We start from the raw sequence: 115,343 nt of genomic DNA on the forward strand, positions 1-115,343 counted from the left end.
TAGCTGCCAGGCCATGTAAATTCGTAGTGAGACACTAAGAATAGCTAAGCAAATAAATAGGGGTCTGGCAAAATGATGATTCGTTTTAAGAACAAAGCATTTATTGCATGGTTCCATTCTATGCCATACAGTGTTGGGCTTAATGCTCGTGTGAAACAGGCGGGAATGCTTAAGGGGCGGGAGTTGCGGGAAATAAAAAAGCCTCAACGAAAGTTGAGGCTTTTTCCAGGTGCCCAGGACTGGATTCGAACCAGCACATCCTTGCGAACGCTGCGACCTGAACACAGTGCGTCTACCAATTTCGCCACCTGGGCTTCCCGTTGGGGAGTGCAAATGTAGGGAAAATGTTTTGATTCCAGCAAATTTTTAAATGGCAATATTTTACAAGGACTGTATTGGGTCACAAAAACCACCTGTTAGGACGCCGGATGTTGGTTTGGAGCCGGCCTGGTTTGAAGTGGCCGGTCACTTGCAGCAGCGAAATGCGATCTTAAAAAATGGTATAACGGCTTACTGGGCGCAGCTCTTTAAGGGACGCTTACCCCGATTGGTCTTTGCACCTATTGATACGCTTTTCCGCCTCCGCAATTGTTATCCCGTTTTGCCAATCCAGGATAAATGGGTGGTCGCTCTCGTACGGAACCAGTTCTGGTCTCAGCCCACCGCTTTTCGTAATTACCTGTACATGCAATTCCAGGGTGCTTGTTGCATACTCCGGGATATCATTACTGATCCTGCCGAAATAGGTTTTTCCTGCTGTATTGTTTTTGAATTCGGCGGCGTATTCATCATAACTTTTTTCGCTCAGAGAAACCCAGATGCCATAATCTAAGTCTTCGCAGGCATCATTGACCTGGAGCGTCAATGTGGCCCTGATAAACCGGTCCGTTTGCTCTTCGTGTTCAATAACACAGAAGTCCTCGGATAGTGTCGCCATGCGTGCTTTATCTGTTTCGTTTAAGACTTCGTAGTAGAAGGGCGTTGTAAACCCGATAGCCGGGAGCTTGTCGTGGAACTCCCCGCATTTAGCACATTTAGAAGGCGCCCCCTTCCTGCGGTTTCTGAAAAAATCAAAGATGGCCATAGGTTAAAAATAAATATTTTTGCGGGGTTTATGGGCGTGTGTTTTATGTTTTGTAGCATAAAAACGGTGTTGTGATGATGCGCAAAAGAACCGATAATTTTTTTAATGACATTTATGGCATCAAACAGGGAAGTGGCGGCACTACTGCAGAATGTGCTGAAAATTTTCAGGGAAAACAGGAGTGGCCCGGAAATCCTTGATGCGCTTACTATACAGGAAATTATTCACCCGTCTTTTGAAACAAGGTATCTGGCCCATAGCGTTGATTTTGATTTTGAGGTAAGGAGTATGGAAATGCCGGGGAAAAATGAATATATCTTTTTCCTGGAGGCTGGTGATGGAAGCCCATATAGGGCGGTGTTTATTTACGAAGGGAAATGGTATTTAAAATCATTTCTCTTCCAATGCCAGGGCTGCTTTGGCGATGACGATACATGTCTGGTTTGCGGTGGGGAGGGATGGGGTGTTCTCTAAATAAGCCAGTTTATGCCGCTGCGATGGTTTTCGTTTCCCTGTTGTGGAAGAAGAATTTAATATTACAGGTCTAAAGCATTACTCCAGATAATACGTTCCGGCTTGTCTTCAGTATCACGTCTTGCTGGGTTTTTTCTCCATAAAAAATCACCATCATAAATATCAGCAATTAGCTTGAGACCCATCCGGGTGGGACCGGGCCGTGGAATAACATGCGGGTCAGTATTGGTGTAGTAGTCAGCGTTGCAGATTACGTCCATATAAAAGGTACTGTTGCCACCTTCTTTCAATTCTTGTACGGTGAGAAAATTGCTATCGCAACCCCAGAATAGAAATTCAACGAGTTTATTGTCGAGTAACAGGTGGTCGCCTTTAGAGCAGGTCATCATGTACAGGAACGCGGATCGCTTCCCGGTATTGCTTATCTTGATTTTAAGCTTATAAACCCGCTTGCCGGGCAGAAGAGGATTACCCCTTTCGAGCAATTCCTGAAACCATAGACCTTTATAGGGATAGGTGTAAAGGGAGTCGACCGTGATTTCGATTTTGAGCGGGAAGTCTTCTGCTTGTCTGGCGGAACTCGTGTCGCCTTTTATAAGAAAGAAAAATGCGAAGAATAGGGGCAGGTATTTCATAAGCTGATTGTGGGTGAATGCGGTCCCGTGAAAATCATTTTTGCTGTAAAGTGCTCCGGAAAGCATCTTGATCCTGCTCATAACTTTTTAAGTTGATCCTTACTTTCTCGCAGCGCCGCGACACTGCGAGAACATAAATTTAGAATAGCCCCAAAAATAAAAAAGCCTCAACTTTCGTTGAGGCTTTTTCCAGGTGCCCAGGACTGGATTCGAACCAGCACATCCTTGCGAACGCTGCGACCTGAACACAGTGCGTCTACCAATTTCGCCACCTGGGCTTCCCGTTGGGGAGTGCAAAGGTAAGAAAAATGTTTTGAAACCCGCAAATTTTTTTTGAAATCCATATCCACCGGCAAAAAAATCCTGTTTTCCAACGTTTTGTTAAAGAGCCCTGTCTATGCAATAAGACATAATATCTTTTTTGTAAAGACATTATCTCTTTTAACCGAATCGCATGAATAAGATCTTTACTCCTTTACTCACCCTTATTATATTATGGGGGGCAGGTTTGGCGGCCTGCGCCCATACGCCAACCGGCAGCACGATCGATTTTATAGAGAACCACCGGCAATTTCCCGACCAGGTGTTGTATAAAGCATTCGTGCCTGGCGGCGCGCTTTTCCTTACGGGCAAAGGCTTTACCTATACCTACTACAATGTGGCCGACCTGGACCGTATTCATGATAAACGGCACGAAGGCGGCGACGTCAGCCAGGAGCCCGTACGTTTTCATGCCTACCAGGTTAATTTCCTGGGCGCCGACGAGCAGGCCCTGAGCCAGCCTGAAACAAAAAGAAGTTACCACCACAATTATTTCCTGGGCAACGATCCGGCACGCTGGGCGGGCGATGTGCCGCTGTATGGCAAGGTTACCCGTAAGCAGGTGTATAAAGGTATCGATGCGGTGGTGTACAGTAAAGGCAGCGCGGTTAAATACGACTTTATGGTCGATGCGGGTATCGATCCATCAGTGATCAGGCTGCAGTTCGAAGGTGTAACGCCCAGGCTGCAACGGAATGGCAGCCTGTTGTTACAGACATCGGTCAATACCGTAACCGAGCAGGCGCCTTATGCCTACCAGGTAATCGGCGATAAGGAAGTAAAAGTGCCCTGCCGGTATAAACTTAGCAGCGATGCCGTGGTATCGTTCGAATTGCCTTCGGGATACAACAAACACTATCCGCTGGTAATCGACCCGGTGCTTGTGTTCAGCACCTTTAGCGGTGGCAGCGCTATGACCTATGGCTTTAGCGCTACCTATGATACCGCAGGCAGCCTGTATGCCGGTGGCGAGTGTTTTGGCGTAGGCTGGCCGGTAACTACCGGCGCCTACCAGGTAAACTTTGGCAATGGGGTGGATGCCGGTGTCAATAAATACAGTCCGAACGGCAATATCCTGGTGTACTCCACCTACTATGGCGGCAGCGGGCAGGACCTGCCTACCAATATGATCGTCAACAACCAGGGTGAACTGGTTATTTGCGGATCGACCTCTTCCACTAATCTGCCGGTACCAACGGGCTGTTATGACAACACCTACAACGGCGGTTCGGCCGATATCTTTATTGCCCGGTTCAGTGTTAGCGGCAGCAATTTGCTGGCGGCAACCTATATCGGCGGCAGCAGCGCCGAAGGACAGAACGTAGGCAGCCTGAGCCCCAACTACGGCGATGCCAGCCGTGGCGAGGTATTGACCGATAGTGTTGGCAATATCTATATCGCGGCGAGTAGCTCGTCGGGCAATTTTCCCGTTACATCTTCTGCATTCCAGGGGACCCTGGGCGGTTGGCAGGATGGGGTGATCTGTAAGTTCAACGCGGGCTTAAGCAACCTGCTTTACAGCACCTTCCTCGGGGGCAGCAGCGACGATGCCTGTTTTTCGCTGGTATTCAACAGCAGCGGCGAAGTGGTGGTTTGCGGTGGTACCATGAGCCCCAATTTCCCGACTACATCGGGTACCGTACACCCTGCGTTCCAGGGCGGTCTCGCCGATGGTTTTGTCAGCATCCTGAACCTGGGTACCGGTTTGGTACATTCCACCTACCTGGGCACCAACCAGTATGATCATGCTTTTAAAGTACAGATCGATCCTGCTAACGATATTTATGTATGCGGGCAAACAGCGGGCAACTATCCCGTTTCTTCCGGTGTATATTCGATTACGGGCGGCGATATTTTTATCGATAAACTCTCGCCTAATCTCAGTAGCTCCATGTTGTCTACCCGGCTGGGTAATACCACGGGTACTAAATTTGTACCTACGGCTTTCCTGCACGACAACTGCGGCAATACTTACCTCTGCGGCTTCAGGGCGGGCAATACCCTGCCCGTTACCCCCAATGCCTTCCAGAGTGCGCCGGTATACGGCTTTTGGCTGGGCGCGCTGGGCCCGGGTTTCACCAATCTCCTGTACGGTACCTATATCGGTACCAGCGGCGATCATGTGGACGGCGGCTCGAGCAGGTTCGATCCCAAGGGTATTATCTATCACTCGGTATGTACCAATAGCGCTGCCTTCCCGACGACTACAGGTAGTTGGGCCCCGGTAAAGCTCAATGGTACCTATGACATCGCCAGCTTCAAATTCAATACAGACGTAAGCGCTATCGACGCGGCCTTTGCCCTGGCCAATAATGCCAGCGATACCGGTTGTGCGCCTTATTCGCTGCAGTTTACCAATCTCTCGACCGGCAGCTCCAGTTATCTCTGGGATTTTGGCGACGGTACCCCGGGCAGTACCCTGGCCGAGCCCTCCCATACGTTCGAGGCAGGAGCACACCTGGTAAAACTGATCGCCTATGCGCCCCTGGGTTGCGCCCTGGCCGATACGGCCGAAATGATGATCTATGTAAAACCGGGCAATAAGCCACGGCTTATCCTCAACGATACTTTTATCTGCGCGGCTGCGCCCCTGCAGCTTACCGCCCAGGTGTCCAATGTGTCTACTGCCATGGGATTCCATTGGGAGCCGGTTGCAGCTATACTTTCTAATCCAAACCTGCCTACCGTATCGGTCAACCCCGCAGCCAGCAATACTTTTATGGTATACATCAGTAATGCGGCAACGGGCGAATGCGTGGATACCGCTATGGGCACGGCACATATACGCATACACGATAACAACGGGATGTATGCCCTGCCCGGCGATACTACCATCTGTCCCGGCGATACGGTACTGATGCGTGCTTTTGGCGGACGGCATTATACCTGGTCGCCCCTGTTTACGATCGATAATATACACAATGCCACGGCCCGGGCCTGGCCCGAAACCGACCGGCAATACAAAGTGCTGATCGAAGGCGATTCGGGTTGTACTATTGAACGCGCGGTCAATATCCGGCTGGTGCCACCGATGCAACTGGATGCAGGTCCCGACCTGGATGTGAAGTACGGTGAATCGATCACCATCCAGGCTTCGAGCAATAACCCCGTAAGCTGGACGCCGGCCTCGGAGGTACATCCGGCCAATGGCATTAACCCGGTGGTAAGCCCCGCTAAAACTACGACCTATTATGTAACGGCCATTACGCCCGAAGGCTGTATCGTAACCGACTCGGTAACGATTCATGTAACCAATGCGGTGCTGCCGAATGCCTTTACGCCCAATGGCGACGGGGTAAATGATTACTTCCAGTTGCTGCCTGTGGATGACCGGGTAAAACTGCGGGAAATGAGTATCTATAACCGTTTCGGACAAAGGGTGTTCTTTACCCGCAACATCGCGGAACAATGGGATGGCACGCATAACGGCAAACCGGCCGACCTGGATACGTATTATTATTATGCCGAGTACAAGATCGGTGAAAGAACTTATAAGCTGAAAGGCGACGTGACCTTGCTGCGCTAAATGTGTCCCGGTAAAAATATCCCGCTTATCTTTGCCTCATGCAATTCAGCGATGTTACAGGGCAGCATGCCGCCAAGGAAGGCTTGCTTACGTTATGGCATTCCGGCAAGTTGCCGCATGCTATGATGATATTGGGTAAAGAAGGTACCGGCGGACTGCCGCTGGCGCTGGCCCTGGCGCAATATGTATTCTGCGAGCAAAAACAGGGCAACGATTCCTGCAATCAATGTGCCGGCTGCAGCAAGGTAAAAAAGCTGGCGCATCCCGATTTGCATTTCAGTTTTCCATCAGTGGCGCCCAAACCCGGCGCCAAGCCGTCGAGCGCGCATTACATGAACGAGTTTCGGGAGTTTATACACCAATCGCCCTATGGCACTACGTTTGAGTGGCTCCAGTTTATCAATGCAGAAAATAAGCAAGGTAATATTACGGCCGACGAGTGCCGCGAGATCATCGATACACTTAACCTCACCTCCTTCGAAGGCGGGTATAAGATACAGGTCATCTGGCGCCCCGAATACCTCGGTAAGGAAGGCAATATCCTGCTGAAGCTGATCGAAGAGCCACCGGCGAATACCCTGATCATCATGGTGGCCGAGGACCTGGAAAGCGTACTGAAGACCATTCTTTCCCGTACCCAACAGGTAAACCTGCTGCCGCTTACCGTAAGGGAAATAGAGGAGGCGCTGCGTAAAAGAGGCGTGGAAGAGCGTAAGGCCATACAGGTGGCACACCTGGCCGAAGGCAGCTTCTCGGGCGCATTGCAGCTGTTGCAGTATACCGGCAGCGACCTGCTGGCGCCACTCCGCGACTGGTTCAACGGTATTTTTACCAACAACGGCATTACCCTTAATAAATGGGTGGAAGACATGGCCAAAACAGGCCGGGAACAACAAAAGAACTTCCTCATCTATACCGAACAATTGCTGGCCCATGCCATGCGCATCAGCCTGATACCGGGTTACCATGCGCCGTTGCCGGCCGACGAAGCCACCTTTGCCGGTAAGCTGGCCCAGCGCAATTTTGCGCCTTCGGTTTACGAAGCTATGCGTACCCTTATCGACAAAACCATCTACCATATCGAACGGAATGCCCACTCCAAAACACAGCTGTTGCACCTGTCTATCCAGATGCAATACTGTATACAAGGCGTGCCGTTTAAGTTATATCCCTGATGGTACAACGGGGAAACACAAAGGCCGTGCTGCACAGCACGGCCTTTGTGTTTTTATCCCGGTCAGGATCAGGAAAAGCGAACGGCTTTCAGGTCCTTGAAGAATTGTTTTTCGGTATCGCCGATCCCGCGCAGCAATGCGCTCAGCTCTTTGTAAGAAACAAGATCGCTTTCGCGGGCCTTGCAGATACGGGCCGCGCTATAGGCAAAGTTTCGCCATTGATCGCCCATTTTAGTACAACGTTCGGAGAGCTTGCCCAGCTCGTTATGGCTAAGGTACTGCGCCGCTTCCTGCAGGAAGGCAGCATACAGGAACCGGAAGCCGCCACCGCCGGTACCGATCTCTTCCTGCATCCGGATAATATTGCCGAGATACAGGGTACATTGCCTCGGTGTCAGCTTCTCCGGATATTTTTCAATCTTGTTGGCCAGGGTGTAAATCGCGTTAATGCCAAACCAGGGTACCGGTGGCGAGGACATGAAAAAACAGGTTTGTTTGATCCCGTCCTTAATGCCTTTGGCCAGGTCTATGGTATCGGGCGCCTCGGTGATATAATACATTTTACCCTTGGGCTCGGGAAAGCCTTTGGCAAAACGGGCCCTTGCCAGGTCGTCGTACCCGATCTGCGAGGTACCCTCGAGTATTGGGTCGCTTACCAGGTACTGACCGTTTTCTTTGCCATATACCACGAGGTTATGTGCATTAAAGTGAAAACGAAAAGCTTCGGGCAGGTAATTCAGATAGTATACACCGGCAATCATACCCACGGGTATATTACGGGCAAGTGCCTGGTCGAGCGCTTCCATGGCTTTGGCCTCGTTGCTGAATTTTTCGGTATGGATCTTAAGTCCCAGGCGTTGGGTTACCCGTTTAAAAATATAACCCGGCCATATGCGGAAGGTCGTGCCCGGTATGCCGCTTACTTTTACAAAGGGCAGGTGGCCGAAAAAGATCCCGGCGCCGATCCCGAAGGTCATCGGTTCGGAAAGCGCGATGCCGCTATGCTTTAATAAATTGGAGGTCACGCCGCTTTCGCAATGTGCGTGCTGCTGGTGGATGAATTGCTCTGCCAAGGGATGTTGTAATTATAAGAGATGATGAAGGGGCTTATTGTCCGAAGCGTACCAGGCTGTCTACAGGTATATTGAAGACCCGGGCATAACGGTTGAGCGTATCCTGGTCCAGTTTGCGGAATACTGCGGGTTTGAAATGACGTTTGATCTGCCATTGCCATTTACCCATATGCCGGGCCAGTATGGGCAGTTCCATCAGGTGTTTGTGCATGAAGTAGGCTATCGGACTGAGCTCGCCATTCCTTACCCGGGCTTCGATCTCCTGGAGTTCCTCCAGCACGGCTTCCCAGGCCTGGCGTGTGGCCATATTCTCCACTTCCCAGCCTTCGGAGTTGACCTGGGTATAACTGCCGTCTTCTTTCGTAGCGTACATCAGTTTATGGATCTGGCTCTTGCCTTTATAATCCTCCTTATCCTGGGGTACTTCATTTTCTTTCATAGTCTTCCTGTTTTAGGACGGATAAAATGCCCTGGGGCAAACAACCGGGCATAAAATTACTACTTCATGATTAAAAAATAAACAACATTAACCGGCCTGCTATTGCGTGCCGTGGATAGCTGTCAAACAAAACGCTTCGCAAGAAGCGAAGCGTTCGGGTATTGTGAATAAAAATAGCACTACTTATTTGTTCATCAGCTTTTTGGCGTCGATGCTCAGCGTAGCGTGCGGCACGGCGCGTAAACGGGCCTTGTCGATCAGCTTACCGGTTACCCGGCAGATACCGTAAGTTTTGTTTTCAATACGGATCATCGCCTTTTCGAGGTGGTTGATGAACTGGATCTGGCGGCCGGCCAACTGGGAGAGCTGCTCTCTTTCCATAGCGCCACTACCATCTTCCATATGGTTGAAGCGGTTATCGGTATCATCGGTACCGGCTTCATCCTTACGGGTAATCAGGCCTTGCAGGTAGGCCAGTTCCTTGCGGGCATTATCGAGCCTTTTAATGATCAGCTCTTTGAATTCGTTCAACTCTTCATCGCTGTAACGATAAACCGGACCTGAACTTTGCTCGGGTTCGTCCAGCAGTGAACGAACGGATGGGTTATATTCTTTCATAGTTAATCTACTATCTTCTGTTTTTTCAACTTTCTCAATTTTCCGGTGTGCAATTACGACACCCGGCTTAGGAGCGGTTTTTCGAGGTAATTGCCGTACGGCGTCGATAATTTCTGAACGGGCAGAAGGTACTGCGGCGCTTACTTTGGGCATTACTTTTTTATGTACAAGCTTGGCTGCGGGTTCTTTAGCGGCAACGGGAGCCTTGGCGGGTGGTGTTTTCACCGCTGTTTCCGGCTTTTTTGCTGCTGCAGCAGGTTTTACTTTTTCTGGGGTGGCTTTTACAGCAACCGGCGCTGCTTTTTTAACGGGCATTGCTTTAGGAGGCGCCGCTTTGGCGACTGTTTTCTTTACAGGAGTTGCGGCTACCTTTTTGGCTGGTGCGGCTTTTTTTGCGGGTACCGCTTTAGCGGCTACGGCCTTTTTAGCCGGCGCTGTCTTTGTTACCGGTGCAGCTTTTTTCGCTGGTGTACTCTTTTTTACTGGCGCACTTTTTTTCGGCGCTGCTTTTGCGGCAGGTACACTACTTTTCTTGGCAGGGGTTGCCTTTTTCGCAGCCACAGTCTTCTTTGCTGGTGCAGCTTTCTTCGCAGCCGGTTTCGCTGGCGCCGCCTTTTTTGCCGATTTAGAAGCTGTTGTCTTTTTTGTGGCCATGATTATGAGTTTTTTGTAATTAACACTTTAAGAGTGACATCATTTACTTCGATCTCAACTCCGTTTTCTTTAATTGAACTAACCAAATCAATTGTATCTGCCAAAATTTCGGCACGAATATAATCATTAAAGTTTACGATTGCAGGTTTTAACGGGGCAAAATCTTCAATGTTTACGGCTATCCTGTCGGTTAGTTCCAGTCCGCTGTCCTTCCTTATTTTCTGTATCCTGTTTACCAGTTCACGCGCATTTCCTTCGTCCTGCAGCTCCGGCGTAACCGTAATATCCAGGGCTACGGTCAGGTTGTCCTTATTGGCTACCGACCATCCGGGTATATCGTCGGCGATGATCTCCACGTCGGCGATACCGATGGTTACGGGTTCGCCGTTCAGTACCAGTTCCAGTTGTTTTTCCTGTTCGAGCAGGGCAATCTCTTCCTGGCCCAGGCCATTGATGGCGGCGGCGGCGGCTTTCATTTTGCTCCCCAGCCTTGCACCCAGCGACTTAAAGTCGGGCTTGATCTTCTTTTTGATAAAGCCGTCGTTGGCTGCCAGGTATTCGATGGATTTTACATTTACTTCGGATAAAACAATCGGTTCTATCGCTTCGATCTGGTGGCGTATATGTTCGTTCAGTACGGGTATCAGTACCTTCTGTAAAGGTTGGCGTACTTTGATATTCACTTTCTTGCGTATAGACAAAACAAGTGAAGAAATGTTTTGCGCCAGTTGCATTCTTTCTTCCAGGTCTTTATCTACCGCGCTGTCGTCGCATACCGGGAAGTCGGCATGGTGTACCGATTCTGCCGTATGCAGCCCGCTTACCGCGTTCAGGTTGTTGAACAACCAGTCGGCGAAGAAAGGCGATACGGGAGCAATGAGCAGCGCCAGTTTTTCCAGGCATTCGTATAAGGTCTGGTACGCGCAGATCTTGTCGTGCTCGTATTCTCCTTTCCAGAAACGGCGGCGGCAAAGGCGTACATACCAGTTGCTCAGGTGTTCGTCGAGGAACAGTTCTATAGCGCGACCGGCCTGGGTAGGCTCGTAATCGTCCATCGAACGGGTTACTTCGGCTACCAGGGTATTGAGCGAGGATAAGATCCAGCGGTCTATCTCCGGCCGTTCTGCCAACGGTATATAGGCCTCTTTAAACGAGAAGCCGTCTACATTGGCATACAGGGCGAAGAACTGGTACGTATTATATAAGGTGCCGAAAAACTTACGCTGTACTTCTTCGATACCTTTTACATCGAACCGCAGGCTGTCCCAGGGCGATGCATTGGTGATCAGGTACCAGCGGGTAGCGTCGGCGCTGTATTTTTCTATGGTTTCAAACGGATCGACCACATTGCCCAACCGTTTGCTCATTTTATTGCCATTCTTATCCAGCACCAGGCCGTTGGATACTACGGTTTTGTAGGCCAGGCCGGGGTATTTGTCTTCAGGGGCAGCGATGCCGGCTTTGGCCAGTTCTTCCTGTACCGATTCTTTCAGCAAGGCGCCCAGCGCATGCAGGGTATAGAACCAGCCTCGGGTCTGGTCCACGCCTTCCGCGATAAAGTCGGCCGGGTAGTTATCGGCAAATACTTTTTTGTCGCCAAAAGGGAAGTGCCACTGGGCATAAGGCATGGCGCCGCTGTCGAACCAAACGTCGATCAGGTCGGGCTCACGCAACATGACTTTGCCGGAAGGCGAAACCAGTTTGATATGATCTACATAAGGTTTGTGCAGGTCGGACGTAAGGTGTTGTACATCGCTGCCGGCAGGCATTACCCCCGCATCGATCGCCTTTTGTAATTCTGTTTTCAGTTGTTCGATGGAACCGATGCAGATCTGTTCTTCGCCATCTTCGCTTGCCCATATCGGCAGCGGAGTGCCCCAGAAGCGGCTACGGCTCAGGTTCCAGTCTACCATATTCTCCAGCCAGTTGCCAAAACGGCCCTCGCCGGTAGCTTTGGGTTTCCAGTTGATGGTCTTGTTCAGGCCTACCATCCTGTCTTTCAGGGCAGTAGTGCGTATAAACCAGGCATCGAGCGGGTAGTACAACACGGGTTTGTCGGTACGCCAGCAATGCGGGTAGCTGTGCTCGTATTTTTCCACTTTAAAGGCGCGGCCTTCGAGTTTCAGTTTTACGGCTATATCCACATCTACATCGGCATAGGCCGGGTCGTCCTTGTAGTTTTTTACATAACGGCCGGCAAATTCACCGCTGTTTTCGACAAATTTGCCCTGTTTATCTACCAGGGTAAACATGCCGATATTGTTTTTCATGCCTACCTTATAGTCATCCGCACCAAATGCCGGTGCGGTATGTACGATACCGGTACCGTCTTCGGTGGTTACGAAGTCGCCGAGGATCACGCGGAAGGGATCGCCACCGCTCAGTTCGGGTTTATTGCTTTCGAAAGGCAGCAGTTGTTCGTAACGGATGCCCTCGAGCGCTTTACCTTTATATTCGGCTATGATTTTATACGGAAGCTGTTTCTTCTTGACCAGGTGGTCGAAAGCAGCTTTCAGCTCGCTGTTGTTTTCTACCAGGTTGTCGTCCTTGCCCCGCTCCAGCCAATTGGTGATGGCATCGAACAGGCCGTTGTTTTCGCCTTCGGTCCATTCGTCGAGGTGTTCGGGGAAGTACTTGTGCAGCAAGGCTTTGGCCAGTACTACGGCACAGGGTTTACCACTGTAAGGGTTAAAGGTCTTTACCAGCACATAGTCGATCTCCGGGCCTACAGTAAGGCCGGCATTCGAAGGCAGGGTCCAGGGAGTTGTGGTCCAGGCCATAAAGAATACTTCTTCAGAGCCTTTCACTTTTACCGTATCATTGGGTTGTACCTTGAACATGACCACGGCCGTGGTATCCTTTACATCTTTATAGGTACCCGGCTGGTTGAGCTCATGCGAACTCAGGCCCGTACCCGCGGCAGGCGAGTAGGGTTGTATGCTTACGCTTTTGTACAACAGGCCTTTTTTGTGCAGTTCGCTAAGGGCCCACCAGAGCGTTTCAATATATTTATTGTCGAAAGTGATGTACGGATCGCTGAGATCTACCCAATAACCCATTTTTTCGGTCAGGCTGTCCCATTTATCCTTAAAGCGCATAACCACTTCGCGGCACTTCCGGTTGTATTCTTCAACAGTTATTTTCTTACCGATATCTTCTTTCGTAATACCCAGTTCCTTTTCTACACCCAGTTCCACAGGCAAACCGTGCGTGTCCCAGCCGGCTTTGCGTTTTACCTGGAACCCCTGCATCGTTTTATAGCGGCATACCAGGTCCTTTAATGTACGGGAAATTACATGGTGAATTCCGGGCATACCATTGGCACTCGGAGGTCCTTCGTAAAAAACGAACGGGGTTTTCCCTTCCCTGATCTGAATGCTTTTGTCGAAAAAACTTCCCTCTTTCCATTTTGTGAGCCATGCCTGCTCTATTGCAGGCAGGTTGAGCTGTTTTGATTCCAGATATTTCTCTGCCATATATAGTACTCCCTAAGCTAAAAATTAGGCGCAAAGGTACGGAAAATACTTTAATAATTAAATTATGTAATTATTGCGTTATATTAAGGCAATGTAAGGAATCTTTATGGGAAATACAAGCCCGGCTATTGCGCTTTCGAAAGAAAATCGACGATTTCGGCTGCATTTAGCTTTTTTTGCTCGCCATTACGCATATCTTTCAGGGTAATTACGGATGCAGCCAGCTCATCGGAGCCGACAATGCCCACAAAGGGGATATTACGTTTATCGGCATATTTCATCTGCTTGTCGAATTTGGCCTTGTCCGGATAGTATTCCGACGCGATGCCGGCCTGGCGCAGCCGGGCTACATAACCCAGGATGGCCGGGGCCGCCTCGGCTTCAATATTCACGAAAATGACCTTTGTCGAGGTCGCCAGCGTATCGGGATAGAGGTTCAGCTCGGTCATTACATCATAAATACGGTCGATACCGAACGAAATGCCGACACCGGAGAGTCCTTTCAGACCAAAAAGGCCGGTAAGGTCATCATAACGGCCACCGCCGCCGATACTGCCCATTTTTACGGCCGTAGTGCTTACTTCGGTAATGATGCCGGTATAATAACTCAGGCCGCGGGCCAGGGTAAAGTCTACGACCAGCTGGCTATCCCAGTCTTTGTTTTTCAGTTGGTTGTGCAATGCTATCGTGTCCTGCAGTTCGGTAATGCCTCTCTGGGCCATGTCGCTGCCGGCCAGCAGGCTGGCCATTTCGGCCAGTTGGGCCCCGGTATCTCCTTTAATAGCCAGGTAACTGGTTATAAACCGGATTTGCTCTTCGGTAAGCCCGCGTTCCAGCAGTTCTTTTTCTACACCCTCCATGCCGATCTTGTCCAGTTTGTCGATAGCCACAGTAATATCGGCCATCAGTTCCGGTGCACCGCAGCACTCGGCCAGGCCCGCCAGTATTTTACGGCTGTTGATCTTTACCTGTATGCCGGGTACGCCCAGGCGGTTAAACGCTTCGCGGTAAATGGCCAGGAGTTCGGCCTCGTTGATCAGCGAATTACTGCCCACCACATCGGCGTCACATTGCCAGAATTCACGGTAGCGACCCCGTTGCGGGCTATCGGCCCGCCATACCGGCTGCATCTGGTACCGGCGGAAGGGGAGGGCCAGGTCGTTCTGGTGCATCACCACGTACCGGGCAAAGGGTATGGTAAGGTCGTAACGCAGGGCCCTTTCGGTAAGATTCGGATCGTTTTTTCCGGTCAGCACATTTTCAAAGGCGGCCCGGGTCTTTTCGGCCTTCACGGGGTTATTGAGCCCGTTATTGAGGATCTTGAAAATAAGCCGGTCGCCTTCATCGCCATATTTGCCCATCAGCGTGGTCAGGTTTTCCATCGAAGGCGTTTCCAGGGGCTGGTAGCCGTACAGTTCAAAAACGGTGCTGATCGTTTTCAGGATATATTGCCTGCGGCGTACGTCGCCCGGCGAAAAATCGCGGGTGCCCGTTGGTATGGAAGGTTTCATATTGCTAAAATTCTAAAATTTTTATTAAAGTTTGTGTTATATGCTTTATGTTTTAACTATGTAAAGGCGGATATATACCTTTGTACTTCCGGATAATGGCCGCGCAGGTATGTTCGATCAGGTCGTATACCGCTGCATAACCCTCTTCTTCGCCATACCAGGGATCGGGTACATTCCGGTTTTCGCCGGGATGTAATTCGTTGAGGAATAGGGTGGCTTTTTCGGAATTGAACTGCGAACCCGACATATGGCGGATCTCGTTCATGACATCGGCGGCCATTACGTAAATTTTATCATAACGGTCGAAGTCGGCCCGTTCGAAGCGGCGGGCGCGTTGTGCAGAGATGTCCACCCCGTTTTTCTGGCATATTTTTTGAGAATAAGGATGAGGTGGTTCGCCTATATGGTAAGATTCGGTACCGGCCGATGCTATATGCCATTGCAGCTGATGTTGAGCCGCCATTGTTCTCAGTATGCCTTCGGCTATGGGCGAACGGCAGATATTGCCAAGGCAGACCATTAATATGCGCATGATTTTATTTTATGATTAAAAAAATTTATGTTCCTTCGACGTCTCAACCAACATTTACGGCTTTTTGTCCGTCTTATTTAACACTGATACCCTGTATCTTACAAAAGGAACGTTTATAATGTATGCAGCAAAGCTAAGACAAGCTGCTCAAAGATGCCAACCGGCATCCATATCTTATAAACTTTAATTCATATTAGAGTACTTGAATTTTATAATAAGGCCGTAGGTATTTCCTCATTTTTTATTTATACTTTTGCAAGTGCCCCCTATAAAACAGAATTACTATTTATGGCCACTCAAAGAATACGTCTCGCACCAAGATGGATTATATTTCTTTTAGATCTGGGCTGTTGTATTATTGCAATGTCCCTCGCCTTTCTGCTGCGCTGGAATTTCAACACCACGGAAATCAGCCACTATCCCTTAATCAAGATTTTAAGTATTACAGTTGCGGTTAATGCATGTCTGCTGGTTGCTTTTAAAACTTATGCCGGTATCGTACGGTATACCTCTGTCGAAGATACAGGACGTATTCTTTCGGTAAATACCATCGTTTGCTGCATCCTGCTGCTTATTGAAAATATCTACCCGAAAGAGAACGGAACTTCCGTATTGTTCCCCAATTCGATCGTGCTGATCTATTTTTTGTGTATTAATTTTTTGTTGATCGTTTACCGCCTGTTTGTAAAAAGAGCGTTCCACTATCTCTTCACGGTAAGGCGTAAAAGTGTAAAAGCGGTATTGTACAGCGCCGGTTACGAAGGGCTGCTGGCCAAGAAAATGATCTCCGATAACCAACGCTCCGAAATTAAGGTACTGGCCTTTATTGAAGACAATGAAAAACTGATCGGGAAAATTATCGAGACCACCTCGGTGGTACGCGCCAATAAGTACAACCTCGAAAAACTGAAACGCGAGGGCGCTGAACTGCTGATCATTGCCGATCCCTATATCCGTAAACAACGCCTCAACGACCTGGTGGATATCTGTCTCGAGCTGAATATCAGGATCCAACAGGTACCTTCCAGCGAAAAATGGATCAATAATACCCTCGAACCCGACCAGCTGAAGGATGTAAACATCGAACAGCTGCTCGAACGCGACGTGATCAAGATCAAAAACGAGCAGGTCGGTAAAGAGATCAGGGGTAAAAAAGTACTGGTTACAGGCGCCGCCGGTTCGATCGGCAGCGAGATCGTACGCCAGGTGCTCCAATATAACCCGGCTATCGTGATTGCCTGCGATATGGCCGAAACGCCCCTGCACGAACTGAGAATATCATTGTCCGAAGAAGCCAAGATCAAAACCTTTATCGGCGATATCTGCGATAAGGTGCGTATGGAGCAGATCTTCGAGATCTATGCCCCGGATATGGTGTACCATGCCGCAGCCTATAAGCACGTGCCGCTGATGGAAGAACATCCTTCTGCCGCGATCGTCAACAATGTACTGGGTACCAAAATTCTTGCCGAACTGTCGGTAAGTTATGGCGTGGAGAAGTTTGTGATGGTCTCTACCGATAAGGCGGTTAACCCGACCAATGTGATGGGTGCCTCCAAACGTATTTCCGAGATCTTTACCCAATCTTACTATAAATATATTTCCCGTTCGGGTAATATTACACCGTCTTCCGCCAGCGGCCTGGCGCACCGTAATACCAAATTTATTACCACGCGTTTCGGCAATGTACTGGGGTCTAACGGTTCGGTAATACCCCGCTTTAAAAAGCAACTGGAAGAGGGCGGACCGATTACCGTTACGCACCCCGAGATAACCCGTTACTTTATGACCATTCCGGAGGCCTGTCAATTGGTACTGGAAGCGGGTACCATGGGCCACGGTGGCGAGATCTTCGTATTCGATATGGGTAGCCCGGTTAAGATCGTAGACCTGGCGAAAAAGATGATCCGGCTTTCGGGTAAAGTACCGGAGCGCGATATCAAAATTACCTACAGCGGTCTGCGTCCCGGCGAGAAACTGTACGAAGAATTGCTGAACAATTCTGAAAATACCATGCCTACCTATCATGAAAAGATCATGATCGCTACGGTAAGGGAATATGATTTTGCATCGGTTTATACCCAGGTGGAAGAACTGATCAACCTGGCGCAAAAACACTTCTTAATGGAAACGGTGGCGAAAATGAAAGAGATCGTACCCGAATTTATCAGTAACAACTCTATTTACCAGAAGCTGGATAGCAGCAATGGCGACCGCGATAAATAATAAGTACGATAAGCTAAAAAATATACTTAGAGGCCGTCTTCTGGACGGTCTTTTTTTGTGGGGATGTTAGATATTAGATGTTAGATATTAGGTGTTAGATATTAGGTGGTAGATGTTAGATATTAGATGTGAGGTGTGAGGTGTGGGTGTAAGGATGTGAGATGAGAGGATGGTGTGAGGTGTAAGGTGTAAGGTCGAGCCCATTGTCATCCTGAGCTACTCAGGATGACAGGTAAACGCTTGCTACTTTTCTTCAGACACTCCTGGTCCTGATACTTGCTACCTACTACCTGATACTCCGACTGTCATCCTGAGCTAATCCGGGTGTCATCCTGAGCGTAGCGAAGGATCTTAATGGAGGGAGGGGAACTGCTGCTAAGCGATACGTATAACTCGCGTAACAAGCACCTGTAGACAAAGCCAGCTTACTGATGAGATTCTTCGCTACGCTCAGGATGACAGGTAAACGCTTGCTACTTTTCTTCAGACACTCCTGGTCCTGATACTTGCTACCTACTACCTGATACTCCGCTTGTCATCCTGAGCTACTCCGGGTGTCATCCTGAGCGCAGCGAAGGATCTTACCGGAGGGAGGGTACGTGCAAATAAGCGATTACTCTCCACGTCAAAAACAGCAAAGGCCTGCAATGAATTGCAGGCCTTTGGATATCGTTAAAGGGAGGAAGCTTAACCGTTATTGATCTGCTCCTGCCACTCGGTGTAATTTTTATCTTCGTAGTTCGCCCAAACCATGCAGGCGTGCCCGATTACCAGGAGTCCCCATGCGGATGTGATCCAAATCGGCCAAGGGTAAACCCAACCTGTAGCACCTTTATAACAGATGTACCATAAGATGATGTTGACAATCGCAAATACAACAAGATGCATAAACCATCCGCGCACTTGCTTCCCTGTAGCTGGTAATTTCTGAGGCATATTCTGAATTATTTATTTTTTCTACGTTGCAAAGATAATCAGTCTGTTTGTTTTTCAAAAACAAATTTTAATCCAGGCCGCTAGTTTATAGCATTTTCTGCCCGTTCCGATTCAATATATTGTAATATATGCTGGTCGAACAACGCGCCATTGTCCAGGAAGTCGATAGCGATAGGCGCAACAACGATACGGATCTGCCAGGCCGCTAGCTTTTCGCGGTGTATAGCCAGGCGTACCGCATCCTTTTCCGTGGTCACTATAATCTTATCGCTTACGTCCCAGTTGTTATAGGTCTGCCGGATCTCGTCAAAATTACTTTCCGTAAAATAATGGTGGTCGGGGTAACGCAGCAGGTGTACCGCCGGTACGAGCGCACGCAGGTGGGCCAGCAAGGGGCCGGGTTTGGCGATACCGCTTACCAGCACAATATGGGTATCGACCGAAGGGGTGTAGGCCTCGCCGCTAAAAAAGTCGGTCATCTGGTGGTAGCCGATACCCGAAAAGAATACCTGCTGCTCCTTACGTGGCCTGATCTTACCGATCATATCCTTCCGTGCATCGGCGCCGAGACCGGGCGGACATTTCGATACAATTATAATGTCGGCCCGGTGATAGGCTTTCCGGCTTTCGCGCAGGCTGCCGAAAGGCAGTACATAATCTTTATAAAAGGGTTTGCTGTAATCAGTGATCAGGATATTGAGTCCCGGTTTTACCGACCGGTGCTGGAAGGCATCGTCGAGCAGCACCACATCGATCTCCGGTACTTTACGCAACAGGTAGGGAATGCCGGTCATGCGATCCTCGCATACGCTTACTGCAATCTCCGGGAACTTGCTGAAGAACTGCATGGGTTCATCGCCGATCTGGCCGGCATCGGTGCCGGGCCCTGCCAGGTAAAAGCCCCGGGTGCGGCGTTTGTACCCACGGCTCATGGTCGCTACCTTGTACTGGTATTGCAACAGCCGGATCAGGTATTCGATATGGGGCGTCTTACCCGTGCCGCCGGTAGAGAGGTTGCCTACGCAGATAACGGGTATGCTAAACGATACCGAGGACAGTACACCCGCATCATAGAGCTTATTGCGCAGCCATACGATACCGCCGTACAGGAAGGAAAGCGGGTAGAGTAGCGGCTTAAGCAGGTTGACGAGAAACAACAAAGGGTTCATAACAGGGCGAAGATAGGGCAAATGCCGGCGTAAATAAAAATACCCTTAATGGTAAAGCGGCATGGGGCACCGCAGATTCTGTTTACCTTTAATCATAAATTCCGGCACCGGGTAGCCGGTAATGTATCCTAATACAAACTACCATGAAAACGGTCATCGCCTTGTTACTCCTGTTCCTCGGTGTCGAAGCGGCGCTTGCACAAAAGGCCGGGCCGGATTTCAATAGCCTGCCCGCAATAGACCTGTGGCCCGGTGCGGCGCCCGGAGGCCCCGGCCCTGCCGGCGCCAACAGGATGTCTGGAAAAGGTTCGCTCACCAACGTATCCCGGCCCCGGCTGCTGGTGCATGTGCCGGCAAAGCCCAATGGCACGGCTATTCTGGTGATCAGTGGCGGAGGTTATGCGCATATCGAACTGGGTAAAGAGAGTTATCCCGCGGCGCAATGGTTGCGGTCGATGGGCATTACGGCTTTTGAACTGGAATACCGTTTGCCCGGCGAAAACTGGGCAACCCGGGATGTGCCTTTCCAGGATGCGCAGCGGGCCATGCGGATCATAAGGGGTAAGGCAGCCGTTTATGGTATCGACCCCGCTAAGATAGGCGTACTGGGCTTTTCGGCGGGCGGTCACCTGGCGGCTTATATCGCTTCGGCTTTTGCCCGCAACTTTTATCCACCGCAGGATGCATGGGATTCCTTATCGGCAAGGCCCGATTTTTGCGGATTGCTTTACCCGGTAATTTCCATGCTGCCGCCTAATAACAAAACGCATGCTTTCAAAAGTATTTTAGGCGCCGATCCGGCTATGGCTGCAGAGCGCGCCTACTCGGCGGAACTACAGGTAGGGCCGCAAACCCCGCTTACTTTTATCGCACAGGCGGTCGACGATCCGGTGTCGCCGGTGGCAAACAGTACCCTGATGGCTGATGCCCTGAAGGCGCATCATATCCCCGTTGAACTGCACCTGTTCTCCTCCGGCGGACATGGTTGGGGTATGGGTAAGGCCGGGACCGAAACCGTAACATGGCCCGGCCTGTTTGCGGCCTGGATGAAAAATAATAAACTGGTCAGACCCTGAAACTATTGCGCATAGCGGGTCGCAGGAATTTGATAATAGCCCTAAAATAAAGATGCCGCCCGGACAGGGGCGGCATCTTTTCCGTTATCAGGAATTGCTTAGTGGGTAACCACCAGTTTTTTAGAGATCTTACCATCGGCAGACAGTACATTGATCAGGTAGATACCACCCGGCAGTGCGGAGGTATTGTAATGCCAGGTACGGGTACCGGCATTCAGTTCCTGTACCGGCAGGCGATGAATGATCTGGCCGGTGATGTTGGATACATTGACCTGGATAGTCGCTTTCTCGCGCAGTACCAGTTCAATGGCCACATCGTTATCGGCAGGGTTAGGATAGAGATTCAGTTCGCCGATCTGGTTCTGACCGTCTACACCTGGTTTCAGACCGGTAGGATCCAGGCCCAGGAACGATGCCATGATATGTGTCAGGTAAGTATTGTCGAGCTGGCCTTTACCGGTGATCTGCGAAGCGAAAGCGCCGCCGGCATTATCTTCAGCGCCTACCCATACATCCATCGGGGTGTGGTTACCGGGTGTGCCGCCGGCTTTGTCGCCATTACCATTGGTGATCGGGTTAGAGGCATAAGACACGACGATACGGCGACCGGCTGTATCTACCCTTGGCCATAATTCTTCGGTACGGCCCTGGATGGTATACGTGGTATAATTAGGATACCAGCCGTTAGGACTAGTGGTGCCGAAGTCGATATCGCCACGGGTGGTGCCGGCAGGGTTAGCTACGGTTGTAGGGGTAGCGGCGCCGCCTGAAGAAGCGCTGTTGCCGTTCTGTTTAGGTCCGAGGGCATAAGTACGGATGCGGGTAGCATTCTGCTGGGCATCGGCCTGGTCATGCAGACCAACGATAGCCGTACCGCCACACTCGTGGTCGGAGCTGGAGAAGATCAGGGTCTGTGATGTGGTTTCTGCCAGCAGTTTGCGGGCCTGGGCTACCGAGTAGTCGAAAGCCAGTACTTCCTTGATCAGGTAGTCGGAACCATAAACGGTATCATGACGGGGTGTGGCAGGTGTTACGCCATAAACGGCTTCACCGCCGCCTACATAAGAGCGTTTGTCGGCATCTACAGTGTACAGGTTGTTGGGCGAACCGCTTACTACGGTGATACCACCGCTGTTGGCGTGCTCCAGGTGGTCGATACGGCCGCCTTCTACCAGCAGGAAGAAGCCTTTGGTACCGCCTTTAGCCTTCAGTACTTTAATGGCCATTTCGGTCATTTCGGGCAGCGAAGGTTCCCACTGGGCGTTCATCTGGCGATCCTGCTCATAGTTTACGTGAGAGGCATTGAACAGGCCGATCAGTTTTTTATTATTGCTCGAGGTAAATTGGCTCACGTCGAGGTTCAGCAGGGCATCGCGGCTGTTTACATACTGGTAGCCACGGGCCTGGGCCAGGCTGATCAGGTTTACGCTGTCGGTCCTTTTACCGGTTTGCTTTACTACCGCACCGGAGGCGTCTACGATAGCGGTACCGGCCGCATTCTTAATAGTGTCGTTGTAAGACTTGGGCAGGAAGTGCCTGGAACCGCCACCGAGTAATACGTCGATCTCTACGGTTGCTTTAGGCGCTGGCAAAGCCCAGTCGCGGGCTGCATTGTAAGGTTTGATCAGGGATGCAGGAGCATTGAAGATCTCTTCGTATTGCGCCTGGGTAGAGGAGATGAACTGTGCTGCGATATAATCTTCCAGGTCGCGGAACCAGATATGCGATCCGAAGGTAGCAGGCGTAGCGTGTGTAATACGGGTAGTGGTAACGAGACCTACAGCATAACCTTGTTTTTTAGCCATCTCCAGGATGGTTTCAACCGGTGTACTGGTGGATACGTTAAAAGAGATGGATTCGTTGTCCAGTTTACCGGGTTTGCCGCATGCATAAGCCGAAGCGCCCGGACCCGAATCCGTGATCCAGGAGTTAAGACTGTGTGTGGTAAGGGTCCCGTTGTATTTTAATTTGTCGAGGGCCAGGATGTGGAAGCCCGCGTCGTCGGTAAAACGTTTACCCGGTGTGCCCTGACCCAGGGACATACGGGCAGCAGTTTTAGCCGAGATACCAAATCCGTCGCCGATAAACATGACAACGTTTTTGGGTTGTGTACCCTGTGCAAAGGACTGGATTCCCAATGCCAGCACTACCGCAGTGGATAGTATTTTTTTCATGAACGTCTTGTTTTATTTGCTGCAAAGGTGGCTTCATGCCATTACGGAATCATTACGGCACTGTTACCTTAAAATTATACTCGTGTTATAATTACGTTGCTTAATTATTACGCTTTCATGAAGAATGCAACACCGCATTATTATTGCCGGGAATCCCCCGTTTTTTTGCAGAAAAATTAAGACCGATGAAAGTGCTGTTTTCCTTTATGTTGCTGCTTGTTACCGCGCTGCATGCCGGTGCTAAAACTCCAACCTTCGACCTGCCCGCAGGACATAAGCCGGTAAGGGTGCTCAACGACGATAAACAGGCTTACCTGGTTACCGATAAGGCCGTGTTGCTGCTGGGCAAAGAAGGCAGTAAAGAAGTGGTAAAAGACGCCGGCGCCATAGCCGATGCATTGCTCTCCGGCAACCAGTTGTGGCTCGCTACCAGCGATGGTTTGAAAGTGTATGACCGTAAAAGTAGGGCGTTGTTGCACCAGTATTTCGGCGGGAAGCAGGTGCCAGCCATTGGCCTCGACGTATACAACCGGGTATGGGTCGCCACGGCACACGACGGTGTATATATGCAGGTGGCTGCCGATAGCTTTATACAGAAGCTGAACATGTCTGCCGCCTATTCCCTGGTTTGTACCAAAGACAGCAGTGTATGGATCGGTACGAATATCGGTATGTACCATGTTTCCGCCACAGACTTCAATATGGTGCGTTATGCCGAAGAGGGCTACAGCGGCCACGAGTTGCCCGATAACCTCGTAGAAAGACTGTACAAAGACGATGCCTCTAATGTATGGGTACTGATGCCCGATAATATCTCTTTTAAAAGCAGCAGCCAGTATGCCGGCGAGATCCCCTCTTTCGGTTTTGTGGGCGAACAGCGCAACGAGATCGCAACCATCGTAGCCCTGCAGCAGCTATCCTATCTTTTTGTAACGGGTAAAGGCGTTATCCTGCTGCCTTCCTCTTCACTTCGCGAAGAGTCGCACCAGCACAACAGCGAGATCTTTGCTGCACATACCACACAGGCCTTTGCCTTATCCGGCGCACAATTGGGCACACCCGATGCCTTAAAGAACAGCCCGGTACTCTTTGCCGAAAAAACAGGTAACGATATTTATTTTATTACCGCTGCCGGCGGCTGGAAGATCAGGGAAAAACAATTGCTGAAACTGATGCTTAAAGGATAAGAGTGCGGGATTGCTTATTTTTGGGTAAAACCAGGCATATGTCGTACACCGCAATCGTGGCCGGAAGCACGGGGCTTATCGGGCAGCAACTGATCGAACAATTATGCGCCGATCCTGACTGCGGCCGTATCCTGGCGCTGGTAAGGCGCCCCGGCAATTTCGATTATCCTAAAGTGCAGGAACTGGTGGTCGACTACGACCGGCTCGGCGACTATGCAGGCCAGATTAAAGGCGATGTTGTGTTTTCCTGCCTGGGTACCACCCGTAAGCAAACGCCCGATCAGAAGGCTTATTTTAAGATCGATCACGATTACCCGCTGCACCTGGCGCAGCTGGCAAGCGCCAACGGCATAGCCCAGTTTCACCTTATATCCTCCATCGGCGCCGATGCCCGCTCCTCCACTTTTTATATCCGGTTAAAAGGACAAACAGAGCTGGACATAGCAGCCGTGCCTTTCCGGGCGATACACCTGTACCGGCCTTCCTTTCTCGATGGCGACCGCAAAGAATACCGATTCTGGGAAAAGACCGGTCTGGCGGTGTTTAAAGTCGTGAACCCCTTATTGCGCGGCCGTTTGCGCAAGTACAGGAGCATAGCCGTAAAGGATATTGCTACCGTCATGATCCGGCGGTTCAAGTCAGGGGCGGCAGGGATCCATTACTACGAATCAGACCAGATACAGCGCCTGGCCGACGGTGTTTAAAACAGCCCGGCCGCTTGCAGTGCATATTCCAGTATTTTTGCTCCGGGTACAAATGGTTTGACCCGGTCCAGGCCCAGGTAACTGATACCTGCCGCTACCAGCTCCGCTACCGGGGCATCGCCTTGTAGCGCAGCGCTCCCCGCTTCGGTCACGCAGGCCTCGGGTATCAGCCCGATCACTTCGCAGCCTGTGGGTTGTACCCCGTATTCCGCAGCCAGTGTTTTACAGGTTTCCCATACGGTAAGCGGCGAGGTTATGCGGTAGTCGAGCAGGTTCATCGATACCTGTGCACAATCAAAATCTTCCATATACCAGCCTATGGCTCTTAGCGCGGGCAGGCCGCCGCCGATGCTGCGCATTTTGCGGGCTATAGTCGCCGCTATGTTTTCGTCGCGGGTATCAAGCGAGATGTTGAAGGCTACCAGTACATCCCGTACACCGATTACCGTAGCGCCGGTATGCGCTACCCGTATAGAGCCCGGCGCATAACCATAGTCGGGTTGCCAGCCTTCCTGTTGCATTTTATACTGCAGGCCTTCGTATTGTCCTTTGCGTATCGCGGGCAATGTACGCCGGTAGCCGGCTTTTGCGGCGTGCTCGTAGAGATATACCGGGATGCCTAATTCGGTACCTACGCGCCGGCCCAGGGCTTCGGCATAAACCACGGCTTCTTCGATACTGAGTTGTGCCAGCGGGATCAGCGGACACACATCCGTGGCCCCGATACGGGGGTGCGCGCCGGTCTGTACTGCCATGTCTATCCTTTCGGCAGCCGTTTTTATAGCCTCGAAGGCCGCTTCTGTAACGGCTTCGGGCCTGCCGGCAAAGGTCATTACCGTGCGGTTGGCCGAGGGGCTGATGTCCTGGTGCAGCAGTTGCTGGCCGGGCACATCCTGTATGGCGCGGGCTATAGCGGCTATTACCGTAGTGTCGCGGCCTTCGCTGAAGTTAGCCACACATTCCATCAGCGGGCCAGCAGTATTCGTCATGGGGTTCATTTTATTTAAGGCGGCCCAAATGTAAGTATTGCCCGGCAATGCCCCGCCTTCCCGTTGGAGCCATTCCTTTAGAAAACCTGCTACTGCCCGGTAAGGTACCTGTATCCGCAAAGGGCGGGGGAGATTTTGAGAGCAGTATGCATGAAAATTTTAATTAAAATAACATGTGTGATCAAATTTTTATGCAAAAAAATATTATTATTGTAGGGCAGAAATTGACTGTTGCTATTGCAGGAAAGAATATTAATGATGGTATTTTCTCTGATTAAATTTTTACCCTCTAAATATAGCCGATCATGTCTATTAATCTCGTTGAGTTAGCCAAAGGTCTTTTTACACCAGATGTTGTTTCGGGAGCCGGAGCTACACTTGGCGAAGACGAAGGCAATATCCGCAAGGCGGTCAACGCCATCATCCCTGCTGTCCTGCTGGGACTTTTTCAGAAAGCCGATAATCCATCCGATCCCGGGCGTGCCGGGGTAGTCAGTGCCGCAACCGCGGCCGCCGGCAATACCGATCTGCCGGGTACCCTGCAAAGCGTATTGAGTGGCGGTGGCGCCAGCCCCGAAAACCCCTGGCTCCAGAAAGGACGGGAGTTGCTCGGTACTCTTTTTGGCGATAAGACCGATGCTATTGTTTCTATGGTATCGGGTTACTCGGGCGTCAAAACATCGTCGGCCAATACCCTGATGAGCGCTACGGCGCCCGCCGTACTGGGACTCGCCGGCAACCAGGCGCAGGGCAGCGATGGCATCTGGGCCCTGTTGCTGGCACAGAAAGACCATATAATAAGAAGCCTGCCTTCGGGGCTCAACCTTGCCGGCGTTCCCCTGCTCGGTAGTTTCGCAGGCTGGTTCAGTCCATCGGGCCCGCCGGTTACCCCGGTCTCCCCCGTATCGCCCGTTTCCGAAACCACTTATCCCGACCGTAAAAAAGGCGGCGGCGGATGGCTGCTTTGGTTGTTGTTGCTGGTGCTGGTAGCGCTGGCTATCTGGTACTTTATGGGACAAAAAGGATGTAACAACCAGGTAACGGTACCCGAAGAGGATACGGCTATGATGGCGCCTATGGATACTAACGCCAATGCCGGTGCGGCCAGTAACCTGCCGGCCCGCGAATCCATCAAAGTACAATTGCCCGACGGATCGGAGCTGGATGCTTACCGGGGCGGTATAGAAGATATGCTGGTCACCTTCCTGAAAAGCGATTATAAAAAACTGGGCCCCGATTCACTGAAAAATATTTGGTTCGACTTCGATAACCTGAATTTCGAGACCGGCAGTGCGAAGATCACGCCCGAAAGCCAGATGCAGATCAATAACCTTACCGCTATCCTGAAAGCATTCCCGGGTGCCCGGCTGAAAATAGGCGGTTATACGGATAAGACCGGCAACGAACCGGGCAATGTTAAATTGTCGGGCGAACGGGCCAAAGCCGTTCAAACCGCATTAAGCGATGCCGGTGTGGGTAAACAGGTAGATGGTGCAGAAGGATACGGATCAAAATTTGCAAAATTCCCGGCAGAAGCTCCCGAAGCCGACCGTGTAAAAGACCGTCATGTGTCGGTAAGCGTACGGGGCTGAGCGGGTCACCTTTGTTTTATTTGAAAAAGAGAGACTGTCCCGGCCGGTGCCGGGCAGTTTTTTTATTTGCTTGCGCTGTTTTATGGCTTGCAGGGGCCCCGGCCCCGCTTTCCGGTCATTTTTAACATATATCAAGCAGCAAAAGCAGCAATATTTAAGGCTTTCAGGCGGAACGTCCTATATTTATCATAATATAATCGTACCTTTGCGCCCTGTTTTAAAAAAGAACAGTTGAGAAGTATGGAAACATTCCAAGATTTTGGATTGAAAGAAGAGCTTGTGCAGGCAGTGCAGGCTTTAGGGTTTACCACGCCGAGCCCCATCCAGCAGCAAGCTATACCATTACTGGTGCAGGAGACTACAGACATCATCGCATTGGCACAAACCGGTACCGGTAAGACTGCCGCATTCGGTTTGCCTTTGTTGCATAGAATAGATACCAATGAGAGTGGCGTGCAGGCTCTTGTACTGAGTCCTACGCGTGAATTATGTATGCAGATCCAGGAAGAATTTGTGAAATACAGCAAATTCAGCCGTGGTATCAATACCCTTGCGGTATATGGCGGTACGCCTATCGGTTCGCAGATCCGCGACCTCAGGCGCAGCAATATCCAGGTGGTTGTAGCGACCCCGGGTCGCCTGATCGACCTGCTGGAGCGCAACGCCATCGACCTGGAGCAGGTACGTATGCTCGTACTCGACGAAGCGGACGAAATGCTCAACATGGGCTTCCGCGACGACATCGACTTTATCCTGAAAAATACCCCGGTAAGAGAAGCTACCTGGTTGTTCTCTGCAACGATGAACAACGACGTGCGCCGCATCTCCAAAAGGTATATGAAGGATCCGAAAGAAGTGGCCGTAGCCAGGGAGAACGTAGGTAACGAAAACATCGATCACCAGTACTTTGTGACCAATGCCCACCAGCGTTTCGATGCCCTGCGCCGTATCCTTGATTTTGCACCTGATATTTATGGTATCATTTTTACCCGTACCAAGCAGGATGCACAGGATATCTCGGAGAAGCTGATGCGCGAAGGATACCATGTAAGTGCGCTGCACGGCGATATGGACCAGAAGATGAGGACGAAGGTGATGGACCGGTTTAAACGCCGCCAGTTCCAGGCCATTGTAGCTACCGATGTGGCCGCCCGTGGTATCGATGTGAACGATATTACCCATGTAATTAACTATGAACTGCCCGAAGATCCGGAGGTATATACCCACCGCAGCGGCCGTACCGGTCGTGCAGGTAAATCAGGCGTATGTATGTCGCTGGTTACCTCCCGTGAGATAGGCCGTATCCGGCAGGTAGAACGCCTTGCGAAAACGCGCTTCCACAAAAGCGATATTCCTGATGGCGCCGAAGTGGTACGCAAACGCCTGTTCCACTTCCTGGATAAGATCGAGAATGCTGAACCGCAAAGTGGCTTCGGCGAGATCTATCAGAACAGTATCCACGAGAAGTTCGAGCACCTGGATAAGGACGAACTGATCAACCGCCTGATCTGGTTGCAGCTGAAGGATACCATGAAGGATTATGAAAATGCCCCCGACCTGAATGCCGGTTTCGACAACAGGCGCCTGGGTGGTAGTAGCAGCAGCGCCGGTGCAGACCGTACCGGATCTGTGCGCCTGTTCATCAACATTGGTACCAAAGACGGCGCCGATCCCGGCACCCTGGCCCGTTTCATTACTGAAATGACCGACCTGGACCCGAAAGCTGTAAGCCGTATTACTGTAAGGGAGCTGAGCAGCTTCTTTAACGTACCGGCAGAAGCGGTAGAATTCCTCTCCGAATCCCTGGCATCCCGCAAGTTTAACAACCGTAAGGTAAGGGTAGAAGAAGCGGATAAAAAACCGGGCTTTGGTGGCGGAAGTGGTGGTGGAAACTACGGAAAACCAAGGGATAACTACAAAAAAGGTGGTTACGAGAAGAAGGACTACGGTTATGGCGAAGCGCCCAAATTTACCCGCGCCCGCAAGCCGCAAAACAAATATTAACATTTCAGCAGGGCTGGATCTCAGCCATTTGGTGTACTTTTGCACCCGTACCAAATAGTTAATGTGTAATGGGATTTGGAATCGTACTTTGGTCTTGGCTTACATTTGCTTTGCCAATTCAGCAGCAGAACCTGCCTAAGAGCCAGGAAGCTGCAAGCAAAAAGGAAATAAAAACAGAACAAAAAACCGGCATCGCCAGCTTTTATCATAACAAGTTTGAAGGCAGGAAAACCGCTACCGGTGAGGTTTTTGACAACGATAAATACACTGCCGCCAGTAACCATTTTAAACTGGGCACCTATGTAAAGGTAACCAACCAGGTAAACGGCAAAGTGGTATATGTAAAGGTGAACGACCGTATGGGCCACCAGAGCCGCATGATCGATCTTGCCGAAGTCGCTGCCGAAGAACTTAAATTTGTACGCAGGGGTACTGCTAAAGTTAAAATAGAATCGGTACCCGCCGCAGAAGGAAAACGCCAGATACTGGCACAAAATGCGGGCGAAGAACAACCCAAGAACGAACTGTAAATTTTCTGAAAAGTATGTGTAAAGGCCGCTTCGAAAGAAGCGGCCTTTTTATTTACGCCGGGCATGGTCCGGATGGGAACTCCGCTCCGTAAGTAATCGTTAGCACAGCGTTCCTTGCAGGAAGCACTACGGCGACATCAAAATCAAGACTGCAGAAAATTGCTAAAAATACCTTGTACACCTAAAAGAAATATTCCGGGCAGCAGTAAAAAACGGATCAAGTGGAATATCTGGGGGGGATACTTACCCTGATATTTTTTTATTCTTCTTTGTCTTGATACAAAGAAGCAAAAATCAAGACTATAGAAAAAGTGCTAAAAATGCTTTGTACGCCTAAAAGAAATAAGTCCGGGCAGTAGAAAAAAATGAACGAAGGAATGACGAACGAACTAAGGTACAGGGCCAGACTATGGGAACTGTATTTCTTTCTATACGGCGTCCTGCAGCATTTTATTAACGCCCTTTTTCTAAGGTCGGTATGTTGGGTTGTTTCCTGGCTGGATGCCCGGCAATGCATGTAATGGGCGTCTAGCAAAGCATGCCTATGCGGTTGGTGGCCAGATGTTATGATCAATATTCACCCATTCACTGCGTCTCCGTATCGCTGCGAGAAAAAAAAGTATTCCACTGCTGCAAATAGTAGTAGCTGCCATGCCTGGTAGATTCGTAGTGAGGCAATAAGAATAGCTAAGCAAATAAATAGAGATCTGGCAAAATGATGATTCGTTTTAAGAATAAGGCTTTTTATTAATCCCCCAGAAATTCTGCTTTATCCTAAAAAACGAACGAAGGAATGTAAAGTACAGGGCCAGGCTGTGGGAACTGTATTTCTTTTTTATGCGGTGCCCTGCAGGGCGTTGAGCGAAGCATTCCTACCCGGTTGATGGGCGGATGTTACGACTAATATTCAGCGGTTCGCTGCGTCGCCGTATCGCTGCGGGAAAAAAATCACAGGATCATATTCGCTCGCAAGAACTTTGTAATGTCTTTATCTATCTTGGATACCTTAAGTGTGCCCTATTTACTACTCTCGAATAAAGAATATGCTGCGCCGTTGTCCATAACACAGGATGCGCTAAAATCAGCGTTTTCGCGTATTTAGCTGTCCTCGCAGGGTCTCCTGCAAAGGGACCCTGTGGAAGGCAGGGAACAACACAGGTAAATAGCATCAAATGCATATAACGAGATAAACTGCCCCGTTCGCAACGTCCCTTACCGGAGCCGCCGCAGCGAAAATCGGCCGACCTGTTTGGTGACCCTCAGTGGCATAGCGGCGCAACGAGAAAATTAGGGACAGGTTAAACGAATCGCTTTGTCAGGCCTAATAAGTTCCTTTGTCCTCTTTTCGCCTGAGCGGAATACCGGTATAAAAGCGATCCTTTCCGTGCGACGGCTACTGCCAGGGTACAGGATGCGCTAAAATCAGCGTTTTCGCGTATTTAGCTGTCCTCGCAGGGTCTCCTGCAAAGGGACCCTGTGGAAGGCAGGGAACAACACAGGTAAATAGCATCAAATGCATATAACGATATAAACTGCCCCGTTCGCAGCGTCCCTTACCGGAGCCGCCGCGGCGAAAATCGGCCGACCTGTTTGGGGACCCACAGTGGCATAGCGGCGCAACGAGAAAAATAGGGACAGGTTAAACGAATCGCTTTGTCAGGCCTAATAAGGTCCTTTGTCCTCTTTTCGCCTGAGCGGAATACCGGTATAAAAGCGGTCCTTTCCGTGCGACGGCTACTGCCATAACACAGGATGCGCTAAAATCAGCGTTTTCGCGTATTTGTAGTCCTGTTTTTCGTGGTAATTTGGCAGTACTAAAACACTGATCATGAAAAAGAAAACCGTTCAACTCAACAAAAAACTGGTATTCAGTAAGGAGAACATTGCGCACCTGAATGTTTCGGAGCAGGAAAGCCTGGCCGGCGGCGCAGTTACAGGTACCCAGCCGTCCTGTATACTGGCCGCCTGTGGTAATGTTACCATCAATGCAACCTGTCCTTTGCAATGCCGATCGATTACCTGTGTAACCCGGAAACCGCTTACCCCGATCTGTTTGCCAGGTTAAGCCGCTTTCTTTAGCCCCGATTAAAAAAGCTTCCGGCATCATCCCGGAGGCTTTTGCTTTTCTATATATCGAAAAATCAGTTTTTTCACGTATTTATGATGCTGCTTTTCATGGTAATTTAGTTGTATAAAACTCTTTTATTATGAAAAAGAAAACCGTTCAACTCAACAAAAAGCTGATCTTCAGCAGGACAAACATTGCCAACCTGAACCCCGAAGAACAGGAAAGCCTGGCCGGTGGTGCGATTACGGGTACCCAGAATACTTGTGTTGCGGGGGCTTGTGCAACCGGCACCCAGAATACCTGTGTATTAACCGCCTGCCCGAGTTTACCCGATGCAAACTGCTCTGTTTTGTGCCAGTCGGTGGTTTGTAGCATTACCAAACGTAAAGTTACGCCAGTCTGCCTACCATGCTAAGCCCGGACCTGAATCGCATAGTAAAAAAGCTTCCGGGATCATTCCCGGAAGCTTTGATTTTGGTAATGTGGTCAAAATTAGTTGGTTTTTGGTGCAGTTACCAGTTGAAGATCCGCGACTGGTTGTATAATACACGCACTTACGAACTATCCCTGGTAATATTGACAATAATGTTTCATTTTTGAATAGATAATTATCAGCATTTAATTGTTTACAAATCAAATCTATTTATCATGAAATTTTTAAGAACGGTTTTTATCCTGGCCTGCCTGATGGGTACCGCCCAGGCGGTAATGGCGCAATATCCGCACATAGCAAGAGAAAGAAGAGGCCTGGCAGCCCAGGTAACTTTTACTGTAAAAAATAGCGGCGGTACAGCATCCTCGTATACGTACAACTGGCTCGCTGCACCCGAAACCCGTATTTTTTACATAACCAGCCCCACCACCTTTGAAGTATCCGCGGTGGCGACAGGTGTCGGAACCATGAATTTCCTGGTCAGCAAATCCAGTGTGGATGCGGTTGCCGGTTCCTACTACCAAACGGCGCCATCCACAGGAGGACGCAAACTTTATATCAAGAATACCAACCCGTCGAGCCCCGGCACCAATAACTATACTTTTTACCTGGACTATTAAATAAGCGGTTCTGCGCCTGCCCCTGCTGTTACTCCCCGCGATGTAAGTTACCCGCAATGCTTCATCGTATGGCGCGTGCACACTCATGTATCACACCGGCTTCTAACAGAACAACAGAACAGCTAAAATAACAGAAGGCTTCCGGGTTGATTCCGGAAGCCTTCATTTTTATGCTGAGGATTTTAGCAGTTGTGCCGGTTTTGTTTATTCCATTTCTATCACAACATCGTTCTGGTCTACCATTGTACCGGCCAGGATATGCACTTTCTTCACTTTGCCATCCTTGGAGGCGCTTACGGTGCTCTCCATCTTCATGGCTTCGATCACGAACAGGGCGCTGCCTGCTTTTACTTCGTCGCCTTCTTTTACCAGCACCACGCTCAGCTTACCCTGCAGCGGCGCGCCGGTTTCTTTGGTGCTGTCGCTTACTTTCTTATGTTGTGGTTTTACCGAGGCTACCGACTTGTCTTTCACTTTAATGGTACGGTTATAGCCATTCAGTTCGAAAGATACGGTACGCATACCGCTTTCGTCGGCATCGGAAACATAGATCAGTCTTACGTGGATGGTTTTACCCTTACCCAGTTCGATCAGCAATTCCTCGTTGTTCTTCATCGGGTAGAAGAAGGCCGGTGTCGGGATATTGCCCACTTCGCCAAACTCGTTCAGGTGGTTATAGTATTCGTCATAAACCTTGGGGAACATCTGGTACGACAGGAAGTCGAGGAAGCTGCTGCCCGGGTATTTGGCGTCGAATGCTTTTACCGCTTCATCCAGGTCGATATCGGGAAGCAGCTGTGCATTGGTATCGCCTGCCGGTGGCTCGTTGCGCAGTACGATCTGTTTCAGTTTTTCCGGGAAACCGCCATAAGGCACACCCAGTTCGCCCCTGAAAAAGCCGACTACGGAAGCCGGGAAGGAGTGATTCTGTTTTTCGTCGAGCACATCGGCTGCGCTCAGGCCGTTGGCCGTCATGAACAGCGCCATGTCGCCCACTACTTTCGAGCTCGGCGTTACTTTTACGATATCGCCAAACAACTGGTTCACCACCGCGTAATTGGTCTTGATGGTGGAGAGTTGTCCGCCCAGGCCAATGGCGTCGGCCTGCTGGCGCAGGTTGGAGTATTGTCCGCCGGGTATCTCGTTGTCGTACACTTCGGCTGTGGCCGATTTCAGGTCCGATTCGAAAGGATAATAGTATTCGCGCACGGCTTCCCAATAGTTGCTATAGGCATTCAGGCTGTGCAGGTTGCTTTTGCGTTCGCGCTCATGACCTTCCAGCAGGGCTACCAGCGAGTTCAGGTTGGGTTGTGCGGTGGTACCGCTGAACGAAGCCAGGGAACAGTCGATGGTATCGATACCGGCATTGACCGCATTCAGGTAGGTGGCGATCTGCGTACCCGCCGTATCGTGGGTATGCAGGGCTATCGGCATGTCTACGGCTTCTTTCAACGCCTGTATCAGCACGGTGGCTGCATTGGGTTTCAGCAGGCCGGCCATGTCTTTAATGGCCAGCATATGCGCACCGGTATCTTCCAGCCTTTTGGCCAGGTCGGTATAATACTGCAGGTTGTATTTGTTGTTGTCCTTACGCAATACGTCGCCGGTATAACAGATAGAAGGCTGTGCAATACCGCCGGTATGTTTAACCACATGCTCGATACCGGGCAACATGGATTCGATATTATTCAGCGAGTCGAAGATGCGGAAGATATCGACGCCGCACTCCCAGGACTTTTCGATGAACTGGTGGATCACATTCCGCGGGTAGGCCGAGTAGCCTACAGCGTTGAAGCCACGGAACAGCATTTGCAGCAGTACGTTCGGCATGGCTTTGCGAATGTCTTTGAGGCGGGTCCAGGGATCTTCGTGCAGGAAACGCAGGGCTACATCGAAGGTAGCGCCGCCCCATACTTCCATCGAGAACAGTTCGGGATGGTTATAGGCATAGCCTTCGGCCACGGCCAGGATGTCGCGGCTGCGTACACGGGTAGCCACCAGCGACTGGTGGGCATCGCGGTAGGTAGTATCGGTAAAGAGTACCGGCTTTTCGGCTTTCAGCCATTGCATGAATTGCTGCGGGCCCAGCTCGGTCAGTTTATCTTTGGTGCCTTTCGGATGATCGGCAAAGGAATTGAAGGATGGGATCTCCGGGGTGCGGAATTTGCGGCCGGCATCAAAATGCTTGACATCGGTATGCCCGTTGATCTTGATATTGGCCAGGTATTTCAGCAGCCGGGTAGCGCGGTCTTTGGGGCGGTCGAAGGCAAACAGTTCGGGGTTGGTATCGATAAAGTTAACCGTGCAAAGCCCTTTGCGGAACTGCTCGTGCGAGATCACGTTTTCCAGGAAACGGATATTGGTCGTTACCCCGCGTACCCTGAATTCGCGCAGCGAACGGTTGAGGCGTTGTGCGGCGCCGGCCAGCGTACGGCCGCTTGCCGTTACTTTTACGATCATCGAGTCGAAGAAGGGGGAGATCTTCATGCCCGAGTAGGCGCTGCCCTCGTCGAGCCTGATGCCGAAGCCGCCTGCATTACGATAGGTAATGAGGGTGCCGTAGTCGGGTTTGAAGCCGTTTTCCGGGTCTTCGGTGGTGATACGGCACTGGATGGCAAAACCATTCAGTTTTACATCATCCTGGTTCTGGATAAAGATGTTGGGATCGGACAGGGGAACGCCCTGCGCGATAAGGATCTGGCTGCGTACGATATCGATACCGGTTACCTCTTCGGTAACGGTATGCTCTACCTGGATACGCGGGTTTACCTCGATAAAATAAACATTATCGGCGCGGTCGACCAGGAACTCTACGGTACCGGCGTTATTATAATTTACGGCTTTGGCAATTTTCAGCGCATAGTCGTATACGGCTTGTTTTACTTTATGGGAAAGATTGGGGGCCGGGGCTATTTCCACTACTTTCTGGAAGCGGCGTTGTACCGAGCAATCGCGCTCGAACAGGTGTACCACGTGCCCGTGGTTATCGGCCAGCAGCTGTACTTCGATATGTTTGGGCTGGTCGATGAATTTTTCAATAAAGATAGTGCCATCGCCAAAGGCTTTCTGGGCTTCGTTGTGTGCCTCGGTAAAGGAGGCGATCAGGTCTTCTTTCTGGCGTACCACGCGCATACCACGCCCGCCACCACCGGCGGCGGCTTTTAGGATAATGGGGAAACCGATACGTTCGGCTTCGGCAATTACCTGGTCCGAGTTGCCAAGCTCGATCATACCGTCTTCGATCACCGGTACCTGTACGGAACGGGCTATTTTCTTAGCCGCGATCTTATCGCCCAGCTGTTCCATAACCTCGGGTGTGGGTCCGATAAAGATGATACCTTCCTCGCGGCAACGGCGCGCAAACTGTACATTTTCGCTCAGGAACCCGTAACCCGGGTGGATAGCGTCTATCCGGTTATCTTTTGCCGTTTTGATAATGGCTTCGATGTCCAGGTACGGTTTCAGCGGTTCTTCTTCGCTGCCGATCAGGTAGGCTTCGTCGGCCTTGTACCGGTGCAGGGAATACCGGTCTTCATACGTGTAAATGGCAATGGTACGGATACGCATTTCTGATGCGGCACGGAGGATACGGATCGCAATTTCGCCCCTGTTGGCAACCATAAGTCTTTTGATTGCATTGGGCCCGCCTGTTGCGAGGGTGTCGGTATGCATGAGGTATAATTTTTTGATGGGTGTATAAATTGATTAAACAGTTTGCTTTTATACCCAAAAAGCGGTGCAATGTACAGCAATAATCTAAAAATAAAAGAATAGGAAAGTTAAAAAGAGATAACTTATGAAAAGCGGCTACCAGAGCGTAGGCTGGCCGTATTTACCGGAGCCTTCGAGCCTGAGGAGGAATTCTTTGCGCCAGAGTCCGCCGGCATAACCGGTAAGGTTGCCATTGGCGCCGATTACCCGGTGGCAGGGGATCAGGATAGCAATGGGATTTTGGCCATTGGCGGTACCTACCGCCCTTACGCTTAGCGGGTTATTGAGCCGGCGGGCGATATCGGAGTAGCTGGTTGTTTTACCAAAGGGGATTTGGAGCAGTTCCTGCCAGACCTGTTGCTGGAACTGGGTTCCGGGTGGTGTAAGGGGCAGGTCGAAGCTGCGCCTGCCGGCGTGAAAGTATTCGTCGAGCTGTTGGATCGCCGCAGTAACCAGGCTGTTCGTCGCCGGCGCCGTATCGCCGGGCTGACCGGCTCCGTCGTCGATAAACAGTACGGAATGCAGACCGGAGTTGTCTGCCCTTACCTGTATGGCACCCAATGGCGAAATATAACAGGCGGTATACATAGGGATATGAAAAGGCCCGGGAGCCGTAAGGTCCCGGGCCGGTATAGGTTTAGGTTAGGCTACAGTTGGCTCCTGCAGGGCAGCCTGGTGCTCCAGGGCGCCCAGGTAGCGTTCTGCATCGAGCGCTGCCATACAACCGCTGCCGGCTGCGGTTACAGCCTGGCGATAAATTTTATCCTGTACGTCGCCGCAGGCAAACACGCCTTCGATATTGGTACGGGAAGTACCGGGGATCGTAACGATATATTCCTGCTCGTCGAGCGTGATGTAGTCTTTAAACAGGCCGGAATTGGGCTGGTGGCCGATGGCCACGAAGAAAGCACTCAATGGGATGGTGGTCTCCTCGCCGCTCTGATTGTCTTTTATTTTTACACCTTCTACTTTTTTATCCCCCAATACCTCAAGGGTTTCGCTGTTCCAGTATACCTGGATGTTCGACGTTTTTAATACGCGGTCCTGCATTACTTTAGAAGCGCGCATTTCGTCGCGGCGTACGATCATGTGTACTTTGGTACAAAGCTTAGCCAGGTACAGGGCCTCTTCGCAAGCGGTATCGCCGGCGCCTACGATCGCTACTTCTTTATCTTTAAAGAAGAAACCATCACATACGGCACAGGCCGAGACGCCATAACCGTTAAGACGCTGCTCGGACTCGATGCCTAGCCATTTGGCCGATGCACCGGTAGCAATGATTACGGAATCCGCTTCGATCCATTTTTCTTCATCCACTTCCACTTTAAACGGGCGCTGCGAAAAATCTACTTTAGACGCCATACCCCAACGGAGATCGGTACCCATACGACGGGCCTGGGCCTCGAAGTCTTTCATCATCTGCGGACCCATAATACCTTCGGGATAACCGGGATAGTTCTCCACATCGGTAGTAATGGTCAGCTGGCCACCCGGCTGCAGACCTGAATAAAGTACAGGTTTCAGACCCGCACGGGCTGCATAGATAGCCGCAGTGTATCCTGCCGGTCCTGAACCAATAATAAGGCAATGAATTCTTTCTGTTCCTTCTGACATTTTTATAACTCGTTTTAAATATTTTATGCTTGAAATAACAAGCGAAAATAATGTATTTTTTTGTTGTTTCCCGGTCTCCGGCCATAGTTACTTTCAATACAGGCTTACCGGTTGGTGGCAGCAGGGGGTTAACGGATCACGATGGTGCTGGTACTCACACCGTAGCCGGCCCATACGCCCAGGGCGCCGCCCGATATATTGCTGGTAACCGCAACGGGAGTCGTAAAGGGATTGCCGGTAGAACCGTAGGAAAACTCCAGGGTACGCCAGAAATCGAATACGCCCTTGTCGATCGCGCTCCATTTTACGGTTACGGTATCGCCTGCGTAAAAATAGCCGAAAGTTTCGCGGTTTATCGTGTCCATTTTGTTAAAACCGGCGTCGATCTGTACCTGGATGCGGGTACCGTTGATAATCACATCGTCGTATACGGAATAATAGGGCGGCAGGTAGGCCTCGCTGTTCTTCCGGGTATAATAACGGATCCTGTTGCCCAGGGTGTCCGGGTCGGTATAACTGCCGAAAAGCTGTCGCATACCCGGGAAATCAGGGCTTTGCTTGTCGGGCGGCGGCAGCTCGGACCAAAGCGAATCCAGTGGTTTTACGCGGGGGATAAAAGTACTGGAGGTATAGGTCTTCCCATTTACTTCGATCTTCAGGTCGTAGTTTTTGCCTGCCTCGCCGGTAAAATTACGGGCTGCAAAGTCGCCGGTATCTACCGAATAGACATAAAAGCTGACGCCGTTATTATCGTAGGAGTATTCTTTCAGGGTAAAAGAGCGGTTGCCTTCGCTCACGGTAATTACCGCATCGTGCAGGAAGGCATTGCCCAGGGTGCTGAAGTCCACCCTGGAGAAGAAGCCGATGCTTTTGGATAAGAGCACATAGGGCGGCAACCCGCTTTCGATGGTGCCTTCGACCACTACTTTTTCTGCACTGGGTCCCAGGTCGAAATTAACCTCTTTCTCGCAGGCGCTGAGGCCGGCAAGTGCAATAAGACCCACTGCAACAAAAAGCTTTTTGATCATCAGGACGCGCAGAGGCTATCCCCTCTGCCGGTTTACTTCGTATAAAATGATACCGGCTGCTACCGATACATTCAGCGAATCAAATTTACCGGACATTGGGATACGGACCAAATCATCGGCCTGTTTTAATATGAAATCGCTTACGCCCTTGTCTTCGGCCCCCATTACGATAGCCAGGGGATAGCTGAGGTCGGCGGTGGCAATAGTCTCGCTGCCCTTCAGTGCCGTAGCCAGGATGCGGATGCCGTTCATACGCAGGATGTCGACGGCCTGCTCTACTGATGCAATGCGGCATACAGGCAGGTGCTCGAGCGCGCCGGCAGAGGCTTTAATACCTTCTTCGGTAATGGCTGCATTGTTGGATGAGGGCACAATAAGCGCATGAGCGCCGTAACATAAGGCCGAACGTGCAATAGCACCCAGGTTGCGGGTGTCGGTAATGCCGTCCAGCAGGATCATCAATGGCGTCTCTCCTTTATCTACTACCATGCTGATCACATCCTGCAGCGGCTGGTACTCGATCAGTCCGGCAATGGCCACAACGCCCTGGTGGTTGGCCTGGGTAAAGCGGGTCAGCTTCTCCTGCGGCACCAGGCTTACGGCAATATTGCGTTCCCTCGCTATTTTTTTGATACTGTTGATCTCATCGCCGGTAGCGGTTTGCAGCAGGAATATCTTTTCGATGTTCTGTGCTTGTTGCAGGGCTTCCAGCAAAGGTTTGCGCCCGATAATGAGGCGGTTTTTAGGAACAGAAGGGCGGGACTTTCGGAATGAAGGATTCAATGGACGGAAATTTGTACGTTAGACCTGTAATAAACAGGAACATGGAGGAGGCCTCCATGTTCCTGTGCTGCAAAGTTAACTTAAATTACCTTGTCCGCCTGCATGGGCGGTGCCCTTAAAGAGTTGATCAGTTTTTCAGCGTTTTGCCGGCCACCGCGTCTGGGCTCCATTGGGTAAAGAATTCGGCGATTTTTGCCGGGCTATGGCCTTTCCCTTCTTCGAGGTAGGCCGAGCTTTGGGTATGGATGCGTTTGCCCTGTTCATCCAGGATCACGAACACCGGGAAGCCGAAACGCTGCGGATAACCCAGCTCCTTCCAGATCGCATCTTTACTGTTTTTCTGCTCGTAGTTTACGTATACCATCACGTAGTTGTCCTTTTGCAGGCGGCTTAGGGTATCGTTAGCCGCTACCGTATGGTGAAACCGGGTGCACCAGATACACCAGTTACCGCCAACCTGCAGCATCACATACTTGTGTTCTTTGGCTGCCTGTTGTACTGCCTTTTTGATATCCGCACGGGCATCCGCATTAGGGTCGTACAGTTTAGGTCCTGCTTGTTTATCCTGGGCAAAGCCCAGCATCGCGGGCAGTACCAGTAATATACTGAAGAGTATTTTTTTCATAGTACGAAGGTAAACCAGCTAATGCTAAAATAAACATAAGGCGTTGCGGCCCCGGCATCGAGTTTGCTTATCGCTGTATTACCTGGCCCTGCTCCGGCTAGGTTGTAAGAAGGTATAGCGCAAGCCGGCAAAGAGCCGCGTACCCTGCAATGAGGCGTAGTTATATTCCGTATCGAAGGTATAACCTTTGGGGTTATTTACCGGGTCGTTCACATATTTGTCGAAGGGGTCGAAGGCGCGCATAAACACATCTTTCGGGATAAAATTGAAAAGGTTTTTAACGCCCCCGTATACCTCGATGCCGCCGGGCAGCTTCTGGGTCAGCTGTATATTGGCAATGCAGAATGCGGGGGAGTATTCGGGGCGGTAGTCTTCCGGTTGTAGCGGCAGGCGCATGGGGCCGTTGAACTGCCCGGTAAAGTCGGCTGTGCAGCCGAAGGGCAGGGTATAACTTATCGCGAAGTTGCCCGACCATCTGGGTGCAAACAACTGGTTGCTCCTTTTCAGGGTACCGGTATGGTGCTCATCATTCATCTGGAACACATCCATAAAAGTAACCCCGGCCATTACCTGCAGCGGAATGCTGAAGGTCATAGTCGTATTGAGCGATACGCCGCGGGAGATCGCATGGCCCGAAAGGTTGTCGTAAATGATCTTATTAGGATCGGTATTGTAGTCGCCGATGATCTTATTGGTAAAATAGCTGTAGAAGCCGGTGGCATCGATATTGATAAAATTAGCGCCTATAGGTACCTGCCATACATAGTTCAGGTTGGCGTTGTAAGACTTCTCGGGTTTCAGATCGCTAAGGATCTCTACCTTGCGCGAGCCGGTAAGCGCGGCATGGTCTTCGGTAAAAAGGTTAACCACCCGGAAGCCCGTGCCAAAGCTGCCTCTCAGCGTGTGCCTGTTATCGGGCGACCATTTATACGCCACGCGCGGCGAGTGGATATTGCCGTGGTACCGGTCGTAATCGTAGCGGTAGCCCGCAAGCAGTTTATGATGATTATTAATGCGCCATTCATCCTGGATGTAGATGCCGGGCAACGGTTTGCGGTCGGGTGCATTGAGCCCGTCGGCGGTGGCGGTACCGGGGGTATTATCGTCGTAATAGGTATAGCGGAACGAAGAGCCGAGCAACAGGTTATGACCGCCCCACTGTTTATCCCAGTACACCTGTGCAAAGGCAACGCGTTGTACCGCCTGGTACGAGGTAGTGCCGTAGTAAGAATCCTGGTTATGATCGTTGAGCGAGAACTGCAGCATGATCTTCTCGGCTACCGGTAGCTGGTACTGGCCGATCAGTTCCCATCTTTTGGTATAAATGCTTTCGCCGTATACCTGGTCGCCGCCGCGGAAGCTTTTATTCCAGCCCATTTGGCCACCCCAGCGATCTTCGTACACATAACGCGCCGCAAGGCTGGCTACCCGGTTCAGTTTACGGTTAAAATTCCATTTGTTGAACACCGATACGCGGTTCTGGAGCGCTACATCGGTAAAGCCATCGCCGTTTTTATCAAAGGGTTTCTGGTAGTTAAAGTAATTGATGCCCAAAAGGGCCTGGGCCTGTTTGCCTACATTGGCTTTCAGCGAAAGGTCGGCATTGTACTCCTGCCAGGAGGTAGCCATCAGGTCGGCGCTGACAACCGGCGCTGTTGCCGGGTTTTTCGTAATCACGTTAATGATGCCGCCCATGGCTTCGCTGCCATAAAGTGCTGCAGCAGGCCCCTTTACCACTTCGAGCCGCTCTACGATGCTGTTGGGAATGCCACTCAGGCCGTATACCGTCGATAACGAACTTACAATGGGCATGCCGTCGATCAGTACCATGGTATAAGGCCCTTCCATCCCGTTGATATGGATATCGCCCGTGTTACACACGTTGCAGTTCAACTGGGGCCGTACGCCATTGATCATGCCTACGGCTTCGAATAGCGATGGGCTGGGGTTCTTCTTAAAAAACTTCGGGGTAAATACTTCGACCGGTATAGGACTTTCGGTGCGGCTTACACTGCGCAGGGTGCCGGTTACCACCACCTCGTCGACCTGCAGCACCGGTTTCAGCATAATGGTCAACTCTTCCGTATTACTAACCTGTATGGTATCGGGTTGGTAGCCCAGGAGGCTTACCAGCAGCCGGGGCCGGGACAGGCTGTCGGGCAGGCTTAGGCGGAAGCGGCCCTGCTCATCGGTGTGTACCGCATAATCTGCTGCAGGTATGGCCACGGTTACATAAGACAGGGTTTCGCGGCTGCGGGCATCTTTAACCTGGCCGCTAATGCTGCGGCTTTGGGCCTGCGATATTGCAGGTTGCAACAATAAAGTATAGAAGAGTAGAAAGTAAACTAGTTTATTCATCTTAATTTTTATTTTGTTTGCAAAGAAACAATAATTTAGATTAATCTAAAAATAAATTTTGGTAAACTAATTACTATTCCAGCTCAGCGGGAAAAGGATCCTCCCAGATATGATGCGGCTGTAACAGGTGCAGCTCCCCGGGTTGCAACAGGCAGGCTTCCAGTTCGGTCATGATCTGGTCCGTATCCGGGTGCTGGCCGATAAATACCAGTTCGTTGCGCCGGTCGCCCCATTGTTTGTGCCAGCGGCTTTCTATATCGGTTTGGTATTCGCGGAAACCCGGGTGGCGGTGGCGCTCGGCAAAAGGCATGCTGCTCCACCATACCCCGGCGTGGGTAACCCGCAGCGAACCGCCCGCCTGCGAAAAACTGATGGCTATACCCGGCCGCGAAGCAAGCCAGAACAGGCCTTTGGCCCTGATCAGCGAAACAGGGTAATCGTGGTTCAGGTATTGCCAAAGTCGTAAGGGGTGGAAGGGGCGCGGGTCGCTGAACACGAACGACCGGATCCCGTAGGCTTCGGTCTCGGGCTGGTGCTCCTGTTCCAGTTCCTGTTGCCAGGCCGCGGTGGCGGCCGCTTCGCCGGCATCGAACAGGCCGGTATGGATCACTTCCGGCAGATTTACCCGGCCAAAACTGCTGGTCAGTATACGCGCCTCCGGGTTGAGTTTTTGTAACATGCTGCGCAGCAGGCTCACCGTATCGGCAGGTACCAGGTCGGTCTTATTGAGCAGGATCACGTTGGCAAACTCTACCTGTTCGGTCAGGAGGTTTACGATGGGACGGGCATCGGCATCGTTGCCGGCCGGTGCACGATCGGCAATCAGGTCGGTGCTGCCGAAGTCGCGTATAAAATTATAACAGTCTACAACGGTTACCATGGTGTCGATATAGCTGAAACGGCCCAGGTCGATACCGCTGGTTTCGTCGATATAGCTAAAGGTTTGCGCCACGGGTACGGGTTCGCTGATACCGGTGCTTTCGATAATCAGGTAATCGAAGCGGCCCTCGCGAGCCAGTTGTTCCACGGCTACTACCAGGTCGGCGCGCAGGGTACAGCAGATGCAGCCGTTGCTTAAGGTTACCAGCTGCTCTTCCGTATGCGACAATACGTCCTGGGCTTCAATAAACTGTGCGTCGATGTTTACCTCGCTCATATCATTAACGATCACGGCTACTTTCAGCCCCTCTTTATTGTGCAGGATATGATTGAGCAGGGTGGTCTTGCCGCTGCCCAGAAAGCCGGATAATATGGTTGCAGGTAATTTTTTAAGTGGTCTGAAATCGGACATGATTTTTTAGGGAATAAATGGGTTAGGGAATAACAGGATCGATGGCTTGCGCATGCTGCCGCTCCGGGGCAGCGCATGCCCGGTGATGTTTGCAATCTTTACTGCAACTGCAACTGAGTGTACAGCAATACAGCAGGAGCAACGACATTTTTAAAAGGGCGTAAAATTTCATGAGCTATAAATTTTTAAATGCAACAATGTTGCAAATATACAAAATGCAACAATGTTGCATTTGTGTGTTATGGGTGAAATAAAGGGGGATATTGGTTCTTGCCGGGGCTTACCGTATGCCTTGTTGGTGATAAAGTAATACCCGTTACGGTGTTTTAATGCCTATTTTTACCGGTCTAACGCGGTATTATGTTATTACGGTTCCCTGCTTTTATACCCCGGTTTGTCCTGGTCCTGTTGGTAGTGCTACCGGCGGTAGCGGGCTTGCCTGCTGCGGCCCGGGTAACCGAAACGGAGCATAGTGGCGCAGAAGCCTTACCTTGCGGCAACGCAACCGGGAACGATATGCAGACTATATATTTTTTTAGCGGGCTGGGCGCAGACGCCCGTGCTTTCGACCGGTTGGAGCTGCCGGGTTGCCGGATCATACATATCCGGTGGATCGACCCGCTAAAGGGCGAATCCATGGCGGATTACGCCCGCAGGTTATCGGAGCAGATCACGGTGGCGCACCCGGTATTGGTCGGTCTTTCGTTTGGGGGGATGATGGCGATCGAAGTTTCCAGGATCATACCGGTTCAAAAACTGGTCCTGATCTCTTCTGCAAAAACGGCAGGGGAACTGGCCGCGAATAAATCGTTTTTCCTGAAATGGGGCCTGTACAAATACCTGCCGGGTAGTTGGATCACCAAGCCTAATTTTATGGTCTACCGCCTGTTCGGCGCTGCATCGCCTGCCGATAAGGCGCTGCTGGCGGCCATCCTGGAGGATACCGATCCCCGCTTTTACCGTTGGGCAATGAATGGCATGGTGCACTGGGACAACAGTTATATACCGGCGCATCTGATACACATCCACGGCACCGCCGACCGGATCATTCCTTTTCAAAATGTAAAAGCCGACTTCGCTATCGAAGGCGGCGGTCATCTTATGGTCTATAACCGTGCTGCAGAAATAAGCCGGATCATACGCGACTATCTTAACCTGTAAAAACTTTTTAACCGATAATGGCTAACCGTCTTCAATACGAATCGAGTCCCTATTTGCTACAACATGCGCAAAACCCCGTAGACTGGTATCCCTGGGGCGACGAAGCCTTTGAAAAAGCCCGGACTGAACATAAGCCGGTACTGGTCAGTATTGGTTACGCGGCCTGTCACTGGTGCCATGTCATGGAGCATGAGAGCTTTGAAGATCCTGTGGTTGCTGCATACATGAATACTCATTTTGTATGTGTAAAAGTAGACCGGGAAGAACATCCCGATGTCGATCACCTGTATATGGATGCCCTGCAGGCCATGTCGGGGGCAGGCGGCTGGCCGCTTAATATGTTTGTAACGCCGGCCCGGCAACCTTTTTACGGCGGCACTTATTTCCCGCCCAAAGCCTTGTATGGCCGCAATTCGTGGATGCAGATCCTGGAGGCGATACAACATGCATGGCAGGAAAAGCAGGAGGAGATTGCCCTGCAGGCCGGGCAGATGGTACAGCACCTGCAACAGGCATCGCTTACCGGTAGTGCATCGCCGGAGGACCGCATCACGCCGGAGGTGATGACGCTTATCGCGCACAACCTGCTGCAGCAGGCCGATGTGGAGGAGGGTGGTTTTGGCCCCGCGCCTAAGTTCCCGGCCACGGGCTCCATCCGCTTCCTGCTCGAATACTATCATTTCCGTACCCGGCAGGGTAGGGGGGATGCCTTAGCTACAGATGCTTTGCAGCATGCTTTGCTATGTCTCGATAAAATGATCGGTGGTGGTATCTATGACCAGGTGGGGGGCGGCTTTGCCCGGTATGCCACGGACCGGGAATGGCTGGTGCCGCATTTCGAAAAAATGTTGTACGACAATGCTTTGCTGGTCGGGGTACTGAGCGATGCCTATACGCTTACGGGCGATGAACGTTACCGGTCGGTGATCGAAGCCACCTTGTCTTTTTGTAACCGCGAGTTACGCCCCGCCACGGGCGAGCCGGGTTATTACTGCGCGCTGGATGCGGATTCGGAAGGTGTGGAAGGCAAATACTATACCTGGACCTGGCAGGAATGGCAGGAACTGATGGGCGATGCGCATCCGGCCATTGCGGCTTATTATGGCGTAAGCGAAGCGGGCAACTGGGAGCATACCAATATCCTGCACAGGGCTATGGATACCGGAACGGTATTGCAGCAATTCGGGCTTGCCCCCGAAGCATGGGCAAGCCTGCTGGAAGAGGCGCGGCTCCGGCTGATGGCCCGGCGGGAACAACGTATACGACCGCAAACCGACGATAAGATCCTGCTTTCCTGGAATGCCCTGATGAACACGGCCCTGGTTAAGGCGGCCCTGGCGCTGGACCGGAGGGAATGGCTCGACGATGCCGTTACACATATGGACTGGCTGTTAGCGACTTTCTCAACGGAAGAGGGCTTGCTGTTGCATACTTATAAAAACGGGGAAGCCCGTATCCCGGGCAAACTGGAGGACTATGCTTACCTGCTGGAAGCCTTGCTGCAACTGGTCTCTGCAACGGCGCGGACTACGTACCTGCCTGCAGCCGAAGCCCTGTTGCTGAAGGTGCAGGAGCAGTTCCTGCACGAAGACCGGAATTTCTTTTATTTTTCGGCTGCCAGCCAGACCGATATTATAGTACGAAAAGTAGAATTGTACGATGGAGCCACGCCCTCGGCCAACGCGGTAATGGCGGCGCAGCTCTGGCATATGGGCAACCTGTTTGAGCGGAGCGACTGGCTGGAACAGGCTGAGGCCTTGTTGCACCAGATGGTACGTACCGTGCAGCGATACCCGACCTCGTTTGCCTGCTGGGCTACCTTTATGCAACGATACAGCATAGGGTTAAAACAGCTGGTGCTGTCGGGAGAAGGTGCCGTGACGGAGCTGGTTAAATGGCAGGCCCGTTACCGCCCCGAGGTATTTGCGTTGGCAGATACGGAAGGCCTTACTACAGGCGCCTTCGCGGGGAAATATAAAGCGGGGGCAACCTGGTGTTACCTCTGTGCGCATTTCGTATGCGGTCAGCCGGTACAGGGGGTGGAGCAATTGGTTTTGTAAAACGGCCCGGGGCCGGTACCCGCGCGCCACGGGAAGGACAGCCGCCGATGATAAAAAATAAAATATTTCAGGTAATTGCCTGTTAAAGCGCTTTAAATAAAACACGCAGATTGCGGCAAAATAAATTTTGTTGCAATATTGTTTAAAAAATAAAAATTCCTTTATTTAGCAACTTCAAAGAGGATTTCGGCGGGGAAAAAGGAAAAAAAAATTAACGGTATTGTTGCATTTTCAAAAAATTATTTGAATATTGTGTCCCGTTGTGAAAACAGCTAAGCAGAACGGGAGGTAACAGTTATTTCCCGAATTATGATAACGGAACCTCTTCCGGAAATATTGCGACAGGAGGGGATTCAAATTCTGTTAAGGTTGGAATAAAAACAGCAGTAAAAGTTTAAGAGTATCGTCCGTTGAGATAAGAAAGAATAGAAAAATCAATATTTATTTAGCAAAAGTTAATTTTTCAAAACTTTTATTATCTTTCGGCCAGATTTGAACATTATTCTCTATAAAAATTGCAGTTCATACATTATAGCATAGTAATAGTGTTTTAATGAAACAGCTAGAAGCAAAGCTGAACAATTAAAAATTTGTACGGAGCATAACAATGACAAAACAAAAACAGATGAAACAACTCTCCCTGAGTATTGCCGCAGTGGCTATGGCTATGTTTGCCGCGAGTTGCGGGCAACCTACTTCGCAAGGTCAGTTAGTGGGCGACTACTCTAATAGATCGAGTTACAAGGCCCCTACACCTGTTGGTATGGTTTACGTACCATCCGGGGTTTTAAAAACCGGCTACAGCGATCAGGATATTCAGAACGCGCTTGATGCCCCTGTCCGTACCGTACAGATGACGGGCTTCTATATGGATGCTACCGAAATTACCAATGCGGAGTATCGCCAGTTCACGAGTTGGGTTCGTGATTCTATTGCACATGTTACACTCGGTGATTATAAAGATAATGACGATGGTACCCAGCAGATCGATTGGGCAAACCGCGTAAAGTGGACCGATGCTGATGTTCAGGATCAGCTGATGGGTCTGTTTGTTGATGCCAGCCAGACCGGTACCGGTAAAAAAGAGCTGGACGTTACCAAACTGAATTATACGACCAAATACTTCGACATGGAGTCCTCGGCTAAAAACCCGGGCCAACCCAGGAGCAATTTCGTTGTTACGAAATCAATCAATATTTACCCCGATACCCTGGTGTGGATGCGCCAGTTTACCTACTCCAATAACGAGCCTATCGCACGCCAGTACAACTGGTTCCCTGCTTTCGACGAGTACCCTGTTGTAGGTGTGAACTACCACCAGGCCAATGCCTTCTGTGATTGGAGGACCAACCTCTGGAAAGCAGATCGTGAAAAACGTAAATTATTCTTCGAAGGTACCTTCGAACTGCCTAACGAAAGCGAATGGGAATGGGCAGCACGCGGAGGCCGTCAGTTATCTCCTTATCCATGGGGTGGCCCGTATGTGCTGAACCAGAAAGGTTGTTACCTGGCCAACTTCAAACCGGACCGCGGAGATTATTCTGCTGATGGCGGCCTCTACACCGTTAATGCCAATGCTTACTGGCCTAACGATTACGGTCTGTACAACATGTCCGGTAACGTAGCAGAATGGACCCGCTCCGTTTATGTTGCAGATGCCTACAATACCAATATCATTTCCGACATGAACCCTGATATCAAAACCCGTATCGGCGAAAACGATCCAACCTGGATGCGCCGTATGGTGGTAAAAGGCGGAAGCTGGCGTGATCCTGCGGCTTACCTGAATGTAAGCAACCGCGATTACGAATTTGCAGATACTGCTAAAGCTTACATCGGTTTCCGTTGTATCATCAGGCAGATCGCCCCGGCTATCAAAAACGAGCCTAACTCACGTCGCTAAGAATCTTGAAGAGAAAGAAGCTAAATAAATAAATTAAATTTTAATTCGTTAAATCAATAAAAAATGGGCTCAATATCTTTGTTTTTTGAAACCAAGCAAGGCAAATACATTAAAAATTTAATCATCGGTGTTGGTGCGGGCGTTGTATTGTTAGGAGCACTTTTCAAAATCAACCACTGGGAAGGCGCTACCATGATGCTGACCGTGGGTATGTGTACAGAAGCATTCATCTTTTGTCTTTTAGGTATCTTACCTCCGCATAAAGATTACTACTGGGAGCGTTACTATCCCAACCTGGATGAGAATCCACACGTTGAAGCTTACAGGAAAGGTATTAAATTCAAAGCACCGGCCGAAGCGATTGGTATGGGCGGCGGCTCCGGTGGCAACGCTACAGCTTCCCTGGATAAAATGCTGGAAGAAGCCAACATCAATGCGCCTAACCTGAAACGCCTGAACGATAACTTCCAGCGCTTCGGACAGACTGTAGAGCAGATGAAAGATATTACAGATGTTACCGCAGCTACAGGATCTTACTCTCAGAGTGCACGTGAAGCTGCTGATGCCCTGGGTAAAATGAAAGATACTTTTGTTGGCGCTTCCAACACCATGTCTTCTTTCAACAGCGCTGCCGACAGCACTGCTCAATTCCACCAGCAGGTACAGGTACTTTCTAAAAACCTGGGTTCCCTGAACCAGATTTATGAAGTAGAACTGCAGGATGCCAACAACCACCTGAAAGCAATGAACAAGTTCTACAGCAACCTGGTAAATGCTTCTGATGCTATGGCTTCCAGCGCTTCTGATGCAGTTGCCGCTAAAGAGCAGATCGCTACACTGTCTAAAAACCTGGCTTCCCTCAATACTATTTATGGCAACATGTTAAGCGCCATGCAGGGTCGTTAAGCCTGAGTTTTAAACATCTCAATATTTTTTGTCTTCCTGTGCATACCTTTATTATATAGGTATATGGGGCAGGGATGCCGGAAAATATTAATCCAATAATTAATCATAACTAAGAAAAAGTCTAAGGATGTCCATACCTAAAGAGCCCCGGCAGTTGATGATCAACCTTATGTACCTGGTGTTGACTGCCATGCTTGCCCTTAATATTACCAAAGAGGTATTAACGGCCTTCGCTACGATTAATAGTAGTATCGAAAGCACGAATAAGACCATCATTGGTAAAAACGACGAGTTTTATAAGTCGTTTGACGAAGCTCAGTTGACGGCTGATAGCGCTAAAGTTAGGCCGTTGAATGATATTGCTAAACTGGTTAAAACGCAATCCGAACAAACTTTCGCTTACCTGCAGAGTTGGAAAGACTCTGTAGTACAACGCTCCGGTGGTTACGAAACCGCAGCAAACGGTACACAAACAATCAAAGCGTTGGACGATATCAATACACCAACCAAAATGTTCGTGGATGAGAAGAAAGGTGACGAGATCAAAAAGCGTCTGAACAGTTATGTAGAATTCATCTTGAGCAAAGTTGAAAATCCTGCAGACAGGGAGCGTATTAAAAAGCAGATTCCTTTGCGTCTGCTTGATTATCCCAGGTCTGAAGAGAATCCAAGCGGAGACTGGTCACACGGTACCTTTAACAATATCCCGGTTGTCGCTTCTATTGCAATGTTCTCCAAATTCCAGAACGATGTAAAGAATGCAGAATCCATGGTGTTGGAGTATCTTTCCAGCCAGGTCCATCTTAAAGATAAAAAATTCGATGCGCTTGTTGCTATCGCAACGCCTAATACGAGTTATGCACTGGAAGGCCAGGAAATTGAAGCCTCTATCGTATTGGCAGCTTACAATAAATCAGCGAACCCAAGGATGTCTTCTTCCGGCGGTGCTGTAGTTGTAAAAGACGGTGTAGGTACGCTGAAGATCAAAGCCAGCGGCGCCGGTATGAAAACCGTAAATGGTGTGATCGTTAACGAAAGCAATGGTGTTAAAGAAGAGTACGCCTTTAAGTTCCAATATACTGTCGGTTCAGCAGGCGCTTCCCTGCAGCTGGATAAAATGAACGTAATGTATATCGGTGTTCCGAACCCCGTTACCTTATCTGCTTCCGGTTACAACATCGAAGACGTAAAACTGAGCATGCCGGGTGCCGACATTACTTCTACTGGCAAGGGTACCTATTCCATCAACGTTACCAAACAAGGTGTACTGGAATATGCGATCAATGCCTCCAGGGGCGGCCAGGGTGGCGGTAAGATCAGCGGTGGTAAGATCAGGGTTAAATACATCCCGCCACCACAAGCTATGGTAGGTGGTATCACCTCCGGCCGTCTGCCAGCGGCAACTGCCAAAGCACAGAAAGGTGTGGTAGCCAAACTGGATAACTTTGATTTTGACACGCGTTTCGAAGTAGTAAGTTTCCGTTTCGCTTATGTACCAAGGAATGGAGAATATGGTGAGCAGGAAAACTCCGGCGCCCTCTTCAGCAATGCCGTGAGAGGTTATATGGATCGTTCCCGTCCTGGTGACAAATGGATATTTGAGAATGTCAAAGCCGTTGGTCCGGATAAAAGGGTACAAACGATCAATTCTGTAACCATTACATTGAACTAATATTAAAATAAACGAAGGAGTATGAATATCCTCAATAAATTTGGTTTTGCATTAAGTGCTATTTTGTTTAGCGGAGCGGCTTTTGCCCAGAATCCTATGATTACGGATCAGGCAATGCAGGCTGGTAACACTTCTACCGAAGCGGTTAACACTTCCTGGAAACCATCTCTTGTAAAAGACGGTATTATCGATAAAGTTCCCCATGTAAACAAAGCGTTGGATCTGACCAATATCCGGGAGATCGATGCGGCATGGAAACGTCGTGTATGGCGCCAGATCGATATCCGCCAGAAACAGAATCAACCGTTCATTTACGAGGGGGATGAATACACCGGCGGTGGCGCCTTTATCGAGATCCTGCTGGATGCTGTGAAAAAAGGAAAAGTTCAGGCTTATAGTGCCCTGGATGACGCCTTCACTACACCGCTGGATATGGCTACCTTCGAAAAACAGATTGGTGGTACCGAAGATTCCGTACTGGTTGAAGATCCGATTACCGGCGAACAGATATGGACCAAAACACATACTGAATTCAATATCCAGTCTGTAACCAAATACCAGCTGAAAGAAGATTGGATCTTCGATCGTAATGCAGGCCGTATGGTGGTTCGTATCATTGGTATCGCTCCACTCCAGGATCGCCTCGACGATAACGGTAACTTCCGCGGTTCACTGGCGATGTTCTGGTTATACTACCCCGAATTAAGGAAACTCTTGGCCAACTACGAAGTATACAATCCACAGAATGATCTGCACCGTATTTCATGGGCTGATTACTTCGACGGACGCTATTTCTCTTCTTATGTAATCAGAAGCAGCGGGAACAATCCTACCGGCCGCAAATTCTCATCAGACCTGCGTGGTCTGGAAGAAGGCCAGAAAGCTATGGATGCGCTCATCGACAGGGAAAGCGATATGTGGCAGAAATAATTACGCAATTTATAGGGAAAGCGGCCGGAAATTCTTCCGGCCGCTTTTTTATTGTTAATTTTGACAATTCTGAAACAGAAATTGAATCTCAATTAGCTAAGTTTGCCTGGGGGCAATGGTGGATGCCTTTTGCCCGGTTATACGTATATGCACATGAAAAGACGGAATTGGAGCGTAGCCGCGCTCGTTACTTTATTAGCACTGACACCGGCAGCAGATCCGGCAGCACAGATCTGGAAAAAGATCCTTCCCGATAAGGACAAAAACGAGAGCGCTAAGAATGACGCGAACGCAGAAGAAGTGATCAAACAATTGCGTGCAGATATCGGTTACCTGGCCTCCGACCAACTGGAAGGCCGCCGTACCGGGACAAAAGGAGAAGCGCTGGCGGGTATGTTTATCGAAAAGCGTATGGCCGCCATCGGGCTGGTTCCTTATGGCGCCTCTTACAGGAGACCTTTTAAATTTGAATGGGGTAAAGAGCTTACACCCGAGATAAGACTCACCATCGGTGGCAAATATGTATCCGTTCCCGAAGATGCCTTTCCTGTAGGCTTCTCCGGTGCAGGTACCGACGAAAACTATGTATTGCCCGAAAGTAAAGAAGCCAACAGCCCCTGGCTGATTGCCCTGTACGAAACCCAGCAGGATGCGGAAAACCCGCATTACGATTGGGAGAAAAACGCCTTTGACCGGGCACGGAAAGCGATTGAACGCGGTGCGACCTCGGTTCTTTTTTACGATAATTTCGGCAGTAAGTATGCCCCCGTATATACCAAACGTACGGATTACGAAAGCCTGGGTGTGCCCGTGCTGGTGCTGGGCAAGAAAGTATACGACCAGTATGTCAAAGACATGAAGGTGATGCAGCCGGTATACATGAATATCGCGTTCAAAAAGGAATTCCGTACCGGCACCAATATTGTAGGGTATATCAATAACAATGCGACGTATACCGCTGTGATCGGTGCGCACTATGATCACCTGGGTTATGGCGAGGATGGCAATTCCCGTTCGGTAGACGGTGTGAAAAGCATTCATAACGGCGCCGACGATAATGCCAGTGGCGTAGCAGCTATGCTGGCCGTGGCTACCAAGCTCAAACAATCTTCCTACAAAAAATACAATTACCTGTTTATCGCCTTCTCGGCCGAGGAGCTGGGATTACTCGGCTCCAAAGCTTTTGTAAAGGAAAAAGACTTCCAGAAACAAAAGGCGGCGTATATGCTCAATATGGATATGGTAGGCCGCCTGGGCCCCGATCGCAAACTTACCGTGGGCGGTGTGGGTACCTCGCCGGTATGGAACAGCGTAATGGCCGCGGTGCCGTCTACGCTCAAGATATCGAGAGACAGTTCCGGCGTAGGCCCTTCGGATCATTCCTCTTTTTACAACGACAGTATCCCGGTCCTGTTCTTCTTTACCGGTACGCATACCGATTATCATAAGCCTACCGACGATGCCCAGAAAATCAATTATTCCGGTACGAAAGACGTGGTTAATTACGTTTATAGTATAATAGGCGGCATGGAAAAACAGCCTGCGCCTTTGTTCAGCACCACGAAGAACAGCAGTATGGGCAGCCGTACGGCCTTTAAGGTAACCCTGGGTATTATGCCCGACTACAGCTACCAGGAGATCGGCGTACGCGTGGATGGTGTGATCGACGATAAGCCCGCCGCCAAGGCCGGTTTGAAGCAGGGCGATATCATACTGCAGCTGGGCGATAAAAAGATAAATGGTATGCAGACCTATATGGAAGCCCTGGGTACCTTTAAGCCGGGCGACAAGGCCGATGTAAAGGTAAAAAGAGGGCCTACGGTGCAGGAATTCAAACTGGTGTTTTAACCTGTACCGTAAAAGGAATGATCCCTGCTTGAGCGCCCGGGCAACCGGTTCCGGACGCTACCGGGTTTTGGTTTTTACCGCCGTTTGGCGTATTTTAGTGATGAATAACAGGGGTAGTTTTTGATATGCGTGTGAATAAAAAGATACAGGCTTTATTGCATCTGGTGGATGACCCGGACCAGGAAGTGTTTACGACCGTAGCCGACCAGTTGTTGCGCTACGGCACCGAAATTATTCCGAACCTGGAGCAGCTTTGGGAAGTGACGGAAGATGAATCGGTGCAATACCGTATTGAAAATCTTATTCACCGGGCGCTCTTTACCGATTTACAGGCCGAGTTCGTAGCCTGGAACAACGAGCCCAATCCCAACCTGTTTAAGGGAGCGATGCTTGTTGCCAAATACCGCTATCCCGAAATGAATACCACCGCGCTGCTCTCCCAGTTTGAGCAGATAAGGCGTAATGTATGGCTGGAACTGAACCAGTACCTGACGCCGCTCGAACAGATCAATGTGGTGAACAGTATCCTGTACAATTATTATAAATTGCAGGGCCACGAGATCACCGAGCGGGACCCTAACCTCTTCTTCATTAACCATGCGCTCGAAAGCAAGCAGGGCAACGCCTTTTCGCTTGGCGTTATCTTCCTGGCGCTTTGCGAGCTGCTCGATATTCCCATCTTTGCGGTAGCGCTGCCGCGGCAGTTTGTGCTGGCTTATTTCGATAGCCAGTACCACTTCTTCAGTCCCGACGACGAACCGTTACAAACCATCCAGTTTTATATCGACCCGGTAAACGGTATGGTATATACCCAGAACGATGTGGATGTATACCTGAAGAAAATCAAAGCCGGGCACGACGATAAATACTTCCAGCCATTGAGCAACCGCGAGATCATTGCGCGTATGCTGGAGGAGCTTGCGCTTACCTACGAATACAGCAACGAACCGGATAAGTCGGACGAGCTGCACCAGCTTATCGCCGTGCTTAAACCGGAGTAAGGCAGGCGCGGAAAATATTTTTATTACGCCTTGTATGCCTTTATGGATAAGGGTTTTAGCGTGTCTTGCTCCTGTTGCGGTAATAAATATTTAAGAAGTTTTTTCTTTCCTTGCGTATTCTGATAAATATTCCCTACCTTTGCACCGGCAAGTCTTATACGACCAGCTCCTGCTGAACCTCCCCAGGGCAGGAATGCAGCAAGGATAGGCGGTTGAGCGGTGCGATATAAGTAACTTGCCACTTTTTTATTTCAGCCAATATTGTACGTTTCAGGTTTTAATGAACGCTCTTCAGATGGAACCCCTCTTATTCCAACCGCTTACTTCGGGCACAATATCCGGCGCTTTTTTATCCCCATTCTTCGCGAAATTTTCCTTTTTTATAAAACACCCGATCATTTTACGCCGGCGTAAACAAAGCCTTGTGTAAAAGGGTAAACTTATTGGATCGCTCAATTAAAAAAATCTAAATCTGCAATAAATATGAAATTCTTCATTGATACAGCAAACCTGGCCCAGATTAAGGAAGCAGCCGATTTCGGCATTCTCGACGGTGTTACCACCAATCCTTCCCTGATGGCTAAAGAAGGTATTAAAGGCCAGGACGCCATTTTGCAACACTATAAAGATATCTGTGCTATTGTAGATGGCCCGGTAAGTGCTGAAGTAATCTCTACCGACTTTAAAGGTATGGTGGAAGAAGGTCTGAAACTGGCTGAACTGCACGAAAACATCGTGGTAAAGGTACCGATGATCAAAGACGGTATCAAAGCGATCAAATATTTTTCAGACAACGAGATCAAAACCAACTGTACCCTCGTATTCTCTGCCGGCCAGGCTATCCTTGCCGCTAAAGCAGGCGCTACTATGGTATCTCCCTTTATCGGCCGTATCGACGACGGTAGCTGGGACGGTGTACAACTGATCGAGCAAATCGTAAACATCTACAACGCGCAGGGCTTTATGACGGAAGTGCTGGCAGCCTCTATCCGTAACCCTTTGCACATCGTACGTTGTGCCGAAGTGGGCGCCGATATCTGTACCTGCCCGCTCAGCTCTATCCTCGGCCTGCTGAACCATCCGCTTACGGATATCGGCCTGGCTAAGTTCCTGGAAGATGCTAAAAACCTGTAAGTATAACCGGAGAACAATATTGCTTTTCCAATGTTATTTCAAGTAAATTTGCGTATCCTGCACCAGCCGGGTACGCATTTTTTATTGGACACCACCGGTAAACCCTGAAGCAAAACTTAAAAAAACTTGCATTTTACAACATGATAGAATTAAAGAATGTACGGAAGAGCTTTGGCGATAAAACGGTATTGCAGGATGTAAACTTTACGATGAACGCCGGGCAGACCAACCTGATTATCGGTACCAGCGGCAGCGGCAAAACCGTGCTGATGAAATGCATGATCGGCCTGTTTCAACCCGACGAAGGCCAGATCCTTTACGAAGGCCAGGACCTTACCAAAATCGATGAAAAAGAGAAAAAGGAACTGCGCCAGCAGATCGGGATGCTCTTCCAGGGCTCGGCCCTCTTCGATAGTAAGACCGTGCAGGAAAATGTAATGTTCCCGCTCGATATGTTTACCCGTAAGAAATACCGGGAAAAACTGAGCCGTGTTAATGAAGTGCTGGACCGTGTGAACCTGAAAGATGCCAACCGTAAATTCCCGGCCGAGATCAGCGGGGGTATGAAGAAAAGGGTAGCCCTGGCGAGGGCCCTGGTACTGAATCCCAAGTACCTGTTCTGCGATGAGCCCAACTCGGGCCTGGATCCGCAAACCTCGCTGGTGATCGATCAACTGATCAGTGAACTGACCAAGGAGTATAATATTACTACGGTGATTAATACCCACGATATGAATACCGTAATGGAAAGCGGCGATCATATTGTATACATGCACCAGGGTAAGAAGCAATGGGAAGGTTCGAATAAGGATATCATCTTCAGCAAAGACAAATTGCTCAACGACTTTATTTTTGCTTCCGAGTTCCTGAGGGATGCCAAGCAGAAGCGGATGGAAGAAATGGAACGCGAATCCAAATAAACATCGTATAGCTTTTATGCCCGAACCGATTCAAAAAAACAACCCCTTACACGGAAAGACCCTGGAGACGATACTCCGGGAACTGCTGGACTATTATGGAGGCTGGGAGCAGCTGGGCCGTAATATCCGGATCAAGTGCTTCAATATCGATCCCAGTATTTCCTCCAGTCTTAAATTCCTGCGTAAAACGCCCTGGGCGCGTAAGCAGGTCGAAGACCTGTATCTCTCTATTGCCGACTATACCCATGATACTTAGGTATTGCCTCCTGTCTTGGTTCCTCAAGGGGGCCGATGCCTGCCAGGGTAAATCTTGATCTTAATCAGGATTATTTAACTTGAAATGCGGTGTGGATTACGGAAATTTGTAAGGCTCATTTTTCCTGTTTTAAACCCAAGCTTTATTTATGGCACAGAAAAAGATCTTATTCCTGACCGGCGACTATGCCGAAGATTACGAAACCATGGTTCCTTTCCAGATGTTGCTGATGGTAGGGCACGAAGTACATGCCGTATGCCCGGATAAGAAAAAAGGAGACAAAGTATTTACCGCCATACACGACTTCGAAGGCGCCCAGACCTATAGTGAAAAGCCAGGCCATATGTTTGCGCTCAACTATAATTTCGACGAGGTAGATCCGGCCAACTACGATGGTCTTTACATTGCAGGTGGCCGTGCGCCCGAATACCTGCGGCTTAACGATAAGATATTGGAAATAGCCCGGCACTTTGCAACGGCCAATAAGCCCCTGGCGGCTGTATGTCATGGTATCCAGATCCTGACGGCTGCCGGTGTGGTAAAAGATAAAAAGCTTACGGCATATTATGCGGTAGCGCCCGAAGTAACCGCAGCCGGCGGTACCTTCGTTAATGTGCCTGCCGACCAGGCCGTAACTGATGGTAACCTGACCACTTCGCCTGCATGGCCCGGGCATCCTGCACTCATCGCCTCTTTCCTGCAGCTGCTGGGTACAAAGATTGAACCCTGATAAGGCTTTCGGTGATCACTGCGATTAAACAAGATGATCCTGCAGCGCTGCCGCTGCCATGATCAATACTTCCCTGATAGCATAACTAAGGGCACATGTTCAAAACATGTGCCCTTTTATGTTTAGGTCAACTTAAGGTCATCTTAGATCGCCATCATGGAACCGTATTATTGTTTGCTGATCTTGATCGTTTGGCAACGGCTATCGTCCTGGTAGCGGGCAAAATACAAGCCGCCGGGCAGGGCACTCATGTCGACTGCTGTTTCGCTGCCGGTAACAGGTTGTGTCTTTAATGTTTTACCGGTCAGGTCTATAACCGACAGGCTTGCACCCGGCTTTTGTTCTCCCTGGATCATGATCATCAACCGGTCTTTTACCGGGTTGGGCGCGGCCGTAAGCATAAAGGAGGCTGCATTACCGGGAGCCAGCTGTATGGTGTTGGAGGTGGTTGTCCTGCCATCTATATCCGTTTGTTGCAGCCGGTAATAAGCTGTGGCCACCAGGGCTTCTGGGTCGCTGAACACATAGTTTAGGGCTTGCGTACTGTTGCCCTGTGCGGCATTGCTTTTTACCCAGCCCGCATTGTGGAAATCTTTTCCATCGGCAGAACGCTGTACCACAAAGCCTTTATTGTTTTGTTCGGTAAAGGTACTCCAGGTCAGGAAAGCCCTGCCGTTCCTGGTAGTGCCGGAAAGTTTGCCGCCGGTTACAGGTAGTACTGTACCGCCAAATGTGATATCGAATGTGCCTGCACCATCACCGAAGTAGTCATATACCCTCAGATAATAAGTAGTGTTGGCGGTAACCGGCACGGTCCAGGGGAAACCGTAATCTATACAATCTATACTACTCAGGGCGCCACAGGAACCGCTGAAAATTTCCGCTACCGCGTCTACATTCAACTCATTGATGTCAATGATCATATCGCCGGTCGCCGCAGGAGTAAACGTAAACCAAACGTCATTAGGCTGGCTACTAGAGCTACAACTGTTTTGCGGCATACTTGAGGTGGCATCGGTATTGTCGCCGGTTATTACCGTATTAGCGCCCATAACCGGGATGGCCCCTGCACATTCATCGTTGGCCGGAGGTGGGGGGGCCATGCCGACACAAACTTCAAAACCGATATTGTTTTCTATCCAGTAGAAGTTGTTATCGTATCCTGCACCACTCGTTACCCGGATATAATAAGTCTGGCCTATGGTGAGTCCGCCTGCGGTCAGGTTTTTAGAGGATGGGGCACTTCCGGGTTCCTGGGCATTATCACATGCCATTTCTGTTAAACTGCCGCAGTTGCCGCTATAAACAGTCAAAAAATAGTCGTAATAAAAAGCATTAGGGTTATTGGGGAGTACATTGCTTAACTGGACCCTGTGCGTTGTGGCGGTTGCTGTAAAACTATACCATACGTCGTTCGCCACGCCAAAGTAACAGGATGGTGTTGGGTAGGATGTGGTCGCATTAAGTGTTGAACCTGCAACCGGCGCAGTACAGGCCAGGTCGTTGGACGGGACAAGAGTAATGGCACCGTTACATGCATCATTTGCCGGAGGAGGAGGAGGGGTACTGACACATACTTCAAAAGCGATCATGTTGCTGACGGCGTTGTAGTTGATATCATACCCGTTACCGCCCGCCACCTGGATATAGTAAGTCTGGCCTATGGAGAGCCCGCTTATGGCTAGGTTACCAGCAGAGGGGGAACTTGCCGGTTTATAGAAACTACTACATGCCATTTCTGCTAAACCCGTACAGTTGCCACTGTAAATCGTTAAAAAATAATAATAATTAAAGACATCGGGGTTATTGGTGTGTACATTACTCAACTGGATTTTATGCGTTGTGGCTGTTGCTGTAAAGCTGTACCATACGTCGTTAGATGCCCCAAAGGAACAGGATGGGGTATGGGCGGACATAGTAGCATTAAGCTCCGAACCGGTAACAGTGGCCGTACAGGTTGCGCCACTGGCCGGGATAAGCGTAATTGCGCCGCCGCATTCATCATTAGCGGGCGCCTGGGCCATGGCGCTGCCTGCCCATAACTGGAGGCCGAGCAGGAGAATAATAGCTTTCCAGGCTTTGGTGGTGTACATTTTCTTCATATCGTTAAGATTTTATGCCTACTCTGAATAAGTTTTCGGCTTCCCTTGGGTCTGCATATTGCTGAAAGACTGTAATGAAAATAATACAACCGGCTTTTTTCTATTGTTAATTTATATAAATAAAAAATATTTAATGTTTTTAACTTTCCATTTTAACACAATCAATGAGGTACGGCCAGGTATGTTTGTCTGATTGGCGGATGGTATGGGTTTTATGAAGTTATTACTTGGGGGAGTAATGGGATCATTTGTTCAGGCAGGATATCATAAATACGCTATGGCGCGCAGGTGAAACCGTTCCAATGTTTGGACCATGTGAAGGCCTGCTGGCACTGCTTATACGCTGACGGTCATGTTGTAAGTTGTAAGACGGATAAAAAAAAGACCTCCAATTTGGAGGTCTTTTCTGTAACAAAAGGTAAGCATGTTTATTTCAGGATCACCAGCTTTTGGGTAGTCTTCGTTGCTCCTGCTGACAGGCTCACAAAGTAAACGCCGGGGATCAGGGCGCCGGTGCTTACCTCTATGGCTTGCTTGCCGGGGTACAGCCGGGTGTCTTTACGCAGCAGTACCCTGCCGCTTATGTCTGCCACCGTAAGCGTAGCATCCTTTGCTGTTTTATTATCCAGTAATATGGAGCAGGAGGCCGATGCAGGGTTGGGGTAGATCATAAACGAGATGCGATCGCCGACTGCAGGGTTATCTACACTGGTAGGTTTATACAGGGTATTGGTGGTGGTATTGGTAATTACCGGCTCATTATAATCGAAGTAGATCGCGGCTGTATTGGTAAACACCGTACCGAGCGGCAGGTTCGACCTGGTGCGGATGCTGTAGGTAAACATACCGTTGCTGCCTGCTTCATCGTGCATCTTGGCCGGCAGGTTAATATTCTTGTAGGTATATTTTAATACGCCGGTTTCGCTGATCTGGATATTGCTGGTCTTATGCGAGCTGTAAACAGGGCGCAGGGTCTTCCAATCCAGGTCGGGGTCGAGGGTATCGATCACTACGATGTTCTGTGCAAAATAAGTACCCAGGTTCTGGAAATGGACCATGTACTGCAGGTTGGAGTCGGCACGTTCGATATTACCCGCGGCGCCGATACCTTGTGGAATTACCTGTTTGAAGTTGGGGTCGTAAGAGCTTACCACCGTGGTGTTCACCTGGTTTACATTATTCCAGGGCGAGTAGTCGCTCAGCCAGTTGCTCATAGGGCTAGTGTAGGCCACCGAGTCTTTAACGGCAACCAGTGTAGCCATTGGTATATTGGTCGGTACGTTGTAGTTGATATTAAATGCTGCCGATGTGCCCGGTGCAAGGTTGGGCATACCGCTGCCAGTGGTATACCTGTTGGCGCCGCTTGCGCCAAATATGCCGGAAGGGACAAACGTCGCTGTATTGAGCTGCCCGTCTGTATTATAGCTGGCTATGGCAGCAGGTTCGGCAACAGTGCCCTGGTTGCTGACAATGCATTTCTGTACATAGGTATTGCCGGGTACGGCAGCGGTAAAGTCCCAGGTGCTGATCTGCATATCATGAATCGGGTTCACGGTATTGGCAAAGTTTACGGTCTGCACACAGCCGGTACCCGCAGTGGTGGTTACGGATTGTGTATTGCTCTGGCAGGATGCCAGCGGGTACATGCCCAGTACATTTTCAGATACCGTGTAGGTGCCTGAAGGAACCTGGAAAGCATACTGGCCGTTGGCATCGGTAAATACGGAACCCGAATTGCTGCAATGTATAAGAATGTTAGGTATGCCCGGTTCGCCGGCATCGCGTACACAGTTGTTGTTCATGTCGTGATATACGGTACCGCTTATGGTGCAGTAGCAACTGCTGTTTGCCGTATTATAACCCAAGCCGGTATACTCGCCGCCGGTACAGCCATTGGCGTCTGTTACATGTACATTGTAATTGCCGGCGTGTAACCCGGTCGCATTGGCTGTGGTTTGCCCGTTACTCCAGGAGTACGTATAGGGTGCTGTACCGCCGCTGGCGGTAGCGAGTATACTGCCATCGCCGGTAAATATGCAGGATGCAGGTGTGCTTACCAGGCCCACATGTACCGGGGAGCTGGTGGATATGTTGCGGGAACGAGTGGTAGCGCAACCGTTGGCATCGGTAACGGTTACGGTGTATATGCCGGCGGCAAGGCTGTTCAGCGTTGCTGTGCTGGCGCCGGTATTCCAGCTGTAGGTATAGGGTGCGGCGCCGCCGGATGGCGTAACAACAATACTACCGTTAGCCGAGGTACAGCTGGCATTACTACCGGTCATATTGACTGCGACGGTTGCAACGGGTGGAATGACTGCCGTGCCGGTCCGCACGCATCCGTTGGCATCGGTTACCGTAAAGCTGCAGGAGCCCGCAGGCAGGTTATTGGCTGTAGTGCCGGTTTGCGCCGGGAAGGTGCTCCAGTTGGTTGTGTACGGCGCCTGTCCGCCCGATATGGAAAGGGTTGCCGTGCCTGTTGCTGCGGTGCAGGAACTGGGCGTTGCGCTATAGGTTACGTTAACCGGCGTCGAAGTGCCGATATAACCGCCGCCATGGCCGGTACAGCCATTGGCATCGGTTACCGTTACCGGGTAATAACCGGGGGCAAGGTTAGTCTGGGTTTGAGTGGTAGCGCCATTGCCGTAAAGATAGCTGTATGGCGGAGTGCCACCCGATCCGAATACCATAATAGCGCCGTTGTTCTGCAGGCAGGTGCTATTGGTCGGTGTGGTATTAACCCCGATCTGTACAGCCTGCGTTACTTCTGCAATACGGTCGCGGCTGCATCCGTTGGCGTCTGTAACCGTTACGGAGTACACACCCTGGGTCAGGTTACTGATCGATGGGGTGGATGCACCATTGGACCAGGCATAACTATACGGCGCCAGGCCGGTACCGGTAATTGTGCCGACAGCAGCGGTACCATTGGTACAGTTTGCCGGGGTGGTGGTAATGTTGAAGTTGAAGGGAGCAATGCCCTGTATGAACAGGGAATCGGGAATAATGTGCGAACCGGAGACACAACCGTTGGCATCGGTAATCTTAACGGAATACTGGCCCGCGGGCAGGCTTGCCGGGTTGCTTGTAGAGACTATGGTATTCGAAGCATTAAGCCACTGGTACGTATAAGGCGCTACACCGCCCGAAGGTGTAGCGGTTGCAGTACCCAGGGCTGGGCAGGCTGCCGGCGTTGACGTTGTGGTATACGTAAAAGGCGGCGCCGAAAAAGAGGCGTAGACGCTTAGACCATTGGAGCCTGTGGCGGTAACTGATACCGCAGCACCCGAGTAACCGGTTAACTGGTCGGTGGGCGTGTTGATATTGCTGTGTGTCGTCACAACGCCGATTACATTCCATTGCAGGGTTACCGGGTAACTGAGTCCCGAAAGGTGCGCAGTGAGGATACCATTGTTGTTACAGGGCGCCTGGGTGAGGGTAATGGAGACGCTCTGCGCCGCCGCGTCTTCTGCTAACATGACGCCCGCAGCCAGACATAAGGATTGTAAAATCTTTTTGTACATGATGTGTAAGTTTAGTGAAAATGAAGGAACAGGTATTCGTGAAAGGCGTGCTTAAAAGAAGACAGCCACCCTCATCCCTGTGGTTGGATTTTTACATGTTTTTTTTAAAATAAATATTTTAAGTTTATGATGTAAGCAAGACAGCCCTGTGCCCGCCGGAAGGCAGGTACAGGGCTGTTGTTTGTTCCGGGAAAGCCGGAACTGTTTTTTTGTTTTACTGTTTCGTGATGGTCATTCTTGCAGTTTGTTCTTTGCCGTTAATCAGCAGGAAGTATACGCCGGGTACCAATCCTGTAGTAGCAATTACATTATTGCCCTGTTTGATGGACTGGCGGTGTACTACCTGCCCGGTTACGGTTACAAAAGATACCTGGCTGTAGTGTCCTGCCTGGTTATCGATCGTGATCTCGCCCCTGAACGGGTTGGGGTACACTTTAATATCCTTAAGGGTAGCAGCGTCTTTCAGGCTGGTAATGTTCTTCGGAAGAATTGCGTTTTCTGTTCTCTCAAAATCTATACCGGTCCTGCTCAGCGATCCGTCGCCGATAACCACCGCGGCCGGAGTCGTGTTGTAGTTGATGGCTTCGGGGTATACGCTGTAAGCGCCTGCCGGCAGGTGTTCGAAGCTAAAGTCGCCATTGGCATCGGTAATGGCCGTGCTTACGAGCTGGCTGCTGCCGTTGCGCAGGAAGATAAGCATACCGGGTATGCCGGTAGTCGTGCCGCGGCCTGCGCCAAGGGCTACGTTGCCCGCAATAAAGCCGGGGCCTGAAGTAACGGTGCCTGTTTGCATCCAGATGTTTTTGTTGGTGGTTGCACCGCCGCTGTGTACTACGTTTGTAGCTGTACTCCAGTACAGGCTGGAAGTATGGTAGGTAGGTACAAAACCTGTAGTGCCGGGAACAGAGGCAAGGCTTGCTGCTTTGATAAGATAAATACCGGCAGGCTGTGCGCCGAAGGTATACGGTACATTGCCTCCGAATGGTGACGCCAGGGTAGAATCTACTGCCGTAAGCGTGTTCGCGATAGAGTCAAACGTGATCAGCCATACTTTAAAGGTATCGTAGGCTGGAACCGGCATCATGCTATCCCAGGTAATATAACCGGAGATCTGGTTGCCTGCAGGGTTACCTACTACTACCTGCTGGTAAATGGAATCGAAGCATATAACGGTATTGCTGCTGTCTTTCCAACGGTTAATCATAATGACATTGTAAGTGCCGGCAGCCGGGTAGGTATGGTTCACCGTATTGGCAGAGCTTACCGTGCCATCGCCCAGCGACCATAAAGCATCATTGCTCAGGCCGGGGAAGGTAGCAGAGGTATTCTGGAAGTAGCGGGAAAGCGGGCCGGTTGTGGTTATCGCCATATAAGCATGCAGGGAGTCGCAGATAGAACCGCCGCCTGAACCCAGGGTGACGGGCAGGATCATCGTATCGGAACAAACAACAGCCGGGTTGAGGCTATCGCTCCAAACGGTTACCAGCATTACGTTATAGGTGCCGGGAGTAGCATAGGTATGGTTCTGGAAATTGCCGGTTGCGCTGGTGCCGTCGCCAAAGTACCAATGGGCCTGCATGTTCAACCCCGGGGCTGCTGTAGAATAGTTCTGGAAACTGCGGGAAAGCGTACCGGTTGTGGTTACCGCCATATATGCATGCAGAGAGTCGCAGATAATGCTGCCGCCGCCTGAACCCAGGGTGATGGGCAGGATCATCGTATCGGAACAAACAACAGACGAGTTGAGGCTGTCGCTCCAAACGGTTACCAGCATTGCATTATAGGAGCCGGGAGCCGCATAGGTATGGTTCTGGAAATTGCCGGTTGCACTGGCGCCGTCGCCGAAGTACCAATGGGCCTGCATGTTGAGCCCGGGGCTTACAGTAGAATAGTTCTGGAAGCTGCGGGAAAGCGTGCCGGTTGTGGTTACCGCCATATATGCATGCAACGAGTCGCATACAGATACGGGGCCAAGCGTATAATTCTGCATGGCTGAGTCGGTGCAAACGACCACATTGGTCAAGCTGTCTTTCCAACGGTTTACCAGGGTAATATGATAGGTGCCCGGCGCTGCGTAAATATGAGTCGGGTTGTCCGATGTGCTGGTAGCGCCATCGCCGAAGCTCCATTGCGAGGTTTTAACCAGGTTCTGGGCATTGTTAGAAGTATTGTGCAGGCTTACGGTAAGCGGGGCAGTGGTGTTGACCTGCATGGAAGCATGTAAAGCGGCACATATATTGCCACCTGCAACAATCGTAACTATCTGCATGGCAGAGTCTGTGCAAAGCACTGCATTGGTAAGGCTGTCCTTCCATTTATTAACCAGGGTTACGCCATAGGTACCGGCGCTGGCATAGATATGGCTGGGGTTCGCGGAGGTACTGGAACTGCCGTCGCCAAAAAACCAGAGCGAAGTATTGTAGGTGCCGCTGTGCGTAGTCGAGGTATTGTTCAGTTGCGCGGTCATCGGGGCCGGTAAGGAAACCAGCATGGCGGCGCTAAGGGTGCTGCAATCAATAGCGGAAGAAGGCAGGTTGATGGTCTGATTTTTTACAGAGGTGCAGCCGCCGGCACTGGTTATCAGGGTTACGCTATGGGGCGTATTGCTGCTGAAGGTATGGCTTACCGGGTTGCCGGTTACCACGGGACTGCCATCGCCGAAGTTCCAGTTATGTATGGCGCCGGGTGTTGCTACGGGCATGGAGGCCGTAAAGCTGTAGGTGCCCGGGCTTGTGGCGGTGGCTGCGAAGGTTGCATAGCAGGGCTGGTAGTTAACCACAACCTGGTGCATTACGCTGTCTGTACAGGATACCAGGTTAGTAAGCGAATCGTACACCGTGGTAATCATCCAGGCACTATAGGTGCCGGGGCTGGCATAGTTGTGGCTTACGGTGCCGGAGAATCCATACTGCCAGGAACCGTCGCCAAAATTGAGCCGGTTGATAACGGTAGCCGGTGCAGCGGGTGGTACAAAGGTAGAGGTATTGGTAAAGCTGGCCTGTAGCGGTGCTGCGCTTCCCGGCGTCAGGGCCCAGGTAAATTGGGGACTGCATTGCGCCATAGCTGCGGCTAGATGGAGCAACGCGGCAGTCGTAAGCAATAGTTTTTTCATAGGTAGAACATTTTGTGATAAAATAACCTGGCTTGGTTTTTTGCCTTTGGTTTGTTTTTTAGGTGAAAACGAATTTTAAAAAAATCCTGAAGTTTGTGTTAGTACCTATAACAACCGGAGCTTTGGAAAACCCTTAGTCGACCCCAAAAAATATTGCTTTTGATTATAATAACTTTAGAAACAGGCATTTCCTGGCGCGGTAATTAATAGTTATCTTTGCCGGGCAAATTTTTTAGTCCTCAACAACTACTATTAAAAGCATATGAACAACGGATATTTCTATTTCGGACAGCCGGTCAATGAACCCGTCCGGAGTTATGCCCCGGGTTCCGCCGATGCGGAAAACCTTAAAAAAGCGATTGCCGAACTGAAAAGCCAGCAACGCGATATTCCTATGTATATCAACGGGAAGGAAGTGCGTACCGGCGATAAAAAAGAAATCCGTCCGCCCCACGAGACCGGTCATTTATTAGGACATTTTCATGCAGGCGACGAAAGCCATGTACAGCAGGCAATCGATGCTGCATTAAGTGTAAGGGAGCAGTGGGCTGCCACCAGTTGGGAGCACCGTGCCGCCATATTTATGAAAGCCGCCGAGTTGCTGGCTACGAAATACCGTTTCCGCATGAACGCGGCTACCATGCTGGGCCAGAGTAAAAATGCCTACCAGGCCGAAATCGACAGTGCCTGCGAACTGATCGATTTCCTGCGGTTCAATGTGCACTTCCTGAGCGATATCTACAGGCAACAGCCTATTTCTCCCGAAGGATTCAGCAATCGTATGGAGTACCGTGCGCTCGAAGGTTTTGTGCTGGCCGTTACACCGTTCAACTTTACGGCTATCGGCGGCAACCTGCCTACCGCGCCGGCTATGTGCGGCAACGTAGTGGTATGGAAGCCCGCCAATACACAAATTTATTCTGCCAGCGTGTTTATGGAGATCCTGCAGGAAGCAGGCCTGCCTGCCGGTGTGATCAACCTGGTATATACCAATGGCCCTGTAGTAGGCGATATCTGCTTTGCACACAAAGACTTTGCCGGGGTACACTTCACCGGTTCTACCGGCGTATTCCAGGGTATGTGGAAGACTATCGGTAACAATATCGCTAAATATAAATCTTATCCGCGTATCGTAGGCGAGACCGGCGGTAAGGACTTTATCTTCGCTCACCCTACGGCTAATATCGATTCGCTTGTTGCCAATATGGTACGCGGCGCCTTCGAATACCAGGGGCAAAAATGCTCTGCAGCTTCGCGGGTATACCTGCCTTCCAATATCGCCGAAGAGGTTAAAACTAAATTCATCGCCGAACTGAAAACCCTGAAAATGGGTGTGGTGGATGATTTTACCAATTTCATCAACGCGGTGATCGATGAGAAATCATTCGATAACCTGGCTAAATATATCGATGGCGTAAAAGGAAGCGCCGATGCAAAAATCATCCACGGCGGCAGCTACGATAAATCGAAAGGTTATTTTATCGAGCCTACCGTAATCGAAACCACCAACCCCGATTATGTAACCATGTGCGAAGAGCTGTTCGGACCGGTACTGACCATTTATGTATACAACGAACAGGAGTGGGAAACCCTGCTGGATAAGGTAGATCATACTTCCGGTTATGCCCTTACCGGCGCCATCTTTGCCCAGGACCGTTTCGTGGTAGAATACCTGACTAAAAAACTGGTAAATGCTGCCGGTAACTTCTATATCAACGATAAGCCTACCGGGGCTGTAGTAGGCCAGCAGCCGTTTGGCGGCGCCAGGGCTTCCGGTACCAACGATAAGGCCGGTTCTTTCCTGAACCTGTATCGCTGGCTGAGCGCCCGTACCATTAAGGAAACCTATGTACCGGTTACCAATTACCGGTATCCGTTCCACCAGGAATAAGCATCCATAAGCATAGCAATAAGATATAAGCCCCGGATCACAGGATCCGGGGCTTATTGTTGTTAAAAGGACAGGGGGAATTATTATTCGCCGGCTTGTGGCCGGGCTGCCAGTTTTTTGATCATCTTGTCTGAAATAGGATCGGAGTAAACGCCAAATGCATTGACCATGATACCTTTTACATCATGATGCCCGGAAGAGATCGCGTAAACGATATTTTCGTCGCCGGGGTCGGTCATGCCTTCAAAGCGGAAGATGCGGTCAATATTAAATTCGTCGGGGCTCAGCCTTTTCTGGCCGCCATCGTAGCTGATGCAATCGTTATCCAGGTTAAAGTCGTAGGTATAACCCTGGTCTTCCAGCCATTTTATCGCATCTGTTACCGTTGCAAATTCGGGATGTTCATTAAGCGTTGCCATAAAATGTGATTTTTGGTTCTGTAAAAAATTATTTCGCAGTTGCGCGCAGCATCCAGGCCATGGTTTCATGGGCTTCGATAAGACCGGTAATAAAATCGGCGCTGCCTGCATCTTTATATTTATCCTGGAACTTGTCGATATCGGAACGTAAGCGGCGGATGATCGTTTCGTGATCGTCCAGCAGTTGGGCCAGCATGGAGGATGCGGGTGTTTCGTTGTCGGAATGCTCGAGCAGCGAGGTCTCCTTCAGGAACTGGCTCATGGAGCCCAGGGCATAGTGCCCTATTTTACGGATACGTTCTGCAACCGAATCCATGATGTCGGCCAATTGGGTATATTGTTTTTCGAAAAACAGGTGCAGGTCGTGAAACTGCGCCCCTTCTACGTTCCAGTGGAATTTACGGGTTTTGGTATAGAGCAGGAATTCGTCGGACAATAATTTATTCAGTTCGTCGGCTACGGCCTGTTTATTGGCTTCACTGATGCCGATATTGGCTTCAGAAAGATCCACTGCTGTTTTTGTTGCTTTTGTTGCGGGTTTGGAAGTTGACTTTGCCATGATACTGTATTTAGATGTTTTTGTTTGTGTAGGAAGACAAACAAAGCCCTGAAATGTTTGCTAAAACCGTGTTAGATTTTGAAAATTAACGGTTTCCGGATATGCAACGAGGCCTCCTGCAATTGCAGGAGGCCTCGTGTTATAATAAAGCAGGGGAGTAGCTTAATTCAGGGTCATTTCGTTGATCAGGTTTTGTGCGCCGCCGTATTTATCGATCAGCCACAGTACAAAGCGGATGTCTACAGCGATCGTACGCTTGTATTTTTTGTCGAAAGCGATATCGCCGCTCATGGCTTCCCAGTTACCGTCGAATGCAAGTCCCAGCAGTTCGCCGTTGGCATTGATCACGGGGCTGCCGCTGTTACCGCCGGTAATGTCGTTATTGGTAATAAAGCAGGTTACCAGTTCGCCGCTGGCATCGGCATAACGGCCGTAGTCGCGGGTTTTGCACAGTTCCAGGAAATCTTTCTGGAGGTCGAATTCGTAATCGTTGGGTTTGTACTTAGCCAGCAAACCTTCGATGGTGGTATAGTAGTTATAGGAAACGGCATCCTGCGGGCTATAGCCGCCTACTTTACCGTAAGAAAGGCGCATGGTGCTGTTGGCATCGGGATAGAACAGTTTACCTTCATTTTTCAGCATCAGGCCTTTAATGTATTCTTTGCTCAGGGCTTCGCGGTCTTTGGTATACTGGGCCAGTTTTGGCTGGTAGTTGTCCTCGTAGTTATGAGCAAAGCTCAGGGCATATTGCACCGCCGGATCGGCAGCCAGTACTTCCTGCGATGGGTTGGAGGTAAAGTTTTCAAACTTGATATCGTTCAGCAGGAAGGTATTGGCAAAGGTATATTGGGCAAAGTCGTTAAAGGTTTTGGTCCAGTCGTCGTTGCCGAATTGCTTGAAGATAAATTTCTGGTACACATCGGGCAACTGGCTTTGGGGCACATCCTTATAGAACAGTTCGGCGGTACGGGCCAGCATTTCCTGTTCTACAGCCGGTACAAATTCCTTCATCATGTCCTTGCGGGCTTTCTTCAGTTCTGTAATCTCTTTGGAGATGGAGTCTGCTTTGCCTTTGCGGTCGCCCAGCATGCGGTACAGGTTGCTGGTACGGGCAGCAAACTTTGCCAGGGCTGCGCCGCCAAAGCACTCGGCATAATAGGTATTATGTTTGGCATAAGGACGGTAAGCGGTATAGATTTTGGCATAACGGTTCATCAGGCCATCGTATTCGCGGTTGCTGGCTTTGGCCCAGGCCGTAAACTCCTGCTCCTGCTGTTGCTTTTCTTCGATCACATGCAGGCGTTTCAGTTGTTCGGTCTGGCCTATAAAGTATTTCCAGTAGTTGGCGATACGGGCATAATTGCTGGCGAGCTTCAGGTTTACAGCTGGGTCTTTGCGCATATAGTTACGCATCAGCGCCAGGCGCATATCGCGGATCTTTACGATAGAGGGATTCACTTCGTTGATCGCCATGTCCACACCGTACGAAGTTTCGTAACGGTTGGTGCGGCCGGGATAGCCGAGTATCATCGCATAGTCGTTTTCATGTACGCCTTTGGTCGATACCGGCAGGAAGTGTTTGGGTTTGTAGGGTACGTTGTTTTTGGAGTAGGCAGCAGGGTTGTTGTCCTTATCTGCGTATACACGGAATACCGAGAAGTCGGCGGTATGGCGCGGCCACATCCAGTTGTCGGTATCGCCGCCGTATTTGCCCAGCGACTTAGGCGGGGTAGCTACCAGGCGGACATCGGTAAATACCTGGTATACCAGCAGGATGTACTGGTTGCCGTTAAAATAGGTCGTCAGCTGTGCGGTATATTTACCACCCTCTGCCGCTTTCTTTTCCAGGTCGGCTTTGTATTTGGTAAAAGATTTCTGTTGCTTGGCTTCATTGCCTTTCGACTTCACCTTGTTTACTTCTTCGGTAACATCTTCCATGCGTACCAGGAACTTAACCGAGAGGCCGGGTGCGTTCAGCTCTTCGTCCTGTTTTTTTGCCCAGAAGCCGTTTTCCAGGTAGTTCTTTTCCACGGTGCTCAGGTCGGCGATATTGCCGTAACCGCAGTGGTGGTTGGTAATGAGCAGGCCTTGCGGAGAAATGATCTCGCCGGTACAGCCGCCGCCGAAATGAACAACGGCATCCTTGAGGCTGGATTTATTCGCATTGTACAGGTCGTCTGCGGAAAGCTTAAGACCCAGGCGCTGCATTTCTTCATAATTTTTCCCGATCAGCATCGGTATCCACATGCCTTCATCGGCGCGTGCGGAAAGTAAAGTGACAGAAGCAAGTATGCTTAATAGAAATTTTTTCATAAGTACGCAAAAATATAAAATGTTTATGGGTATTTCCGTAACCCTTTACGGGGTAATTCAAGCGTTGATGCGGCTGATCTAGCGGCCATAGCCGCTCAGGAAGTCGACGATCAGCCGCAGGCCGTAGGCCGTGCCGCCGGTGGTGCGGTAATCCTTTTTGGCCGTGTTATGCGATACGCCGGCGATGTCGAAATGCATCCAGGGGTAATCGGTAAAATGCTCCAGGAATTTGCCGGCGGTCATGGCACCGCCTTGCGGCCCGCCTATATTTTTAAGATCGGCAATGTCGGATTTGATCATCTCCCCGTACTCGTCCCAGAGGGGCATTTCCACCAGGCGTTCATACTGGCGGAAGCCGCAGTCCTTCAGGCGGTCTTTGGTGTCGGCGGTAGCGGTGCCCATGCACACAATGCCGGCGTCGCCCACGGCTGCAGAGGCTGCGCCGGTAAGGGTAGCAAAATCGAGTACCAGTTCGGGCTGGTATTTTTTTGCATAGTGCAGGGCATCGGCCAGGATCATACGGCCTTCGGCGTCTGTATTCAATACTTCTACGGTAGTGCCGCTATACATGGTAATCACGTCGCCGGGCACATAGGCATTCTCTCCCGGGCGGTTTTCGGTGGCGGGCACCAAACCTATAATATGCAGGGGGAAGTCCAGCCGGGCTGCTACGTACATAATGCCGGCTACCAGGGCGCCGCCGCTCATGTCGCTTTTCATACGGTCCATCGAGTTGGGGGTGGGTTTCAGGCTCAGTCCGCCGGTATCGTATACCACGCCTTTGCCTACCAGTACGATGGGGTTTTTGTTGATCGCTTTTACCGGCCGGTGCTCCATTACGGTAAAGGTGGGGGGCAATATGCTACCCCGGTTTACAGCGAGCAGGCCGCCCATATTAAGTTGCTCGATTTTTGCTTTGCCCAGTACGCTTACCCGGAACCCGCCTTCTTTACCTATGGCCGTTATTTCTTTGGCCAGCTGCTCGGCGGTCAGGTAACTCAGGGGCTCGTTTACCAGGTTACGCACCAGGTAAGCCGCTTCTGTTACCGCTTGCAGCTGTTTCAGGTCTTTAAGGGTAATGCTTTGTTTCTCGAAACCGATATCCGTTAAGGTATGGCTGCGCTTTTTGGCATCAGACCGGTACTTGAGGAATTGATAGGCTGCGAGGGCAAGACCTTCTGCCAGGTAATAGGCAGCGAGTGGGGTAGCGCTGAGACTGGTAATGGTAATCTCTTTGCTTTTTAATTTATAAAGAATATCCTGTAGCTGCGCGCCTTGTTTGCGTAAGTGTTCTGCGATCTGCCAGGATTCTTTTTGCGGGGTAGTAACGATGATGTATAACTGGGTTTCAAAACGGTTAAGCTCCAGTAACTTCCTGTCGTTCCTGAGTTGCTGCTCGGCAAAGCCCAGCTCTTCTTTAGAAAGGTTGACCTGTTTTAACTGTGTTGCCTGGTCGATAATGTAGACCAGCTGCCCCTTTGGGCTTTTCTGCATTTTAAAAAACATAGGGTGTACATTTTTTGAAATGCAAAAGTACCAATACCGCGGATTAAATCGGGAAAAGACTTGGTGCTTTATTCGGAATGTCGCAGGATGCGGAGCGCCTCCTGGTGGCTGGAGATCATGGTTTTAATTTCATCTTTTAATTGCTGGATTTCTTCCCGGAGCGCCTGGTGGGCTTCTATCAGCGAGTGGATGTCTGTGTTGCCCGTGGTGGTGGTAGTGGTGTTGGCGGCTTGTGTGGCTGCTGCCGTGTTTTCTTTGCCCAGTAAGGTTTCCAGGTCTACGTTAAGCTTGTCGGCGATGGAGGTAAGGAGTAGGATGTCGATCGATTTTTTTTCGCCCCGTTCGATCTTGGCATAACTTCTTTCATCCATGTAGAGGCGGCTGCCCATTTCTTTTTGGGTAATGCCTTTGGTGCGGCGTAGCAATTTTATTTTTTCACGTATATAGGTAATGTCCATGGGGTTTTGGTTTTTAGGTTTTGTTAGTAAAACTTTAGCATATTGAGGAGGTATGCTCAGGGTAAGACTATTGGCGTAAGTAAAAATAAACTTTATTAATTATGTATAGAAACTAAATGAGTATATTCTATAACTTACTTGTTTTTCGAGTGTAGTGGACGGTTTAAAAGTACAATAATTTTTGAAGACATTTATAAATTTATTTTTATCTACTTTATTTTTGTCTGTATAATAATTTATTAATGGATAAAATCTGCGTATTTTATGTCATTTAGGGTTATGTATTAATTGTAAATATTTATATATGAACATTAATTTTTTATAAATTTTTATTTAATTAATCTATATGTACTGATTATAGGCAGATCACCTACCGAATTTGGTTGTGTGGTCTTTTTTCTTTTCATTCTACTTTTGTCCTAGATTTTTTAACAAATCCATAGGCTTGCATTAACATTGAAAACTGCCATCAAATCTCCCCATATGTAAAAAAAAATTTACCCCAATTAACCAATTCCCACCAAAACCATGAATGCTAAATCTACCATATCCTGGATTTCCCTACACAGGATTGTTACCGCTCCCAACGGTATCTTTTTTCCCCTGCTTACAGCCCCCTTGCGCCTGAATGGCCGGCCGGAGTTACAACTCCCCTGGCACTACCTGTCGTCGCCCGGTGTTTAATACCCGCGGTGCGCATTGTTGTACCCGCCAGGGCTGTAATATCTATGAAAACACCATGTTGACCTATAGTTTTTCATTTTTTCACTTTTTCTAAACCCACTAAAGTTATGACACGACTTTATCATGCTCAAGGTAACGAGCGAGGCCGGGGCTCCGGAATCGCACGTATGCTCGCTTTTTTGATTATGGCGAGTCTGGGGCTGGTCACACAGGCCAGCGCCCAGGTAACACGAACATTCACATCCGGGGGGACATTTGATGTACCCACCGGGGTAACCAGTATTAAAGTAGAAGCCTGGGGCGCCGGTGGCGGTGGCGGTAACGTTAATGGCCGCGATGGCGGCGGTGGCGGCGGCGCTTATGCCGTTAAGACCTTTACCGTAACTCCGGGTGCTTCCTACAATGTTGTGATCGGCACCGGCGGTGTGCCCGGTAATAGCGGTACCAGTACCACTTTCGGCGCCAATGTTGTGGTGGCTGCAGGCGGAGCTTCGGGCCAGGCTAACCGCAGCGGTGGCCAGGGCGGCCAGGCATCGGCCAGTACCGGCGATGTTACACATTCCGGCGGTAACGGCGGTAGCGCCGGCAACAATAGTACCGGCGGCGGCGGCGGTGGTTCGGCATTAACCTCCGGCAACGGCGGCACTGGTAATCCCGGTGCTAATGGCAGCCCCAACTTCGGCGGCAGCGGCGGTACGGGTACCGGTAACGGTGGCGACGGCGGCAGCACGAACTCATTTGATGCAGACAACGGCGGCAACCCCGGTGGCGGTGGTGGCGGCGGCGGTACCAATACCAATTCCGGTAATGGCGCCCGCGGCGAAGTCCGTGTTACCTATACCTGTCCTTCTGCGACTATTGCTTATTCCGGTTCTCCTTTCTGTCATAACCTGACTTCCGTAAGCCCTACTTTAACAGGCGCTGCGGGCGGTACTTATTCTGCAGCTCCTGCGGGTCTTTCGATCAACAGCACTACCGGTGCTATCGATCCTTCCAACAGTACTGCGGGTACTTATACCGTTACTTACAACATTCCTACATCCGGCGCCGGTGTTTATACCTGCGCTGCGGTAAATGCAACGGCTAATGTTGTAATCAGGACTACATCTTTTGCTTCTATAGCAGGTGCTTCCAATACCCAGATCTGTTACGGACAAGGCGTTAGTGTAAACGTAAACGTAACAGGTGCTGTTCCGTTTACCGGCAACTTCAACATCGCCGCGGAAACATCGCCCGGGGTATTTGGTACACCAGTTACCTTCGGACCTTTTAATGTTACCACTACCGGTGCATCGGCTGTAGCTATTCCTGCTTCATCCCTGCCTAATACCGGTTCTTCTACGCTTAAATACCGTATTTCCTGGCAGTCGGGTTCCGACGCAAACGGTTGTACTGCAACACCGCTTACCGGTTTTGTAGATATTACCGTTAACCCGCTCCCTGCGATCAGCGTAAGCGCCCAGTCGACCGGAACGGTATGTCCCGGATCTACCCTCAACTTTACGGTTTCTGAAACCAACAACGTAGGCGGTACCTTTAACTGGATAGCCCGCGATGCGAATGGTGTAGGCCTCGACAGTGCCGTGAATGTAGCCTATGCTACCGGCGTACATACCAACCTGGGCGGCGTTTGCCTTTCTGCAGCACGCAACCCGGTTACCTTTACCTTTACCCCGGTAGGCCCGATCACCCTGAATTGCCAGGGCATATCGCTTCCTTTCCCGGTAACAGTAATGGATACGGTTAAACCTACCTGGAGCACTACTGCTGCTTCCCTGAACAGGACGGTATCCTGCAGCGATGCTGCCGGTCTTACTGCAGCCCAGGCGCTGCACCCTACGGCCAGCGACAACTGCGATACCAGCGTAGCTAATCCTGCCCATATCGTAAAAACTGCAGGTGCATTTGTGCCCAGCGTTTCTTGTGCCAATGCAGGTACTTATACCAATACCTGGACCGTAACGGACCGTTGCAATAATACCAGCAATGTCTTCACCCAGGTAATCAATGTGGTAGATACTACAAAACCAACCTGGACGACTGTAGCCGGTAACCTGAACAGGACCGTATCCTGCAGCAGCACGGCCGATCTTACGGCAGCCCAGGCTTTGTTCCCGGTTGCCAGCGATAATTGCGATAACGATGTAACCAATGTCGTAAAAACGGCTGGTTTATTTGTGCCCAGCGTTTCCTGTGCCAATGCCGGTACCTATACCAATACCTGGACGGTAACGGATGATTGCGGTAATGCAAGCGCCGTATTTACCCAGGTAATTAATGTGGTAGATACGGTTAAGCCAACCTGGACTACTGTAGCCGGTAACCTGAACAGGACCGTATCCTGCAGCAGCACGGCCGATCTTAATGCAGCCCAGGCGCTGTTCCCGGTTGCCAGCGATAATTGCGATAATGATGTAACCAATGTCGTAAAAACAGCGGGTTTATTTGTGCCTAGTGTTGGTTGTGCCAACGCCGGTACCTATACCAATACCTGGACGGTAACCGATGATTGTGGTAATGCAAGTGCTGTATTTACCCAGGTGATCAATGTAGTAGATACTACAAAACCAACCTGGACTACCGTAGCCGGTAGCCTGAACAGGACAGTATCCTGCAGCGATGCAGCCGGTCTTACCGCAGCCCAGTCGCTGTTGCCAACCGCAACGGATAACTGCGATGCCGATGTAAGCAATATCGTAAAAACCACCGGTGCATTTGTACAAGGTTCCTGCACTAACGCCGGTACCCGTACCAATACCTGGACCGTTACCGATGATTGCGGTAATATCAGTGCCAGCTTTACACAGGTGATTACGATCATCGATACGACTAAACCGGTATGGGTTACCGTAGCCGGCAACCTCGACCGTACCGTAGCCTGTAAAACAGGTACCGCCTATGCTGCTGCAGAAGCGTTGTTCCCTGTTGCTTCCGACAACTGTGATGTCGATGTAACCAATATCTCTAAAACTACCGGTTCTTTTGTACCTAGCGTTGGTTGTGCCGAAGAGGGTACCTATACCAATACCTGGACGGTAACCGATGATTGCGGTAACATAAGCGGTAGCTATACCCAGGTAATTACTGTAGAGAACGAAGACTTTGTAATGCCTGCCAATGCAGGAAGCACCGTAGCCTGCGCATCCAATGCCGTAGCGCCTACCCTGCCTAATGTAACGGATAATTGCGGTAACGTGCTGACGCCGTCGGCTCCCGTAATCAGCCAGGCGCCGGTTTGCAATGGTTCTATGACCTATACGTATACCTATACCGATTGCGAGGGTAATACACACAATTGGGTGTATACCTACACGATCCTGGACAATATCAAACCTGTGCTGGTAGCACCGGCAACGCAACGTCTTAACGTAGGCGCAGGTGCTAACTGTACCGTAACCATGCCTGACTACAGGTCGCTGGTTACTGCTACAGACAATTGTGGCGGTTCTGTAACCCTGGTTCAGCTTGCTCCCAACGATCCGGGTTCCAGCGTGATCGGTTATGGCGGTACCCGTACCATCAAAATTAAAGGTACAGACTGTGCCGGTAACTCCGACACCACTACCTTCCAGCTGGAACTGGTAGACTCTACTGCTCCTGTTGCGATTACACATCCTGTTACGGTTTACCTGGATGCAGCCGGTCATGCGAGCGTAACTGCCGCTATGATCAATAATGGCAGCCATGATAACTGTTCGCCGGTAACTTTAAGCATCAGCCCGAGCACATTTGATTGCAGTAATGTTGGTTCCGGCAATACCGTAACCCTTACCGTTAAAGATGCATGGATGAATACGGCTACAGCACCTGCTACCGTAACCGTGATCGACACCGTTAGGCCTGTTATTACGGTATGTGCTCCTAACATCACTGTAGGTAAAGGACCGCTGTGCACCAACGAGCTCCTGAACTATACAGGGCTGGTTACCGCTACCGATGCCTGTGGTATCGATACCGTAATGCAGTCTCCTGCACCGGGTACTATTATTGCTGCACTCGTGCCGACTATCCCGGTTACCCTTACCGTTAAAGATAAGAGCGGTAATATGACTTCCTGCTCTTTCACGATTACTTATGTAGATACTACGGCTCCTGTAATCGTTGGCTGTCCTTCAGACATCGTTGTGGGTAATGCGCCGGGCCAGTGCGGTAATACCGTAAGCTGGAAAGCGCCTGTGGCTACCGACAACTGTACCGACCTCGGTCCTGTTGTACTGACTTCTAACCACAACCCGGGCGATGCCTTCCCTAAAGGAACTACAACGGTTACGTATACCGCAACCGATGCTTCCAACAATGTAAGCACCTGCTCCTTTACCGTAACGGTTAACGATACCGAAGCCCCTGTACTGAGCAACTGTCCTTCTGATGTTGCTGTAAATACCGGTGTGGGCGCTACCAGCTGCAGTGCTGCTGCTACCTGGACCGAGCCTGGTGCTACCGACAACTGTGTATCTTCTGCTCACCTGATCTGGACCAAGAGCCATACACCGGGATCGGTATTCCCTGTAGGAACCACACAGGTTACCTATACCGCTACCGACTCTTCCGGCAACGTAAGCACAGTATGTTCTTTCAACGTTGTGGTTACTGATAATACCGTGCCTGAGTTCTCCTCCTGCCCGGCTAATATCAATAGCAATACCAATATCGCAGGTTGTAAGGCCAGCGTAGTCACTCCAGATCCTGTTGTTGGCGACAACTGCGCCATGAGCACCCTGACCTGGACCCTGAGCGGCGCTACAACTGCTGCTTCTCCGCTTACAGGCACCAATAACATCGGCACACATGTGTTCGAGGTAGGTACCACTGTGGTTACTTATACTGCCACCGATGCCTCCGGCAATACCGCTACATGTTCGTACAATGTAGTAGTAGTCAATAACCTCGAAGGTCATATTGCCGGTTCCAGCACGGTAGCGCAGAATGCGAATACGACATCTACCATTTCCTTCACGGCAAATGGCGGCCAGGCGCCGTATACCTTCCAGTATACTGTTAATGGTGGTTCTGTACAAACCATTGCCACTACCGGTGTGAATACCATCGTAACCGTTCCGCAATCCAATGCAGTGCTCGGCGACTTTATCTACAACCTGGTAAGCGTAACGGATGCCAATGGCTGTACAGGTACCCTGCCTGCTGATCATAGCGATACCGTTAAAGTGGTACTGGTAGTGCCTGTTGCAGATCTTATCCCGAACCTGGTAGTAAGTTCTCCGATATTCACCCCGGCAAACAACAGCCGTCCGTATACACTCGATGTGTACAATATCGGAGTCGTGCCTACCAATGGCCAGATTCAGCTTTACATCCTTAAGCCAACCTCTGCGTTCGCTATCTCTCTTAACGAGACGAATACCTGGAGTATCACTGATTTCGGTGCTTACTATGAAATAACCGGTAGCCCTGTGATCGGTGTGAACGGTAGCACAACCATTACCGGTGACATCACGACGAATGCTAACGTTTCGCTTGGAACGTCGACCATTTCCGTGACCATTACCCCGGGCTCAGGTGGTGAGACTAACGGTAACAACAACTCCGTAAACGCGGTACTGAACGTAACCAACTAAGTTTATTGCTCCCGGGCGGGCCCGTTCCACCCGGGAGCATAAAAACGAGAAACCCAATTAATAAACAAGAAAAAATACTTCATATGAAAAAGGTTTTGCAAAGTTTCCTGGTGGCGGGAGTACTCCTCGTCGCAGCCAGTACAGAAAGTTATGCTCAGCCTACCGTGGATCTTACATTGACGGGGTCGCCCAATCTCGGTACTTACACCGGGATCGGTATTGCTGGAACATTTGGTCTTACCTTCCAGAACCCCTCAACTACAAATCTGCTGGCCGGCGCTTTCCAGATCGTTTTAACCGTACCTACCGGTATCCAGTTCGATGCTACTTACCCGGGCACGCCGCCAGGTTGGACTTATACCCGTACCAGCCTGCAATCTGCGCTGCTGGTGCCTACCGCCCAGGTAGTGGGTATTATTCCCAGTGTACCGGCGAGCATTGTCGTGTTTAATGTGCCCTTTACCACTACGCAGGCGGTAACGGCTCAAACCTACTCTGCCCAGATCCAGCGTACCGGTTTACCGCAGTACAACGATCCGAATCCAAACAATAACAGCCCAACCGGTACGGTGAGTGTAACTGTTCCGCTGGCGATCACTTTCGAGTCTTTCGAGGTAAGCGCCAAAGGTTGCCAGGCCATCCTGAGCTGGGCCACTTCTTTCGAAAGGAATAATGAGTACTTCAATGTAGAAAGAAGCGTTAACGGTGTCGATTTCGAAGCTATCGGCAAGGTGAAATCTGCAGGTTCGGGTGCTGTGCGCAGGACCTATAGCTATGTAGATGCACATCCGCAGCATGGCAAAAATTTATACCGCATCGTACAGGTTAATACCGACCGGTCTACCTCGGTAACGCCTACGCGTGACCTCAGCTTCGACTGTAAAGGCCCGGGCGTGGAGTTATATCCTAACCCCGCCAAGGTTAAACTGTACGTAAAAGGGCTGAAGGGCAAGAACACCATCCGCGTGTTCAATGCACTGGGCCAACAGGTGCTGGAACGGACTACAGAGCTTGCTGTTTATGAACTCGATGTGCATGGACTGGCTGCTGCCGTTTACCAGATACAAGTATCGGACGCAACTGATATAGTATATAGTGGGAAATTCCTCAAAGGGGAATAGGTTGTGTTCAAAAGTGAAAAGGGAGGCTGTCCGAAAGGACAGCCTCTTTTTATTGGAGAAATTCCGTACGTAGCGCTTTTGTATAAAAGAGCGAATTAGGATAATGTTAAGAATAGGACCTCAGCTTTTTTGCTTTACATTTGCACTGCATCCAAACAAAAAAAAGACATGAAAAGAATTACACTCTTACTGGCCTCTATGGGCTTGAGTATGGCCCTGTTTGCGCAAGTACAGGCAACCCTGACCCCGGCAACATCCGGTCAGAATTACCAGGCAGTTGTCCGCCTTAAAAACAGCGGCACAGCCGTTACCGGTAATATCTCCAGTTTTACTGTGGGCATCCGTATTCCCGACCAGGGCGCAAATAACCCGACGCTCAACATTAACGGCCTGAATGGTACCACTGCAGGCGGTCCAACAACCAATATCGCACCTTCGCTTGTTCTTGGAGGATATGCTTACTACCTCGTAGCGCCTAACTTCAATAACTCTCCTTTCGCGATGACCACCAACCAGGAGAAAGACTTACTGGGCCTGGCTTTTTACGGTACCAGCGGTACTGCTGCCATTATTCCTTCCGTAGAGATGATCACCTTCCAGGGAGGTAACCCTCCGGGCGCACCGTCAGTTCCCAACTACCAGATGGAGTACTATGTATTTATCAGCGGCGATAAAACAGAAACCAATAACTCTTTCTATGCTTCTCCTTCTTCTGTAAACCTGAACAATGCCACTAACCCCAAAGTAGTAGGGCTTAACTCTGTACCGCTGTCTGTAAGCTGGTTGTCGTTCACTGCAGAAAAAGCAGGCGACCACGCGCTGCTGAACTGGGCTACAGCAAACGAAACCAACAATGCCGGTTTCGAGGTAGAACGCAGCGCCGATGGTAAAACCTTCAGCAAAATCGGTTTTGTAAGCACCCTGGCGGTTGCGGGTAACAGCAACGAAAAACTGGCGTATAGCTTTACCGACAGCAAACCGCTGAACGGCGATAATAACTACCGCCTGAAACAAACCGACCGCGATGGTAAAGTAAGCTATAGCAAAACAAACCGTGTAACCTTCGGTGGTGGTATTGCTACAAGCGTAGCCGTTTATCCTAACCCGGTTAGCGGCACAACCGTACGTGTAAAAGGTAACAACATCAGCAATGTAACCGTATTCAATATGGCCGGTCAGCAGATCGTAGTACCGGTTACCTATGGTGTTACTGAAAACGTACTCAACGCTTCAGGCCTGGCCTCCGGCAGCTACACGATCCGTGTACAGGCCGACGGTGCAGCTACTAACCACAAACTGGTAGTACAACACTAATCCCCCGGTTCTTCTATCGGATAACACTTGTTATACATAAAGAGGCTGCTCCTGTGAGCAGCCTCTTCCTATTTATTCTGTACCTGTTTGCTGTGGATGCAAAAAGCTATTATTGTTTTTTTATCCGGATCAATGCTCTTTTACCGATCGTGTTATGGGCAATTACCTCGTAACTTTCGGTGCCGTCGGTGAGCAGTATATTAGCCGTATTGGGCGGTTCGTTGCCTTCGTTCAGGGCGATTACGGTAATGATGTTCAGTTCATTACCGCCTATGGGTAATACCAGCTTTTTCTTCTCTTTGGTGAGCACATAATTGGTGAGCACTTCCTGGCCGTTATACAGGATGGTTACCTTATCGTTATCCACGGTATTGCCATCCCATACTTCCAGTTGCACCTGCCCGGTTTTCCAGAGGTAAGTTTTGTCTTTGCCCTCGGTAATGTTATCTGCCCTGGGCGTTACGGCCACAGGCTGTTGCCGGGGCTGTTTTGGAGCATTGCCGATAAAGGGATTGTCTTCGGGGCCCAGTTCCTTTTTGGGGGCAGCCGGTGTTTTAGTGCCTGCAGGTTTGGTTGCCACCGCCTGCTGCGGTGACGCCGGAGGCGGATTAAACAGCTGTTCCAGTTCTGCAGCGCTGGCGAAAGTAATACCGCCGCTGCTGCAATTGGCGCCATTGCCGGACGTTTTGGTAATAAGCGGGCCGGATATGGTGCGGGCTTGTGCACTATAGGTAAGCAAGGCTTCCACCAGGCATATGGTGGCCTTACTTTCGAAGTGGTTGTTGGAGAGGATCTCTCTTTCCCGGATGTTCAGCGTTTTGTTTTCCCGGTCTACGATCGCGGTTACATAGGTTTTTACCGTATTGGGCTCCTGCGCATAGGTATAGGCATAACCACCCAGTATATTTCCTGCAGAGTCGTGGAGGTCGAGTTTATAAGTAAAGGACTCGCCGCCCTGTACGCCCATAAACCCCTTGAGTTCGTAATGGCGTTGCTGTTGGGCATGGCTGGCCGGGTTAAGGCCGGTAGCCAGCAGGCCGGTTATAATAAGATACCGTTTCATAAAATAGACCGCTTGTTTGCTCCCGGGACTCCGCTGCTTATTCCCCCGAATTGAACAGGATATTATTGCCGAAGGGATCGGTTACCTGGATATAATGGCCGCCCCAAGGGGCTTTTTCCAGGCCCGGTTTGTTGTATTTGTAATTTTTGTCCAGCAGCATTTTATGATAGGCCGGCAGGTCGCCGGTAAATTCGATAAATGCTTTGGAGCCCGGCGTGGCATCGCCATGATGCTCGCTCAGGTGAAAAACAATGTCATCCATCGAAACCTGCATATACAGCGGGAAGTTGTCGCCATAACGGTGTTCCCAGTCTATGGTGAAGCCCAGCCAGTCTATATAAAAGGCTATTGCTTTTTCAACATCGAAGATCCTGAAGACAGGTTTGACGGATGACATGTATTGATTTTAAGTTTCGGTTAAGCATTCACTTTCTCCGGACGCATCTGCGGGAAGAACAACACATCCTGGATGGAAGGCTGCCCGGTAAGCATCATGGACAAACGTTCGATACCGATACCGATACCGGAAGTTGGCGGCATACCGTATTCCAGGGCACGCAGGAAGTCGTGGTCGATAAACATGGCTTCGTCGTCGCCGCGCTCCATCAGTTTTACCTGGTCTTCAAAACGCTCGCGCTGGTCGATAGGATCGTTCAGCTCGCTATAGGCATTGGCCAGTTCTTTACCATTTACCATCAGCTCGAAGCGTTCTACCAGGCCTTCTTTGCTGCGGTGTTTTTTAGTCAGCGGGCTCATCTCTACCGGGTAGTCGATAATGAAGGTCGGCTGTATGTATTTGCCTTCGCATTTTTCACCAAACAGCTCGTCGATCAGTTTGCCACGGCCCATGCTTGGCGTAACCGGGATGTGCAGTTGTTTGCAGGTATCGCGCAGTTCGTCCTCGTTCATATTGCTGATGTCGATACCGGTATGCTCTTTAATGGCGTCGTATATGCTTACGCGCGGGTAGGGCGCTTTAAAGTCAATCTCCACGCCGTTTACAACACTTACCGAAGTACCATTGGTCGCTACGGCAGTGCGTTCCAGCATTTGTTCGGTGGTTTCCATCATCCAGTAGTAGTCTTTGTAGGCCACGTAAAATTCGAGGATGGTAAACTCGGGGTTATGCGTGCGGTCCATGCCTTCGTTCCTGAAGTTGCGGCTAAACTCGTATACCCAGTCGAAACCGCCTACGATCAGGCGTTTCAGGTACAGCTCGTTGGCAATACGCAGGTACAGGGGCATGTCCAGTGCGTTGTGATGCGTAATGAACGGGCGTGCAGCTGCACCGCCCGGTATGCTTTGCAGCACGGGGGTGTCTACTTCGAGCGCGCCTTGTTCATTCAGGAATTCGCGGATCGCATTTTTCATTTTCGTGATCTTCACAAAGGTTTCCTTTACGCCCGGGTTCACGATCAGGTCGGCATAACGCTGGCGGTAACGGAACTCGGGATCGGTAACCTCGTCAAACACATTGCCTTCTTCATCGCGTTTTACCACGGGTAGTGGCTTCAGCGATTTAGACAGCAGGGTCAGCGATTCGGTATGCAGCGATACCTCGCCGGTTTTGGTAGTAAACACATAACCCGTGGCGCCGATAAAGTCGCCGAGGTCGAGGCCATGCCGCACCACGTTATCCCAGAAGGATTTGTCCTCGCCTGGGCACAGCTCATCACGCTTGGTATAGAGTTGAAAAATGCCTTTGCTGTCCTGGATCTTGATGAAGAATACCTTTCCCTTATCCATAATGCTTACAATACGTCCGGCTACGCATACCTTGCTGAATGCTTCCTTATGTTCTTCAGTATATGCAGCTTTGATATCGGCGGAGTAGTGCGATACGGGATAAAGCGGGGCAGGGTACGGATCTATACCGGCCTCCTGGAGCTTGGCGAGTTTTTCTCTGCGTACAATTTCTTGTTCGCTAAGTGTGATTTGCATGTTAGTGATCAATAAGTTATTTTAATAATAGTTGCAAAAATACAGAATTAAGGCGTCGAAAACCAGTAAAAGAAAAAGGCGCCCCCCGGTCGGGAGAGCGCCATAAACTTATATTGCGGCCTGTACCGGTTAATTGACTGGGATATTGTATTTAAACTGTACCTGGAAATAACGGCGGTTTACATACTTGTTACCATCGTTCTTCAACAGGTTGCTCAATCCTTCGCGGTACATGAGGCCGGCCTGGATATTGGGCGTAATATTGAATTCGGATTTGGTGGTCAGACCTACGTCGAAGGCGGGGAAGATCTTGGCGTTATCAGCAGCGAGCTGCACTTTTTCCGCACCATCGGTACGGCTCAGCATCTGCTGGAAGTCGCTGCCCACGCTCAGGGCGATATTCCTGTCGATCTGGTAGCCAATAGAGGGGTTTACCTGTACATAATAGAGGTTCTGGATCGGCTCTACCGCAGGCGAAGCCGGTAATTGGGCCGCCGATGGCCGGGCCAGTCCTTTGGCCGTAGCCGCGCCATTGTAGTTAACCACATTGGAGGTGTTGTTATTATACATCATGGCCACGGTACCATCTACGAAAAAGTTACCTGCGATTTTTGTCCTTGCGCTCACGCCTACGGTATAACCGGTGTTGAGGTTACCGTAGTTTACGCCGCCACCCAGCGAGATACTGGTCTTGTTGGCTTTGGCGCCGCTGTTGAACGCCGATCGCGGGTTGTCGAAATTATCGGCATACGTAGGATAAGCCGGTTGCCTGTTTTCGTTCTTAGCGATAACCGGTGCGGCTTTAGGCTCCTTGTGTTCCGCGGGTACGGCAGCGGGCTGCTCCTGCGTTTTGGCGATATGCTCTTCAGCAGGGGCTTGCGGGGGCTGCTCCTGTGGTACAAGGCCTGGTGCCGGCGCAGGATTTGGCTGCGGCGTGTTGGGTACTGCCTGTTGGGGCAATGCCGGTTGTGGTTGCGATGAATTGCCGGTAAGTACCGGTGGCTGGGCTTGTTTGCCAGGCATAACAGGCGTGGTACCGGTTGTGCTTTGCTGTTCCGTTCCCGGAGCTGGTGCCGGCGCCTGTACGCCAGGCTGCCCGGACTGGGCCTTTTCCTGTGCCAGCGACGGGGCTTGCACAGGGGTGTTGTTTTTGTCCACCAGCTTCATATAGAATACAGCAGCCAGCACGAAGGCGGCAGCGGCAGCGATACCCGTTGCAATGGCCCACTTCTTACCCCGGTTTGCGGCGGGGGCAAGCGAAGGCGGCAACAGCTGGGACAAATGTTCCCAGTGCTTCGGGTCGTACTCCAGGTCCTCTTCCCCCAGCTTTTTTAAGAGCAATTCATCAAATTCGTTTTTGCTCATAACACTTAATTTCTGTAAACTGATTTGCTTTTATTTTTTGCTGCAGGTTTTTGCGGGCATTGTTGACATGCCATTGGGAAGTCCCTTCGCTCATATCCAGCAGCGCACCTATTTCTTTATGGGTATATCCTTCAAATACAAAAAGGTTAAACACGGTTCTGCTCATGGGAGGCAGGGTTTGTATAATACCGAGCAGGTCCTTCATGGCAATTTTATCTAATGCATTGTTCTCCACGCTGAATGTTGCGCTTTCTCCTATTTCATTCGGGAAATGCAGCTGCATGGCATTTTTCAGGTATTTACTTTTCAGGTAGTCCAGGCAGGTGTTCACCACGATACGCCGCATCCATCCTTCAAACGATCCTTTGCCGCTGTAGTCGTTAATGTGGTTAAAAATCTTCAGAAAACCGTCCTGCATCAGCTGTTCCGCATCATGCATATCCTTTGCATAACGGGCACAGAGCTTCAGGAATAAACTGTAATATTTTTTATACAGATATTCCTGATGCATACGGTTGTTCCGCCGGCATCCCTCAATTATATCCAGTTCCGTGTATTCCGCCATGTTTTAATACAATCGTACTGCGTATGGTGTTTTTGGTTTATAGGATTAACAAACGGCTGAAAACATTAAATATTATTACGTCCTGTAGGAATAAAGACGAGTTTTTTTGCAAAAAACTGGGGCCGGGTTATTCACGAATGTGGAAAACTACCCCTTCGGTACCCGCGGTCCAGAGACTGCCGTCGGGATGAAAGGCCAGGCAACGCAGGTCGGAGCCCGTAAAGGGTTTAAGCTCCATCCAGTGCAGGCCGCCATCTTCGGTTTTGAGTAAAAGACCTTTGTCGCCTGCTGCATACCCGGTATGGGCATCTTTGAACAGGATGGCCCGCAACCGGTACCGTTTCAGCAGCGGGTCGTCGCCGTTGCGCAGCCGCTGCCAGCTGGCGCCGCCATCCCGGGTACAGATAATGCTGCCGTTATAACCGGCAATCCATACATGTTGCTCATCCAGTACGCATACCGATTTAAAATAATCGCCTCTAGCCTGCTGCAGTATCCAGGTACCGCCCCCATCGCTGGTTTTCAGTACGGCGCCGAACCCGCAGGCATAGCCTACGGCCGGCGAAGCGAAGCCGATAGCCGTAAGTTCGTATTCAAAACTATCGACGCTGAGGATATTGCCGGCGCCGTCGGTGCGGAGTATGCGGCCATTGTTATAAGCATTGCCCGCTACGATAAATCCTTTACCTGTTTCGGAGAAGGTGATATCCTGGAACCATTCCCACCAGCTGGTTTGTACATAACGCCAGGAGGCCATGCCGGCATCGTTTTTGATAAAAATTTTGCCATCGAAACCTACGCCATATATATTACCGTTGTTCGCCGCAAGACCGTAGATCGCTTTTTTGCCGTCGCCGTCCATATGGAACAGCGACCAGGTATTGCCGCCGTCTGTGGTATGCAGGATGTCGGACTGCTCGTAGCGCAGGCCGCCTACGATATAACCTTCGTCCTTACTGGTAAACAGGATTTTATTAAGATCAGCGGTAGAGGGTGTGGTTACCTGCGTTACGCGGGCGGTTTCGATCTGGTCCTTTTTGCAGGAAACGGCAAGCAGGCTCCATAAGCATAAACCTATGGCAGTAAAAAAATATCTTTTTTTATATGAAAATGAATAATGCATGGTATGGAAATCTGAACCCGGTAGCGTTATATTGCAAAGGACGTACCGCCTGTCTTTACAAAACTAATCAATCCTTTTTATTCGGCCCCCGGCTATCCTTTTTTGCTCATATCCTGCAAATTTCAGAACTTGCACCCATGTCGGAACAGTACATTGTGTCAGCCCGTAAATACCGTCCTCAAACATTTGACACCGTTGTTGGGCAACAACATATTACCACCACTTTAAAGAACGCGATACGTACACAGCATCTTGCACATGCCTACCTGTTTTGCGGTCCGAGGGGTGTGGGTAAGACAACCTGTGCCCGTATCCTGGCCCGCACGATCAATTGCGAAAACCCGACACCGGATATGGAAGCCTGCGGCGAATGCAGCACCTGTCTTTCCTTCCAGGACAATACTTCCTTTAATATTTTCGAGCTCGATGCCGCGAGCAACAACTCTGTAGACGATATCCGCTCTCTTACGGAACAGGTGCGTTACGCGCCGCAGCACGGTAAATATAAGATCTATATTATCGATGAGGTGCACATGCTCAGCACCGCGGCATTCAACGCGTTCCTGAAAACGCTGGAAGAACCGCCTTCCTACGCTATTTTTATCCTGGCTACTACCGAGAAGCATAAGATCCTGCCGACGATCCTGTCGCGCTGCCAGATTTTCGACTTTAAAAGGATACAAACGGAAGACATCGTTGGGCACCTGGCTTCGATCTGTACCAAGGAGCAGGTGGTTGCCGAGAATGCAGGCCTGCACATCATCGCACAAAAAAGTGAAGGCTGTATGCGCGATGCGCTGTCGATGATGGACCGGATCGCCGGCTTTACCAACGGGCAGCTGACTTATGCGCAGACTGTTGAGCACCTGAACATACTCGATGCCGATGTATACTTCAAGCTGGGCGATGTATTGCTGAGCAAAGATGTAGGCGGCGCTTTATTACAACTCGATAATGTGTTGCAGCGCGGTTTTGAAGGCGATGTGATCCTGAACGGCTTTGCCGAACACTTCCGTAACCTGCTGCTGAGCAAGGATGGCCGTATGGCCCGCCTGCTGGATGTACCCGAAGATCATAAGCGTATTTATTTCGAAAAAGCGCAGATCATTCCTGCCGATTATATTTTATCCGCACTCAGTTTGTTAAACGATGCGGAAATGGGCTTCCGTACGGCCCTGAATAAGCGGTTGCATATAGAGTTATGCCTTATCCGGTTGTGTTATCTTAACGATATGCTGAGTCCCGCTGCATCTGCTGATGCGGATGCAAAAAAAAAACGGCTTGAACCAGGTAATGGCATAAGCCAGCAGGCGCCACAGCCGGTACCACAACCCGTTGCGCAGCCTGTACCCCAACCGGTTGCTCCTCCTGTTACGCACACCATGGCGCCTCCCGCGCCACAGCCACATCCTGTAATGCAGCCTGCACCTGCGCCGCAGCCTACTGCTCAACCTGCCTATACACCACCGCCGGTACCGAAGCCTGAAGCCGTGGTGGCCGAACCTGCACCGCCCGTTTATAGCGGCAACGTTGCTGCTCCCATACCTGATCTGGCCCGCAAACCCAAGCTGGGCCGCAACTTCCTGCAAGACATCCATACCCAGATCGGGCAGGAGGTAGAAGACCAGGGCGAGCGTATGGTGCTCGATCAGCAGAACGTGGAACAGCTGTTCCAGGATTTTAAATCATATGTGCGCAATGAACTGAACCAGGTACCGGTAGCAGAGCAACTGGGGATGATGTCTATCCATCATATCTCGGAGAACGAGATTAAGGTGGTCTGCGTATCGACGGTAAACCAGATCTATGGCAATAACCAGCGCGAGGTATTCCTGGATTTTGCCAAGAAGAAGACCTTTATCCCCGATCTGCGGGTGATGGTGCAACTGGACCCTACCGCCCGTAAAGAGGTGGTGATCGAAAGGCCCATGAATAAGCTGGAAATTTTTGAAGAGATGGCCAGCAAGAACCCGGCGCTGCGCCAATTGCGCGAAAGCCTGAACCTGCAGGTGGAGTAGGGGGAAATCGGGTAGTGGGTAGTGAGTATTGGGAGGGTGCATGCTTCCTCAGATACGTAACACTCCATTGAAGCCGGCTAACCGATGACATCCTTCGCTGTGCTCAGGATGGCAGGCTCCCTCTTGGTACTTGACGCTTTACACGCTGGTAAAGCCAGCAAATTGATGAGATCCTTCGCTGCGCTCAGGATGACATCTAACATCTAATACCTAACATCTAATACCTAACATCTAACACCTTTATACCCAATACCTCACATGCTCAGGGTCTCGCCCAGGAAGGTAGCGTAAGCTTTGAGGGCAGGTTGCAAGGCCTTGGCGGTAAGCGCATCTTCGGCGCGGAAAAAGTCGGAGCTTACCTGCGTCTTCCCTTTTTGTACCGTCCGTTTCCAGGAGCCTTTTATTTTTCCCTTGCCCGCAATCATCGGTTTAAAGATGCCGTTGGCGGTAATCACCGCACCGCCCAATGCCGGGTCCAGGCTGGCGCTCCGGTCTTTGTAACTCACCATAAACTCGTCGAAAGCAGGCAGCAGGTGCACTTCCTGGCGGGCCGCACTATGCGCGGGTCCGGCAGCCGGCAGCCAATATTCCTGTTCTTTTATCCGGATGCACGCCAGGTGTTCCCGGTTATCTTCCAGCCCTTGCCTGATCTCTTTGAGCGGCAGGTTGCTCCACCAGGCAAAGTCGGCAACGGTAGCGGGTCCGTGGCTGGAGAAGTAGCGCAACGTAAGCCGGGCTACGGCTTCCGGCCTGCTTATTGCAGGGGCGGCCGCTACCCGCTCATCGAGCAGGGCATAGGTATGTTGTTTGCCCCGAACAGGGCCATTGCATACAAGTCCCGAGATTTCGGCGCCAAACATAATATGACTGGAGCGGAACTCATCAGTCCGGATCTTCTGGTTGGCGAGCAGGGTCATCAGTTCCGGGCGGGTAAGGTGTTTGTTGCCGCTCAGCGCCTTTTCGATCAGCCCGAAGCTTTTTTTGAGTAGTGCGGGTGTAAGTTCCAGTTTGTTGTTGAGCGAACGCAGGCTGGTCTCCAGCCGGGGCGCGCTCAGGGCCGTCATCCACCGTATATCCTGTGCCGATACAAAATGCCAGGTTGGGCGTAGGATGTGGGTTCGTATAATATCGCCTTCGGTAACAGCAGCTTCTATAGCGGCTTCCGTATGCCCGGGCAGGCGTATGCCGATGCCCCATTTGGCCATGGTATAGTCCTGGGCCTGCATAGCGCCCAGCCAGCCTACAATATCCTGCGGCCTGTGCAGGCCTTTACCGCCTATATGCTGGTGTTGTAAGCGCAGGCGGGCAATGTCGGTTGTTGCCATAAGTTAACGGGAATAGAAGTCTGTTTAATTGGTGTCGTATTCGCCAACGCCTTTTTCGTTCCTGCGTTTTTCGACCAGGTGGCGCAATTGTTCCCTTACCGAAGCCGCATGTTTAATGGCCGTCAGTTCGAATACCGGGACGCTGCGCTGCGAGGAGATAAGCGAAATATTGCCCAGCGAGAAAGGCCGGTAGTAGATCGGTTCAAAAAGGTGTACATCCTTTACCCGGTACAGTTCTATTTCGAAGGTGGTACGGTTAAAGACGCCCGAGCGCCTGATAATACGCTGGCTGGTGATGGTATAAGTAGCCGAGTTGATGATCAGGAATTTGTAAAATGCATAACCTGCCGCCGCCACGCACACGAGGAACAGGTAACCGCTGAACCGTACGGCGCACCAGGCGCCGGCCACGAGGAAGATGAGGGCGATCAAAAAATGTTTGAGGTTGAGCAGTTGGGAAGACTTGCCTTCCCATACCACGTTTTCGCCGGAACCGGCAATTGCTTGTGTGTAGCCGTTATTACTCATGACAGGGCAGCTTTAAGCGCTTAAGTGCGGAAGATGTTTTTCCAATTACAAATTAAAATAAAAAAAGCAGGACTTGCGTACCTGCTTTTCGAATATTCAGACAAATAAAGCTTTTAGTTCCCCGGCATCTTCCGGTTTCATTTTGCCGGCAAGGATCAGGCGCAGCTGGCGGCGGCGCAGCGCCCCGTTAAAGCGTTCGATCTCTTGTTCGGTTTCGGGTATCACCTCAGGCACAGTATAGGGCCTGCCATTGGCGCCCAGCGACACAAAGGTAAAATAGGCCTCGTTGGACAGGTAACGATGCTGCGCCCTGAGGTCTTCGCCCCATACCTGGAGGTGTACCTCCATAGAGCTGTTAAAGGACCGGGTAACTTTCGATTCGATGGTCAGCAGGTCGCCCAGCTTGATGGGGTTGGAAAAAGAAATATTGTCTACCGAAGCAGTTACGGCTACGGTATTGCAATGTTTTTGGGCAGCTATGCCTGCGGCGATATCCATCCAGTACATCAGCTTGCCACCCATAAGATTACCCAGGGTATTGGTTTCGCCGGGTAAAACCAGCTCGCTCATGGTGGTAAAAGAGTTGGCGGCTGTTTTTGATTTGTTAGACATTATATAGAAAATTGAGAAAATGAAAATGGATACCCAGCCTTATTTTTTGCTTTGCGTGGTAAATGCCGCCTTCAGGTAAAAGGGCTCGCTGTAAGCCAGGTCGTCGAAGCGGCCTGTAGCAAAACGGGCCGTGGCAAAGGCGATCCAGCTGTCCATACCGGCGGCATAATCGGCCGGTATCATAACCCGGGGGCCTGTATACGGTAGGTCGGTATCGCTTAGGAGCAGGGCTTCCTGCCCTTGAAGCAAGGTGTCGAGGTCGGCTTCGAACAGGTGTTGCGGTTCGGTCAATACCGTATGGGCTGCATCGTAACGGGCCACGAAGTATTCGCCCAGCCTGGCTTTCAGAGCCACAACCAGCTGCGAAGCCGTATGTTGGGTATTGAATTCGCGGGCGATCAGTTCCAGTTTGTTAAACAGCATCAGGGGTTTGTCCAGGGCGAAGGCAATGCCTTTTGCCGTGCTGAGGCCCACCCGCAGGCCGGTATAGGATCCGGGGCCGGCGCATACACAAAGCGCATCGAGATCGCGGAGTTGTAAGTTGCATTCCTGCAGCAGGTCTTCGATCAGCAGGTTGATTACCGCTGCCTGCTCCTGCGCCTGGTGGTGCCTGCGCAGGGCCTTAAGCCCGCCGTTTGCAGACAGCGCAATGGTAGCGGTATTGCCCGAAGTATCGATATAAAGTAGGGTCGGCATCTGAAATAATAAGAATGCAAAAGTATTACATTTGCCTCATGGAAAAACAAATCATCAATACAACTGCTGCACCTGCACCTATCGGCCCTTATAACCAGGCGGTTTGCGTGGGTAATCTTTTATTCGTATCCGGGCAGATACCCCTGGACGCCGCTACCGGAACCCTCGTGGAAAGCGGGATACAGGACGAAACTGAAAAGGTGATGGAGAACCTGGCTGCTATCCTGAAGGAAGCGGGCATGGACTTTTCGAATGTAGTAAAGAGCAGTATTTTCCTTACCGATATGAACCAGTTTGCCGCGGTAAACGAAATCTATGGTAAATACTTTACCGAAAATGCACCGGCGCGGGAATGCGTACAGGTCGCCGCCCTGCCCAAGTTTGTACGGGTAGAGATCTCGGTGATTGCCGCCCAATAAAACGTTAAAAAAATAAGGCGGTACAGGCCCCGCCCATACAAACTGTCTGCTGTGGTACGACTGAATAGCATACCGCGGCAGGCATTTTTTGCTTTATGCTGCCAGGGCGCCAAGCCGGGGCAAATGCCCGGTATTATTGCGTAGACAGCATCGTGGACGTCTTGCTGCGTGCCGCGCCTGTACCCCGTCTGCGCCATTTTTTGACAAGGCCATCCGCGGTGGTGTGACGATTTGGCATTATTGGCAAATGGTTTGATATTTGTTGTACTTTCTTCGCAGGCCTTCCGTTTTTTGGATGGAAATGCCTTAAGTTTATCTTTTATTATTCAACCCATATTAAAATGGATCACAACGAATTTCGTAAATACGCAATCAAGCATCAGGGTATCAGCAGCAATACTTTTGATAGCTATGCCAAGCATGTAAGTGCGCAGCCTATGGCGCTTACACCATACATTATAGAGGAACGTCCGATGAATGTGGCTTCTATGGATGTATTCAGCCGCCTGATGATGGATCGTATCATCTTCCTGGGTGAGCCTATCAACGACTATGTCGCAAACATCGTTACGGCACAGCTGTTGTTCCTCGAAAGCACCGACCGTACCCGCGACGTGCAGATGTACATCAACAGCCCCGGCGGTAGCGTGTATGCCGGCCTGGGCGTGTATGATACCATGCAGATCGTTAACCCCGATATCGCAACCATCTGTACCGGTATTGCCGCCAGTATGGCCGCCGTATTGATGTGCGCCGGTACCCATGGCAAACGTACCGCGCTGACCCACAGCCGTATTATGATGCACCAGCCCAGCAGCGGCATCGGCGGACAGGCTACTGATATCGGTATTACCGTAAACGAGATCAAAAGGGTAAAACATAACCTGTACAGCATTATCGCCGAGCATACCGGTCAGCCTATCGAAAAAGTAGAAACCGACAGCGACCGCGACTTCTGGCTGCTGGCCGAAGAAGCCAAGGCTTACGGTATCGTGGACGAAGTGCTGAAAAGCAATCCTAAAAAGGCTAAGAAATAAGTGCATGCCCTGCCCAGGACAGCCGGAATATTCACCTTTATATCAACCTAACAATAATAATATGAATCAATATAATCTTGCCCAGCTGGGCTTGCTGAATAAAAGCGAAGACGAAGATGAAGAGGAAGAAAAACCCGTCATCGACAAGCCATCTCCGATGGGGATGATGGCCAAGAAGTCGGAAGAAATGTTCTTTAAAAACCGTACCGTATATCTCTGGGGACCGGTAGAGGACAAGTCGGCCAAGGACGTGGTTTCCAAACTGCTGTTGCTGGACGCCGATAAGCCCGGTAAAGAAATCAAATTCTACATCAATAGCCCGGGTGGCGTGGTAACCAGCGGTATGGTGATCTATGATGTAATGCGTATGATCAAGTCGCCGGTATCTACCATCTGTATGGGACTGGCTGCCAGTATGGGTTCTATCCTGCTGGCCGGCGGCGAAAAAGGCAAACGTTTTATATTCCCGCACGGTGAGGTCATGATCCACCAACCGAGCCTGGGTGGCTACTTCCAGGGCGTATCTGCCGACCTGGAGATCCATGCTCACCAGATCCAGAAAACCAAAGAGCTGGGCGCCAAGATCCTTTCTGAGGCCTGCGGGCAGCCTTTCGAAAAAGTGCTGAAAGACCTGGAGCGCGACTACTGGATGGATGCCAACGATGCCCTGACTTATGGTATCGTAGATAAAATCGTAGACAAACTGTAACCGGCCTGTTGCCGTAAATAAATTAATGATCAAAAGACCTGCCCCCTTAAGGAGCAGGTCTTTTGTTTTTTTATAATTAGTCCTGGAGCAAGCGGAATTTCCGGGGGTATTAAAAATGTGATCCCGTGAATTTCATTTTTTCTCGCAGCGAGCGCCGTGTCGCTGCGAAAAAAAATGGGGATAGATTAAACGAATTGCTTTGTTGGGCCCAATATGCTTCTTTGTCTTTTTGCCTTACCGGAAGTGTCTGTAAAAAGCGCACTTCTCCGCAATGTATCCTGCTAAGAATGCTGCACATAGCATGACGCGGACATGGACCGCGGCTTTAATCTAATCTTAAATCCTTACAGGCAGCCGTTCATTGCTCCCCGTTACCTCAGGTTAGTGGTTGTTCTGTTTTTTAGAGTTCAAATCTATAAAGTGTCTTTTATAGAAGAAATACAAGGCCCTGATCTGGTCCCTGACTTTTAAGCTTGATCCTTAGCCTCCCCTGAAAACCTGCTGGCAATAGGGACGAAGCTACCTGCTGTGCGAACTCCGAAAAGAATGGAGTAGGGTACACCATCGGGAATAAGGGGAAAGGGAAAGGCCTGCCCCGGTTACAGAGCAGGCCTTTTTTGTATAGGTATATTTATGGTCTTATCTTCTGTCCATGATGTACACCACTTTTTCCTTCCGGCCAAAGTAGTAACCCAGCGAGAGTTGCAGAGAGGGCTGGCGGAACAGTTTGTTGATGCCTTCCGTACCTCCTTTGGCATTATCGAAGAGGATCTGCGTCATACGGGCATCTACCGATAACTTACGGGAGAAGTCGTAGCTCATACCCATGGCATAACCCAATCCAAACCGGGAGCCGAAGTCGTGTACCTCGTCCAGTTGGCCAAACTTGTTCTGGTAAGGGTTTTTATCCTGGTCCACCTGGCTTTCTACAAAGTTGGTATTGGTACTGGTCCTCTTTTCCCAGCTTATCGGGAAAGCATAGGCCAGGTCGAGGCCGCCGAATACTGATACGCGGCCCAGGTTATAACTCATGGTTACCGGCATATGTATGCTGCCATAGCTATTGACCTTGTATGAGGAGGTGTTAACCAGTTCCTTGCCTGAAAAGAGCCATCCGGCGCCATTCTGGGTTTTGCTTACCTCGTAGGATACGGATTGGTCCTGCAGGTTGTAGTTACTGAAATAATGGTTCATGTACTTCAACTCTGCTACCAGAGTCCAGCGTTCGCTGAGGGCGAGCAGGCCCGCTACGCCGATCTGCATACCAAAAGCGCCCGGGTTGCCAAATGAGCCGTTGCCGCCTACCATTACTGCAGCATAGAAGTTGCGGGAGCCGTCGAAGTAACCGGCTACGCCACCTGCCGTATTCTGGATCAGCTTGTTGAAGGAGCTGGGATCTACGCTGCGGCTTGCCACTTTATAGTTGCTGAGCGGTACCAGGTTTACATGTTCGCGGGCTACCGTGCCGGCGCGTAATTTGGCCAGGGGCACCAGTTCTCTCACCGTAATGTTGACATTCAGTTTTTTCAGTTCTGCAATGTCGATTTTGGTCAGCGGTACATAACGTATGTTTTCGATACGGGTTACCGCTACGGTATCCGTAATCAGTTTGGGTGCTGTGTTCCTGGCGGCCTTGCCATGCGGGTATACATAACGTTCTACCAGGTCGATGCGTTTAAAGGTATCGCGTTGCTCTTTGTAGTAGTTGCCGTCGGGCGATTGTACAATTTTCTTGTTGTTCACTATCGCCTTGGTTTTCCAGGTCCATGGCGTGGCACTGTTGTTGGTATTGCCGGCGCTGTTTGTCGTGTTTGTATTATCGCCCGCAGCCGTAGCGCCTTTGTCGCCGGTGGCGGAAGCCAGTGCAGTTGATGTGTTATTGTTATTATTGTTGTTACTGTTGTTACTGTTGTTGGTATTGTTGTCCTGGTGTTTAATCGTTTCCAGCACCTGTTGCTGTTTAACCACGGTGGGTTTAACTGCGGCTATGGTGTTAGCCTGGTTGCCGGAGGCTGGGGTATTGCTGCCGTTGTTGCCTGCAGGCGCACCGGTATGGGACGCAACGGTTTGATGCGTTGGTTTTGCCTGCCGGGTTTTGTTCCGGGAAGCGGTTTGATCGCGGTTATCGGCAACTGCGCCGTTTTTGCGGGCTGCCGTGCCGGCTGTGGCATGCGTGGCCGAAGCTGCGGGGGTACCGCCGGCATGGCTCCTGCCTGTAGCCTGGCTTGCTGCCCCGCCTGTTTGTGTACCCGGACCGGCCTGCTGCTGCCCGCCGTGTGTGGCCTTAGCTTTGCCGGAATGGGTGGCAGGTGTGGTAGCGGCCAGTGTTGTTGCACGGTCGTTTTTGCTATTGCCGGAATACGGGTTATTGCCTCCGGTTGATGTATTAAGTGTACCCGCCGGTTGCGTGGCTTCGGTAAGCACCGCATCGGCTTTTTTGTCGCCGGTTACTTTCCAGTAAGCGGCTCCGCCGCCCAGCAACAGTAACGCAACTGCAGGGATGATATAACGACGAACAGACCTTCCTCCTGACACTACTCCTCCTACAGGCATTTCTGCATCCAAAAGGCCCTTCATGTTCAACCATGCGCCGGAGCCTTCGCGCTCCTCGCCGTTGCGTAAGTTCTTAAATACATCGTCAATATGGATGAAATCTTTGTTGGGATCCATACCGTATTTATTTTTTTAAATGTAAATTTTGTTGTTCCACTTTTTCTTTTAGCATTCTCCTCGCTTCAGACACATGCCATTTGGATGTGCCTTCGCTGATTCCCAAGGTCTTGGCGATATGCTTATGGGGCATATCGTCAAGCACAAACATGTTGAATACCACACGCGTTGCCTCGGGTAATTCCTGTATCAGTTTCAGTAAATCGTTGTAATAAAGCTGATTAGCATGATCCTTGTGCACAAACTCATCTTTCTCCGCCAGTACGATGCTTTGTTTATACTTGATATTGGAAGATGCATAATCGGCGATGGCATGGAAAATGATCCTGCGCAGCCAGCCTTCGAACGAACCCTTAAAGGAGAAGGTGCTCATTTTCTGGAAGGCGCGTAGAAAGCCATTGTTGAGTATCTCCTCCGCATTCACCTGCTCGGGAAAATACCGTTTAACCATACTCATCATCCGGGGGTAGAAAAGGTGATATATCTTCGCCTGGGCGCTTCGCTCGTTGCGAATGCACCCTTCTATAAGCTCCTGAAGTTCATCAGTTTTTACTGAGACGTTGTTATATGCCAATGCTACGGACAATATTTTTTGCAGGTTTTTTATTTCGTCCTTGCCGTTAAAGACGGTCCTCTTAACACAAAGGTTGGGCTATGAAGATAAGAAAACCATACATTTCCCGCACTTATTTTTTGCGGGATATACAGGCAAAAGCCCCCGCTGGACAACAACGGAGGCTTTTCTATTACAGTCGGATATGTTTATTTATCCTTCAGGATCTCGTCGATCGTTTTTTGGGCCAGGGGGTGGTAGTTGGGCCTTGCTTTCTGGTAAATCTCCTTAGCCATAACAATGCCTTCCGGTGTGGCGATCATCGCCTTGTACAGGGGCTCCAGGAATTTCTGCCTGCCGGTTACATATAGGAACGATTTCATGGCAGGGTAGGCTGCGGCATACTTGGCGCGGATCGCCAGCAGGAACCACAGGTCGGCAATCTCGCTGTTGCCGGTTTGTGTAAAATGGAAAGTCTTATCGAGGTCCGCCATCTTTTCGGCGCTCAGGTCTTTGGGCAACAGGCGCAGGAAATGCATCCACTCATAGGTGCTCCAACCCTTGGTTTGCAACTGGGCCGCAGCGGTGCCGTTTAAGAAGGCCTGGTTTTGGGCTTCGGCTTTTTTAAATCGCACCTGGTCGGCATGCGGGTAATCGGCCGGGATGCCGGGTGCATATACCCAGGCATCGATATTGATCTTTTTCTGCCATTCAGAGTTCTGCTTCAGCAGGTTGTCGTAAAGGTATACGAGGAAATCCTCGGTATTGATCGTTTTAAAGGCATGGCTGTCGAAATAGCCCCGGAGAAATTTATCCATGTTCTCGCGGCCTACGGTCCTTTCGATCAGGTACAGGAAGGCAGCGCCTTTTTCGTAGGCTACATCAGTAAGCCCTACGTCCGGGTCCCTGCCTTTGAGGTCCAGTTTCAGCCAGGTATCCTTGCTGTCTTTGCCCAGGTCGTTTACGGTAGCGGCCAGGTCCTGGTAGCCCAGTTCCCAGAGCATATCGGCATAGTCCTTATCATAAGTGGCTTCCGTAATGCGGCGTTCGAAATAAACGGTAAATCCTTCGTTCAGCCAGAAGTCGTTCCAGGTGGCATTGGTAACCAGGTTGCCGCTCCAGTTGTGCGCCAACTCGTGGGCGATCAGGTTTACCAGCGATTTGTCGCCTGCCAGTATCGTAGGCGTACTGAAGGTCAGTTTCGGGTTTTCCATACCTCCGATCGGGAAACCGGAAGGCAGGATCAGCACATCATAACGACCCCAGCGGTAAGGACCATACAGGTTCTCCGCAGTATGGACCATAGTGCCCATATCCTCCAGTTCTTTGCGGGCCTTGCCTAAAATGGAGGGCTCGGCATATACGCCGGTGCGTTCGTCTACCGGCTGGAAGGCGATATCACCTACTGCCAGCGCCATCAGGTAAGCCGGTACCGGTTTGTCCATTTTGAAGGTATAGGTACCGTCTGCCGATTTCTTTTGCGGGTTTTCTGCGCTCATAAGCGCCAGCAGTCCTTTGGGTACATGCACGGTAGCATCGTAGGTATAGCGGATGCCCGGGCCGTCCTGGCAGGGTATCCAGCTGCGGGCATAGATCGATTCGCTTTGGGTATAGAGGAACGGTGTTTTCTTGCCAAAGGTTTGTGCAGGCTCCAGCCATTGGAGCGCTACGGGGTTGGCCCCGGTCTGGTAGTAAATGGTAAGTGCTTTATTGCCCAGTTTCAGGGGTATACGCAGCGCGCTGCCCAATATGGGATCTGCCTTTGCCAGGTTGAAATCCGCCTTGCTGCCATCGTCGAGTATTACGCTGTCTATGGTCAGGTCCTGCGTATCGAATACAATGTCGCCTGCCTTTTGTGCATTATTAAAATCCCAGTGTGCCGATCCGCTTATTTTCTTCTTGTCGAAGTCTACACGGATATTCAGGTTGAGGTGGGTAACCCGTACGCTGTCGGCATTGGACAGGGTATGGTAATCTTTGCCCTTTTCGTCAGTTTTTTTTGTTTCCGAGGCCTGGCCGGCGCCGTTCTTTTCATTACCGGACTGGCAGGCTGTTAAGCTCAGCAGACCGGCAAGCGGATAAAGGAGTACGTTTTTGTTCATGAATTTTGTGTTTTCAGCCGCTTGTATCGGGACTTTTGCAAATATAAATTTATGCAGGGAGTTTGGCTTATTTTTTTGTGCCTTGTCTGCCCTGGTTGCTACACGGATAAGGCGGGGCTCAAACCTTTTTCTTCTTCTTGCCGTCTTTGTTGCTGAAGCCTTGCCTGGTTATAATAAATTAATATTAAACAATTTGTGTTTTACCCTGATGGATAGCTAAATGTGTTTTCTTTAATTAATTATTTGTTGTTGATTTGTTTGTGCAGGCATAAATTATTACTGCCCGTCCTTCTTTTTGTATACGGTTTTATTAAGTTTAAGCAAGCTAACCACTTTATGTACAGGGGGATAGTGCCGAAAACCCTTTTTTAGAGTAGGCAAAACGAAAACCAAGATATGAAACCAACCTTATCCCGTGTCAACAACCCGGCGTTGCCCAAGGTATGCCTGTTACTCTTTGCCCTGCTTACGGGCGTTGCCCTTGCCCGGGGCCAGTCGGTTATCAGTACGGCCTCTTCGCTGAGTAACAATGAGACCGTTGCGACTGTTACCCTCAATTTTCAGAACACCAATGCATTCCCCGTTGTGATTACCGATATCTCGGGTGTACTAACGGACTACGGTAGCCAGACCGTATCGCTATGGTATAAGAACTCGGCGGTAAACGGTGTGCCGGGTCCGATTGATGCAACCAATGGCTGGACCTTGAATGGCAGCACCAGTGTTAATAGTTACGGCAACAGTACCACTACGGCCACCCAGCCTTTTTTCCAGGGCATCAGCCTTACGGTGCCGGGTAATACGACCTACGGACTGGCTATCCTGGGCATGTCCTCGGTGGGCACTTTGCGCGTAGGGGTACTTACTGCGCCCATTACGGTCTCGGCGGATGGTTGCAGTATTCATACCGGGCCTGCTATAGGTTTTGGCGGTGCATCGGCGCCTCCGGCTGCCCCTGCTATTGCTTCCCGCGGTTGGATCGGCAGTATTAAATTTATGCCGGCCGCATCCTGTACGGGTAGTCCCGTTGCCGCAGTGGTTACGGGCCTGGGCAGTATTTGCTCCGGCACTGCCTTTACCTTATCTGCCAGCGGGTATACAACAGCCGCAGGCGTTACGCACCAATGGCAGTATTATAACGTTGCCGCTGCCCTCTGGAGCGATATCGCCGGCGCCACAGGGCCGGAGCTTGTTGTTGCTTCCGGGATCACGGCGGCTACACAATACCGTATGGTGTCGACCTGTGTTGCTTCTGGTCTGCAGGGCATTTCCAATGCTTTTACTATGGGGATCGGCGCAGGCCTGGCTGCCGGTACTTATACCATCAACAAAAATCAACCTGCTTCGGCAACCAATTTTGTTTCTTTTGCTGCTGCCACTGCTGCTTTGGGCTGTGGTATAACGGGGCCTGTAGTGCTCGACGTGACGCCGGGATCGGGGCCATATACAGAGATGCTGCGCGTTGGGAACATACCGGGAGCCAGCGCCGTCAACACCGTTAAGATAAACGGCAATGGTAACCGGGTACAGTACTATAACGTGTATGACATGGAAAATCTGCAACTGCTGAGGCTTACCGGTGCGAAATACGTGAAAATAGATAGCCTCACGTTCAAAACCCTGTCCCCATTGGAAGGTTGCGGGGCCTTGTTCACCGGTGGCTGCGCCTACGACAGTCTTACCCGTTGTTTTTTTGATATGACTTCGATCACCGGAAATACCGGTCCGACCGGTTTAACCAATTCAAACGGTATTATGTTTTCGTCCTCACCTATAATGGCTGGTGCTATAGGCGAAAATGGCCGGAATTGTTATATTGGTTATAACCATGTTAAAGGCCCGGCTGTAAACGGAGGTCCCTTTTATGGCATCAGCTTAGGATACAGTGTGAGCGACAGCAATAACGTAATTGCGCATAACGAGGTGGAAAACTTTGCCTATTTAGGTATCCATGCAAATAGTTCCCGTAATGTGAAGATCCTGTACAATAATATTCACCGGAGTACAAAAGTTACTGATAACTATTTTTACGGCATCAATACCGGCTTTTATTCTAATTACCTAAACTATAATATGCCTTCCCGGGTTGAGGTTATCGGTAACCGTATCCATAATCCATCGGCCGGTAATACGTTTAGCGGAACATTCTATGGCATCGGGACAGGTAACGGGACCTGGTGGAGTGACACGCTACATAATGATACCATAATTATCGCCAATAACGCGATCTATAATATTGCGTCCGAATCTGCGGCACAATGTTGGGGCATCTTTTTGGGTAACGGGAATTCAACCAGCCACTATATCTATCATAATACGGTTGCTATTAGCGGTAGTGCCGGCAATACCGGCATCAGACGGGGTATATGGTTGAATAATTATTCCCCGTTGGGTAATGATACCAATACGGTTCAGCTTAAAAACAACCTGGTAACCGTTACCGGCGGTACACCGGGAACAACGTATGGTTTTCTCTACAACTATTTTAACGGGGCTGTAAGCTGGAACGTTAATGCGCAACGCAATAACTTCTATGTGGGCGCCCCCGCGGCGGGGCAGTTCTATGGTGGCCGGCAGAGTGTCGATTATCCAACAATGGCCGCTTACCAGGCGGCGTTCCCTACCCAGGAAGTAGGGTCGTTGAGCGTAGATCCGCAATATCTTGCCCCGGCTGCCGGCGACCTGACACCCCAAAACATAAGCCTGCAGGGCAATGGGGTCAATCTCCTGTCTGTAGTACCTTTGGATATTAATGGCAGGGCGCGTTCTGCTACGCCTACACCCGGCGCTTTCGAGTTCTCGACCGATGCCGGGGTTACCGCCTTGAATGCGCCAGTGGGCCCGTTCTGCAGCAGCCTCAAGCAGGTTAAGGTAACGATCGCTAACCTGGGGCTTAATGTAATCAATACCGTGCAGGTTAACTGGTCGCTGAATGGCATACTGCAAACACCAGTATCCTACAGCGGTACGCTGGCAGTAGCAGGCAACCCCGGCAGTACGGCCGTCGTTACCCTGGGCAACGGTTTGTTCCTGCCCAACAGCATCACCGAGCTTAAGGCCTGGACCAGTATGCCCAATGGTTTTCCCGACGGGATCAACGATAACGATACGCTGGTAACCCTGCTACAGCCATCCAGCAGCCTGTCGGTAAATCTCGGTCCCGATGCGGCTATCTGCACCGGTACTACCTACCAGCTTAATGCGGGTTTTGCCGGCGCCACCTATCTCTGGGATAATGGCGCTGTTACACAGACCCGCAATGTGGCAACGGCGGGCGCCTATTATGTAAAAGTTACCGGGGCCAATGGTTGTATCGGTATGGATACCTTCCAACTGAGCCTGCGGCCCCTGCCCCTGGTCGACCTGGGCCCCGACCAGGCCATCTGCTACGGTACCACCACTACGCTCGACCCCGGTAATATAGGCCTGGCCTACCTCTGGGATGATGGCTCCACGAACCAGTCCCGTACCGTGGATACTTCAGGCATTTATACCGTGGATGTAACTGATGTTTTCGGTTGCGTGGGTACCGACGATGTGACGGTGGTGCTGAAAGATATACCACGGGTAGACGGGATCAATGCTGTTTACGGCGATACGGCTACCTACACCTTTAACCCGATCAATCCTTTATTTGTCCTGAATTATACCTGGAATTTCGGCGATGGTTCGCCGCTTAAAACCGGGGCCGTGGTACAACACCGCTACGCCGTAAACGGCATCTATACCGTAGACCTTATGGTGGAAGGGGAATGTACCGGTTTGATCCGCCACCAGTCCCGGACCGTAGATGTGTTTGATGCCGGTGGCGGCACCGGGCTGGCGGTGCTCGACGATCCCGGCGGCATCCTGGTCTATCCGAACCCGGCCAGGGGCTGGCTGACGGTGACGGTGAAAGGCGGGCTAAAGATCCGGTCGGTGACGGCGATGAATATGCTCGGGCAAAAAGTATACCAACAGGAAGCGGATAAGAGGAGCAGCCTGGTACTGCCCACTTCGGGACTTGCCGCCGGTATATACACCTTGAAAATAGAAACCGATCAAGGCATACGCAGCCGTAAATTCGAGGTAAGATATCCTTAACCTGCACACTGAAAACAGGAGGTCCGGAGCCGGACCTCCTGTTTTTTTATGAGACATAAGAAATGTAAAACGTATATGTTAATAAATTGTAAATTTGCATATGTTAATGCCCCCAATCCCTAACCCGCCTACCTGAATATTTGCCTTGTGGCAATTTGCAGGCAGGTACAAAATGAAAACCAATGCAAAAAGCCAATCGATTATTCCTGCTCTTCCTGCTGGCAATATGCCCGCTGGCGATGCGGGCACAGACCGCCTATTTCACCGATGGCACCGCCCAAACTCCGACCCCTGATTATGGACCTGTATACCGCAGTTCTGCAGCCTCTTCCGATGATCTGAGCCGCTACGCTTACCTCTATACCGAGGCAGAGCTGGCGGCCAAAGGCATTCTGCCGGGAGCTACCATTACCCAGCTGGGTTGGGTAAAGAACAATACGGCAGCTACCACGGGTGGCGGTGTTTTCAGGATTTTTATGAAAAACTCGCTGACTGCCGCTTATGCCCCTTTCGACGCTTCCTGGGCCGGTCTGAAAGGCGGGACCTCGCTGGTATATGAAAACCTGAACCAGAGCATACCTGCTACCGTAACGCCCAACTATGTCACCTTTGCGCTAAGCGCCCCCGGATTTGTCTATACCGGCGGATCGTTGGAGATCCTTACTGAATGGGATATCAGCCAGGTAAGCGGCAATCCCACCACAGGCGCTTTCAACTGGATGTTGTCGCTCGTAGATCAACGCACCTACGGGCGCAACGGCAACAACCCGGCCAATCTTACTACCGTGGGAAGAACGGTTACCGGCCGGCGGCCTTACCTGATGATGAGCTATACGCCCGGCCTTGCCTGTTCGGGAACGCCTGTAGCCGGTATTGCCACGATCAACAAGACCTCCGACTCGGTATGCCCCCTGGCCCCGCTCGTGCTTGGGCTAACCGGCAGCGGTGCCAATACAGGACTTACTTACGAATGGGAAAGTTCGCCCACCGACAACCCCTTTACGCCTACGAGTATCAGCACTGCCTCCCCGGTGGCATCGCTGGGTATTACCGCCTCCTTGAACACCACCTGGTACCGGGCAAAAGTGCGCTGTAACAATGGCACCCCGGCCTACTCCGTTCCGCTGCTGCTGCCGGTTGTTGCGGGGCTCCCCGCTGGTAATTATACGATCAATAAAAGCCTGCCTACAGGCGGTGCCAATTTTACTTCGTTTAAGGATGCCCTCATCGCCCTGGATTGCGGTATTACCGGTCCTGTGGTTTTTGACGTCGTACCCAACCCGGCTCCCTACGAAGAGCCCGTATTTTTTTCGGAAATACGGGGCGCCTCGGCGGTAAATACGGTAAAGATTAATGGACATGGTGCTTTCCTGTACTATTATACAGGCATTATCTCGCGCCAGGTACTTACCTTGTCCGGTACCAAATACCTGAAAATTGACAGCCTGAATATAACCTGCGGCGGCATGAATTTCGGTACTTCCGGCTGGGCAGCGCTCATCACCAATGGCGCGGCCTACGACAGTATTACCAATTGTGTCATTAACGTAAACAATAGCGGACCCCTGGGCAGCAATATCAACGGTATCTGTTTCAGTGCCTCGAATACTTCGCCCACCGTAGCAGGGAACAACGGATCGCATATCTACCTGGGTGGAAACCGGATAAGGGGAATCACGCTTGAAGGTGGTCCTGAGTATGCGATTACCATTTGCGGGGCATCAGACAGCAATACCATTGCAAACAATATCCTGGAGAATTTCGCATCAACCGGTATCTATATCGACGGGGCTACCGGTACAAAAGTGCTGAACAACGAGCTGCACCGGAAAACGAAAACCAATGTTCCCGATTTCTATGGTATACGTACTGCAGGCATTGCGCCAGGTACGATTGTTACCGGTAACCGGATACATAGCCCGGGCGGTACGCTTATAAATTTTGGCGGTAGTGTCTACGGCATTTATGCCGCCGGTAAAGGAACGCCGGCCAACAGGAACCTGTATGCCAACAATGCCATCTATAATATTAACCAGGGAGGAGTTATATACGGTATCCACGCGCCTGCCGCGACGCAGTCCGATTTTATACATAATACCGTCGATATCGCGGTGCCCATAAACGCATGGCCTACGGGCTTTGTGCGGGGTATTTCCGTTTCGGGAACGAATACCGGTATCCAGGTACGCAACAATATAGTATCCATAACCGGGGGCAACAACGGGGCCAAGTATGGCTTCTACTACGACCTGGCTACTGCCGTTGCCGATGCGGGGCGCAATAACTTTTATGTCAACTCCACGCAGCCGGGTGCTCAATCCTATGGTTATTACACCACGGCCTATGCCACCATGGCTGCTTTCCAGGCTGCTTACCCGGCGCTGGAAGTGGGCTCTTTAAGCCAGGCGCCGCAGTACGCCAATGTCACGGGCGGTAACTTTCTGCCGCTTAACGGCAATCTTTATAACAACGGCCTCAACATGCAGACCCTGGTACCCACAGATATCAACGGGATTGCAAGACCTGCAGCACCCACGCCAGGCGCTTTCCAGGTGTCCTCTTCGCAAATCAACAATGCCGGCGCCCTGGCGCTGATCCAGCCCTCCGGCTCCTTCTGCAGCGGCCCGAGGCCGGTTAAGGCAGCCATCGTTAACGCAGGCATCAATACCCTGAATACCGTGGAGGTGCACTGGATGGTGAACGGGGTAACGCAGCCTGTGCTCAGTTATACCACGCCCATTCCCGGTATGGGCAGCAGCGACAATGTGGATACGGTAGATCTTGGTACTGCCGTATTCCCTGCGGGCGTACTCTCGGTGGTTAAAATATGGACGGCTATGCCCAATGGTCAGCCCGACGGCCTTACCGCCAACGATACGCTTACCGTTTCGGTGCAACCCGTTTACAGCATAATGCCAGGACTGGGCAATGATACCGCGATATGTGCGGGCGATACACTGGCGTTAAATGCCGGTAACCCCGGAGGCAGCTATCTGTGGAGCGATGGCAGTACGGGCCAGGGTATAGCGGTGACTGCCGCGGGCACGTACTTTGTTACCGTTACTGCCGCCAATGGCTGTGTGGGCTCCGATACGCTGCATCTTACCGTTACACCGCTACCCCTGGTGAACCTGGGCAATGATACGGTCATATGTCCCGGCACAGCATTGGTGCTGGATGCCGGTAACCCGGGGGCGGCCTACCTCTGGAACGATGGCAGCACAGGTCAGACCCTTACGGTATCGGCCGGGGCAACCTATAGCGTGGCCGTAACGGCAGATGCTTGTACCGGCGTCGATTCCATTACCGTATCGCTGACCAGCCTGCCTGTAGCCGACAGTATTAACGCGGTTTACAACAGCGCGGCGACTTATACCTTCACGGTATACAATCCGCAGTTTGCACATACGTACACCTGGAACTTCGGCGACGGCACGCCGGTGGCAACGGGCGTGTCGGTAGCCCATACCTACACCGCTAATGGTACTTACGTCGTTACCCTGTCTATGGACGGCGACTGCAGCGACACCACCGTTACCATGAGCCTAAGCCTGGTGGTATCCGATGCGGTTACCGGTATCGAAGACCGTTATGCGGCCGGCGATTGGCTGCTGTATCCTAATCCTGCTAAAAATTTCCTGTTGTTGGAAAGTAAGTCGGGAGCAGCCTTTAAACAGGTTGAGATATTTACGGCCACCGGGCAGCGGGTATTCCATATGGCTACAGGCAAGAGCCGGTTACGTATCGGGACTGCCGGCTGGGCGCCGGGCGTTTACCTGCTTAAGGTCGGTGCTGCCGATGGCCCGGCTATGCGCAGGTTCGAGATCCTGAAATAAGAGACAGGTATCCATATTGGTTCGTGTTGTTACAGCCCGCTTTCAGCGGGCTGTAACTTTTTTCGCCCTGAAGGCGGGTTGATTTTTTTTAACGTAAAACGGGTAATCGCGCGTGCCGGAGCGCTATTGCGGATCATCTTTTCTGTCTTCTTTTTATACCGGTGTTATATGCTTAGCATAAATTTAACTTAAAGTAAACCAGGTTATTGTATTTGCTATATCCGGATTCGTCCCTGCAAAGAGGGCGAACAGATTATTTTTAAAAACGAATTATTTTTAGCTGTACTATTTATCCGTTTTTTGGTTTTATATTAGCATTAAATTAATTTCTAAAATCAAAAAACCAACCCAAAAAATGAAAAAAACAATCCTCTCCCTGGTGGCTATCCTGGGATGCGCAATCGGAGCCTCTGCACAGGTTAATATGAAGCTGGAAAACAATACCCAACAGTATTTTACCGGTACCCTGCTCGACAATACCTGGACCGGCACCACTCCTCCGATGTATATGGATATTCCCAATAACCAGGCATCCATCCGCTATAGCCCACCGGTACAGACCGGCGGTCCGCTGACCAGCACTGCGGCCTGGAGGGGTATCCAGTTACGCGCTTATCCGTCCGGTATCTATTATTCACCGGTTTATTTCACCACTACGCCTTTTGCGGCTTCGCCCATCCCATTCGGTCCCGGCATCCCGGTTAATGTTTTCTGCGACGTTATCAGCCCTACCGATATCCTGGTGCGGATCAATCCATAATAACGACTCTATTGGCGCCGGAAGCATGGTCTTCCGGCGTTGTTATTGACCAGCGGTCCGCCGTTTCGTGGTCGCTCCTTGTTTTTAATCACCTATCCTTTTCTCCTTATGAAAAAAATATTACTCTCCCTGGTCTTGCTGGCAGGCCTTTTCCGTGCTTCGGCGCAGCCTGTTACCCTGACTGTAGACAACAATACGCCCCAGTATTTTATCGGCACGATCGTGGATAATAACTGGACCGGCGCCACGCCGCCCAGTTATATGGATATGCCCAACAATATGACCTCGGGTGTGTTGGGCGTGCCGGTACAAACCGGCTTCCCGCTGGCCTCGGTATACGACTGGCGCGGTATTGTGCTGCGGGCTTATCCTTCATTATTGTATTACTTCCCGGTGTATTTTAACGCACCGCCCTATGCGGCTCCCATGCAGGGATTGCCCGGTACGATACCCTATAATATCGATTGCCGTATTACAGGACCGAACGATATCTATATCCGTTTTACGCCCTGAGCTGAGCGCCTCTATACCCGTATAAATCCATAACCCCGATTCCTTAATTCAACAACCAAACCATTTTTAAACACGATGAAAAAAATCATGCTTTCCCTGTGTGCGGTACTGGGCATCAGTGCCGCCGCCTCCGCCCAGATCAGCCTTACGGTCAATAACAATTCGCCGCAGTACTTTACGGCCTGCCTGCTGGATAATGCCTGGGGCGGTACCACACCACCCATGTACCTGGACCTGGTCAATAACCAGGTACAGGTGAGGCAGCCGATTACCTGGAATGGGACTGCCCTTACTGCTATCGCTAATTGGAGAGGCATTTACCTGCGCGCTTATCCTTCCGGTATTTATTATTTCCCCGTGTATTTTACCACGGTTCCTTATGCCGGCGTGGCTTCGGGCCCGGGCGTTACGGCTTACAACATTACCTGTAGCGTAACCAGCCCTACCAATATCTTTGTAAAGATCAACTAGTACAGGATAGGTTCAGAAGACAGCAGCCCCGCAATAGCGGGGCTGTTTGTTTGCCGGCGGGCACGAAAAAGCCTCCCGGAAGGGAGGCCTGTCGTTATGGGGTCAACCTGTACTAAGAAATCAGTTTGCCAAGATCGTTAAGGTCCACATCGCCGTCGCCGTCTTTATCCAGTCCGAATTTAGCGCCGATATTGCTGATCGTGTCCATAATGCCACCGCCGCCTTGCTGGGCCTGGCCACCGGTATTGCTGCCGCCGCCCGTGAGGGAAGAAAGCAGTCCGCCGAGATCAAAGCCACCGCCGCCGGGCTGTGCGTTTCCTCCTTTATTCATCACCTTGCTCAATACCATGGGAATAATGGCGGAAGCGATCATGGCCGCGGTGCCTTTATTCAGACCGAACTTGTCCATGATACTACCCATGAAATTGTTGGAGATGTTCTGTACTGCGGGATGATCCGTAGCGGCCTGCCCGTTCTGTACAGACTCCATCAGGGTGTTCAGCTGCCCGGTAGCTGCCAGTTGCTGAAGACCGCTCGTAATGGATTGCTGCGCCTCGTTCATGATCGCCTCATTGTTTTCGTTGGGTACCTCATTGTTTTCAACAACGGCTTGTTGCCCGCTTTGCTGAATGAGTTGCATTAACTGGTCTAACATGGGAAACAATTTTAAAGGTTATTAAATTTAAACCAGATATAAAATTGCAAATTTTGTGCCAGATATCTATGTTAAATCCTGGTGATATAAGAAACGCCCCTGTAAAGCTTTACAGGGGCGTCATAACTATTTTTTTAACATGCCGGTTGCGGCGCGGTGTATCAGAGCTCACTTAACTCGAGCCAGCGCATTTCTTTCTCTTCCAGCAGCGCGGTAATCTGTGCGATCCGTTCGCCGTTGCGTTGCAGATCTTCGAAACCCAGGGCGCCGGTACTCATCGCGGTTTCCAGCGTTGTTTTTTCCTGTTCCAGGGCCGGCATCTCGGCTTCGAGCGTCTCCAGTTCCCTTTTTTCTTTAAAGGAGAGTTTGCGGGTCTCGGTCTTCGGCTTAGCGGCTTCCGCTTTAGGAGCGGCAACAGGCTGAGGTTCCAGCTCTTTGTACTTTTCTTCTTCCCGCTCCATCTCGCGGTATTGCGAGTAGTTGCCCGGGAAGTCGCGCACTACGCCATCGCCTTCGAACACAAACAGGTGATCGACCAGTTTGTCCATAAAATAACGGTCGTGCGATACGATGATCAGGCAACCCTGGAAGTCGGCCAGGAACTCTTCGAGAATGTCGAGGGTGGGCAGGTCCAGGTCGTTGGTCGGTTCATCCAGTACCAGGAAATTGGGGTTGCGGAACAGGATCGACAATAATTGCAATCTTTTTTTCTCGCCGCCGCTCAGCTTCGAAATATAGGTATATTGTTTTTCGGGGCTAAAGAGAAAACGCTGCAGGAACTGCGCTGCGCTTACCTTGGTGCCATCGGCCAGGGGGAAGAATTCTGCGATGTTTTTTACAAACTCGATCACCCGTACATCTTCCTTGATCAGCAGGCCATCCTGGGAGAAGTCGCCGAATACAATGGTTTCGCCCACATTGATCTTGCCGCTGTCGGCTGCTTCCTTATCGAGCAGCATATTGATAAAGGTCGACTTGCCCACACCGTTCTTACCCACCACGCCTACGCGCTCGCCACGTTTGAAGGTATAGTCGAATCCTTTCAGGATCGCCTTGTCGCCATAGGATTTGTATACTTTTTTCAGTTCGAGGATCTTGCCACCCAGGCGGGTCATTTTGACCTGCAACTCCAGTTCGGCCTGTTTTATTTTTTGCGTAGCCCGCTCCTTCCAGTCATAGAAAGCATCCTGCCGGGCTTTGGACTTGGTCGACCTGGCCTTGGGCTGCTTGCGCATCCATTCCAGCTCCTTACGGTAGCGGTTACGGGCTTTCTCCACGCTGGCCTGTTCGTTTTCCAGCCGGGCGGCCTTCTGCTCCATATATTTTTCGTAGTTGCCCTTGCATACATACAGTTGGCCGTTATCCAGTTCCAGGATCTCGTTGCAGACATTATCGAGGAAATAACGGTCGTGGGTTACGAGCAACAGGGTTACGTGCTCCTGGCCCAGGTAGTGTTCCAGCCACTCGATCATCTGTACATCGAGATGGTTGGTGGGCTCATCCATGATCAGGAGGGTATGGCGGTGCTCAAAGTCCATATCGATCAGTACTTTGGCCAATGCGATCCTTTTTTTCTGCCCGCCCGACAGGGTGCCTACTTCCTGTTCGAGATGGTGGATATTGAGTTTGCCCAGGATCTCTTTTACCTTGGCGTCAAAATGCCAGGCATTCAGTTCGTCCATATCCTGCATGGCTGCCGCGAGTGCTACGGGGTCGGGCTCCTGTCCCGATTCGGTCAGTTGTTCGTAGCGTTTAATGGCGTTGAGTACGGGGTGTTCGTGGGCAAAAATATTTTCGAGAATATTCCGTTTATCATTTATAGCCGGGTTCTGATCGAGCAGCACCACTTTTACATCTTTGTGCACCCATACTTTCCCCTCATCGGGAATTTCGATGCCGCAAAGTATTTTAAGCAGGGTAGATTTGCCTGCCCCATTCAGGGCTACCAGGCATATTTTGTCGCCTTCTTCTATATTAAAAGAAATGTTTTCGAACAAAGGCTTATCGGCGTAGGTCTTACTCAGGTTTTCGACAGAAACGTAATGCATGCTGCAAAGGTAAGCGGATAATCGTTAAGGTTTGACCCGGGCATGCAACGGAAGAAGAGGCCGTACTTTATCAGCCCTTATTCGTGCCGAAAGCCGGCCGGATACGGTATATTTGTCTTTTATTGTTTCGCAGCACCGTTTTAACCGTTTATACCCGATGCGTTTTATACTACCGTTTTTGCTACTGTTTTGTATCACCCGGCTGCAGGCCCAGGAGTATACCGCGCCATTGCGGGAAAATCCCGACCTGCTGAAACACGGGCAACCGGCTACCGGCAGTGCAGCGCGGCCTACCTTGCTGGGCCTGCCTTTTTTCGAGGACTTTACGGATCATAATGCCTATCCTTCGCCGCTGCGCTGGACCGATCAGCTCGTCTATATCAATAATACGATGGGCGTAAACATGATCAGCCGTGGTGTAGCCACGTTTGATGCGCTCGATAAAAGAGGGGTGCCCTACGATTCGGTAGTGGCCTACCACCAGGTATATGCTGATAGTCTTACCTCGCAGCCGGTGG

84 protein-coding genes, 2 tRNA genes and 1 other RNA gene (1 of these 87 running past the window's edge) are annotated in these 115,343 nt (G+C 50.6%); 42 read left to right on the top strand and 45 right to left on the bottom strand.

Features of this window, described 5'->3' with window-relative positions:
• Positions 1–230: 230 nt before the first annotated feature.
• Positions 231–314, bottom strand: a tRNA-Leu gene (locus B0I18_RS19050).
• Positions 315–538: 224 nt separating this feature from the next.
• Complete coding sequence (locus B0I18_RS19055) at positions 539–1,084, bottom strand: DUF2199 domain-containing protein (protein ID WP_106524348.1); 546 nt, start codon at positions 1,082–1,084, stop codon at positions 539–541.
• A gap of 114 nt (positions 1,085–1,198) precedes the next feature.
• On the opposite strand from B0I18_RS19055, the gene B0I18_RS19060 reads away from it, so the two are divergent.
• Positions 1,199–1,558, top strand: a complete 360-nt coding sequence (locus B0I18_RS19060) for a hypothetical protein (protein WP_181358530.1) — start codon at positions 1,199–1,201, stop codon at positions 1,556–1,558.
• Between the two features lie 62 nt (positions 1,559–1,620).
• On the opposite strand, the gene B0I18_RS19065 is transcribed toward B0I18_RS19060, so the two are convergent.
• Complete coding sequence (locus B0I18_RS19065) at positions 1,621–2,274, bottom strand: hypothetical protein (protein ID WP_106524350.1); 654 nt, start codon at positions 2,272–2,274, stop codon at positions 1,621–1,623.
• 113 nt (positions 2,275–2,387) lie between these two features.
• Positions 2,388–2,471, bottom strand: a tRNA-Leu gene (locus B0I18_RS19070).
• Between the two features lie 176 nt (positions 2,472–2,647).
• On the opposite strand from B0I18_RS19070, the gene B0I18_RS19075 reads away from it, so the two are divergent.
• On the top strand, positions 2,648–6,040 hold the full coding sequence (locus tag B0I18_RS19075) for a DUF7948 domain-containing protein (protein ID WP_106524351.1): 3,393 nt from the start codon (positions 2,648–2,650) through the stop codon (positions 6,038–6,040).
• 38 nt (positions 6,041–6,078) lie between these two features.
• On the top strand, positions 6,079–7,215 hold the full coding sequence (locus tag B0I18_RS19080; protein ID WP_106524352.1) for a DNA polymerase III subunit: 1,137 nt from the start codon (positions 6,079–6,081) through the stop codon (positions 7,213–7,215).
• 68 nt (positions 7,216–7,283) lie between these two features.
• Here B0I18_RS19080 and darH read toward each other — a convergent pair whose 3' ends face one another.
• From darH to B0I18_RS19095, 3 genes are all read right to left on the bottom strand, one after another.
• Positions 7,284–8,288, bottom strand: coding sequence for a BtrH-related acyltransferase DarH (gene darH, locus B0I18_RS19085; RefSeq protein WP_106524353.1), 1,005 nt, complete (start codon positions 8,286–8,288; stop codon positions 7,284–7,286).
• A 34-nt stretch (positions 8,289–8,322) separates the two neighbouring features.
• Complete coding sequence (DarG, locus tag B0I18_RS19090) at positions 8,323–8,727, bottom strand: flexirubin biosynthesis protein DarG (RefSeq protein ID WP_106524354.1); 405 nt, start codon at positions 8,725–8,727, stop codon at positions 8,323–8,325.
• Between the two features lie 183 nt (positions 8,728–8,910).
• On the bottom strand, positions 8,911–9,345 hold the full coding sequence (locus B0I18_RS19095) for a TraR/DksA family transcriptional regulator (protein ID WP_106524507.1): 435 nt from the start codon (positions 9,343–9,345) through the stop codon (positions 8,911–8,913).
• A gap of 145 nt (positions 9,346–9,490) precedes the next feature.
• On the opposite strand from B0I18_RS19095, the gene B0I18_RS25145 reads away from it, so the two are divergent.
• Entirely contained in the window at positions 9,491–10,018 is a 528-nt protein-coding gene (locus B0I18_RS25145; protein WP_181358531.1) for a hypothetical protein, read from the top strand.
• Here the strand turns inward: B0I18_RS25145 and ileS are convergent.
• From ileS to B0I18_RS19115, 3 genes are all read right to left on the bottom strand, one after another.
• A complete protein-coding gene (gene ileS, locus B0I18_RS19105; protein WP_106524355.1) occupies positions 10,002–13,475 on the bottom strand; it encodes an isoleucine--tRNA ligase in 3,474 nt (1,157 codons plus the stop codon). The genes B0I18_RS25145 and ileS overlap by 17 nt on opposite strands.
• Before the next feature lie 125 nt (positions 13,476–13,600).
• Complete coding sequence (gene hisS, locus B0I18_RS19110; protein ID WP_106524356.1) at positions 13,601–14,986, bottom strand: histidine--tRNA ligase; 1,386 nt, start codon at positions 14,984–14,986, stop codon at positions 13,601–13,603.
• Positions 14,987–15,038: 52 nt separating this feature from the next.
• The gene (locus tag B0I18_RS19115) at positions 15,039–15,518 is read right to left on the bottom strand and encodes a low molecular weight protein-tyrosine-phosphatase (RefSeq protein ID WP_245882120.1); all 480 of its coding nucleotides are present in this window, start codon (positions 15,516–15,518) and stop codon (positions 15,039–15,041) included.
• A gap of 363 nt (positions 15,519–15,881) precedes the next feature.
• Between B0I18_RS19115 and B0I18_RS19120 the strand changes: the two genes are divergently transcribed.
• Entirely contained in the window at positions 15,882–17,744 is a 1,863-nt protein-coding gene (locus B0I18_RS19120; RefSeq protein ID WP_245882121.1) for a polysaccharide biosynthesis protein, read from the top strand.
• Between the two features lie 687 nt (positions 17,745–18,431).
• On the opposite strand, the gene B0I18_RS19125 is transcribed toward B0I18_RS19120, so the two are convergent.
• Together B0I18_RS19125 and lpxK are read right to left on the bottom strand one after the other, a co-directional pair.
• Complete coding sequence (locus B0I18_RS19125) at positions 18,432–18,680, bottom strand: 2TM domain-containing protein (protein WP_106524359.1); 249 nt, start codon at positions 18,678–18,680, stop codon at positions 18,432–18,434.
• A gap of 80 nt (positions 18,681–18,760) precedes the next feature.
• Positions 18,761–19,849 (bottom strand): tetraacyldisaccharide 4'-kinase, encoded by a 1,089-nt coding sequence (lpxK, locus tag B0I18_RS19130; protein ID WP_106524360.1) that lies wholly within the window; start codon positions 19,847–19,849, stop codon positions 18,761–18,763.
• Between the two features lie 143 nt (positions 19,850–19,992).
• On the opposite strand from lpxK, the gene B0I18_RS19135 reads away from it, so the two are divergent.
• On the top strand, positions 19,993–20,925 hold the full coding sequence (locus B0I18_RS19135; protein ID WP_106524361.1) for an alpha/beta hydrolase: 933 nt from the start codon (positions 19,993–19,995) through the stop codon (positions 20,923–20,925).
• 98 nt (positions 20,926–21,023) lie between these two features.
• Here the strand turns inward: B0I18_RS19135 and B0I18_RS19140 are convergent, their stop codons facing one another.
• On the bottom strand, positions 21,024–23,099 hold the full coding sequence (locus B0I18_RS19140) for an alkaline phosphatase (RefSeq protein ID WP_106524362.1): 2,076 nt from the start codon (positions 23,097–23,099) through the stop codon (positions 21,024–21,026).
• 185 nt (positions 23,100–23,284) lie between these two features.
• On the opposite strand from B0I18_RS19140, the gene B0I18_RS19145 reads away from it, so the two are divergent.
• Both B0I18_RS19145 and B0I18_RS19150 read left to right on the top strand, forming a co-directional pair.
• Positions 23,285–24,286, top strand: a complete 1,002-nt coding sequence (locus tag B0I18_RS19145) for a hypothetical protein (protein WP_106524363.1) — start codon at positions 23,285–23,287, stop codon at positions 24,284–24,286.
• Positions 24,287–24,324: 38 nt separating this feature from the next.
• Positions 24,325–24,990, top strand: a complete 666-nt coding sequence (locus B0I18_RS19150) for an NAD(P)H-binding protein (protein ID WP_106524364.1) — start codon at positions 24,325–24,327, stop codon at positions 24,988–24,990.
• Here the strand turns inward: B0I18_RS19150 and ftcD are convergent.
• Positions 24,987–25,979: a glutamate formimidoyltransferase gene (gene ftcD, locus B0I18_RS19155; RefSeq protein WP_181358532.1), complete on the bottom strand. Its 993-nt coding sequence runs from the start codon at positions 25,977–25,979 to the stop codon at positions 24,987–24,989. The genes B0I18_RS19150 and ftcD overlap by 4 nt on opposite strands.
• Positions 25,980–26,284: 305 nt before the next feature.
• On the opposite strand from ftcD, the gene B0I18_RS19160 reads away from it, so the two are divergent.
• From B0I18_RS19160 to B0I18_RS19185, 6 genes are all read left to right on the top strand, one after another.
• A complete protein-coding gene (locus B0I18_RS19160; RefSeq protein WP_106524366.1) occupies positions 26,285–27,571 on the top strand; it encodes an OmpA family protein in 1,287 nt (428 codons plus the stop codon).
• 240 nt (positions 27,572–27,811) lie between these two features.
• Complete coding sequence (locus B0I18_RS19165) at positions 27,812–29,575, top strand: DEAD/DEAH box helicase (protein WP_106524367.1); 1,764 nt, start codon at positions 27,812–27,814, stop codon at positions 29,573–29,575.
• A 110-nt stretch (positions 29,576–29,685) separates the two neighbouring features.
• On the top strand, positions 29,686–30,105 hold the full coding sequence (locus B0I18_RS19170; RefSeq protein WP_181358533.1) for a septal ring lytic transglycosylase RlpA family protein: 420 nt from the start codon (positions 29,686–29,688) through the stop codon (positions 30,103–30,105).
• 1,828 nt (positions 30,106–31,933) lie between these two features.
• Positions 31,934–32,170: a class I lanthipeptide gene (locus B0I18_RS19175; RefSeq protein WP_106524369.1), complete on the top strand. Its 237-nt coding sequence runs from the start codon at positions 31,934–31,936 to the stop codon at positions 32,168–32,170.
• Positions 32,171–32,312: 142 nt separating this feature from the next.
• On the top strand, positions 32,313–32,588 hold the full coding sequence (locus B0I18_RS19180; RefSeq protein WP_106524370.1) for a class I lanthipeptide: 276 nt from the start codon (positions 32,313–32,315) through the stop codon (positions 32,586–32,588).
• A 233-nt stretch (positions 32,589–32,821) separates the two neighbouring features.
• Entirely contained in the window at positions 32,822–33,226 is a 405-nt protein-coding gene (locus B0I18_RS19185; protein WP_106524371.1) for a hypothetical protein, read from the top strand.
• 204 nt (positions 33,227–33,430) lie between these two features.
• Here B0I18_RS19185 and B0I18_RS19190 read toward each other — a convergent pair whose 3' ends face one another.
• From B0I18_RS19190 to B0I18_RS19225, 8 genes are all read right to left on the bottom strand, one after another.
• Positions 33,431–36,898 (bottom strand): pyruvate carboxylase, encoded by a 3,468-nt coding sequence (locus B0I18_RS19190; RefSeq protein ID WP_106524372.1) that lies wholly within the window; start codon positions 36,896–36,898, stop codon positions 33,431–33,433.
• Positions 36,899–37,033: 135 nt separating this feature from the next.
• Positions 37,034–37,525 (bottom strand): methylated-DNA--[protein]-cysteine S-methyltransferase, encoded by a 492-nt coding sequence (locus B0I18_RS25430; protein ID WP_106524373.1) that lies wholly within the window; start codon positions 37,523–37,525, stop codon positions 37,034–37,036.
• Between the two features lie 54 nt (positions 37,526–37,579).
• Positions 37,580–38,551 (bottom strand): thioredoxin-disulfide reductase, encoded by a 972-nt coding sequence (trxB, locus tag B0I18_RS19200; RefSeq protein WP_106524374.1) that lies wholly within the window; start codon positions 38,549–38,551, stop codon positions 37,580–37,582.
• A 128-nt stretch (positions 38,552–38,679) separates the two neighbouring features.
• Positions 38,680–39,579 (bottom strand): DUF4249 domain-containing protein, encoded by a 900-nt coding sequence (locus B0I18_RS19205; RefSeq protein ID WP_106524375.1) that lies wholly within the window; start codon positions 39,577–39,579, stop codon positions 38,680–38,682.
• Positions 39,580–39,594: 15 nt separating this feature from the next.
• Entirely contained in the window at positions 39,595–40,362 is a 768-nt protein-coding gene (rlmB, locus tag B0I18_RS19210; protein WP_106524376.1) for a 23S rRNA (guanosine(2251)-2'-O)-methyltransferase RlmB, read from the bottom strand.
• A gap of 127 nt (positions 40,363–40,489) precedes the next feature.
• Positions 40,490–40,987 carry a thioredoxin family protein gene (locus tag B0I18_RS19215; protein ID WP_106524377.1) on the bottom strand — a complete coding sequence of 166 codons (498 nt, stop codon included), beginning with the start codon at positions 40,985–40,987 and terminating at the stop codon, positions 40,490–40,492.
• A 78-nt stretch (positions 40,988–41,065) separates the two neighbouring features.
• The gene (locus B0I18_RS19220) at positions 41,066–43,345 is read right to left on the bottom strand and encodes a TonB-dependent receptor (protein WP_106524378.1); all 2,280 of its coding nucleotides are present in this window, start codon (positions 43,343–43,345) and stop codon (positions 41,066–41,068) included.
• Positions 43,346–43,418: 73 nt separating this feature from the next.
• Positions 43,419–44,636: a GTP-binding protein gene (locus B0I18_RS19225; protein ID WP_106524379.1), complete on the bottom strand. Its 1,218-nt coding sequence runs from the start codon at positions 44,634–44,636 to the stop codon at positions 43,419–43,421.
• A gap of 360 nt (positions 44,637–44,996) precedes the next feature.
• Between B0I18_RS19225 and B0I18_RS19230 the strand changes: the two genes are divergently transcribed.
• The 13 genes from B0I18_RS19230 (at position 44,997) to B0I18_RS19290 (ending at position 59,157) form a co-directional block, all read left to right on the top strand.
• Positions 44,997–45,797 (top strand): alpha/beta fold hydrolase, encoded by an 801-nt coding sequence (locus B0I18_RS19230; protein WP_106524380.1) that lies wholly within the window; start codon positions 44,997–44,999, stop codon positions 45,795–45,797.
• Between the two features lie 17 nt (positions 45,798–45,814).
• Entirely contained in the window at positions 45,815–47,857 is a 2,043-nt protein-coding gene (locus B0I18_RS19235) for a thioredoxin domain-containing protein (RefSeq protein ID WP_106524381.1), read from the top strand.
• Positions 47,858–48,482: 625 nt separating this feature from the next.
• Positions 48,483–49,760: a T9SS ring complex lipoprotein PorK/GldK gene (porK, locus tag B0I18_RS19240; RefSeq protein ID WP_106524508.1), complete on the top strand. Its 1,278-nt coding sequence runs from the start codon at positions 48,483–48,485 to the stop codon at positions 49,758–49,760.
• A gap of 63 nt (positions 49,761–49,823) precedes the next feature.
• On the top strand, positions 49,824–50,666 hold the full coding sequence (gene porL / locus B0I18_RS19245) for a type IX secretion system motor protein PorL/GldL (protein WP_106524382.1): 843 nt from the start codon (positions 49,824–49,826) through the stop codon (positions 50,664–50,666).
• Between the two features lie 127 nt (positions 50,667–50,793).
• Positions 50,794–52,338: a type IX secretion system motor protein PorM/GldM gene (gene porM, locus B0I18_RS19250; RefSeq protein ID WP_106524383.1), complete on the top strand. Its 1,545-nt coding sequence runs from the start codon at positions 50,794–50,796 to the stop codon at positions 52,336–52,338.
• Between the two features lie 21 nt (positions 52,339–52,359).
• Entirely contained in the window at positions 52,360–53,268 is a 909-nt protein-coding gene (gene porN, locus B0I18_RS19255; protein WP_106524384.1) for a type IX secretion system ring subunit PorN/GldN, read from the top strand.
• A gap of 153 nt (positions 53,269–53,421) precedes the next feature.
• Positions 53,422–55,116, top strand: coding sequence for a M20/M25/M40 family metallo-hydrolase (locus tag B0I18_RS19260; protein ID WP_181358534.1), 1,695 nt, complete (start codon positions 53,422–53,424; stop codon positions 55,114–55,116).
• 125 nt (positions 55,117–55,241) lie between these two features.
• A complete protein-coding gene (locus B0I18_RS19265; RefSeq protein WP_106524386.1) occupies positions 55,242–56,117 on the top strand; it encodes a transglutaminase-like domain-containing protein in 876 nt (291 codons plus the stop codon).
• 145 nt (positions 56,118–56,262) lie between these two features.
• Positions 56,263–56,361: signal recognition particle sRNA small type (gene ffs, locus B0I18_RS19270), an RNA gene on the top strand.
• Positions 56,362–56,600: 239 nt separating this feature from the next.
• A complete protein-coding gene (gene fsa, locus B0I18_RS19275) occupies positions 56,601–57,251 on the top strand; it encodes a fructose-6-phosphate aldolase (RefSeq protein ID WP_106524387.1) in 651 nt (216 codons plus the stop codon).
• Positions 57,252–57,391: 140 nt separating this feature from the next.
• Positions 57,392–58,171 (top strand): ABC transporter ATP-binding protein, encoded by a 780-nt coding sequence (locus B0I18_RS19280; protein ID WP_106524388.1) that lies wholly within the window; start codon positions 57,392–57,394, stop codon positions 58,169–58,171.
• Positions 58,172–58,187: 16 nt separating this feature from the next.
• A complete protein-coding gene (locus tag B0I18_RS19285; RefSeq protein WP_106524389.1) occupies positions 58,188–58,427 on the top strand; it encodes a VF530 family protein in 240 nt (79 codons plus the stop codon).
• Between the two features lie 148 nt (positions 58,428–58,575).
• Positions 58,576–59,157, top strand: coding sequence for a DJ-1/PfpI family protein (locus tag B0I18_RS19290; RefSeq protein ID WP_106524390.1), 582 nt, complete (start codon positions 58,576–58,578; stop codon positions 59,155–59,157).
• 167 nt (positions 59,158–59,324) lie between these two features.
• On the opposite strand, the gene B0I18_RS19295 is transcribed toward B0I18_RS19290, so the two are convergent.
• The 3 genes from B0I18_RS19295 to B0I18_RS19305 form a co-directional block, all read right to left on the bottom strand.
• Positions 59,325–61,259: a T9SS type A sorting domain-containing protein gene (locus B0I18_RS19295; RefSeq protein WP_106524391.1), complete on the bottom strand. Its 1,935-nt coding sequence runs from the start codon at positions 61,257–61,259 to the stop codon at positions 59,325–59,327.
• Between the two features lie 428 nt (positions 61,260–61,687).
• A complete protein-coding gene (locus tag B0I18_RS19300) occupies positions 61,688–64,780 on the bottom strand; it encodes a DUF7619 domain-containing protein (RefSeq protein ID WP_106524392.1) in 3,093 nt (1,030 codons plus the stop codon).
• Positions 64,781–64,994: 214 nt separating this feature from the next.
• Positions 64,995–67,892 (bottom strand): PKD domain-containing protein, encoded by a 2,898-nt coding sequence (locus tag B0I18_RS19305; RefSeq protein ID WP_106524393.1) that lies wholly within the window; start codon positions 67,890–67,892, stop codon positions 64,995–64,997.
• 262 nt (positions 67,893–68,154) lie between these two features.
• Here B0I18_RS19305 and pruA point away from each other — a divergent pair, with 262 nt between their 5' ends.
• A complete protein-coding gene (pruA, locus tag B0I18_RS19310; RefSeq protein ID WP_106524394.1) occupies positions 68,155–69,783 on the top strand; it encodes an L-glutamate gamma-semialdehyde dehydrogenase in 1,629 nt (542 codons plus the stop codon).
• An 83-nt stretch (positions 69,784–69,866) separates the two neighbouring features.
• On the opposite strand, the gene B0I18_RS19315 is transcribed toward pruA, so the two are convergent.
• The 5 genes from B0I18_RS19315 to B0I18_RS19335 all read right to left on the bottom strand — a co-directional run bounded on the left by B0I18_RS19315 (position 69,867) and on the right by B0I18_RS19335 (position 75,038).
• A complete protein-coding gene (locus tag B0I18_RS19315; protein WP_106524395.1) occupies positions 69,867–70,202 on the bottom strand; it encodes a phosphoribosylpyrophosphate synthetase in 336 nt (111 codons plus the stop codon).
• A gap of 28 nt (positions 70,203–70,230) precedes the next feature.
• The gene (locus B0I18_RS19320; protein ID WP_106524396.1) at positions 70,231–70,761 is read right to left on the bottom strand and encodes a Dps family protein; all 531 of its coding nucleotides are present in this window, start codon (positions 70,759–70,761) and stop codon (positions 70,231–70,233) included.
• 162 nt (positions 70,762–70,923) lie between these two features.
• A complete protein-coding gene (locus tag B0I18_RS19325) occupies positions 70,924–73,074 on the bottom strand; it encodes a S46 family peptidase (protein ID WP_106524397.1) in 2,151 nt (716 codons plus the stop codon).
• Between the two features lie 78 nt (positions 73,075–73,152).
• Positions 73,153–74,580, bottom strand: coding sequence for a leucyl aminopeptidase family protein (locus B0I18_RS19330; RefSeq protein ID WP_106524398.1), 1,428 nt, complete (start codon positions 74,578–74,580; stop codon positions 73,153–73,155).
• Between the two features lie 68 nt (positions 74,581–74,648).
• Positions 74,649–75,038, bottom strand: a complete 390-nt coding sequence (locus B0I18_RS19335; RefSeq protein WP_106524399.1) for a helix-turn-helix domain-containing protein — start codon at positions 75,036–75,038, stop codon at positions 74,649–74,651.
• A 528-nt stretch (positions 75,039–75,566) separates the two neighbouring features.
• Here B0I18_RS19335 and B0I18_RS25150 point away from each other — a divergent pair.
• The 4 genes from B0I18_RS25150 to B0I18_RS19350 all read left to right on the top strand — a co-directional run bounded on the left by B0I18_RS25150 (position 75,567) and on the right by B0I18_RS19350 (position 83,733).
• Positions 75,567–75,722 (top strand): hypothetical protein, encoded by a 156-nt coding sequence (locus B0I18_RS25150; RefSeq protein ID WP_181358535.1) that lies wholly within the window; start codon positions 75,567–75,569, stop codon positions 75,720–75,722.
• A gap of 107 nt (positions 75,723–75,829) precedes the next feature.
• Positions 75,830–81,298: a beta strand repeat-containing protein gene (locus B0I18_RS25435; RefSeq protein ID WP_146146812.1), complete on the top strand. Its 5,469-nt coding sequence runs from the start codon at positions 75,830–75,832 to the stop codon at positions 81,296–81,298.
• 83 nt (positions 81,299–81,381) lie between these two features.
• On the top strand, positions 81,382–82,419 hold the full coding sequence (locus B0I18_RS19345) for a T9SS type A sorting domain-containing protein (protein WP_106524401.1): 1,038 nt from the start codon (positions 81,382–81,384) through the stop codon (positions 82,417–82,419).
• Between the two features lie 168 nt (positions 82,420–82,587).
• A complete protein-coding gene (locus B0I18_RS19350) occupies positions 82,588–83,733 on the top strand; it encodes a T9SS type A sorting domain-containing protein (protein ID WP_106524402.1) in 1,146 nt (381 codons plus the stop codon).
• 109 nt (positions 83,734–83,842) lie between these two features.
• Here the strand turns inward: B0I18_RS19350 and B0I18_RS19355 are convergent, their stop codons facing one another.
• The 6 genes from B0I18_RS19355 to B0I18_RS19380 form a co-directional block, all read right to left on the bottom strand.
• Complete coding sequence (locus tag B0I18_RS19355) at positions 83,843–84,796, bottom strand: hypothetical protein (protein WP_106524403.1); 954 nt, start codon at positions 84,794–84,796, stop codon at positions 83,843–83,845.
• 37 nt (positions 84,797–84,833) lie between these two features.
• On the bottom strand, positions 84,834–85,193 hold the full coding sequence (locus tag B0I18_RS19360; RefSeq protein WP_106524404.1) for a glyoxalase superfamily protein: 360 nt from the start codon (positions 85,191–85,193) through the stop codon (positions 84,834–84,836).
• A 20-nt stretch (positions 85,194–85,213) separates the two neighbouring features.
• Positions 85,214–86,737 carry a lysine--tRNA ligase gene (lysS, locus tag B0I18_RS19365; protein ID WP_106524405.1) on the bottom strand — a complete coding sequence of 508 codons (1,524 nt, stop codon included), beginning with the start codon at positions 86,735–86,737 and terminating at the stop codon, positions 85,214–85,216.
• 129 nt (positions 86,738–86,866) lie between these two features.
• Positions 86,867–88,102, bottom strand: a complete 1,236-nt coding sequence (locus B0I18_RS19370) for a hypothetical protein (protein WP_106524406.1) — start codon at positions 88,100–88,102, stop codon at positions 86,867–86,869.
• The gene (locus tag B0I18_RS19375; RefSeq protein ID WP_181358536.1) at positions 88,083–88,613 is read right to left on the bottom strand and encodes an RNA polymerase sigma factor; all 531 of its coding nucleotides are present in this window, start codon (positions 88,611–88,613) and stop codon (positions 88,083–88,085) included. Before B0I18_RS19375 ends, B0I18_RS19370 begins: the two co-directional genes overlap by 20 nt.
• A gap of 181 nt (positions 88,614–88,794) precedes the next feature.
• Entirely contained in the window at positions 88,795–89,790 is a 996-nt protein-coding gene (locus tag B0I18_RS19380) for a WD40/YVTN/BNR-like repeat-containing protein (protein WP_106524408.1), read from the bottom strand.
• A gap of 137 nt (positions 89,791–89,927) precedes the next feature.
• Between B0I18_RS19380 and B0I18_RS19385 the strand changes: the two genes are divergently transcribed.
• Complete coding sequence (locus tag B0I18_RS19385) at positions 89,928–91,808, top strand: DNA polymerase III subunit gamma/tau (RefSeq protein WP_106524409.1); 1,881 nt, start codon at positions 89,928–89,930, stop codon at positions 91,806–91,808.
• Between the two features lie 254 nt (positions 91,809–92,062).
• On the opposite strand, the gene B0I18_RS19390 is transcribed toward B0I18_RS19385, so the two are convergent.
• The 4 genes from B0I18_RS19390 to tsaB form a co-directional block, all read right to left on the bottom strand.
• Positions 92,063–93,133 carry a winged helix DNA-binding domain-containing protein gene (locus B0I18_RS19390; RefSeq protein WP_106524410.1) on the bottom strand — a complete coding sequence of 357 codons (1,071 nt, stop codon included), beginning with the start codon at positions 93,131–93,133 and terminating at the stop codon, positions 92,063–92,065.
• Between the two features lie 24 nt (positions 93,134–93,157).
• Complete coding sequence (locus B0I18_RS19395; RefSeq protein WP_106524411.1) at positions 93,158–93,661, bottom strand: PH domain-containing protein; 504 nt, start codon at positions 93,659–93,661, stop codon at positions 93,158–93,160.
• Between the two features lie 96 nt (positions 93,662–93,757).
• On the bottom strand, positions 93,758–94,273 hold the full coding sequence (locus B0I18_RS19400; protein ID WP_106524412.1) for an acyl-CoA thioesterase: 516 nt from the start codon (positions 94,271–94,273) through the stop codon (positions 93,758–93,760).
• 39 nt (positions 94,274–94,312) lie between these two features.
• Complete coding sequence (tsaB, locus tag B0I18_RS19405; protein WP_106524413.1) at positions 94,313–94,969, bottom strand: tRNA (adenosine(37)-N6)-threonylcarbamoyltransferase complex dimerization subunit type 1 TsaB; 657 nt, start codon at positions 94,967–94,969, stop codon at positions 94,313–94,315.
• Positions 94,970–95,007: 38 nt separating this feature from the next.
• Between tsaB and B0I18_RS19410 the strand changes: the two genes are divergently transcribed.
• The 3 genes from B0I18_RS19410 to B0I18_RS19420 all read left to right on the top strand — a co-directional run bounded on the left by B0I18_RS19410 (position 95,008) and on the right by B0I18_RS19420 (position 97,134).
• Positions 95,008–95,388, top strand: coding sequence for a RidA family protein (locus tag B0I18_RS19410; RefSeq protein WP_106524414.1), 381 nt, complete (start codon positions 95,008–95,010; stop codon positions 95,386–95,388).
• A 341-nt stretch (positions 95,389–95,729) separates the two neighbouring features.
• On the top strand, positions 95,730–96,425 hold the full coding sequence (locus B0I18_RS19415) for a ClpP family protease (protein WP_106524415.1): 696 nt from the start codon (positions 95,730–95,732) through the stop codon (positions 96,423–96,425).
• A 61-nt stretch (positions 96,426–96,486) separates the two neighbouring features.
• Positions 96,487–97,134 (top strand): ClpP family protease, encoded by a 648-nt coding sequence (locus B0I18_RS19420; protein ID WP_106524509.1) that lies wholly within the window; start codon positions 96,487–96,489, stop codon positions 97,132–97,134.
• A 639-nt stretch (positions 97,135–97,773) separates the two neighbouring features.
• Here the strand turns inward: B0I18_RS19420 and B0I18_RS19425 are convergent.
• The 3 genes from B0I18_RS19425 to B0I18_RS19435 all read right to left on the bottom strand — a co-directional run bounded on the left by B0I18_RS19425 (position 97,774) and on the right by B0I18_RS19435 (position 102,459).
• On the bottom strand, positions 97,774–99,804 hold the full coding sequence (locus B0I18_RS19425; protein WP_106524416.1) for a porin family protein: 2,031 nt from the start codon (positions 99,802–99,804) through the stop codon (positions 97,774–97,776).
• 7 nt (positions 99,805–99,811) lie between these two features.
• Positions 99,812–100,390: an RNA polymerase sigma factor gene (locus tag B0I18_RS19430; protein WP_106524417.1), complete on the bottom strand. Its 579-nt coding sequence runs from the start codon at positions 100,388–100,390 to the stop codon at positions 99,812–99,814.
• Between the two features lie 176 nt (positions 100,391–100,566).
• On the bottom strand, positions 100,567–102,459 hold the full coding sequence (locus B0I18_RS19435; RefSeq protein ID WP_106524418.1) for a M1 family metallopeptidase: 1,893 nt from the start codon (positions 102,457–102,459) through the stop codon (positions 100,567–100,569).
• 396 nt (positions 102,460–102,855) lie between these two features.
• Between B0I18_RS19435 and B0I18_RS19440 the strand changes: the two genes are divergently transcribed.
• The 5 genes from B0I18_RS19440 to B0I18_RS19460 all read left to right on the top strand — a co-directional run bounded on the left by B0I18_RS19440 (position 102,856) and on the right by B0I18_RS19460 (position 112,122).
• Positions 102,856–106,542 (top strand): PKD domain-containing protein, encoded by a 3,687-nt coding sequence (locus B0I18_RS19440; RefSeq protein WP_106524419.1) that lies wholly within the window; start codon positions 102,856–102,858, stop codon positions 106,540–106,542.
• Positions 106,543–106,724: 182 nt separating this feature from the next.
• A complete protein-coding gene (locus tag B0I18_RS19445) occupies positions 106,725–110,378 on the top strand; it encodes a T9SS type A sorting domain-containing protein (RefSeq protein ID WP_106524420.1) in 3,654 nt (1,217 codons plus the stop codon).
• 355 nt (positions 110,379–110,733) lie between these two features.
• A complete protein-coding gene (locus B0I18_RS19450; protein ID WP_106524421.1) occupies positions 110,734–111,138 on the top strand; it encodes a hypothetical protein in 405 nt (134 codons plus the stop codon).
• Positions 111,139–111,246: 108 nt separating this feature from the next.
• Positions 111,247–111,651 carry a hypothetical protein gene (locus B0I18_RS19455; protein ID WP_146146814.1) on the top strand — a complete coding sequence of 135 codons (405 nt, stop codon included), beginning with the start codon at positions 111,247–111,249 and terminating at the stop codon, positions 111,649–111,651.
• A 75-nt stretch (positions 111,652–111,726) separates the two neighbouring features.
• A complete protein-coding gene (locus B0I18_RS19460) occupies positions 111,727–112,122 on the top strand; it encodes a hypothetical protein (protein WP_106524423.1) in 396 nt (131 codons plus the stop codon).
• A gap of 112 nt (positions 112,123–112,234) precedes the next feature.
• On the opposite strand, the gene B0I18_RS19465 is transcribed toward B0I18_RS19460, so the two are convergent.
• A complete protein-coding gene (locus tag B0I18_RS19465; protein ID WP_106524424.1) occupies positions 112,235–112,777 on the bottom strand; it encodes a hypothetical protein in 543 nt (180 codons plus the stop codon).
• A 161-nt stretch (positions 112,778–112,938) separates the two neighbouring features.
• On the bottom strand, positions 112,939–114,825 hold the full coding sequence (locus tag B0I18_RS19470; protein ID WP_106524425.1) for an ABC-F family ATP-binding cassette domain-containing protein: 1,887 nt from the start codon (positions 114,823–114,825) through the stop codon (positions 112,939–112,941).
• A gap of 178 nt (positions 114,826–115,003) precedes the next feature.
• Here B0I18_RS19470 and B0I18_RS19475 point away from each other — a divergent pair, with 178 nt between their 5' ends.
• On the top strand, positions 115,004–115,343 hold the 5' portion of the coding sequence (locus B0I18_RS19475) for a T9SS type A sorting domain-containing protein (protein ID WP_181358538.1). The gene runs 1,475 nt beyond the window's last position; only the first 340 of its 1,815 coding nucleotides appear in the window; its start codon is at positions 115,004–115,006; its stop codon lies beyond the right edge, outside the window.

The sequence above is a fragment of the Taibaiella chishuiensis genome (assembly GCF_003014535.1).
Lineage (GTDB): Bacteria > Bacteroidota > Bacteroidia > Chitinophagales > Chitinophagaceae > Taibaiella > Taibaiella chishuiensis.

What these genes read in the sequence shown, in the direction of transcription:
- B0I18_RS19055 (WP_106524348.1), bottom strand. Translation starts at nt 1,084, where the DNA reads ATGGCCATCTTTGATTTTTTCAGAAACCGCAGGAAGGGGGCGCCTTCT.
- B0I18_RS19060 (WP_181358530.1), top strand. Translation starts at nt 1,199, where the DNA reads ATGGCATCAAACAGGGAAGTGGCGGCACTACTGCAGAATGTGCTGAAA.
- B0I18_RS19065 (WP_106524350.1), bottom strand. Translation starts at nt 2,274, where the DNA reads ATGAGCAGGATCAAGATGCTTTCCGGAGCACTTTACAGCAAAAATGAT.
- B0I18_RS19075 (WP_106524351.1), top strand. Translation starts at nt 2,648, where the DNA reads ATGAATAAGATCTTTACTCCTTTACTCACCCTTATTATATTATGGGGG.
- B0I18_RS19080 (WP_106524352.1), top strand. Translation starts at nt 6,079, where the DNA reads ATGCAATTCAGCGATGTTACAGGGCAGCATGCCGCCAAGGAAGGCTTG.
- DarG (WP_106524354.1), bottom strand. Translation starts at nt 8,727, where the DNA reads ATGAAAGAAAATGAAGTACCCCAGGATAAGGAGGATTATAAAGGCAAG.
- B0I18_RS19095 (WP_106524507.1), bottom strand. Translation starts at nt 9,345, where the DNA reads ATGAAAGAATATAACCCATCCGTTCGTTCACTGCTGGACGAACCCGAG.
- ileS (WP_106524355.1), bottom strand. Translation starts at nt 13,475, where the DNA reads ATGGCAGAGAAATATCTGGAATCAAAACAGCTCAACCTGCCTGCAATA.
- hisS (WP_106524356.1), bottom strand. Translation starts at nt 14,986, where the DNA reads ATGAAACCTTCCATACCAACGGGCACCCGCGATTTTTCGCCGGGCGAC.
- B0I18_RS19115 (WP_245882120.1), bottom strand. Translation starts at nt 15,518, where the DNA reads ATGCGCATATTAATGGTCTGCCTTGGCAATATCTGCCGTTCGCCCATA.
- B0I18_RS19120 (WP_245882121.1), top strand. Translation starts at nt 15,882, where the DNA reads ATGTCCCTCGCCTTTCTGCTGCGCTGGAATTTCAACACCACGGAAATC.
- B0I18_RS19125 (WP_106524359.1), bottom strand. Translation starts at nt 18,680, where the DNA reads ATGCCTCAGAAATTACCAGCTACAGGGAAGCAAGTGCGCGGATGGTTT.
- lpxK (WP_106524360.1), bottom strand. Translation starts at nt 19,849, where the DNA reads ATGAACCCTTTGTTGTTTCTCGTCAACCTGCTTAAGCCGCTACTCTAC.
- B0I18_RS19135 (WP_106524361.1), top strand. Translation starts at nt 19,993, where the DNA reads ATGAAAACGGTCATCGCCTTGTTACTCCTGTTCCTCGGTGTCGAAGCG.
- B0I18_RS19140 (WP_106524362.1), bottom strand. Translation starts at nt 23,099, where the DNA reads ATGAAAAAAATACTATCCACTGCGGTAGTGCTGGCATTGGGAATCCAG.
- B0I18_RS19145 (WP_106524363.1), top strand. Translation starts at nt 23,285, where the DNA reads ATGAAAGTGCTGTTTTCCTTTATGTTGCTGCTTGTTACCGCGCTGCAT.
- B0I18_RS19150 (WP_106524364.1), top strand. Translation starts at nt 24,325, where the DNA reads ATGTCGTACACCGCAATCGTGGCCGGAAGCACGGGGCTTATCGGGCAG.
- ftcD (WP_181358532.1), bottom strand. Translation starts at nt 25,979, where the DNA reads ATGACGAATACTGCTGGCCCGCTGATGGAATGTGTGGCTAACTTCAGC.
- B0I18_RS19160 (WP_106524366.1), top strand. Translation starts at nt 26,285, where the DNA reads ATGTCTATTAATCTCGTTGAGTTAGCCAAAGGTCTTTTTACACCAGAT.
- B0I18_RS19165 (WP_106524367.1), top strand. Translation starts at nt 27,812, where the DNA reads ATGGAAACATTCCAAGATTTTGGATTGAAAGAAGAGCTTGTGCAGGCA.
- B0I18_RS19175 (WP_106524369.1), top strand. Translation starts at nt 31,934, where the DNA reads ATGAAAAAGAAAACCGTTCAACTCAACAAAAAACTGGTATTCAGTAAG.
- B0I18_RS19180 (WP_106524370.1), top strand. Translation starts at nt 32,313, where the DNA reads ATGAAAAAGAAAACCGTTCAACTCAACAAAAAGCTGATCTTCAGCAGG.
- B0I18_RS19185 (WP_106524371.1), top strand. Translation starts at nt 32,822, where the DNA reads ATGAAATTTTTAAGAACGGTTTTTATCCTGGCCTGCCTGATGGGTACC.
- B0I18_RS19190 (WP_106524372.1), bottom strand. Translation starts at nt 36,898, where the DNA reads ATGCATACCGACACCCTCGCAACAGGCGGGCCCAATGCAATCAAAAGA.
- B0I18_RS25430 (WP_106524373.1), bottom strand. Translation starts at nt 37,525, where the DNA reads ATGTATACCGCCTGTTATATTTCGCCATTGGGTGCCATACAGGTAAGG.
- trxB (WP_106524374.1), bottom strand. Translation starts at nt 38,551, where the DNA reads ATGTCAGAAGGAACAGAAAGAATTCATTGCCTTATTATTGGTTCAGGA.
- B0I18_RS19205 (WP_106524375.1), bottom strand. Translation starts at nt 39,579, where the DNA reads ATGATCAAAAAGCTTTTTGTTGCAGTGGGTCTTATTGCACTTGCCGGC.
- B0I18_RS19215 (WP_106524377.1), bottom strand. Translation starts at nt 40,987, where the DNA reads ATGAAAAAAATACTCTTCAGTATATTACTGGTACTGCCCGCGATGCTG.
- B0I18_RS19220 (WP_106524378.1), bottom strand. Translation starts at nt 43,345, where the DNA reads ATGAATAAACTAGTTTACTTTCTACTCTTCTATACTTTATTGTTGCAA.
- B0I18_RS19225 (WP_106524379.1), bottom strand. Translation starts at nt 44,636, where the DNA reads ATGTCCGATTTCAGACCACTTAAAAAATTACCTGCAACCATATTATCC.
- B0I18_RS19230 (WP_106524380.1), top strand. Translation starts at nt 44,997, where the DNA reads ATGTTATTACGGTTCCCTGCTTTTATACCCCGGTTTGTCCTGGTCCTG.
- B0I18_RS19235 (WP_106524381.1), top strand. Translation starts at nt 45,815, where the DNA reads ATGGCTAACCGTCTTCAATACGAATCGAGTCCCTATTTGCTACAACAT.
- porK (WP_106524508.1), top strand. Translation starts at nt 48,483, where the DNA reads ATGAAACAACTCTCCCTGAGTATTGCCGCAGTGGCTATGGCTATGTTT.
- porL (WP_106524382.1), top strand. Translation starts at nt 49,824, where the DNA reads ATGGGCTCAATATCTTTGTTTTTTGAAACCAAGCAAGGCAAATACATT.
- porM (WP_106524383.1), top strand. Translation starts at nt 50,794, where the DNA reads ATGTCCATACCTAAAGAGCCCCGGCAGTTGATGATCAACCTTATGTAC.
- porN (WP_106524384.1), top strand. Translation starts at nt 52,360, where the DNA reads ATGAATATCCTCAATAAATTTGGTTTTGCATTAAGTGCTATTTTGTTT.
- B0I18_RS19260 (WP_181358534.1), top strand. Translation starts at nt 53,422, where the DNA reads ATGAAAAGACGGAATTGGAGCGTAGCCGCGCTCGTTACTTTATTAGCA.
- B0I18_RS19265 (WP_106524386.1), top strand. Translation starts at nt 55,242, where the DNA reads ATGCGTGTGAATAAAAAGATACAGGCTTTATTGCATCTGGTGGATGAC.
- fsa (WP_106524387.1), top strand. Translation starts at nt 56,601, where the DNA reads ATGAAATTCTTCATTGATACAGCAAACCTGGCCCAGATTAAGGAAGCA.
- B0I18_RS19280 (WP_106524388.1), top strand. Translation starts at nt 57,392, where the DNA reads ATGATAGAATTAAAGAATGTACGGAAGAGCTTTGGCGATAAAACGGTA.
- B0I18_RS19285 (WP_106524389.1), top strand. Translation starts at nt 58,188, where the DNA reads ATGCCCGAACCGATTCAAAAAAACAACCCCTTACACGGAAAGACCCTG.
- B0I18_RS19290 (WP_106524390.1), top strand. Translation starts at nt 58,576, where the DNA reads ATGGCACAGAAAAAGATCTTATTCCTGACCGGCGACTATGCCGAAGAT.
- B0I18_RS19295 (WP_106524391.1), bottom strand. Translation starts at nt 61,259, where the DNA reads ATGAAGAAAATGTACACCACCAAAGCCTGGAAAGCTATTATTCTCCTG.
- B0I18_RS19300 (WP_106524392.1), bottom strand. Translation starts at nt 64,780, where the DNA reads ATGTACAAAAAGATTTTACAATCCTTATGTCTGGCTGCGGGCGTCATG.
- B0I18_RS19305 (WP_106524393.1), bottom strand. Translation starts at nt 67,892, where the DNA reads ATGAAAAAACTATTGCTTACGACTGCCGCGTTGCTCCATCTAGCCGCA.
- pruA (WP_106524394.1), top strand. Translation starts at nt 68,155, where the DNA reads ATGAACAACGGATATTTCTATTTCGGACAGCCGGTCAATGAACCCGTC.
- B0I18_RS19315 (WP_106524395.1), bottom strand. Translation starts at nt 70,202, where the DNA reads ATGGCAACGCTTAATGAACATCCCGAATTTGCAACGGTAACAGATGCG.
- B0I18_RS19320 (WP_106524396.1), bottom strand. Translation starts at nt 70,761, where the DNA reads ATGGCAAAGTCAACTTCCAAACCCGCAACAAAAGCAACAAAAACAGCA.
- B0I18_RS19325 (WP_106524397.1), bottom strand. Translation starts at nt 73,074, where the DNA reads ATGAAAAAATTTCTATTAAGCATACTTGCTTCTGTCACTTTACTTTCC.
- B0I18_RS19330 (WP_106524398.1), bottom strand. Translation starts at nt 74,580, where the DNA reads ATGTTTTTTAAAATGCAGAAAAGCCCAAAGGGGCAGCTGGTCTACATT.
- B0I18_RS19335 (WP_106524399.1), bottom strand. Translation starts at nt 75,038, where the DNA reads ATGGACATTACCTATATACGTGAAAAAATAAAATTGCTACGCCGCACC.
- B0I18_RS25150 (WP_181358535.1), top strand. Translation starts at nt 75,567, where the DNA reads ATGAATGCTAAATCTACCATATCCTGGATTTCCCTACACAGGATTGTT.
- B0I18_RS25435 (WP_146146812.1), top strand. Translation starts at nt 75,830, where the DNA reads ATGACACGACTTTATCATGCTCAAGGTAACGAGCGAGGCCGGGGCTCC.
- B0I18_RS19345 (WP_106524401.1), top strand. Translation starts at nt 81,382, where the DNA reads ATGAAAAAGGTTTTGCAAAGTTTCCTGGTGGCGGGAGTACTCCTCGTC.
- B0I18_RS19350 (WP_106524402.1), top strand. Translation starts at nt 82,588, where the DNA reads ATGAAAAGAATTACACTCTTACTGGCCTCTATGGGCTTGAGTATGGCC.
- B0I18_RS19355 (WP_106524403.1), bottom strand. Translation starts at nt 84,796, where the DNA reads ATGAAACGGTATCTTATTATAACCGGCCTGCTGGCTACCGGCCTTAAC.
- B0I18_RS19360 (WP_106524404.1), bottom strand. Translation starts at nt 85,193, where the DNA reads ATGTCATCCGTCAAACCTGTCTTCAGGATCTTCGATGTTGAAAAAGCA.
- lysS (WP_106524405.1), bottom strand. Translation starts at nt 86,737, where the DNA reads ATGCAAATCACACTTAGCGAACAAGAAATTGTACGCAGAGAAAAACTC.
- B0I18_RS19370 (WP_106524406.1), bottom strand. Translation starts at nt 88,102, where the DNA reads ATGAGCAAAAACGAATTTGATGAATTGCTCTTAAAAAAGCTGGGGGAA.
- B0I18_RS19375 (WP_181358536.1), bottom strand. Translation starts at nt 88,613, where the DNA reads ATGCATCAGGAATATCTGTATAAAAAATATTACAGTTTATTCCTGAAG.
- B0I18_RS19380 (WP_106524408.1), bottom strand. Translation starts at nt 89,790, where the DNA reads ATGCATTATTCATTTTCATATAAAAAAAGATATTTTTTTACTGCCATA.
- B0I18_RS19385 (WP_106524409.1), top strand. Translation starts at nt 89,928, where the DNA reads ATGTCGGAACAGTACATTGTGTCAGCCCGTAAATACCGTCCTCAAACA.
- B0I18_RS19390 (WP_106524410.1), bottom strand. Translation starts at nt 93,133, where the DNA reads ATGGCAACAACCGACATTGCCCGCCTGCGCTTACAACACCAGCATATA.
- B0I18_RS19395 (WP_106524411.1), bottom strand. Translation starts at nt 93,661, where the DNA reads ATGAGTAATAACGGCTACACACAAGCAATTGCCGGTTCCGGCGAAAAC.
- B0I18_RS19400 (WP_106524412.1), bottom strand. Translation starts at nt 94,273, where the DNA reads ATGTCTAACAAATCAAAAACAGCCGCCAACTCTTTTACCACCATGAGC.
- tsaB (WP_106524413.1), bottom strand. Translation starts at nt 94,969, where the DNA reads ATGCCGACCCTACTTTATATCGATACTTCGGGCAATACCGCTACCATT.
- B0I18_RS19410 (WP_106524414.1), top strand. Translation starts at nt 95,008, where the DNA reads ATGGAAAAACAAATCATCAATACAACTGCTGCACCTGCACCTATCGGC.
- B0I18_RS19415 (WP_106524415.1), top strand. Translation starts at nt 95,730, where the DNA reads ATGGATCACAACGAATTTCGTAAATACGCAATCAAGCATCAGGGTATC.
- B0I18_RS19420 (WP_106524509.1), top strand. Translation starts at nt 96,487, where the DNA reads ATGAATCAATATAATCTTGCCCAGCTGGGCTTGCTGAATAAAAGCGAA.
- B0I18_RS19425 (WP_106524416.1), bottom strand. Translation starts at nt 99,804, where the DNA reads ATGGATCCCAACAAAGATTTCATCCATATTGACGATGTATTTAAGAAC.
- B0I18_RS19435 (WP_106524418.1), bottom strand. Translation starts at nt 102,459, where the DNA reads ATGAACAAAAACGTACTCCTTTATCCGCTTGCCGGTCTGCTGAGCTTA.
- B0I18_RS19440 (WP_106524419.1), top strand. Translation starts at nt 102,856, where the DNA reads ATGAAACCAACCTTATCCCGTGTCAACAACCCGGCGTTGCCCAAGGTA.
- B0I18_RS19445 (WP_106524420.1), top strand. Translation starts at nt 106,725, where the DNA reads ATGCAAAAAGCCAATCGATTATTCCTGCTCTTCCTGCTGGCAATATGC.
- B0I18_RS19450 (WP_106524421.1), top strand. Translation starts at nt 110,734, where the DNA reads ATGAAAAAAACAATCCTCTCCCTGGTGGCTATCCTGGGATGCGCAATC.
- B0I18_RS19455 (WP_146146814.1), top strand. Translation starts at nt 111,247, where the DNA reads ATGAAAAAAATATTACTCTCCCTGGTCTTGCTGGCAGGCCTTTTCCGT.
- B0I18_RS19460 (WP_106524423.1), top strand. Translation starts at nt 111,727, where the DNA reads ATGAAAAAAATCATGCTTTCCCTGTGTGCGGTACTGGGCATCAGTGCC.
- B0I18_RS19465 (WP_106524424.1), bottom strand. Translation starts at nt 112,777, where the DNA reads ATGTTAGACCAGTTAATGCAACTCATTCAGCAAAGCGGGCAACAAGCC.
- B0I18_RS19470 (WP_106524425.1), bottom strand. Translation starts at nt 114,825, where the DNA reads ATGCATTACGTTTCTGTCGAAAACCTGAGTAAGACCTACGCCGATAAG.